Origin of the sequence: Rhodococcus rhodnii NBRC 100604, assembly GCF_001894925.1 — a bacterium.
Classification (GTDB): domain Bacteria; phylum Actinomycetota; class Actinomycetes; order Mycobacteriales; family Mycobacteriaceae; genus Rhodococcus_F; species Rhodococcus_F rhodnii.
This window is the reverse complement of the sequence record NZ_BCXD01000009.1, coordinates 56,689-172,031: the sequence shown is the minus strand read 5'-3', so window position 1 is coordinate 172,031 and position 115,343 is coordinate 56,689. Positions and strand designations below refer to the sequence as shown.

106 protein-coding genes, 2 tRNA genes and 1 pseudogene (2 of these 109 only partly in view) are annotated in these 115,343 nt (G+C 70.1%); 25 read left to right on the top strand and 84 right to left on the bottom strand.

The window, feature by feature from the left end; all coding sequences use genetic code 11:
- Positions 1–39: the 5' end (the start) of a type I methionyl aminopeptidase gene (map, locus tag RR1_RS08645; RefSeq protein ID WP_040773690.1), read on the bottom strand. Its footprint begins 819 nt before the window's first position; 39 of the gene's 858 nt are visible here — the first part of the coding sequence; it begins with the start codon at positions 37–39; its stop codon lies beyond the left edge, outside the window.
- A gap of 137 nt (positions 40–176) precedes the next feature.
- Here map and RR1_RS08640 point away from each other — a divergent pair, with 137 nt between their 5' ends.
- Positions 177–1,655, top strand: coding sequence for an anion permease (locus RR1_RS08640; protein ID WP_051111206.1), 1,479 nt, complete (start codon positions 177–179; stop codon positions 1,653–1,655).
- Positions 1,656–1,710: 55 nt separating this feature from the next.
- Here RR1_RS08640 and RR1_RS08635 read toward each other — a convergent pair whose 3' ends face one another.
- The 10 genes from RR1_RS08635 to RR1_RS08590 all read right to left on the bottom strand — a co-directional run bounded on the left by RR1_RS08635 (position 1,711) and on the right by RR1_RS08590 (position 14,407).
- A complete protein-coding gene (locus tag RR1_RS08635) occupies positions 1,711–2,460 on the bottom strand; it encodes a succinate dehydrogenase/fumarate reductase iron-sulfur subunit (RefSeq protein ID WP_010838714.1) in 750 nt (249 codons plus the stop codon).
- An 11-nt stretch (positions 2,461–2,471) separates the two neighbouring features.
- Positions 2,472–4,439, bottom strand: coding sequence for a fumarate reductase/succinate dehydrogenase flavoprotein subunit (locus RR1_RS08630; protein WP_010838713.1), 1,968 nt, complete (start codon positions 4,437–4,439; stop codon positions 2,472–2,474).
- Entirely contained in the window at positions 4,436–5,203 is a 768-nt protein-coding gene (locus RR1_RS08625) for a succinate dehydrogenase cytochrome b subunit (RefSeq protein WP_051111205.1), read from the bottom strand. Before RR1_RS08625 ends, RR1_RS08630 begins: the two co-directional genes overlap by 4 nt.
- A gap of 138 nt (positions 5,204–5,341) precedes the next feature.
- Positions 5,342–6,970, bottom strand: coding sequence for an AMP-binding protein (locus RR1_RS08620; protein WP_010838711.1), 1,629 nt, complete (start codon positions 6,968–6,970; stop codon positions 5,342–5,344).
- 56 nt (positions 6,971–7,026) lie between these two features.
- A complete protein-coding gene (locus RR1_RS08615; protein WP_010838710.1) occupies positions 7,027–8,844 on the bottom strand; it encodes a penicillin-binding transpeptidase domain-containing protein in 1,818 nt (605 codons plus the stop codon).
- 48 nt (positions 8,845–8,892) lie between these two features.
- Positions 8,893–9,729, bottom strand: coding sequence for a GNAT family N-acetyltransferase (locus RR1_RS08610; RefSeq protein ID WP_010838709.1), 837 nt, complete (start codon positions 9,727–9,729; stop codon positions 8,893–8,895).
- 52 nt (positions 9,730–9,781) lie between these two features.
- Positions 9,782–10,936: a flavodoxin-dependent (E)-4-hydroxy-3-methylbut-2-enyl-diphosphate synthase gene (gene ispG / locus RR1_RS08605; RefSeq protein WP_040773688.1), complete on the bottom strand. Its 1,155-nt coding sequence runs from the start codon at positions 10,934–10,936 to the stop codon at positions 9,782–9,784.
- 61 nt (positions 10,937–10,997) lie between these two features.
- On the bottom strand, positions 10,998–12,212 hold the full coding sequence (locus RR1_RS08600) for a M50 family metallopeptidase (RefSeq protein WP_010838707.1): 1,215 nt from the start codon (positions 12,210–12,212) through the stop codon (positions 10,998–11,000).
- 75 nt (positions 12,213–12,287) lie between these two features.
- Complete coding sequence (gene dxr, locus RR1_RS08595; protein ID WP_010838706.1) at positions 12,288–13,433, bottom strand: 1-deoxy-D-xylulose-5-phosphate reductoisomerase; 1,146 nt, start codon at positions 13,431–13,433, stop codon at positions 12,288–12,290.
- Positions 13,434–13,486: 53 nt separating this feature from the next.
- Positions 13,487–14,407 (bottom strand): imine reductase family protein, encoded by a 921-nt coding sequence (locus tag RR1_RS08590; protein WP_010838705.1) that lies wholly within the window; start codon positions 14,405–14,407, stop codon positions 13,487–13,489.
- Between the two features lie 80 nt (positions 14,408–14,487).
- Between RR1_RS08590 and RR1_RS08585 the strand changes: the two genes are divergently transcribed.
- Together RR1_RS08585 and RR1_RS08580 are read left to right on the top strand one after the other, a co-directional pair.
- Positions 14,488–14,832 carry a winged helix-turn-helix transcriptional regulator gene (locus tag RR1_RS08585; RefSeq protein WP_010838704.1) on the top strand — a complete coding sequence of 115 codons (345 nt, stop codon included), beginning with the start codon at positions 14,488–14,490 and terminating at the stop codon, positions 14,830–14,832.
- Between the two features lie 99 nt (positions 14,833–14,931).
- Entirely contained in the window at positions 14,932–15,201 is a 270-nt protein-coding gene (locus tag RR1_RS08580) for a DUF2631 domain-containing protein (RefSeq protein WP_010838703.1), read from the top strand.
- A 77-nt stretch (positions 15,202–15,278) separates the two neighbouring features.
- Here the strand turns inward: RR1_RS08580 and rlmN are convergent, their stop codons facing one another.
- A complete protein-coding gene (gene rlmN, locus RR1_RS08575; RefSeq protein WP_010838702.1) occupies positions 15,279–16,388 on the bottom strand; it encodes a dual-specificity RNA methyltransferase RlmN in 1,110 nt (369 codons plus the stop codon).
- Between the two features lie 70 nt (positions 16,389–16,458).
- Between rlmN and RR1_RS08570 the strand changes: the two genes are divergently transcribed.
- Positions 16,459–16,821 (top strand): LapA family protein, encoded by a 363-nt coding sequence (locus tag RR1_RS08570; RefSeq protein ID WP_010838701.1) that lies wholly within the window; start codon positions 16,459–16,461, stop codon positions 16,819–16,821.
- A 53-nt stretch (positions 16,822–16,874) separates the two neighbouring features.
- Complete coding sequence (locus RR1_RS08565) at positions 16,875–17,732, top strand: HpcH/HpaI aldolase/citrate lyase family protein (RefSeq protein WP_010838700.1); 858 nt, start codon at positions 16,875–16,877, stop codon at positions 17,730–17,732.
- Between the two features lie 3 nt (positions 17,733–17,735).
- On the opposite strand, the gene RR1_RS08560 is transcribed toward RR1_RS08565, so the two are convergent.
- The 6 genes from RR1_RS08560 to rpsB all read right to left on the bottom strand — a co-directional run bounded on the left by RR1_RS08560 (position 17,736) and on the right by rpsB (position 22,852).
- Positions 17,736–18,476, bottom strand: coding sequence for a class I SAM-dependent methyltransferase (locus RR1_RS08560; RefSeq protein WP_010838699.1), 741 nt, complete (start codon positions 18,474–18,476; stop codon positions 17,736–17,738).
- Between the two features lie 27 nt (positions 18,477–18,503).
- A complete protein-coding gene (locus tag RR1_RS08555; RefSeq protein ID WP_010838698.1) occupies positions 18,504–19,484 on the bottom strand; it encodes a phosphatidate cytidylyltransferase in 981 nt (326 codons plus the stop codon).
- Between the two features lie 44 nt (positions 19,485–19,528).
- Complete coding sequence (frr, locus tag RR1_RS08550) at positions 19,529–20,086, bottom strand: ribosome recycling factor (RefSeq protein ID WP_010838697.1); 558 nt, start codon at positions 20,084–20,086, stop codon at positions 19,529–19,531.
- A gap of 61 nt (positions 20,087–20,147) precedes the next feature.
- Entirely contained in the window at positions 20,148–20,876 is a 729-nt protein-coding gene (pyrH, locus tag RR1_RS08545; protein WP_010838696.1) for a UMP kinase, read from the bottom strand.
- A 212-nt stretch (positions 20,877–21,088) separates the two neighbouring features.
- The gene (tsf, locus tag RR1_RS08540; protein WP_010838695.1) at positions 21,089–21,913 is read right to left on the bottom strand and encodes a translation elongation factor Ts; all 825 of its coding nucleotides are present in this window, start codon (positions 21,911–21,913) and stop codon (positions 21,089–21,091) included.
- Positions 21,914–21,961: 48 nt separating this feature from the next.
- Entirely contained in the window at positions 21,962–22,852 is an 891-nt protein-coding gene (rpsB, locus tag RR1_RS08535) for a 30S ribosomal protein S2 (RefSeq protein WP_040773686.1), read from the bottom strand.
- Positions 22,853–23,263: 411 nt separating this feature from the next.
- Between rpsB and RR1_RS22840 the strand changes: the two genes are divergently transcribed.
- Positions 23,264–23,830 (top strand): M23 family metallopeptidase, encoded by a 567-nt coding sequence (locus RR1_RS22840; protein ID WP_371836781.1) that lies wholly within the window; start codon positions 23,264–23,266, stop codon positions 23,828–23,830.
- Between the two features lie 10 nt (positions 23,831–23,840).
- Here the strand turns inward: RR1_RS22840 and RR1_RS08525 are convergent, their stop codons facing one another.
- Entirely contained in the window at positions 23,841–24,794 is a 954-nt protein-coding gene (locus RR1_RS08525; protein WP_010838692.1) for a tyrosine recombinase XerC, read from the bottom strand.
- A 74-nt stretch (positions 24,795–24,868) separates the two neighbouring features.
- On the opposite strand from RR1_RS08525, the gene RR1_RS08520 reads away from it, so the two are divergent.
- Positions 24,869–26,104 carry a multidrug effflux MFS transporter gene (locus tag RR1_RS08520; RefSeq protein ID WP_010838691.1) on the top strand — a complete coding sequence of 412 codons (1,236 nt, stop codon included), beginning with the start codon at positions 24,869–24,871 and terminating at the stop codon, positions 26,102–26,104.
- 7 nt (positions 26,105–26,111) lie between these two features.
- Here RR1_RS08520 and RR1_RS08515 read toward each other — a convergent pair whose 3' ends face one another.
- The 12 genes from RR1_RS08515 to RR1_RS08460 form a co-directional block, all read right to left on the bottom strand.
- Positions 26,112–26,888, bottom strand: a complete 777-nt coding sequence (locus RR1_RS08515; protein WP_010838690.1) for a siderophore-interacting protein — start codon at positions 26,886–26,888, stop codon at positions 26,112–26,114.
- Between the two features lie 69 nt (positions 26,889–26,957).
- Positions 26,958–28,082 (bottom strand): DNA-processing protein DprA, encoded by a 1,125-nt coding sequence (dprA, locus tag RR1_RS08510; RefSeq protein ID WP_010838689.1) that lies wholly within the window; start codon positions 28,080–28,082, stop codon positions 26,958–26,960.
- Positions 28,079–29,587, bottom strand: coding sequence for a YifB family Mg chelatase-like AAA ATPase (locus RR1_RS08505; RefSeq protein WP_010838688.1), 1,509 nt, complete (start codon positions 29,585–29,587; stop codon positions 28,079–28,081). Before RR1_RS08505 ends, dprA begins: the two co-directional genes overlap by 4 nt.
- Entirely contained in the window at positions 29,587–29,943 is a 357-nt protein-coding gene (locus RR1_RS08500) for a YraN family protein (RefSeq protein ID WP_010838687.1), read from the bottom strand. The genes RR1_RS08505 and RR1_RS08500 overlap by 1 nt, the downstream gene beginning before the upstream one ends.
- Positions 29,944–30,106: 163 nt before the next feature.
- Positions 30,107–31,045, bottom strand: a complete 939-nt coding sequence (locus tag RR1_RS08495) for a pseudouridine synthase (RefSeq protein ID WP_010838686.1) — start codon at positions 31,043–31,045, stop codon at positions 30,107–30,109.
- A gap of 57 nt (positions 31,046–31,102) precedes the next feature.
- The gene (locus RR1_RS08490) at positions 31,103–32,995 is read right to left on the bottom strand and encodes a BCCT family transporter (protein WP_040773683.1); all 1,893 of its coding nucleotides are present in this window, start codon (positions 32,993–32,995) and stop codon (positions 31,103–31,105) included.
- A gap of 122 nt (positions 32,996–33,117) precedes the next feature.
- Positions 33,118–33,435: a DUF2469 domain-containing protein gene (locus RR1_RS08485; RefSeq protein WP_040773709.1), complete on the bottom strand. Its 318-nt coding sequence runs from the start codon at positions 33,433–33,435 to the stop codon at positions 33,118–33,120.
- A 120-nt stretch (positions 33,436–33,555) separates the two neighbouring features.
- Positions 33,556–34,350 carry a ribonuclease HII gene (locus tag RR1_RS08480; RefSeq protein ID WP_071990745.1) on the bottom strand — a complete coding sequence of 265 codons (795 nt, stop codon included), beginning with the start codon at positions 34,348–34,350 and terminating at the stop codon, positions 33,556–33,558.
- Between the two features lie 21 nt (positions 34,351–34,371).
- Positions 34,372–35,172, bottom strand: coding sequence for a signal peptidase I (lepB, locus tag RR1_RS08475; RefSeq protein ID WP_010838682.1), 801 nt, complete (start codon positions 35,170–35,172; stop codon positions 34,372–34,374).
- Between the two features lie 90 nt (positions 35,173–35,262).
- Positions 35,263–35,604: a 50S ribosomal protein L19 gene (gene rplS, locus RR1_RS08470; protein WP_010838681.1), complete on the bottom strand. Its 342-nt coding sequence runs from the start codon at positions 35,602–35,604 to the stop codon at positions 35,263–35,265.
- Positions 35,601–36,617 carry a hypothetical protein gene (locus RR1_RS08465; RefSeq protein WP_010838680.1) on the bottom strand — a complete coding sequence of 339 codons (1,017 nt, stop codon included), beginning with the start codon at positions 36,615–36,617 and terminating at the stop codon, positions 35,601–35,603. Before RR1_RS08465 ends, rplS begins: the two co-directional genes overlap by 4 nt.
- Positions 36,618–36,658: 41 nt before the next feature.
- Positions 36,659–39,013 (bottom strand): Tex family protein, encoded by a 2,355-nt coding sequence (locus RR1_RS08460; RefSeq protein WP_010838679.1) that lies wholly within the window; start codon positions 39,011–39,013, stop codon positions 36,659–36,661.
- Positions 39,014–39,102: 89 nt separating this feature from the next.
- Here RR1_RS08460 and RR1_RS22285 point away from each other — a divergent pair, with 89 nt between their 5' ends.
- Positions 39,103–40,065: a serine hydrolase gene (locus tag RR1_RS22285; protein ID WP_051111203.1), complete on the top strand. Its 963-nt coding sequence runs from the start codon at positions 39,103–39,105 to the stop codon at positions 40,063–40,065.
- 3 nt (positions 40,066–40,068) lie between these two features.
- On the opposite strand, the gene trmD is transcribed toward RR1_RS22285, so the two are convergent.
- From trmD to rsmD, 20 genes are all read right to left on the bottom strand, one after another.
- Positions 40,069–40,758 carry a tRNA (guanosine(37)-N1)-methyltransferase TrmD gene (trmD, locus tag RR1_RS08450; protein ID WP_040773700.1) on the bottom strand — a complete coding sequence of 230 codons (690 nt, stop codon included), beginning with the start codon at positions 40,756–40,758 and terminating at the stop codon, positions 40,069–40,071.
- Between the two features lie 8 nt (positions 40,759–40,766).
- Positions 40,767–41,327 (bottom strand): ribosome maturation factor RimM, encoded by a 561-nt coding sequence (rimM, locus tag RR1_RS08445; RefSeq protein ID WP_010838676.1) that lies wholly within the window; start codon positions 41,325–41,327, stop codon positions 40,767–40,769.
- Between the two features lie 12 nt (positions 41,328–41,339).
- Positions 41,340–41,582 (bottom strand): RNA-binding protein, encoded by a 243-nt coding sequence (locus RR1_RS08440; protein ID WP_010838675.1) that lies wholly within the window; start codon positions 41,580–41,582, stop codon positions 41,340–41,342.
- Positions 41,579–42,016: a 30S ribosomal protein S16 gene (gene rpsP, locus RR1_RS08435; RefSeq protein WP_010838674.1), complete on the bottom strand. Its 438-nt coding sequence runs from the start codon at positions 42,014–42,016 to the stop codon at positions 41,579–41,581. Before rpsP ends, RR1_RS08440 begins: the two co-directional genes overlap by 4 nt.
- Before the next feature lie 176 nt (positions 42,017–42,192).
- A complete protein-coding gene (locus RR1_RS08430; protein WP_010838673.1) occupies positions 42,193–43,278 on the bottom strand; it encodes an amidohydrolase family protein in 1,086 nt (361 codons plus the stop codon).
- 6 nt (positions 43,279–43,284) lie between these two features.
- Positions 43,285–44,844 (bottom strand): signal recognition particle protein, encoded by a 1,560-nt coding sequence (gene ffh / locus RR1_RS08425; RefSeq protein ID WP_010838672.1) that lies wholly within the window; start codon positions 44,842–44,844, stop codon positions 43,285–43,287.
- Positions 44,845–44,937: 93 nt separating this feature from the next.
- Entirely contained in the window at positions 44,938–47,397 is a 2,460-nt protein-coding gene (locus tag RR1_RS08420) for a [protein-PII] uridylyltransferase (protein WP_371836780.1), read from the bottom strand.
- Positions 47,398–47,551: 154 nt separating this feature from the next.
- A complete protein-coding gene (locus RR1_RS08415) occupies positions 47,552–47,890 on the bottom strand; it encodes a P-II family nitrogen regulator (protein WP_040773680.1) in 339 nt (112 codons plus the stop codon).
- An 87-nt stretch (positions 47,891–47,977) separates the two neighbouring features.
- Positions 47,978–49,282, bottom strand: a complete 1,305-nt coding sequence (locus tag RR1_RS08410) for an ammonium transporter (RefSeq protein WP_040773677.1) — start codon at positions 49,280–49,282, stop codon at positions 47,978–47,980.
- 200 nt (positions 49,283–49,482) lie between these two features.
- Positions 49,483–50,904, bottom strand: coding sequence for a signal recognition particle-docking protein FtsY (gene ftsY / locus RR1_RS08405; RefSeq protein ID WP_010838667.1), 1,422 nt, complete (start codon positions 50,902–50,904; stop codon positions 49,483–49,485).
- 78 nt (positions 50,905–50,982) lie between these two features.
- Positions 50,983–54,576, bottom strand: coding sequence for a chromosome segregation protein SMC (gene smc, locus RR1_RS08400; protein WP_072713622.1), 3,594 nt, complete (start codon positions 54,574–54,576; stop codon positions 50,983–50,985).
- Positions 54,577–54,597: 21 nt separating this feature from the next.
- Positions 54,598–54,879: an acylphosphatase gene (locus RR1_RS08395; protein ID WP_040773951.1), complete on the bottom strand. Its 282-nt coding sequence runs from the start codon at positions 54,877–54,879 to the stop codon at positions 54,598–54,600.
- Positions 54,876–55,340: an OsmC family protein gene (locus RR1_RS08390; RefSeq protein ID WP_010838890.1), complete on the bottom strand. Its 465-nt coding sequence runs from the start codon at positions 55,338–55,340 to the stop codon at positions 54,876–54,878. Before RR1_RS08390 ends, RR1_RS08395 begins: the two co-directional genes overlap by 4 nt.
- Positions 55,337–56,260: a bifunctional DNA-formamidopyrimidine glycosylase/DNA-(apurinic or apyrimidinic site) lyase gene (gene mutM / locus RR1_RS08385; RefSeq protein ID WP_010838891.1), complete on the bottom strand. Its 924-nt coding sequence runs from the start codon at positions 56,258–56,260 to the stop codon at positions 55,337–55,339. The genes RR1_RS08390 and mutM overlap by 4 nt, the downstream gene beginning before the upstream one ends.
- 4 nt (positions 56,261–56,264) lie before the next feature.
- Positions 56,265–57,011, bottom strand: a complete 747-nt coding sequence (gene rnc / locus RR1_RS08380; RefSeq protein WP_040773954.1) for a ribonuclease III — start codon at positions 57,009–57,011, stop codon at positions 56,265–56,267.
- A 14-nt stretch (positions 57,012–57,025) separates the two neighbouring features.
- Entirely contained in the window at positions 57,026–57,208 is a 183-nt protein-coding gene (gene rpmF, locus RR1_RS08375) for a 50S ribosomal protein L32 (protein WP_071990753.1), read from the bottom strand.
- A 2-nt stretch (positions 57,209–57,210) separates the two neighbouring features.
- Complete coding sequence (locus tag RR1_RS08370; protein ID WP_010838893.1) at positions 57,211–57,900, bottom strand: YceD family protein; 690 nt, start codon at positions 57,898–57,900, stop codon at positions 57,211–57,213.
- Positions 57,901–58,050: 150 nt separating this feature from the next.
- A complete protein-coding gene (locus tag RR1_RS08365) occupies positions 58,051–58,818 on the bottom strand; it encodes a DivIVA domain-containing protein (RefSeq protein WP_040773958.1) in 768 nt (255 codons plus the stop codon).
- A gap of 185 nt (positions 58,819–59,003) precedes the next feature.
- A complete protein-coding gene (gene coaD, locus RR1_RS08360) occupies positions 59,004–59,498 on the bottom strand; it encodes a pantetheine-phosphate adenylyltransferase (RefSeq protein ID WP_010838895.1) in 495 nt (164 codons plus the stop codon).
- Positions 59,495–60,061, bottom strand: coding sequence for a 16S rRNA (guanine(966)-N(2))-methyltransferase RsmD (gene rsmD, locus RR1_RS08355; RefSeq protein ID WP_072713621.1), 567 nt, complete (start codon positions 60,059–60,061; stop codon positions 59,495–59,497). Before rsmD ends, coaD begins: the two co-directional genes overlap by 4 nt.
- A gap of 102 nt (positions 60,062–60,163) precedes the next feature.
- Between rsmD and RR1_RS08350 the strand changes: the two genes are divergently transcribed.
- Entirely contained in the window at positions 60,164–61,459 is a 1,296-nt protein-coding gene (locus RR1_RS08350; protein ID WP_010839624.1) for an HNH endonuclease signature motif containing protein, read from the top strand.
- A 9-nt stretch (positions 61,460–61,468) separates the two neighbouring features.
- Here the strand turns inward: RR1_RS08350 and recG are convergent, their stop codons facing one another.
- Together recG and RR1_RS08340 are read right to left on the bottom strand one after the other, a co-directional pair.
- Entirely contained in the window at positions 61,469–63,766 is a 2,298-nt protein-coding gene (gene recG, locus RR1_RS08345; RefSeq protein WP_010839625.1) for an ATP-dependent DNA helicase RecG, read from the bottom strand.
- Positions 63,767–63,789: 23 nt separating this feature from the next.
- Positions 63,790–65,619: a DAK2 domain-containing protein gene (locus RR1_RS08340; protein WP_010839626.1), complete on the bottom strand. Its 1,830-nt coding sequence runs from the start codon at positions 65,617–65,619 to the stop codon at positions 63,790–63,792.
- 279 nt (positions 65,620–65,898) lie between these two features.
- Here RR1_RS08340 and rpmB point away from each other — a divergent pair, with 279 nt between their 5' ends.
- Positions 65,899–66,090 carry a 50S ribosomal protein L28 gene (gene rpmB, locus RR1_RS08335; RefSeq protein ID WP_040774727.1) on the top strand — a complete coding sequence of 64 codons (192 nt, stop codon included), beginning with the start codon at positions 65,899–65,901 and terminating at the stop codon, positions 66,088–66,090.
- Between the two features lie 73 nt (positions 66,091–66,163).
- Entirely contained in the window at positions 66,164–67,006 is an 843-nt protein-coding gene (locus RR1_RS08330; protein WP_010839628.1) for an enoyl-CoA hydratase/isomerase family protein, read from the top strand.
- A 21-nt stretch (positions 67,007–67,027) separates the two neighbouring features.
- Here RR1_RS08330 and RR1_RS08325 read toward each other — a convergent pair whose 3' ends face one another.
- Positions 67,028–67,723 carry a uracil-DNA glycosylase gene (locus tag RR1_RS08325; protein WP_010839629.1) on the bottom strand — a complete coding sequence of 232 codons (696 nt, stop codon included), beginning with the start codon at positions 67,721–67,723 and terminating at the stop codon, positions 67,028–67,030.
- A 28-nt stretch (positions 67,724–67,751) separates the two neighbouring features.
- Complete coding sequence (locus RR1_RS08320) at positions 67,752–68,690, bottom strand: thiamine-phosphate kinase (RefSeq protein ID WP_010839630.1); 939 nt, start codon at positions 68,688–68,690, stop codon at positions 67,752–67,754.
- A gap of 105 nt (positions 68,691–68,795) precedes the next feature.
- Between RR1_RS08320 and RR1_RS08315 the strand changes: the two genes are divergently transcribed.
- Positions 68,796–69,461 (top strand): DUF3515 domain-containing protein, encoded by a 666-nt coding sequence (locus tag RR1_RS08315; RefSeq protein WP_010839631.1) that lies wholly within the window; start codon positions 68,796–68,798, stop codon positions 69,459–69,461.
- A gap of 7 nt (positions 69,462–69,468) precedes the next feature.
- Here RR1_RS08315 and RR1_RS08310 read toward each other — a convergent pair whose 3' ends face one another.
- Positions 69,469–70,566 (bottom strand): D-alanine--D-alanine ligase family protein, encoded by a 1,098-nt coding sequence (locus RR1_RS08310; protein ID WP_040774735.1) that lies wholly within the window; start codon positions 70,564–70,566, stop codon positions 69,469–69,471.
- A 65-nt stretch (positions 70,567–70,631) separates the two neighbouring features.
- A complete protein-coding gene (locus RR1_RS08305) occupies positions 70,632–71,645 on the bottom strand; it encodes an NAD(P)H-dependent glycerol-3-phosphate dehydrogenase (RefSeq protein WP_040774736.1) in 1,014 nt (337 codons plus the stop codon).
- Positions 71,646–71,781: 136 nt separating this feature from the next.
- On the opposite strand from RR1_RS08305, the gene cofC reads away from it, so the two are divergent.
- From cofC to RR1_RS08290, 3 genes are all read left to right on the top strand, one after another.
- On the top strand, positions 71,782–72,561 hold the full coding sequence (gene cofC, locus RR1_RS08300; RefSeq protein WP_081634228.1) for a 2-phospho-L-lactate guanylyltransferase: 780 nt from the start codon (positions 71,782–71,784) through the stop codon (positions 72,559–72,561).
- A gap of 115 nt (positions 72,562–72,676) precedes the next feature.
- Positions 72,677–74,818, top strand: coding sequence for an RNA degradosome polyphosphate kinase (locus tag RR1_RS08295; protein WP_010839636.1), 2,142 nt, complete (start codon positions 72,677–72,679; stop codon positions 74,816–74,818).
- 18 nt (positions 74,819–74,836) lie between these two features.
- On the top strand, positions 74,837–75,757 hold the full coding sequence (locus RR1_RS08290; RefSeq protein WP_238559061.1) for an NUDIX hydrolase: 921 nt from the start codon (positions 74,837–74,839) through the stop codon (positions 75,755–75,757).
- Positions 75,758–75,874: 117 nt separating this feature from the next.
- On the opposite strand, the gene RR1_RS08285 is transcribed toward RR1_RS08290, so the two are convergent.
- The 3 genes from RR1_RS08285 to leuC form a co-directional block, all read right to left on the bottom strand.
- Positions 75,875–76,597 (bottom strand): HU family DNA-binding protein, encoded by a 723-nt coding sequence (locus RR1_RS08285; RefSeq protein WP_072713620.1) that lies wholly within the window; start codon positions 76,595–76,597, stop codon positions 75,875–75,877.
- Positions 76,598–76,791: 194 nt separating this feature from the next.
- Positions 76,792–77,409 carry a 3-isopropylmalate dehydratase small subunit gene (gene leuD, locus RR1_RS08280; protein WP_010838500.1) on the bottom strand — a complete coding sequence of 206 codons (618 nt, stop codon included), beginning with the start codon at positions 77,407–77,409 and terminating at the stop codon, positions 76,792–76,794.
- Positions 77,410–77,422: 13 nt separating this feature from the next.
- On the bottom strand, positions 77,423–78,877 hold the full coding sequence (leuC, locus tag RR1_RS08275) for a 3-isopropylmalate dehydratase large subunit (protein ID WP_051111183.1): 1,455 nt from the start codon (positions 78,875–78,877) through the stop codon (positions 77,423–77,425).
- 88 nt (positions 78,878–78,965) lie between these two features.
- Between leuC and RR1_RS08270 the strand changes: the two genes are divergently transcribed.
- Both RR1_RS08270 and RR1_RS08265 read left to right on the top strand, forming a co-directional pair.
- Positions 78,966–79,667, top strand: a complete 702-nt coding sequence (locus RR1_RS08270; protein ID WP_010838498.1) for an IclR family transcriptional regulator — start codon at positions 78,966–78,968, stop codon at positions 79,665–79,667.
- An 83-nt stretch (positions 79,668–79,750) separates the two neighbouring features.
- Positions 79,751–80,260 carry a pyridoxamine 5'-phosphate oxidase family protein gene (locus tag RR1_RS08265; protein ID WP_040773476.1) on the top strand — a complete coding sequence of 170 codons (510 nt, stop codon included), beginning with the start codon at positions 79,751–79,753 and terminating at the stop codon, positions 80,258–80,260.
- A 75-nt stretch (positions 80,261–80,335) separates the two neighbouring features.
- On the opposite strand, the gene RR1_RS08260 is transcribed toward RR1_RS08265, so the two are convergent.
- The 4 genes from RR1_RS08260 to RR1_RS08245 all read right to left on the bottom strand — a co-directional run bounded on the left by RR1_RS08260 (position 80,336) and on the right by RR1_RS08245 (position 83,128).
- A tRNA-Glu gene (locus RR1_RS08260) sits at positions 80,336–80,408 on the bottom strand.
- 140 nt (positions 80,409–80,548) lie between these two features.
- A tRNA-Gln gene (locus RR1_RS08255) sits at positions 80,549–80,620 on the bottom strand.
- A gap of 181 nt (positions 80,621–80,801) precedes the next feature.
- The gene (gene gltX, locus RR1_RS08250) at positions 80,802–82,271 is read right to left on the bottom strand and encodes a glutamate--tRNA ligase (protein WP_040773473.1); all 1,470 of its coding nucleotides are present in this window, start codon (positions 82,269–82,271) and stop codon (positions 80,802–80,804) included.
- Positions 82,272–82,345: 74 nt separating this feature from the next.
- Complete coding sequence (locus RR1_RS08245) at positions 82,346–83,128, bottom strand: fumarylacetoacetate hydrolase family protein (protein ID WP_010838495.1); 783 nt, start codon at positions 83,126–83,128, stop codon at positions 82,346–82,348.
- Between the two features lie 90 nt (positions 83,129–83,218).
- Here RR1_RS08245 and RR1_RS08240 point away from each other — a divergent pair, with 90 nt between their 5' ends.
- Together RR1_RS08240 and RR1_RS08235 are read left to right on the top strand one after the other, a co-directional pair.
- A complete protein-coding gene (locus RR1_RS08240) occupies positions 83,219–84,424 on the top strand; it encodes an MFS transporter (protein ID WP_040773470.1) in 1,206 nt (401 codons plus the stop codon).
- 113 nt (positions 84,425–84,537) lie between these two features.
- Entirely contained in the window at positions 84,538–85,947 is a 1,410-nt protein-coding gene (locus RR1_RS08235; RefSeq protein WP_010838493.1) for an amidase, read from the top strand.
- Positions 85,948–85,950: 3 nt separating this feature from the next.
- On the opposite strand, the gene RR1_RS08230 is transcribed toward RR1_RS08235, so the two are convergent.
- The 5 genes from RR1_RS08230 to RR1_RS08210 form a co-directional block, all read right to left on the bottom strand.
- Positions 85,951–86,964, bottom strand: coding sequence for a 3-isopropylmalate dehydrogenase (locus RR1_RS08230; protein ID WP_010838492.1), 1,014 nt, complete (start codon positions 86,962–86,964; stop codon positions 85,951–85,953).
- Positions 86,961–88,544 (bottom strand): phosphoglycerate dehydrogenase, encoded by a 1,584-nt coding sequence (gene serA, locus RR1_RS08225; protein WP_010838491.1) that lies wholly within the window; start codon positions 88,542–88,544, stop codon positions 86,961–86,963. Before serA ends, RR1_RS08230 begins: the two co-directional genes overlap by 4 nt.
- Before the next feature lie 91 nt (positions 88,545–88,635).
- Complete coding sequence (gene ilvC, locus RR1_RS08220; protein ID WP_174555413.1) at positions 88,636–89,637, bottom strand: ketol-acid reductoisomerase; 1,002 nt, start codon at positions 89,635–89,637, stop codon at positions 88,636–88,638.
- A 79-nt stretch (positions 89,638–89,716) separates the two neighbouring features.
- Entirely contained in the window at positions 89,717–90,220 is a 504-nt protein-coding gene (gene ilvN, locus RR1_RS08215) for an acetolactate synthase small subunit (protein ID WP_010838488.1), read from the bottom strand.
- Positions 90,217–92,145, bottom strand: a complete 1,929-nt coding sequence (locus RR1_RS08210; protein ID WP_040773468.1) for an acetolactate synthase large subunit — start codon at positions 92,143–92,145, stop codon at positions 90,217–90,219. Before RR1_RS08210 ends, ilvN begins: the two co-directional genes overlap by 4 nt.
- Before the next feature lie 326 nt (positions 92,146–92,471).
- Here RR1_RS08210 and RR1_RS08205 point away from each other — a divergent pair, with 326 nt between their 5' ends.
- Complete coding sequence (locus RR1_RS08205; RefSeq protein ID WP_010838486.1) at positions 92,472–93,032, top strand: PH domain-containing protein; 561 nt, start codon at positions 92,472–92,474, stop codon at positions 93,030–93,032.
- A 132-nt stretch (positions 93,033–93,164) separates the two neighbouring features.
- A complete protein-coding gene (gene ilvD / locus RR1_RS08200; RefSeq protein ID WP_040773465.1) occupies positions 93,165–95,006 on the top strand; it encodes a dihydroxy-acid dehydratase in 1,842 nt (613 codons plus the stop codon).
- Positions 95,007–95,073: 67 nt separating this feature from the next.
- Here the strand turns inward: ilvD and RR1_RS08195 are convergent, their stop codons facing one another.
- Positions 95,074–95,877, bottom strand: coding sequence for a DoxX family protein (locus RR1_RS08195; RefSeq protein ID WP_010838484.1), 804 nt, complete (start codon positions 95,875–95,877; stop codon positions 95,074–95,076).
- A 137-nt stretch (positions 95,878–96,014) separates the two neighbouring features.
- On the opposite strand from RR1_RS08195, the gene RR1_RS08190 reads away from it, so the two are divergent.
- Complete coding sequence (locus tag RR1_RS08190; RefSeq protein ID WP_010838483.1) at positions 96,015–97,121, top strand: PQQ-dependent sugar dehydrogenase; 1,107 nt, start codon at positions 96,015–96,017, stop codon at positions 97,119–97,121.
- Here RR1_RS08190 and gatB read toward each other — a convergent pair whose 3' ends face one another.
- From gatB to RR1_RS08170, 4 genes are all read right to left on the bottom strand, one after another.
- Positions 97,122–98,633 carry an Asp-tRNA(Asn)/Glu-tRNA(Gln) amidotransferase subunit GatB gene (gatB, locus tag RR1_RS08185; protein WP_010838482.1) on the bottom strand — a complete coding sequence of 504 codons (1,512 nt, stop codon included), beginning with the start codon at positions 98,631–98,633 and terminating at the stop codon, positions 97,122–97,124.
- Positions 98,634–98,675: 42 nt separating this feature from the next.
- Complete coding sequence (locus RR1_RS08180; RefSeq protein WP_010838481.1) at positions 98,676–99,707, bottom strand: 6-phosphofructokinase; 1,032 nt, start codon at positions 99,705–99,707, stop codon at positions 98,676–98,678.
- 135 nt (positions 99,708–99,842) lie between these two features.
- Positions 99,843–100,505: a response regulator gene (locus tag RR1_RS08175; RefSeq protein WP_010838480.1), complete on the bottom strand. Its 663-nt coding sequence runs from the start codon at positions 100,503–100,505 to the stop codon at positions 99,843–99,845.
- A 10-nt stretch (positions 100,506–100,515) separates the two neighbouring features.
- Entirely contained in the window at positions 100,516–101,793 is a 1,278-nt protein-coding gene (locus RR1_RS08170) for a sensor histidine kinase (protein ID WP_010838479.1), read from the bottom strand.
- A gap of 164 nt (positions 101,794–101,957) precedes the next feature.
- Here RR1_RS08170 and RR1_RS08165 point away from each other — a divergent pair, with 164 nt between their 5' ends.
- Complete coding sequence (locus RR1_RS08165; protein WP_010838478.1) at positions 101,958–102,551, top strand: phospholipase A2; 594 nt, start codon at positions 101,958–101,960, stop codon at positions 102,549–102,551.
- Positions 102,548–103,828, top strand: a complete 1,281-nt coding sequence (locus RR1_RS08160) for an alpha/beta-hydrolase family protein (RefSeq protein ID WP_143153769.1) — start codon at positions 102,548–102,550, stop codon at positions 103,826–103,828. Before RR1_RS08165 ends, RR1_RS08160 begins: the two co-directional genes overlap by 4 nt.
- On the opposite strand, the gene gatA is transcribed toward RR1_RS08160, so the two are convergent.
- On the bottom strand, positions 103,768–105,252 hold the full coding sequence (gene gatA, locus RR1_RS08155; RefSeq protein ID WP_010838477.1) for an Asp-tRNA(Asn)/Glu-tRNA(Gln) amidotransferase subunit GatA: 1,485 nt from the start codon (positions 105,250–105,252) through the stop codon (positions 103,768–103,770). The two genes, RR1_RS08160 and gatA, sit on opposite strands and share 61 nt — an antisense overlap.
- Entirely contained in the window at positions 105,249–105,548 is a 300-nt protein-coding gene (gene gatC / locus RR1_RS08150) for an Asp-tRNA(Asn)/Glu-tRNA(Gln) amidotransferase subunit GatC (protein WP_010838476.1), read from the bottom strand. The genes gatA and gatC overlap by 4 nt, the downstream gene beginning before the upstream one ends.
- Positions 105,549–105,786: 238 nt before the next feature.
- On the opposite strand from gatC, the gene RR1_RS08145 reads away from it, so the two are divergent.
- Positions 105,787–106,437 (top strand): ACT domain-containing protein, encoded by a 651-nt coding sequence (locus RR1_RS08145; RefSeq protein ID WP_040773460.1) that lies wholly within the window; start codon positions 105,787–105,789, stop codon positions 106,435–106,437.
- A 42-nt stretch (positions 106,438–106,479) separates the two neighbouring features.
- Here RR1_RS08145 and RR1_RS08140 read toward each other — a convergent pair.
- The 8 genes and pseudogenes from RR1_RS08140 to RR1_RS08110 form a co-directional block, all read right to left on the bottom strand.
- A pseudogene (locus tag RR1_RS08140) lies at positions 106,480–106,929 on the bottom strand (GNAT family N-acetyltransferase); the annotation flags it as partial.
- Positions 106,930–106,958: 29 nt separating this feature from the next.
- Positions 106,959–109,154, bottom strand: a complete 2,196-nt coding sequence (ligA, locus tag RR1_RS08135; protein ID WP_010838474.1) for an NAD-dependent DNA ligase LigA — start codon at positions 109,152–109,154, stop codon at positions 106,959–106,961.
- Between the two features lie 858 nt (positions 109,155–110,012).
- Positions 110,013–110,720 carry a hypothetical protein gene (locus tag RR1_RS08130; RefSeq protein ID WP_010838471.1) on the bottom strand — a complete coding sequence of 236 codons (708 nt, stop codon included), beginning with the start codon at positions 110,718–110,720 and terminating at the stop codon, positions 110,013–110,015.
- Positions 110,687–111,046 carry a GAF domain-containing protein gene (locus RR1_RS23100; protein WP_371836782.1) on the bottom strand — a complete coding sequence of 120 codons (360 nt, stop codon included), beginning with the start codon at positions 111,044–111,046 and terminating at the stop codon, positions 110,687–110,689. The genes RR1_RS08130 and RR1_RS23100 overlap by 34 nt, the downstream gene beginning before the upstream one ends.
- 81 nt (positions 111,047–111,127) lie before the next feature.
- The gene (locus tag RR1_RS08125; protein WP_010838469.1) at positions 111,128–112,558 is read right to left on the bottom strand and encodes a cytochrome P450; all 1,431 of its coding nucleotides are present in this window, start codon (positions 112,556–112,558) and stop codon (positions 111,128–111,130) included.
- Between the two features lie 100 nt (positions 112,559–112,658).
- Positions 112,659–112,994 (bottom strand): ArsR/SmtB family transcription factor, encoded by a 336-nt coding sequence (locus RR1_RS08120; RefSeq protein ID WP_010838468.1) that lies wholly within the window; start codon positions 112,992–112,994, stop codon positions 112,659–112,661.
- A gap of 118 nt (positions 112,995–113,112) precedes the next feature.
- A complete protein-coding gene (locus tag RR1_RS08115; protein ID WP_238559003.1) occupies positions 113,113–114,408 on the bottom strand; it encodes an MFS transporter in 1,296 nt (431 codons plus the stop codon).
- 160 nt (positions 114,409–114,568) lie between these two features.
- Positions 114,569–115,343, bottom strand: partial view of a methionine synthase gene (locus RR1_RS08110; protein WP_010838466.1) — the 3' portion only. 248 nt of this gene lie beyond the right edge of the window; the window shows 775 of its 1,023 coding nt (coding positions 249–1,023); its start codon lies beyond the right edge, outside the window; it ends in the stop codon at positions 114,569–114,571.

The following is a 115,343-nucleotide window of genomic DNA, read 5'->3' as shown; positions in this document are numbered from 1 at the left end:
CGAGACGGTACCGGGGACCAACGGAGCGCGTGTGGACATGCATCCAGGGTATGCCCCGCGGCCGAGCGGGCGCACACACCGGTCGTCGCAGCTTTTCCGCCGAACCCCCACGGAGTCTCGCGCACCTGTACCAGAATCGCTGGTGACGCGAGAACAGCGCCGCGAGCGGAGGATTGATGAGCAATTCCGGCGGCCCGCCGAACGTACACGGTACCGAGCCCGCGACCGACGAGCACCCGCACCACCACATGAATCCGATGTGGTGGCGCGCGGGCGTCCCCGTCCTGGTGGCCCTGATCGTCTTCTTCCTGCCCACTCCCGACGGCGTGCAGGACGGCGGGATGCACATGCTGGCGATCTTCGTCGGCACGATCCTCGGGCTCATCCTGCAGCCGCTGCCGACCGGATCGGTCGCCCTCGTCGGGCTCGCGGTCGCCATGATCACGCAGGCCATGACGACGCAGGAGGCCCTCGCCGGGTTCTCCAACAGCACGATCTGGCTCATCGTCGCGGCGTTCTTCATCGCCGAGGGATTCATCGTCACGGGACTCGGTACCCGGATCGCGCTGCTGTTCGTCCGCCGTATCGGGACGTCGAGCCTCGGGCTGTCGTACGGCATGGCGGTCACCGATCTCGTTCTCGCTCCGGCGACTCCGTCGAACACCGCACGTGCGGGCGGCGTCGTGTACCCGATCATCCGGTCGCTTTCCGAACTCGAGAACTCGACACCGGAGAGCGACGAATCCCGCAAGCGTCTCGGCTCCTACATGCTGCTGACGGCGATGCAGGTCAACGTCGTCACGTCCGCGATGTTCGTGACGGCGATGGCGGGCAACCCACTCGCTCAGGACGCGGCCCGTGGCCTGGGAGTCGACATCTCGTGGGGCAAATGGGCGCTCTCGGCACTGGTTCCGGGAATCGTGAGCCTGATCGCCGTGCCGTGGGTGATGTCCAAGATCTACCCGCCGACCGTGAAGAAGACGCCGGGCGCACCGGACATGGCGCGCGAGAAGCTCCGCGAGGCGGGGAAGATGAAGCGCCCCGAGTGGATCATGGCCGGGACCTTCGTGCTGCTGCTGGTGCTGTGGATATTCGGCGATCAGCTGAACGTCGGCGCCACGACGACGGCGTTCGTGGGCATTGCGATCCTGTTGGTGACGGGTGTGCTGCGCTGGAGCAATCTGGTGTCGGACAAGGGCGCGTGGCAGACGCTGGTGTTCTTCGCGGTGCTCGTCTCGATGGCCGATCAACTCAAGAACCTCGGGGTGATCGACTGGATCGGCAACGGCGTCGCGTCGGGTGTCGACGGCATGCCGTGGCTCGCGTCGTTCGCGATCCTCACGCTCGTCTACTTCTACGTGCACTACCTGTTCGCGTCGAACACCGCCCAGATCGTCGCGATGTACGCCGTCTTCCTCGGTGCCGCGATCGCGACCGGTGCGCCGCCGATCTTCTCGGCCCTCGTCTTCGGCTACATCGGCAACCTCTTCGGCGGCCTCGCCCACTACTCGTCCGGCCCCGCCGGTGTCATGTACGGCTCCGGGTACATCAAGACCAGCGAGTGGTTCCGCATCGGCTTCCTGATGTCGATCGTGCTCATCGCGATCTGGACCATCGTCGGCGGTGCGTGGATGAAGCTGCTCGGCGACTGGTGAGTGCGCGGGCCGCGCGCGGCCGCGTCGTTCAGCGGGGTGCCGACGCGGCGCCGTCTCAATCGGCTTTTCTGCGGAATCCGAAGCGCAGCGACTCGCGCCCCACTGCGGAGATGGCGTCGAGCGGAATGCCCGCGGGACACACCGTGGCACATTCTCCGAACGTCGAGCACGGACCGAAGTCCTCCTCCATCTGCCCGGTGATCGCTTTCGCGCGCCTGCCGCGCTCCTGCTTGCCCTGCGTGAGGGTCGCGAGGTGCACGAGCTTGGATCCCGTGAACAGATGCGCGGATCCGTTGGGGCACGCGGCGACACACGCACCGCAGCCGATGCACGCCGCATAGTCGAGCGCCTTCTCGGCCTCGTCGTGCGGCAGCGGCTGGGAGTCGGCGTCCGGTGCGGTACCCGCGTCGACGGCGACGTGCCCGCCCGCCTCGATCACGCGGTCGAGGGCGGAGCGATCGACCACGAGGTCCCGGACGACCGGAAACGCGTTGGAGCGGAACGGTTCTATCCGCATCGACCCGCCGTCCGGGAAGTGCCGCAGATGCTGCCGGCACGACGGCGTGTTGGGGGTCGGACCGTGCGGCCTGCCGTCGACGGTGATTCCGCACGTGCCGCAGACTCCTTCGCGGCAGTCGGAGTCGAACGCGATGGGGTCGCGCCCGTCGTCGACGAGATGGTCGTTGAGGACGTCGAGCATGTCGAGCAACGACATCTCGGGGGTCGCGTCGTCGAGCGAATACGTCTCGAATCTGCCGCGATCGTCCGGTCCGTCCTGGCGCCACGCTTCGATCGTGATCTTCATCGTGTCCGTCCTCAGCGGTAGTTGCGTGTCTGCAGCGGAACTGCCGCGAACGACAACGGCTCTCGGTGACGGATCCGGCTCCCGTCGGGCGTCGTCTCCCAGGCCGACGCGAACGCGAAATGCTCGTCGTCACGCACGGCTTCGCCGTCGGCGGTCTGGTGCTCGAGCCGGAAGTGCGCACCGCACGACTCGTCGCGGTCGAGCGCGTCGACACACATCAGCTCGGCGAGTTCGAGGAAGTCGGCGACGCGGCCCGCCCGTTCGAGTTCCTGGTTGAACTCCGCACCGGTCCCCTGCACCCGGACGTCGGACCAGAACTCCTCGCGCAGCGCCCTGATCCGCTCGATCGCATCGGTGAGCGTCTCGGCGCTGCGCGCGACACCGCAGCCCGCGTACAGGATCTCGCCGAGCCGCCGATGGAAACGATCGGGCCCCGTCCTGCCACCGACCGACAGCAGCCGGTCCACGCGATCGCGCACCGCGTTCGCGGTGTCGACGACGGCCGGGTCGTCGAGCGGCAGCACCGGCGATCCGATGTGGGGCGCGAGGAAGTTCGGGATCGAGTAGGGAAGCGTGAACCACCCGTCCACGCACGCCGACAGCAGCGAGTTCGCGCCGAGCCGATTCGCGCCGTGATAGTCCCAGCCGACCTCGCCGCCGACGAAGAGCCCGGGGATGTTGGACATCTGGTCGAAGTCCGACCACAGCCCGCCCATCGTGAAGTGCGCCGCGGGCGCGATCCGCATCGGCTGCGTGTACGGATCCTCGCCCGTCGCATCGCGATACATCGCGAACAGGTTGCCGTAGCGCTCGGCGATCACATCCTTGCCGAGCCGCCCGATCGCGTCCGCGAAGTCGAGATACACGCTGTTGTGCAGGGGCCCGACGCCGTGACCGCTGTCGATCTGCTCCTTCGCCGCACGGGACGCGACGTCGCGAGGCGTGAGATTGCCGAACGCCGGATACTTGCGCTCCAGGTAGTAGTCGCGCTCGGCCTCGGGGATGTCGCCGGGCGCGCGATCGTCGCCCGCCTTGCGCGGCACCCAGATTCGGCCGTCGTTGCGGAGCGACTCGCTCATGAGCGTCGTCTTCGACTGCCACGGCGCGCTCACCGGCAGCGCGGTGGGATGGAACTGGACGAAGGACGGCGACGCCAGCAGCGCACCTCGGCGGTGGGCACGCCACGACGCCGTCGCGTTGCAGTTCCGCGCGAGCGTCGACTGGAAGTAGACGGTGCCGTAGCCGCCCGTCGCGAGCACCACCGCGTGCGCCGTCTGCGCACCGATCTCGCCGGTCACGAGATCGCGGACGATCACTCCCTGCGCGCGTCCGTCCGCGACGACGAGATCGAGCATCTCGTGGCGCGTGTGCAGCGTCACGGAGCCCCGAGCGACCTGCCGCAGCAACGCCTGTGACGCCGCGACCTGCAACTGCTGGCCGGTCTGCCCGCGCGTGTAGTAGGTGCGGGAGACCTGGACGCCGCCGAAGCTGCGCGTCGCGAGCTGACCGCCGTACTCGCGCGCGAACGGAGCGCCGATCGCATCGAGATGATCGATGACCCGCACCGATTCCTCCGCGAGCCGGAAGGCATCGGCTTCGCGGGCACGGAAATCGCCGCCCTTGACGGTGTCGACGACGAACCGGTGCAGCGAATCGTTGTCCACCTTGCGGGCACGCGCCGCGTTGATCCCGCCCTGTGCAGCGACGCTGTGCGCGCGGCGGGGGGCGTCGTGATACGTGAACGAGTGGACGTCGTAGCCGAGTTCGCCGAGCGCCGCCGCGCAGCCCGACCCCGCGAGGCCCGTTCCGACGACGATGACCGAGAACTTTCGCCGGTTGAGCGGACTGATCAGCTTGTAGGAGTCCTTCCGCCGCTGCCACGCCGTCGCCGGATCGCCGTCCGGCACGCCCGAGGAGACGTCGTCGCCCAGCGACCGCAGGCCGTCGAGGTCGATCGCGGCATCCGCAGGACTGCTCATGACACCACTCCCGTCAGGACGGCGATCGGAATCGAGACGTTGCCGACGGTCACCGCGACGGCGACGACGCCCGCGATCACCGCCCCGCACTGGCGGAGCCGCCGGCCGGTGCCACCGAGATCGTGCACGACACTCCAGATCCCGTGGACGAGATGCATCCCCAGCAGGAGCATCACGACGATGTAGAAGACGGCGACCGGCCATCGCTCGAAGCTCGCCACGAGATTGCCGTAGGCGTGCGAGGTCTCCCGTGTCGTGTCGACGAACTCGCTGCTCGCGACCGGCGACGTCCCCGTCGTGAGATCGAGGATGTGGAAGACGACGAAGGCGAGCAAGACGATTCCGGTCACGAGCATCGTCCGGGCGGGCAGCGTCCGGACCCCCAGCCCTGCCCGCCTGTGCGGGCCGCGGGCGGCGCGGGCGCGGCGGGTCAGCAGGAACGCCGCGACGACGTGCGCGATCAGCGACGCCAGCAGGACGATCCGGAGAATCCACAGCACGCCGCTGTACGGGACGAGCGGCTGGAGCAGGGTGCGCAGCCAGTGCGCGTAGTGGTCGAACTCGTCCTGGCCGAAGTAGACCTTGAGGTTCCCGATCATGTGCACGAACACGAAGCCCGCGAACGCGATCCCCGTGAGGGCCATCGTCGTCTTGAGCGTGATGTCGCTCGGCCGCCGCCGATGCGTGCGCGGCGCTATCCGGTCCGCACGTGGCGGACGGGGGGCGGCCGCCGATCCCGAATCCCGGGTGGGTGCGCTCACCATCGACCTCCCTGCTCGTCGAAATCGAGCGTAGGACATCGAACCGGCACCCGCGTGCAGTTCGTGAAAGAGCCCACACGAGCGCGAAACTCGCTGCCGGGACGCGAGTTCAGGCAGTCCGGGCGCGGGATCGGGGCGCGCTCAGCCCCGGCGCAAGAGGTACCGCTGCACCTTTCCGCTCGGCGTCTTCGGCAGCGCGTCCACGAAGTGCACCGTGCGCGGGTACGCGTGTGCCGCGAACTTCTCCTTGACGAGCCGCTGCAGTTCGGCGGCGAGAGACTCGGTGCCCACGGCGCCCTCGCGCAGCACGACGAACGCCTCCGCGACCTCGCCGCGCAGCGCGTCGGGGCGTCCCACGACGGCGGCCTCGACGACGTGCTCGTGCATCACGAGCACGCTCTCGACGTCGAACGGGCCGATCCGGTACCCGGCCATGATGATGACGTCGTCGTCGCGCGCCGAGAAGTAGAAGCGGCCCGCGTCGTCGGTCTGCCCCGCGTCGCCCGTGAGATACCACCGGCCGTCGGGCGTGTATCGCGACGCCGTCTTCTCGGGTGCGTCGAGATAGCCTGCGAACCAGAATAATTCGCTCTCGGTGTCGATCGCGACGCGGCCGGCGCTGCCGGGAGCGGCGACGGTGTCCGCATCGTTCTCGAGGACGGCACACACCCACCCGGGCAGTGGGCGGCCCATCGATCCCGCCGGGACGTCCTCACGGAGCCCGTCCGCCCATGCGTTGGCGACGACCATGCCGTGCTCGGTCTGCCCGTAGTGATCGCGCACGACGACACCGAGGGCCGCCGACGACCACTCGACGACGTCGGGTGTGAGCGGCTCGCCCGCGGACGACGCGCGCCGCAGCCACACTCCCGCGGGAGGCGCCGCGCCCGCACGCAGGCTGCGGTAGACCGTGGGCGCAGCCGCGAAGTTGGTGACACCGAACCGTTCCATCACGCCCCACGTGAGGGCGGGCGTGAAGCCGGCACGCACGAGGATGCTGCGCACGCCGCTCGCGAGCGGCGCGAGGATCGCGTAGTAGAGCCCGTACGCCCACCCGGGATCGGCAGCGTTCCAGAACACGTCGTCGTCGCGGACGTCGAGCCCGAACTCCTGGTACGCGTGGAACGCGGCGAGGGCGCGCACCGGGACGGGAACCCCCTTCGGAGTCCCCGTGGTCCCGCTCGTGAACAGTTCGACGAGCACCCCGTCTCCCCCGCTGCGCCACGGCTCACCGCCGCCCGGAGCGTGCTCGGCCAGCAGCCCGGCGAACTCGTCGGCGTCGCCGCCCGCGACGATCGTCGTCCACTCGGGATCGGCGGGCACGTCGTCGCCGGGCGCGAGCTTGGCGAGCTGCTCGGCGTCGACCACGACCACCTTCGTGGCGCTGGCCGTGAGCCGGAAGGCGATCGCCGCCGGCGCGAACGCCGTGAAGAGCGGCACGTGCACAGCCCCGCACCGCCAGATCCCCAGCAGCGCCGTGACGAGTTCCGCCGACTTGCCCATGAGGGTCGCGACGCGATCGCCGGGGCCGATGCCGCGCCCGCGCAGCGCCGCCGCGAACGCCTCCGAGCGGCTGCGGAGTTCACCGTACGTGAGGTCGGCCGCGCTCAGATCGGCGTCGATGATCGTGAACGCGACGGCGTCGGCCGGATGCCGATCGCACAGCAGCTGCGCGGCACACGCGTCCGGCCCGCCGTACTCGTCCACGAGGTCCGCGACACGCGCGGCGAATCGGGGTTGCGGCTGGGCGGGAGAGGTCTCCGTCGGCATCGTCGCTCCTGTGACCGTCGTCTCTTTTCCGGGTGCCGCTCACCCTAACGCGACGATCAGTAGTCCGGCGGAAGCCCGTCGAACATCTGCCGCGTCACCGCGACCGCATTGTCGGAACTGCCGCCCCGCACCACGAGCGTCGCGAACGCGAGATCGCCGCGGTAGCCCACGAACCACGCGTGCGACCCGCCCTCGACCTCGGCCTCGCCTGTCTTCCCGTACACCTCGCCCTGATCCGCGATGCGGTCGGCGGTGCCCGACGTCACGACGAGCCGCATCATCGCGCGCAGCCCCTCGATCGTCTCGGGGTCCACCGGCGGCCGCTCGCCGGCGACCGCAGTCTCCGCGCCGACGAGCAGCCGCGGCGTCGGCGCGGACCCGTGTGCGACGGTCGCGGCCGCCATGGCCATGCCCATCGGGCTCACCAGCACCCTGCCCTGGCCGAAACCGTCCTCGGTGCGCTGCACGAGATCCGGCGCGGGAGGGACGGATCCGGCCGAGACGGGAACACCGACGACGTCGTATTCCGGGCCGATGCCGAACTGCGCCGCGGCGCGTGTCAGATCGTCCGCCGCCATCTCGCTCGCGAGTTTCGCGAACGTGGTGTTGCACGAACGCGCGAACGCCGTCGCCATGGGCACCGTGCCGAGCGAGAAGCCGTTGTAGTTGGGGACGCTGCGTTCGCCGATGACGATCGAACCCGGGCACGGCACCGGGCTGTCGGGACCGGCGAGACCCGACTCCATCGCCGCCGCGGCGGTGATCATCTTGAACGTCGAGCCGGGCGGATAGAGCCCCGTCGTCGCGACCGGGCCGTCCCGGTCGGCGGCCTCGTTCTGCGCGACCGCGAGGACGTCCCCCGTCGACGGCTGCACCACGACGGTCATCGCCTGCTCGACCCGCGCATCGACCGCCGCCTGGGCCGCGATCTGGACGCGGCGATCGAGGCTGATCGAGAACGACGGCGCGGGCTCCGGCGGGGTCTCGGTGAGGACGCCGACATCCGCGCCGTTGCGGTTCACCGTCACGACGGACCAGCCCGCCGTGCCGTCGACCTCGTCGACGACGGCCTTCTTCACCTGATCGACGAGATCGGGCGCGAACGCGCGGTCCGTCGAGACGAGATCGGCCTCGTCACCGACCGAAACACCCGGAATCGCCGCGAGCACCCCTTCGACCGTCGCGTAGTCGTCGTCCCGCAACCGCATCACGAGGTAGTCGCCGCCGGTGCCCGTCGCCGATTCGACCAGTCCCTGCACCGTGAGATCCGGCTCGAAGGGACGCAGCGCATCGGTGAGCGCACGCGCCGACGCCACGACGTCGTCGGCGGCACTCGCATCGAACCGGATGCGATGGACGATCCCCGGCACGAGGACGTCGCTGCCCGATCGCTCGTTGACGCGCGCACGCGGCGGTGTGGTCGCACGCAACTCCATCCGCTGCGTGTCGCCCAGCCGGGGATGCAGATCGGTCGCGGACCACCGGACCTGCCAGTCGCCGCCCGAGCGCGCCATACGCATCTCCCCGGTGTACGTCCAGACGCGGTCCTTCGGCAGGTGCCATTCGTAGGTGTACTCGACGGTTGCCGTGTCGCCGCTCCCGCGCGACTCACCGGCGGTCGCGACGAGCGTCTCGGCCTGCAACGACGACCACGCCGAGTCGAGCGCACCTCGCGCATCGTCCGGGCGGTCCGACAGCGCGGCGGCCCCGGCGGTGTCCCCGGCGGCGACGGCGTCGAGGAAGCGCTGCGCCGCCGCGGTGGGTCCGTCCGCACCCGGGCTGCACGCGGTCACCGTCGCGGCCGCACACACCGCGACGGCGAGGGCGAGAGCACGCCGCACACCACGGGAGACGTCGTCGACGGGGCCGGTCACGCCGCAATGCTAGGGGTGGCGCCCACCGATCGCGCGGAGCCGCGGCGGTCAGTCGAGCAGGATTGTGGCGAACGTCGCGACCTGCTCGAACCCGATCCGGGCGTACGCGGCGCGCGCCGGAGTGTTGAACGAATTGACGTACAGGCTCGCGGCACGTCCCGAATCGACGATCGCGCGGGCCACCGTCGCCGTTCCGGCCGAACCGAGCCCCTCCCCCCTCCGCTCGGGCACGACCCACACACCCTGGATCTGCCCGACGGCACGCGACATCGATCCGATCTCCGCCTTGAAGACGACCTCGCCGTCCTCGAACCGCGCGAACGCGCGACCCGCGCGCACCAGGCTCTCGACCCGGCGCCGGTAGGCGCGGCCGCCGTCGTGAGCGCGGGGATCGACGCCGACCTCCTCGGTGAACATCGCGACCGCCGCGGGCAGATAGCTGTCGAGCTCCTCGAGACGCACGCGGCGGACCCGGGAGTCGGCGAGACACCGCGCCGCACCGGTCAGGGCCAGCAACGGCTGCTCGGCCCGGACCTCGCGCGCGGGACCCCAGTGGAACTCGAGGTGTGCCCACAGCGGGAGGGTCAGTTCGGCGCGGCCGACGAGCGACGAACAGGTTCGGGGCGCACGCGCGGCACGATCGGCGAAGGCGCGGACGTCCTCTGCCGAGCCTCGCAGCGGAACCAGATTGGCCCCCGAGAAACACAGCGACTGGGTCGCGCCGCCCCTGCTCCACAACTCGCCGTGGATCTTCCGGGGGTCGGTGCCGTGCTCCTCGACACGCGCCGCGACCATGCAGGACGCGACGGGATCGCCACCGAACACGGCGAGGATCTCGGGGAGATCCCGATCACCGAGCGGCCGCGCACCGAGAAGCTTGAGCATGACAACACAGTGCCACGAACCACACTCGCCCGGTAGGGACGGTGGGAAAACGTCAGCCGACGCTCACGACCGGATCGCCCGCGGCGTCGTCACCCATCTCCTCGGCGATGCGCATCGCCTCCTCGATGAGGGTCTCGACGATCTGCGCCTCGGGAACGGTCTTGATGACCTCGCCCTTCACGAAGATCTGGCCCTTGCCGTTGCCGGACGCGACACCGAGATCGGCCTCGCGCGCCTCGCCGGGACCGTTGACGACGCACCCCATCACGGCGACACGCAGCGGAACCTCCATCCCCTCGAGGCCGGCGGTGACCTCGTCGGCGAGCGTGTAGACGTCGACCTGGGCGCGCCCGCACGACGGGCACGAGACGATCTCGAGCTTGCGGGGACGCAGGTTGAGCGACTGCAGAATCTGGGTGCCGACCTTGATCTCCTCGGCGGGCGGAGCCGACAGCGAGACGCGGATCGTGTCGCCGATGCCCTCGGACAGGAGTGCACCGAACGCGACCGCGGACTTGACGGTGCCCTGGAAGGCCGGTCCCGCCTCGGTGACGCCGAGGTGCAGCGGGTAGTCGCACTGCGCCGCGAGCTGGCGGTACGCCTCGACCATGATCACCGGGTCGTTGTGCTTCACGGAGATCTTGATGTCGCCGAAGCCGTGCTCCTCGAACAGCCCGGCCTCCCACAGCGCCGACTCGACGAGCGCCTCGGGCGTCGCCTTGCCGTACTTCTGCATCAGCCGAGGGTCGAGCGAACCTGCGTTGACACCGATCCGGATCGGGATGCCCGCGTCACCGGCCGCCTTCGCGACCTCGCCGACGCGGCCGTCGAACTCCTTGATGTTGCCGGGGTTCACCCGCACCGCGGCGCAGCCGGCGTCGATCGCCGCGAAGATGTAGCGCGGCTGGAAGTGGATGTCGGCGATCACCGGGATCTGGCTCTTGCGGGCGATCGTCGCGAGCGCGTCGGCGTCCTCCTGACGCGGGCACGCCACCCGGACGATGTCGCAGCCCGCGGCGGTGAGCTCGGCGATCTGCTGCAGCGTCGCGTTGACGTCGTGCGTCTTGGTGGTGCACATCGACTGCACCGAGATCGGATGGTCGCTGCCGACGCCGACGGACCCGACCTGGAGTTGGCGGGTGGTGCGGCGAGGTGCGAGGACGGCAGCAGGGGCCGCCGGCATACCCAATCCGACAGATGTGCTCACGTGAAGTGCCTTCTTCTCTGGTCTCGATGCGCCGGACGCTGGTCGGTCGCGATTCTACCGATCAGGGAAATATCTTGATCGGGTTGACGATGTCGGCGGTCAGCGTCAACAGCATGAACGCACCGCCGACCACCACGAACACGTATGTCACGGGTAACAGCTTGGTGTAGTCGACGGGGCCGCCGATCGGCTTGCCGCGCTTCTCCCGCAGCCAGTTGCGGATGCGCTCGTAGATCGCGACCGCCATGTGGCCGCCGTCGAGCGGCAGCAGCGGGAGGATGTTGAATGCACCGAGGAAGAAGTTCAGGCTCGCGAGCAGGCTGATGAACATCGCGATCTCGCCGCGCTCGGCCGCCTGCCCGCCGATGACGCTCGCGCCGACGACGCTCACCGGGGTGTCGAGCCCGCGCTCGCCGCCCGCGATCGCGTGCCACAGGTCCACTGCCTTGCTCGGCAGCGTGATCAGCGCCTGGAACGTCGCCTTGAAGATGTCGCCGGTGTACACGAACGTCGCGGGGACGGCGCTGAGCGCGTTGTAGTCGAGCATCGCCGGCGGGCCGGCGGCACCGATCGCGCCGACCGTCTCGAGCCGCGGCTGCTGACCCGCACCGTCGACGACGTAACGCTCGACTTCCTGCACGTCGACGGGGAGTGTCAGCTCCTGGCCTTCGCGCTCGATCCGGTAATCGGTGAGCCCGGCCGATTCCTGCGTCTCGCGAACGACGTCGCTCCACTCGGGCGTCTCGGTTCCGCCGACCGCGACGATCGTGTCGCCCGGCCGGATTCCGGCGGCTCCGGCCGGTCCGGCGCCTTCGCACGGTGCCAGCGCGTACTCGGGCGGACCACCCTGCGTAGCGGCAACACAGGGGGTCTCGGTGATCAGCCCGCTGTGATCACGATTCGGCAGGCCCCACCCGACGGCGAGAACCCAGATGAGGACGATGCCGAGCAGGAAGTTCATCGCGATGCCGCCGACCATGACGACGAGCCGCTTCCACGTCTTCTGCTTGTACATCGCGCGGTCGACCTCGTCGGGCGCGAGTTCGTCGAGCGCCGTCATGCCCGCGATGTCGCAGAACCCGCCCGCGGGGATCGCCTTGAGCCCGTACTCGGTCTCCCCGCGCCGGAACGAGAAGATCCGCGGCCCGAAGCCGATGAAGTAGCGCCGGACCTTCATGCCGAGCGCCTTCGCCGTCCACATGTGCCCGGCCTCGTGCAGTGCGATGGATATCGCGATTCCGAGAGCGAACAGCAGCACGCCCAGTGCGAACACCATCGAGAGCTAGCCTTTCGTCTTCCGAGTTCCCCGCGCCGATCACGCCGCGGTCGTCACGCGACGAGCCGGTGCGATCTACGACACGAGAGCCCGCGCACGAGCGCGGGCCCATCGGTCCGCCGCGAGAACGTCGTCCACAGTACTGGGCGTCGCTGAGAACTCCCCTGCCGCCGCGAGAACCTTCTCCACCGTACGGACGATGGCGGGGAAGGTGATCGCGCCGCCCAAGAACGCCTCGGCCGCGACCTCGTTCGCCGCGTTGTACACCGCGGGGAGCGAGCCGCCGCCCGTCCCGGCTGCGCGCGCGAGCGAGACGGCGGGAAAGACCTCGTCGTCGAGCGGCTCGAACGTCCACGTCGACGCCGTCGTGAAATCGCACGCCGCGGCCGCGCCCGCGATCCGGTCGGGCCAGCCGAGCGCGAGGGCGATCGGCAGCCGCATGTCGGGTGGGCTCGCCTGCGCGAGGGTCGAGCCGTCCACGAAGGTCACCATCGAATGGACGATGGACTGCGGGTGGACGACGGTGTCGATCCGGTCGTACGGGACGCCGAACAGCAGGTGCGTCTCGAGGAGTTCGAGGCCCTTGTTCACGAGCGTCGCCGAGTTGAGCGTGTTCATCGGCCCCATCGACCACGTCGGGTGCTTGCCCGCCTGCTCGGGGGTCACCGACTCCAGATCCTCGGCCGACCAGCCGAGGAACGGACCTCCCGACGCCGTGAGCACGAGGCGATCGACCTCGGCCGCCGTGCCGCCGCGCAGGCACTGTGCGAGCGCCGAGTGCTCGGAGTCGACGGGGACGATCTGGCCCGGCGCCGCGGCCGCGGTCACGAGCGGCCCCCCGGCGACGAGCGACTCCTTGTTCGCGAGGGCGAGCCGGGCACCCGATTCGAGTGCCGCGAGCGTCGGTGGCAGTCCCAGCGACCCGACGAGTGCGTTGAGGACGACGTCCGCCTCCGTCTCCCGCACGAGATCCGTCGCGGCATTCGGGCCCGACCGGGCCGGGACGTCGAGCCGCGCCGCCGCCTCGGAGTCGGCCACCGCGATCTCCCGGACCCCGGTCGCGGCGATCTGCTCGGCGAGCAGCTCGATGTTTCCCCCGCCCGCGGCGAGCCCGACGACCTCGAAACGCTCCGGATTCGCGGCGATCACCTCGAGGGCCTGGGTGCCGATGGAACCGGTGCTGCCGAGCAGCAGAACGCGTGTCGGTCGGGTGTCGTCCATGCCGTCATTGTGGCGCACGCGGATCGGCGCGCCCGAGCGCACCCGCGGCTCTCTCAGCGCGGCCGCAGATCCTCGAACACGACGTCCCAGTCGGTGCCGGCGGCGCGATGGCGCAGTGCCGCCCACGAGGCGTCGCGGACGACGGCGGCGTGCGCGGCGTCGACACCCGCCTCGCTACTCGCGGCGACGATCTTGTCGAGGAACGCCGTGCACATGTCGAGCCGCGCCTGGCCGGTGTCGTAACCCCGCGCCGTCGCGTTCGCCGCCAGGCCGGCGAGCGAGTGCCCGAGCGTCCGGGTGATCGTCTCGCCGTAGGGCAGGAACCGCTCGGCGTCGATACCGTTCGCCTCCGCGAGCGCCGTGGCGTGCAGGTACGCGTACATCCCCGCGAAGAAGACGTCGAGCATCGCGAGATCGAGCGCGGGCGGGACCCGATGATCGTCCCCGACGACGTCGACGGTGCCGCCGAGCATCTCGAGGATCGGCCGTGCACGCGCGACGTCCTCCGGGTCACCGGCGTACAGCACGGTGTTCTCGGGCGTCCCGATCAGCGGCGTCGGCACCATGATCGCGGCGGTGACGTACCGGACGCCGAGTTCTCGTGCCCGGGTAGCAGATTCGGCGGCGTCCTGGGGCGTTCCGGTCGAGGCATGGACGACGACCGCGTCCGGCGGCAGCTCGTCCGCGAGCGCCGCGATCACGTCGCGCCCGACGGCGTGATCGCGCACGCACACGACGACGACGTCGGCCGCCGCGGCAGCGTCGGACGGAGTCTGCGCGGCCCGGGCGTCCCCGAGGCCGAGCACGTCGAGCTCCTTCGGCGTGCGGTTCCAGACGGCGACGTCCGCGCCCGCCCCCAGCAGCGCCGCTGCCAGCGCCACTCCCATCGGACCGAGCCCTAGAACGGCCGTGCGGTGGGATGCTGTTGCGACAGCCTCGTTCGTGGCGTTCGTGACATTCGTGGAGTTCGTCATGACTTCACGGTCGCACCGCACGCGGCCGAACAGAAGTACGCACAACAAGGTGCGTACGCACCTCGAGGTGAGGAGGCCCGATGGACCATCCGGACTACGACTGCGGGGTGAACGTCGCGTTCGACGTCGTCGGGACGAAGTGGAAACCGACGATTCTGTGGTGCCTGTCGCAGGGAGCCCGCCGATTCGCGGCCCTCCGTCGCGAGGTCGGCGCGATCTCCGAAAAGGTGCTGGCGCAGCAACTCCGCGAACTCGAACGCGACGGCATCGTCACCCGCACTGTCCACGAGGGCTTCCCGCTCCGGGTCGAGTACACGCTCACCGAGCGCGGTACGCGCCTCGACGCCGCCCTCACGGCGGTCGCCGAATGGGGCGAGCAGAACGTCGATCACGTCGTCGCCGCACGCGCGAGCGCCCACGCCTGAACGGCACGCGCCGCCCCGAACGTGCGGGGCGCGAAGCAACGACACACTGTCGTATGCCACGATATGAGCACCCGTTTCGGATGAGCAGGAGGATCGATCGTGACCGGTACCCAACTGGAGCCGTCCAGCAGTGACCCCGTCGTGGTCGGCAAGGTGGACACGGCGGAGGTTCCGTCGGCGGCATGGGGCTGGAGCGGCGAAGCGCCCCGGTTCTTCCGTTTCCTCGGCTGGTTCTTCTCGCTCTTCCTGCTGGCGATGCTCATCGGCAACCATCACGGACGTGTCGAGGACCTCTACCTCATCGGCCTCGCCGGCCTGATGATCGTGGCGCTCGTGATCGACATCGTGCGCAGGCGTCGGCCGCGGTAGCAGCCGACAGACGACAGACGCGAGTGGGGCGGGCCGATGGCCCGCCCCACTCGCGTTTCTCGTCTCGACCGGCCGGGTCAGCTCTCGGCGGCCAGCTGCCCGCACGCGGCGGCGATCTCCTGACCGCGGGTGTCGCGCACGGTGCACGAGACACCCTGCGCGCGGACCCGGCGCACGAACTCGCGCTCGACGTCCTTGGGGCTCGCGTCCCACTTGCTGCCGGGAGTCGGATTGAGCGGGATCAGGTTGACGTGCGCGTACTGGCCGAGCGCCTTGCGGAGCTTCGTCCCGAGCATGTCCGCGCGCCACGGCTGATCGTTGATGTCACGGATGAGCGCGTACTCGATCGAGACGCGCCGGCCCGTCGAATCGGCGTAGTACCGCGCGGCGTCCAGCACCTCACGCACCGACCACCGGTTGTTGACGGGCACGAGGGTGTCGCGCAGTTCGTCGTCGGGCGTGTGCAGCGACACCGCGAGGGTGACGCCGAGCTTCTCGTCGGCGAGTTTGCGGATCGCCGGAGCCAGCCCGACCGTCGACACCGTGACGTTGCGGTGGGAGATCCCGAAGCCGTCGGGCGGCGCCGAGGTGATGCGCCGCACCGCCGCGACGACGCGCTTGTAGTTCGCGAACGGCTCCCCCATCCCCATGAAGACGATGTTGGACAACCTGCCCGGCCCGCCGTGGATCTCGCCGTCGCGCATCGCGCGCGCCGCCGAACGCACCTGATCGACGATCTCCGCCGTCGAGAGGTTGCGCTGGAGCCCGGCCTGGCCGGTCGCGCAGAACGGGCACGCCATCCCGCAGCCCGCCTGACTCGAGATGCACAGCGTCGCGCGATCGGGGTACCGCATGAGGACGCTCTCGAGCAGGCTGCCGTCGTGGGCGCGCCACAGCGTCTTGCGGGTCTCGCCGTCGTCGCACGCGACGTTGCGGATCTCCTGCAGCAGCGGCGGGAACAGTTTCTCGGCGATCGCGCTGCGGACGCCGGCGGGCAGATCCGTCATCGCGTCGGGCTCGGACTCGAGCCGCGCGTAGTACTGCCGCGCGATCTGATCGGCCCGGAAACCCGGCAACCCGAGCTCGGTCACCGCGGCGCGGCGATCGGCCGGATCGAGGTCGGCGAAGTGGCGCGGCGGCAGGCCGCGCTTGGGTGCGTCGAACACGAGGGGAAGAGGCGATGCCATAACGGATCCATTCTCGCACGAGATGCGTGTCGTCCCACAAAAGCGGACTCGGGTGGGACAAGATCGGCCCATGTCGACAACACCGAACGATCCCTCGTCTTTCCCGGACGACGCCAAGGGTGATCGAATCGACACAGGCGGCGACCACACGACCGCCGGACACCCGCAGCACCGCGGTGGCTACGACGAGGTCCGGCACACTCGCGCCGCGGCGACCTGGACCGGCCTGATCATCGGCATCGTCGTACTGATCGTGCTGCTCATCTTCATTCTCCAGAATCTCGACAGCACTCCCCTGCACTTCCTCGGCTGGCAGACGGAGCTACCGCTCGGCGTCGCGCTCCTCTTCGCCGCGATTGCCGGCGCCATCATCGTCGCGCTCGCGGGCGGCATCCGTATCCTGCAGATTCGCCGAGCCGCCAAGCGGCGCTGACGGGCCCGGCCACCGCCGACCGGCCCACGAGGGCGCGCCGATAAGCTGGAGACATGAGTTCTCCGGCCCGTAGTCACGATCACGCTCCTGCGCACGACCCCATCGATCCTGCGCACGCGCGTTCGTGGCAACTGGTCACCGCCGCCGAGCCCGATCGCTTCGACGACGCCGAACGGGGCGAGGCCGACGCGATCATCCTCGATGTCGAGGACGGCGTGCCCGATTCGGGCAAACACGCAGCACGCGCAGCCGTCGCCGCCTGGCTCGGCGACGGCCACCGAGCGTGGGTGCGCATCAACGCCGCGACGACGGCGTTCTGGGAGGACGACCTCGCCGCGCTCGCCGGGTGCGAGACGCTCGCGGGCGTCATGCTCGCGAAGGTCGAGAGCGGATCGCAGGCCGAGGCGACGGCGGACCGGCTTCGGCCCGGCACCCCGATCCTCGCGCTCGTCGAATCCGCGACCGGGCTCGAGGCCGCCCCCGAGATCGCCCGCTCGCACGCGGTCTTCCGGCTCGCGTTCGGCAGCGGCGATTTCCGCCGCGACACCGGCTTCGACGCCTCGGACGTCGCGATGTCCTATCCGCGGGCACGGCTGGCCGTGACGAGCCGGGCCGCACGCATCGCACCGCCGATCGACGGCCCCACGCTCGGCGTCGACGCCGACGGCCTGCGTCTCGCGTGCGCGACGACCCGCGCCATGGGGATGACCGGCAAGCTGTGCATGCACACCGCCGACGCGGCCGTCGTCAACGAGGCACTGAGCCCGTCGCAGTCGGAGACGCGCTGGGCACACTCGGTCATCGAGCGGCTCGGCCGCGACGGCTCCGGCATCCGCTCGGGAAGCGAGCGGCCGCAACTCGCGGAGGCGCTGAAGATCACCGAACGCGCCGAGGTCTTCGGGATCGCCTGACGCTCAGACCGGTTCGATGCCGCGCGGCCGGCGCCGCCAATGCACGCGATAGCGCACGTCGAGCGCCGTCCCGACGGTCCCGGCCACGGCGCGTGCGGCCGTCCGGGGCGTGAACTCGATCCCCAGCACCGCGGCCAGATCCTCGCGGCTCTCGAACTCCCAGCGCGTGTCGACCCTGCGGCACCCGAACCCCTGGACGTCGAAGAAGGTCTCGACCGCAGCGGGGTCGTACTGCGCGAGATCCGCCCGCATCCACGCGCCGTACGGGTGCGCCGTCGCATCGAGATCGACGACGACGAGGATGCCACCCGGACGCAGGACGCGCATCGCCTCCGCGATGCCGGGGCCGCACCCCGGGCCGAAGAAGTAGGCGGTGCGGGCGTGCACGACGTCGACGCTCGCGTCGGGCAGCGGAAGCGCTTCGGCGCCCGCACGGTGCACCTCCACTCCGGCGAGCCCCGCGATCCGCTCCCGCGCCGCGGCGGCCAGCGGCGGATGCGGCTCGACGCCCACGACCCGCGACGCCGTCGCAGCGAACCTTGGGAGATGAAAGCCCGATCCGCACCCCACGTCGACGACGACGCCCGACCAGTCGGCCAGGTCCGCCAGGGCGGCGAACACCGCGCCGTCGACGTCCTGCGCGCGGTTCTCGATCTCGTAGAGCGCCGGCCAGTGCCAGATGTTGGGGCTCGGGATCGGAGCGCCCGGATCCCGCGTACGACCGAAGCCCGCTCGTGCCCTCACACGCAGCCCGTCACACCGACGCTCCCGTCACACGAGGGCAGCGAGCACGAGCCACGTGACGAACGCCGACGGCAGGAGCGAGTCGAGACGATCCATGATGCCGCCGTGTCCCGGCAGCAGCGTCCCCATGTCCTTGATCTTCAGTTCCCGCTTGACCTGCGACTCGATCAGATCGCCGAGCGTTCCCGTCACGACGAGCACGACGCCCAGCAGCACACCGATCATCGAGTGGGCACCCAGGATGAGCGTCACCGACGCGAGGCTGCCGAGGACCGCGAACAGCATGGAACCGACGAAGCCCTCCCAGGACTTCTTCGGGCTGATCCGGGGCACCATCGGGTGCTTGCCGAAGAGGACACCCGCGACGTAGCCGCCGATGTCCGAACACACGACGGCGATCATGAGCACGAAGACGCGGCCGGCGCCGTCGTCCTCCTGCACCATGAGCGTCGCGAACGACGCGAGCAGCGGAATCCACGCCGCGACGAAGATCGTGACCGCGGTGTCGCGGAGGTAGTTGCGCGGCGTCGCCCCGAGACCGTGATCGAACAAGCGCCACGCCATGCAGACGAGGGCCGTACCGGCGAACCCTGCCAGCGTGCCCGTCGTCCCGAACGGCCAGCCGAGCCAGATGATCGCCTGACCACCGAGCAGCAACGGAATCCGCGGAATCGACATCCCGGCTTCCGAGAGCCGCTTGGTCACCTCCCACGTCGCGATCGCCATCGCGATGCCCACGACCGCGTACCACGCCATCGGTGCCAGCGCGAGCACGAGAATCACGAGCAGGCCGAGGCCACCACCCACGCCGATCGCCGCGGGAAGGTTGCGGCCGGTCCGTGAGGCCGGCTGTGCGGCGGGATCCGCGACGGGCGGAGCGGCAGGATCGCCGGACACCGCCTGCGCGTCGTCCTCGCTGCTGCCGCGCGTCGCACCGTCGCGCTTCTCGTTGTCCGCTGGCAACGTCACCTGTCCCCGTTCGTGTGCGGCGGTCGCTCGACTCGTCATGTCTCGGAAGCCGTGATGTGTGGCTGTAGGTCGAGGCGGAGGCCTCAGACCTCCATCAACTCGCCTTCCTTGTGCTTGACGAGTTCCTCGATCTGCGCGACGTACTTCGCGGTCGTCTTGTCGAGATCCTTCTCGGCGCGGCCGACCTCGTCCTCCCCCGCCTCGCCGTCCTTCTGGATCCGGCCGAGTTCTTCCATCGACTTGCGCCGAACGTTGCGGATCGAGACCTTGGCGTCCTCGCCCTTCGACTTCGCCTGCTTGACGAGCTCGCGGCGACGCTCCTCCGTCAGCTGCGGGATGGCGATCCGGATGACGTTGCCGTCGTTCGACGGATTGACGCCAAGATCCGAGTTGCGGATCGCGGTCTCGATCGCTCCGAGCTGCGACGCCTCGTAGGGCTTGACGACGACGAGCCGCGCCTCGGGAGCATTGATGCTCGCGAGCTGCGTGATGGGCGTGAGCGCGCCGTAGTAGTCGATCGCGATGCGGTTGAACATCCCGGGGTTCGCGCGGCCGGTACGGATCGACCCGAGATCGTCCTTGGCGACGGAGACGGCCTTCTCCATCTTCTCCTCGGCCTCGAAGAGCGCTTCATCGATCACGGCGGATCCTCCATCTCGTGGGTTCGGGCATCTCGTGGATTGTGTCGGGCCGCGCCGGGCGTCAGCTCGAGACGAGTGTTCCGATCTTCTCACCCATCACGGCGCGCGCGATGTTGCCCTCCACGAGCAGGTTGAAGACCATCATCGGCATGTTGTTGTCCATGCAGAGACTGAACGCGGTCGCATCGGCGACCTTGAGTTCCTGCTCGATGACCTCGCGATGGGTGATCTCGCTGTAGAGCACGGCGTCGGGGTCGGTCCGGGGGTCGCCGCTGTAGACGCCGTCGACTCCCTTGGCCATGAGCACGACGTCGGCGCCGATCTCGAGTGCGCGCTGCGCTGCGGTCGTGTCCGTCGAGAAGTACGGCATCCCCATGCCGGCGCCGAAGATGACGACGCGCCCCTTCTCGAGGTGACGCTGCGCGCGCAGCGGGATGTAGGGCTCGGCGACCTGGCCCATCGTGATCGCCGTCTGCACGCGGGTGTCGATGCCTTCCTTCTCCAGGAAGTCCTGCAGCGCGAGCGAGTTCATGACGGTGCCGAGCATGCCCATGTAGTCCGAGCGCGCGCGATCGAGACCGCGCTGCTGCAGCTCGGCGCCGCGGAAGAAGTTGCCACCGCCGATGACGACAGCGACCTGCACACCCGAACGCACGACGCCCGCGATCTGCTCGGCGACCTTCTGCACGACGTTCGGGTCGAGTCCCACGCCGCCGCCCCCGAACATCTCGCCCCCGAGCTTGAGCAGGACTCTGCGGAATCCGGGGCGTTCGGAGTTGGTGTCGGTCATGGTTCTCCCTCCGTTCGGGGCGTACGGCGCGTTCGGGGCGTACGGCGCATTCGGGGCACAGGCGCCTCCAGGGCATGGCGCCGGCGAACCGGGCAGGAACCGCCGGGTCTCATCCTGCCACGGGGTGGGTCCGGGCCGACGGTGGCCGGGCGGACCCGGACACGGGTAGGCCCCGCCGACGATGTCTCGTGGCGGGGCCTACCCGTGGGGTGTCAGTTGGTGCCGACCTCGAACCGGACGAACCGGGTCACGGTCGCACCGGACTCGTCGAGAAGCGCCTTGACGGTCTTCTTCGAGTCCTGGACGGACGGCTGATCGAGCAGCACGACGTCCTTGTAGTAGCCGTTGAGGCGACCTTCGACGATCTTCGGCAGCGCCTGCTCCGGCTTGCCTTCTGCCTTCGCGGTCTCCTCGGCGATACGACGCTCGGTCTCGACGACGTCCGCGGGGACCTCGTCGCGAGTGACGTACTTCGCCTTGAGCGCTGCGACCTGCATCGCGGCACCACGTGCGGCCTCGGCAGCTGCGTCGCCCCCGCCCTCGTACTGGACGAGAACACCGACGGCAGGCGGCAGGTCGGCTGCACGCTTGTGCAGGTAGACCGCGGTCGAGCCGTCGAAGATGGCGTACTTGCTCAGTTCGAGCTTCTCGCCGATCTTCGCCGACTGCTCCTGGACCAGCGTCTCGACCGAGGTGCCGTCGATCTCGAGGGCCTTGAGCGCCTCGAGGTCGGCCGGACGCTGCTCGGCAGCGGCCGTGACGATCTTGTCGGCGAGCGCGATGAACGCATCGTTCTTGGCGACGAAGTCGGTCTCGGAATCGAGCTCGATCAGCGCGCCGCCCTTCGCGACGACGAGGCCTTCGCCCGTCGTGCGCTCCGCACGCTTGCCGACGTCCTTCGCACCCTTGATGCGGAGGGCCTCGACGGCCTTGTCGAAGTCGCCGTCCGCGTCGGCGAGCGCGTTCTTGCACGCCATCATTCCGGAGCCGGTGAGCTCCCGGAGCCGCTTGACATCAGCGGCGGTGTAGTTCGCCATCTGGCGAGCCTCCTTCGGGGGAAGTCTTCGAGAGAAAGACGACTGGTCTCAGGCCTGCTTCTCGGCGTCCGCGACGTCCGCGGGAGCCTCGGCGAGCTTCGAGTCGGCCTCGGCGACGGCCTCACGCGGCGCCTCGGGGCCACCCTCGGTGATGCCGTCGGCGGTTGCGGACTGCGCGAGCAGCTCCTGCTCCCACTCGGCCAGCGGCTCGGCGCTCGCGTCGGGCTTCGCCTCGGCGTCGTTCGAGCGGCCCGCGCGTGCCTGCAGTCCCTCGGCCACGGCCGACGCGACGACGCGCGTGAGCAGTGCCGCGCTGCGGATCGCGTCGTCGTTGCCCGGGATCGGGTAGTCGACGAGGTCGGGATCGCAGTTGGTGTCGAGGATCGCGACGACCGGGATGTTCAGCTTGCGCGCCTCGGAGACCGCGAGGTGCTCCTTGTTGGTGTCGACGATCCACACGGCCGAGGGAACCTTCGCCATGTCGCGGATACCGCCGAGCGTGCGCTCGAGCTTGGTCTTCTCGCGGGTCAGCATCAGGATTTCCTTCTTGGTGCGACCCTCGAAGCCACCCGTCTGCTCCATCGACTCGAGTTCCTTCAGGCGCAGCAGGCGCTTGTGGACGGTCGTGAAGTTGGTGAGCATGCCGCCGAGCCAGCGCTGGTTGACGTACGGCATCCCGACACGGGTCGCCTCGTCCGCGATGGACTCCTGGGCCTGCTTCTTGGTACCGACGAACAGGATGGTGCCGCCGTGCGCGACGGTCTCCTTGACGAACTCGTACGCCTTGTCGATGTACGTGAGCGTCTGCTGCAGGTCGATGATGTAGATGCCGTTGCGGTCGGTGAAGATGAACCGCTTCATCTTCGGGTTCCAGCGGCGGGTCTGGTGCCCGAAGTGTGCGCCGCTGTCGAGCAGCTGCTTCATGGTCACAACAGCCATGGCTGATGTTCTCGCTTTCGTGTTCGGTTGATGCACGTCGTCGGCGACGACGTGCCCTGGCGCCCGCAGGCTGCCGGGCAACTCGGTGGAATCCACCGAGAGGACCAGCCGACAGCCGGATGTGCGCGGACGCGCGAAGTCGGCCCGCTCGCGCCCCTGTCTGCCGTTTCGGGCGGACCGGGTGCGGGACGAGCCGCTGGTGCGGATGCGTGGTGCCCCTCCGGCGCGAGCCGGACGGCGGACACGATCCGCTCGCCCAGTGTACGGCGTCGCAGCCCCGATCCCCAATCGCCCCTGCACATCGCCGCGACTCCCGCAACCGCTGCGGGCCCGGTTGTGGACGGCGACCGCGCTCTCCCCAGTCCCGGACGCGCACCTGCCGCGGCCGCGCCCGTCGCCGACAGTGGTGACGTGCCCACCGACCCGCGGCCGCGAATCCGCCGACGACGTCCGTTCGTGCGCGCCGCCGCCGCAGTGCTCGGCGCAGCCGCACTGCTGGTCACGGTGCCGTCCGGCGCCCCGCCCGCGCGTGCCGCACCCGACCGCCCGTTCGACTGGCCGCTCGCCCCGCGCCCGACGATCGCGCGCGAGTTCGACCGGCCCGAACAGAACTGGCTGCCCGGCCATCGCGGCGTGGATCTCGCGGGCGCACCCGAGCGCGCGGTCCTCGCCGCGGGGGTGGGCATCGTCGCGTTCGCCGGAGACGTCGCAGGGCGCCCCGTCGTCTCGGTGGATCACCCGGGAGGCCTGCGCACGACCTACGAGCCGGTGACCGCACGCGTCACCGTCGGGACACGCGTCGGCAAGGGAACCGTGCTCGGCTACCTCGAGGCCGGGCACACCGGGTGCGGCCACGCCGCATGCCTGCACTGGGGGGTTCGCCGCGGTCGCGAGTACCTCGATCCGACCCGGCTGGTGTGGGTCTCCCCCATCCGGCTGCTGCCGGTCGGCACGGGCGGCGGGCGCGCCCGTCCGTGACCGGGGAGGGTCAGCCGCGCGGGTGAGCCCTGCTGTGGACGGCGCGCAGCCGCTCGACCGAGACGTGCGTGTAGAGCTGCGTCGTCGCGAGACTCGCGTGTCCCAGCAGTTCCTGCACGACGCGCAGATCGGCGCCGCCTTCGAGCAGATGGGTCGCAGCCGTGTGCCGGAGCCCGTGCGGCGCGAGATCCGGGGCGCCCGGAACCGCGCGGGTCACCTCGTGCACGACGCGGCGAACCTGACGCGGATCGAGCCGCCCGCCGCGTGCGCCCAGCCAGAGTGCGCTGCCGGAGGTCTCCGTCGCGAGCGCCGGACGGCCGACCTCGAGCCAGCGGCCGAGCGCGTCCGCGGCCGGCGCACCGTAGGGCACGACCCGCTCACGGTCGCCCTTGCCGATCACGCGCAGAACGCGGCGCTCGTGATCGACCGACTCGAGATCCAGCCCGCACAGCTCCGACACCCGAATGCCCGTCGCGTAGAGCACTTCCACCGCTGCGCGGTCGCGCACGGCGATCGGATCGCCTTCGTCCGCGCCGGCCGCCGCGGCCTGGAGCGCCGCCGCGGCGTCGTCCCGATCGAGCACCGTGGGCAGCGTCCGCTGCGGCCGCGGCGCGCCGAGCCGTGCCGCAGGGTCCGATGCCACACGCCGGGTGCGCACGAGCCACGCGGTGAAGCCGCGCGCCGACGACGCCCGGCGCGTGATCGTCGAGCGCGCGACCCCCGCGTCCGACTGCGCGGCCAGCCACGATCGCAGCGTGTGAATGTCGATGTCGCCGGCGTTCGCCTCGGGGTCGCGCGCACGTAGATGATCGAGCAGCGAGCGCACGTCGGCGGTGTAGGCACGAATCGTGTTCTCGGAGCGGCCTCTCCCGAGTCGCAGATCCTCGGCGTACGCGGTGAGCAGATCCGCGAGCGGCGCGGGCAGCGGTTCGGGGCGGGCGGCGGTCGTCACGGCACCCAGCATCGGGGCACCCGAGGGAATACTTCAAGCGCCGAGCCGATTGACTGTGTTTCGTGACGCGAACGATACGACCGGCCATGCTGCTCGTCCTGGCGCTGATCTCCGCGATCGCGCCGCTGTCGATGGACATGTATCTGCCGGGAATGCCCGCGATGGCCGACGGCCTCGGAACGAGCGCGTCGACGGTGCAGCTGACGCTCACCACGTTCACGGCCGGTCTCGGCCTCGGCCAGTTGCTCGTCGGCCCACTCTCCGACGGACTCGGCCGCCGACGGCTCATGGTGGGGGCGACCACCGTCACCGCCGTCGCGGCGATCGCGTGCGCGCTCGCCCCCACGATCGAGATCCTCGTCGCCGTCCGCGCGGTGCACGGCTTCGCGGGCGGCGCCGCCATCGTGCTCGCGCGCGCCGCGGTCGCCGATCGGGCTACGGGCGACGAGGCGGCCCGGTTGTTCAGCCTGCTCATGGTCATCACCGGAATCGCCCCCATCGTCGCGCCGCTCCTGGGCGGCGCGCTCGTCGGGCCGTTCGGCTGGCGCGGCATCTTCTGGGTGCTCGCGGGGCTCGCCGTCGTCATGGCCGTCGGCGCGATCACCTTCGTGCCCGAGACGCTTCCCCCGGAACACCGCAAGACCGGTGGGCTGCGCGCCCTCGCGTCGAACGTCGCCGCCGTCTCGCGCAATCGGCGCTATCTCGGGTACGCGATCGGGTTCATCGCGTCGTTCGGGGCGATGTTCGCCTACATCTCGGCATCGCCGTTCGTGTACCAGGACGTGCTCGGGCGCTCGCCCGGCGAGTTCTCGATCGCCTTCGCCGTGAACGCCACGGGCATCGTGCTCGCAACGACGATCAATGCCCGCGTCGTCGGCCGCATCCACGCCCGCACGATGCTGCTGGTCGGCGTCTCCATGATCGTCGCGGGCGGATTCGGAGTGGCGATCCTCGTTCTCACGTCGTCCTCCCCCGCATGGTGGGCCGTCACGGCCGCACTGTTCGTGTCGGTATCCGGCATGGGCTTCGTGCTCGGCAATGCGACCGCGCTCGCACAGAGCGAGGTCAGGTACGCCGCCGGGACGGGCGCCGCGCTCATGGGGGCGGGGCAGTTCCTCCTCGCCGCCGCGGTCTCGCCACTCGTCGGGCTCGCGGGCTCGGAATCGGCCGTGCCCATGGCGATCGCGATCCCCTCGTTCGGGTTGCTCGCGCTCGCGGCGGTCCTGGTGCTCACCCGTGGCGGTGCTGCGCACGACGGGACGACCGATCCGGCCGGTGAGGACGCGGACCTGACCGCGCCCTCACCGAGCCGCGAATCCTGACGGCTGCTCAGCCGACGGCTTCACGCTCCGACAGTTCGCGCTTCCAGACGCGGAAGCCTTCTTCGGTCCGGCCCCGGCGCCAGTATCCGGAGATCGACGCACGCGCCGCGGGAACACCGCGCTCCTTGCGGATGTACGGGCGCAGGTTGTGCATGACCGCCTGTGCCTCACCGTGCACGAAGACGTGCGGCTCGCCGGCTCGCCACGGCAGCGACTTCACGGCGCCGACGAGAGGCGCGTTGTCGCCGGCGCGCTCGTCGGTGGCCTCGTCGCTGGACGCGCCGCGATGGACCCAGTGAACCGTGACTCCGGCGGGAGCGGCGAGGTCGATCTCGTCGGCCGTGCCGCCGACCTCGATGACGGCATCACCCACGGCGCTCTCGGGAAGTGCCGAGAGCGCCGCACCGATCGCGGGGATCGCGGTCTCGTCGCCGGCGAGCAGATGCCAGTCGGCCGACGGGTCCGGGGCGTACGCACCGCCGGGACCGCGCAGCGTCAGCGTGTCACCGGGCCGTGCGGCGGTGGCCCACGGCCCCGCGACACCGATGTCGCCGTGGACGACGAAGTCGATCGCGATCTCGCGCCGCTCGGTGTCGACGGAACGGATCGTGTAGGTACGCAGCACGGTCTCGCCGTCGACGTCGAACTCGGCCTTGACGTACATGTCGGTGAACGAGCTGGGCACGAACTCGTCGAAGCCCGGCCCGCCGAGGTACACCCGCACGAGATGCGGTGCGATGCGCTCGGTTCGGAGCACCGTCACGGTCGCGGTCGGTTTGGCCACGAGGCCCCCTTCCAGGGTGGATTTAGGGTTACCTAACCGAACCTACCTCACCCGCGCACACGGCGCCGCTCACCGCACCCGCCGCCACCCGGCGTCCTCCCCGGCCACGAACCCCTCGAGTTCGAGCAACGGCAGTACCGCGCGCACGTTCTCGATGCGCACCCCCGACTCGCGGGAGAGTTCGAGCGGCGAGCACGTCTCGTGCGCAGGCAGTGCCTCGTAGACGAGCAGCGTCTCGCCGCTGAGCACGTCCGTGTCGCGGACCACCGCCGCGTCGTCGCGACTCACGGAACCGAGCGGCGCGACGAGTTCGGCGACGTCCGTCGCGCTTCCGACGAGGATCGCCTCGTTCTCGCGGATCAGCCGATTGCACCCGACCGAGGCCGCGGACGTCACCGGGCCGGGAACCGCCATGACCACCCGGCCGAGACGGCGCCCCCAGCCCGCGGTGTTGTGCGCGCCGCTGCGCCAGCCCGCCTCGACCACGACGACGCCGTCCGACACTCCGGCGACGAGCCGGTTGCGCGCGAGGAACCGGTGGCGCGCGGGTGTCGTGCCGGGTGGATACTCGCTGACGATCGCGCCGTCGCGCGCGATCGACGTCAGCAGCCGGGCGTGCCCGCTCGGGTACGCGCGGTCCACCCCGCACGCGAGGACGGCGACCGTCACGCCGCCGACACCGAGCGCGCCGCGGTGTGCCGCTGCGTCGATCCCGAACGCGGCACCGGAGACGATCGTCCAGCCGTCCGCGGCGAGATCACCTGCCAGCTGGGCCGTCACGTGTGCGCCGTACTCGCTCGCCGCCCGCGTCCCGACGACGGCGACCGCGCGTTCGGTCAGATCCGCCAGCGACCGCCCCCCACGAACCCACAGCCCGATCGGCGCCGCGTCGTCCACCCGGTCGAGCCGGTCGAAGCCGAGCAAGCGCCACTGCGGCCACTCGTCGTCCTCGGGGATGACGAACCGCCCACCCATTGCCGCGATTGCATCGAGATCCGCAGCAGCGGTGTCGATCTCGGCGCGTGCGGCAGTGCGGCCGGAGATCTCGGTGGAGGCCATGCCGTCGCGGATCGCGCGCGCAGCCTCCTGCGCGCCGACTTCGCCGATCAGCGCGCCGACGCGGCGGTCTGGACGGCACAGCACTCGGGACAGATACGCCCGCGCGAGACGATCGGGATCGTGCGTCGTGGTCATCGCAGCCCCCTGCCGCGGAATCCGAGTGCGGTGGTGACGTGATCCCGGGAGGGCTCCGCCGCGCCGGCGAGGTCGGCGACCGTCCAGGCCACGCGCAGCGCCCGGTCCGCTCCCCTGGCCGTGACGACGCCGAGCCGCAGCGCCTTCTCGAGCGGCGCGAGTGCCTCGCGCGGCAGCCGGAAACGTTGCCGCAGCACCGGACCCGGGACCTCCGCGTTCGTGTGCCATCCGAACTCGCGCCACCGCGCTCCGGCCGCGGCGCGCGCCGCCGCGACCCGCGCGCGTACGACCTCCGTCGATTCGCCCGCCTCGCCCATCAACGCGCTCGACCCGACGGCGTGCAGTTGCACCCGAAGATCGACACGGTCGAGCAGTGGGCCCGAGAGCTTCCCGAGGTAGCGGCGCCGCGCTGCCGGCGGACAGATGCAATCCGCCTCCCTCGGCGGTGCGCACGGGCACGGGTTCGCCGCAAGGACGAGCTGGAATCGTGCCGGATAGCGCGCCACGCCGTCGCGGCGCGCGATCCGGACCTCGCCGTCCTCGAGCGGAGTCCGCAGCGATTCGAGCACCTTCGTTCCGATCTCGGCGCACTCGTCGAGAAACAGCACGCCGCGGTGCGCCCTGCTCACCGCGCCGGGTTTCGCGAGACCGCTGCCCCCGCCCACGATCGCGCTGATCGACGCCGTGTGGTGCGGCGCGACGAACGGCGGGTGATCGACGAGCGGACGACCGATCGGAAGGATCCCCGCGATCGAGTGCACCGCCGTCACCTCGAGCGACTCCGCGTCGGTCAGCGGCGGCAGGATCCCCGGAAGCCGTTGGGCCAGCATCGTCTTCCCTGCGCCGGGTGGGCCGGTGAGCATGAGGTGGTGGCCGCCGGCCGCCGCGACCTCCATCGCCCACCGTGCCTCGCTCTGCCCGACGACCTCGCTCAGGTCCGGGCCCGGGACCGCGTCGGCGGGCTCGGGCGGCGACGGCGAGTCGAGTTCGGCCTCACCGCGCAGCCAGCTCAGCACCCGCCGGAGATCCGGGGCGCCCAGCACCTCGATCTCGCCCACGAGACCGGCCTCGGGCAGCGCGGCCGACGGCACGACGACGCGCTGCCATCCCGCGGCGCGCGCGGTGAGGACGGCCGGAAGCACACCGCGTACCGACCGGAGCCTGCCGTCGAGAGCGAGCTCCCCGAGAAAGACCGTGTCGCCCAGACGATCCGGCTTGATCTGCTTCGCGGCGTCCATGACGGCGACCACCAGTGCGAGGTCGTAGACGCTGCCGACCTTCGGCAGCGTCGCCGGTGACAACGCGAGGATCACCTTCGAATCGGGCCACTGCTCACCGCAGTTGGCGGCAGCGGCGCGCACCCGATCGCGTGCCTCCGACAACGCGGTGTCCGGCAGCCCGACGAGATGAACCCCGGGGAGACCCCGTCCGATGTCGGCTTCGATCTCGACCATCTGGCCGTCGATTCCGGCGACCGCGACCGAGTAGGCCCGTCCGAGCGACATCAGAACGCGCCCTTGACGTGGTCGATCCGCGGCGCATATCCGCGCCGGACGAGCACCGACACGACGTCGAAACGCACACTCGCCCACGACCGCTCGCTCGTCCGCAGCCAAGCGACTCCGAGCGCACGGATCCTCCGCTGTTTGAGCGGGGTCACCGCTTCTGCGGGCGTGCCGTAACCGAGACCCGTGCGCGTCTTCACCTCGACGAAGACCGCACACTCCGAGTCCGCAGCGATCAGATCGAGCTCACCCGCCCGCGTCCGCCAGTTGCGGTCGAGGATCTCCATGCCGGACTCGACCAGATATCGCGCCGCCAGTTCCTCGCCGTGCGAACCGAGTTCGGTACGCGCATTCATCGCTCAGCCCCCCACATGATCGCCGTCCCGCACCGGGATTCCGTCGCCGGGACACCCGGTGTCCGCGACGCACGACCATGCTCGCGGCAGGGACCGACGCCGGACCCCGTCGGAGGACCCGGCTGTGGAGAGTCCGTGACCTGTGGATGGACGCCGGACCGGGCTACGACGACGCGGCGAGCAGCGGCAGCGATCTGCCACTGGCGAAGCGCCGAGGCGCGCCGTCGATCGGGTCGACGAACTCGAGTTCGCTCGCGAGCAGCTGCAACGGCCTGGTGAAATCGTCGACGTCGACCTCCCGCACGACCGGATACAGCGGGTCGTCGACGATCGGGATCCCCAGCCCGTTCAGGTGCGCGCGCAGCTGATGCGTGCGGCCGGTGTGCGGTTCGAGCCGATACACCCCGCGCTCACCGAGCCGTTCCTCCAGTGCGATGACCGTGACCGCATTGGGCTCGACCCCGTCGCGCTCGCAGTCCTGGACGTCCACCTGCCACCGCCCCCGCGCCTTCACGATCCGATTGCGCACGGTGCACGGCAACGCGAGCGACGGGTCGACCGGCGCCAGCGCTCGATAGACCTTGCGGACGTCACGGTTCTGGAACAGCGTCTGATACGGCCCGCGCCATCGCCGCTCGGTCGCGAGAACGAGCACCCCGGACGTCACGCGATCGAGCCGATGCACGGGCGAGAGCTCCGGAAGGCCGAGTTCTGCGCGCAGCCGGACGACGACGCTCTGCCGCACGTGCCTGCCGCGCGGAATCGTCGACAGGAACGGCGGCTTGTCGACGACGACGATCCGCTCGTCGCGGTGAAGGACGTCGATCGTGCCGGGGACGTCGGGCTCGTCGCGCAGATCCCGGTGGAACCACACGAACGTGTGCGGCCGGTACCGATCCCCCGCCGCGACGGACGCGCCGTCGTCGTACACGAAACGGGCGCCGCACAGCATGGCGTCGACGTCGACACGCTCGGGCAGCCGCTCGCGAAGCCACTCGCCCATCGTCGACCACGGCGTGCCGCGATCGGGAGAACGGTCGGGGGCGCGCAGCCACGCCGCCGACAACCCGTGCCGCTGCGGCAGCGGCGAACGTGGTGGCATCGGCCCATGATATCTGCGCGTGGCCCGCGGGCCCGCCCCCGACCGGACGGGAACGGCTCAGTCGTCCCGGTCCGCGTCCTTCCGCTTCTCCGGGTCGATGGCGCGCTCGTGCGCCTCCGCGGACTCCTCGAACTCCGGCGTCTCGAACGTCTCGCCGCCGAGCGGGTCCTCCGGGTGGATGTTCTGGGCGACGGTGACCTCGCCGCTCTCCGGGTGAACGTTGACCGCATGCTGCGGCAGATCGTGCACCGCGAGCACCATCGGCGCATCCGGGCCGTCGGAGATGTCGTGATCGAGCGATCGCTGCGGAACGAGGCCCGCGAGGGTCGCCGAGATTCCCGGCCTGCCCTGCCGTCCCCCGCGCGGCGCTGCGGTGGGCTCCGTCGTGACGGCGCCGCCGCCTTCCCGGACCTGCACGCGCACGTACCGGGGAGTCGTCGCGACGTCGTAGTGGAAGGCCTTGAGCATGGCGATACACGCGAGAACCATGATGATCGAGAACGGTACAGCCGTGGCTATCGACATCGTCTGCAGCGCCGTGAGCGAACCGCTGCCACCGATGAGGAGGAGCACCGCGGCGGCGACACCCTCGACCACGGACCAGTACACGCGGGTGATCTTCGACGTCTCGATCTTGCCGCCCGTCGAGAGCATGTCGATGACGAGCGAGCCGGAGTCCGAGGACGTCACGAAGAAGAAGATGATCACGAGGATCGCGAGCACGCTGGTCACGGTCGAGAGCGGATAGTCGCCGAGCAGCTGGAACAACGACGTGTTGTTGTCGACGGAGCCGTCGGCTGCGAGCATGTCGCCCTCGTCGCGCTGACGAAGGATCGCGCTGTCACCGAAGATCGTGAACCAGATCGTGCTGACGATGGTCGGCGCGAGCAGGACTCCGAACACGAACTGACGGATCGTACGGCCACGTGAGATCCGGGCGATGAACATGCCGACGAACGGCGCCCAGCTGATCCACCAGCCCCAGTAGAAGATCGTCCAGGCACCGGCCCAGCCGTCGTCGGAGAACGGAGCCGTCCGCAGCATGAGCTCCGGAAGCGCCTGGACGTAGTTGCCGAGGTTCTGCACCCACGACTGCAGCAGGAAGAGCGTGGAACCGAGCAGGAACACGAACAGCGCGAGCAGCGCCGCGAGCGTCATGTTGATGTTCGACAGCCACCGCAGGCCCTTGCTCACACCGGAGACGACGGAGTAGATCGCGAGCGCCGTGATGCCCGCGATGAGCAGAATGGTGACCCAGTTGTTCACCTCGATCCAGCCGAGGTACTCGAGGCCGGCGGAGATCTGCTGGATACCGAAACCGAGCGACGTCGCGACACCGAACAGCGTGCCCACGATCGCGACGACGTCGATGACGTTGCCGATCCAGCCCTCGATGCGGTCCCTGCCGAGCAGCGGTTCGAGGATCCAGCGCACCGACAGCGGCCGTCCCTTGCGGAACGTCATGTAGGCGAGCCCGAGGCCGATCACGACGTAGATCGCCCAGGCGTGCAGGCCCCAGTGGTACAGCGTGAGCTCGAGCGCCTGATTCGCGGCGGCGTCGGTCTGCCCGTCGATTCCGCCCGCTTCGGGGGGCGTCACGTAGTGCGACAGCGGCTCGGCGACGCCGTAGAACACGAGGCCGATGCCCATGCCCGCGCTGAAGAGCATCGCGAACCAGGACAGCACACCGAACTCGGGTTCTTCGTCGTCGCGGCCGAGCTTGATGTTGCCGATCCGCGACAGACCGCAGTACAGCGCGAAGGCGACGAACCCGGTCGCTGCGAGCACGTACCACCAGCCGACACCGGCGGTGATGCCGGAGTTCAGCCGATCGAACGCGTCGGCCGCGGTACCGGAGTACACGACCGAGAAGACGATGAGGACGAGGATGACGATCGACGCGGGGACGAACACCGGTTTGTGGAGTTCTCGCCAAGCGGACCGGAACACGAGGTGGGAGCCTTCCGTCGGGAATCGGGCAGCGCACACCGCGGCCGAGGACGCGGCGACCGAGTCACCGTAGCGCCGTTGGCCGGTGCCGTGGGGGCAGTTGAGCCTCTACGGCGTCTACGTCAGCGCAATCCGTCGTCCGGCAGGCGCAGCTCGGGCTTGTCGAGCTCCTCGATGTTCACGTCCTTGAACGTGATCACCCGCACGTATTTGACGAACCTCGCGGGTCGGTACATGTCCCAGACCCACGCGTCGGACATCCGCAGTTCGAAGTAGATCTCGCCGTCCGCGTTGTGCGGGATCAGCTCGACCGAATTCGCGAGATAGAAGCGGCGCTCGGTTTCGACGACGTACGAGAACTGCCCGACGATGTCCCGGTACTCCCTGTACAGGGACAGTTCCATCTCGGTTTCGTACTTCTCGAGATCCTCGGCACTCATCGGTCGGTGCATCCTCCTGCTTCTCGTCTGGCGCGATCATGGTGACGATCCATCATCGCGCACCTCCACCCGGTTCCGTGCACGCACCGGGCTCGTTCATCCGACCACACGCCCATCCGGCTACACCGCATCCGTCGTGGCGTGGTCTCCCACGACGTCGGAATCGCCGGTGTACTCCTGGGTTTCCGCGTACTCCTGGGTCTCGGTGTACTCCTGTGTCTCGACCTGGTCGACGCGCGCCCCGTGCACGATCGCGCGCACGTTCGACCACGACATCCGGTGCTCACCGGACGCCCCGAGATCCGAGATCGCGCCCATGTGCCGGCGCGTGCAGTACCCCTTGTGCACCGCGAACCCGTATCCCGGGAGATCCCGATCGAGATCGACCATGATCCGGTCGCGCGTGACCTTCGCGAGCACGCTCGCCGCCGCGATGCACGCGGCCGCCGCGTCGCCACCGATCACCGGCAGGGACGGCGCGGGAAGACCGGGGACGCGGAAACCGTCCGTCAGGACGTATCCCGGCGCGGTGTCGAGGCCCGCGACGGCGCGCCGCATCCCCTCGATGTTCGCGCGGTGCACCCCCATCGCATCCACCTCGGCCGCCGAGAACTGCACGACGCTCCACGCCGACGAGTACCGGACGATGAGGGGGAACAACTCCTCGCGCACCTTCTCGGTGAGCTTCTTCGAGTCGTCGAGTCGTGCGAGCGACGGGAGCGGCCGTGGCGGTAGGACGCACGCGGCGACGACGAGCGGACCGGCACACGCGCCGCGGCCGGCCTCGTCGACACCGGCCACCGGGCCGAGTCCGCAGCGCAGCAGTGTCGATTCGACGGTGCGCAGCCCCGCAGACCGCCGGATGGTGGCACGAGGAGGCCACGCTCCCGGCGCGCGAGGGGATGGTGCGGACACTGGTGGATCGCCTGTTTCCGGTCAGTTCTGGATCTCGGGGGCGGGTACGGAACCCATGCGCGACGGCGGCAGCACGATCCAGCGAGCCTTGCCGATGACGTTGTCCACCGGGATCGTGCCCTGATACTCGTCGTTCACGTGATACCGAGAATCCGCCGAGTTCGAGCGGTTGTCACCCATCATCCACAGGTTGTCGTCGGGAACGGTGACCGGGCCGAAGCAGCGCGGCGACTTCAGATCCGTCTCGCACGTCATCTCGCCGGGAACGAACGGGAAGTCCATCTGCACGTACGGCTCGTCGATGGGCTGACCATCCACCAGGATTCGGCCCTCGTCGTCGCAGCATTCGACGGTCTGCCCGCCCGTCGCGATGACCCGCTTCACGAGATCGTTCTCGTCGGGGGCGACGAGTCCCACGTAGGACCCGACCTCCTGCAGGCCGCGCACGACGACGTTGTCGGAGCGCGTGGACACGAGATCGTGCGACCACGAATCGGGCCCGCGGAAGACCACGACGTCGCCGGGGCGCGGGTCCGAGAAGCGGTACCCGATCTTCTCGACGACGATGCGGTCGCCCGTGCAGCCCGGGCAGCCGTGGAGCGTGGGTTCCATCGACTCCGAGGGAATCAGATACACGCGTGCGACGAAGGTCTGGAGCAGGAAGCTCAGGACGAGCGCGACGAGGATCAGGATCGGCAGCTCGCGCCAGAACGAACGCTCCTTCTTGCCCTCTCCGTCGTCTCCGTCGACCGTCGCGAAGCGCGCGAGCGGATCGTCGTCACCGGCAGCGGGCGGGGGCGTCCCCCTCGGCGAATCTGTCACCGAAACAGAGTAGCCCGGCACCGCGCGAACGCGGTGCCGGGCTACGGCGCGGTGACGTGACCGTCGAGCGGAGGCTCGGCGGCGCAGCCGTCAGCGCTTCTCCTTGATCTTGGCGGCCTTGCCACGCAGGTCGCGCAGGTAGTAGAGCTTCGCGCGGCGAACGTCGCCTCGCGTCGCGACCTCGACCTTGGCGAGGTTGGGGCTGTGGACCGGGAACGTACGCTCGACGCCGACGCCGAACGACACCTTGCGGACCGTGAAGGTCTCGCGGATGCCACCGCCCTGGCGGCGGATCACGACGCCCTTGAAGACCTGCACGCGCTCCTTCGAGCCCTCGATGACCTTGACGTGCACGTTCAGGGTGTCACCGGGACGAAAGTCGGGGATGTCGTCGCGGAGGGACTGGGCGTCCAGGAAGTCCAGGGTGTTCATTTTCCATCCTTGCGTTCTTCGCAGCGAGCAGAGGAACCGAGCGGCGACCCGACGGTGTCGTCGGAGCTCGACTGGTTCGTGCCCAGATCGTGGGATGCCGCCGCGGACGTGTCGGCCGCACGCGAGGCATGCGGAGAACGGACCTGTCCAGGCAACCTCCCCATTGTGCCAGACTCGCCCGTCGCAGGCGAAATCGGCGGCGGGGCCACGGTGACGGCGCGGTCGATGCGGCGCCGGGCCTCCACTCGTGCGCGGTCCTGGTCCGGCCGGCCCGCGACGAGATCCTGCAGATAGATCCGCGCCTCCTCGACCGGTACCCGCCAGCGCTTCTCGTGCTCGATCGCCCGCGCGGCCCTGGCGTCACCGGCCCGATAGAACCATCGTGCCCACGGCGCGGCGGGACGGCCGACGCGGATCGCTCCCACGACGAGCAGCGGCGGCACGAACAACCCCACCAGCCCGGTCCAGATCTTCCCCTTGAGCAGCACGATCACGGCCAGCGCGAGGTTCACGACCGTCGCGACGCCCACCCCGACGCGCAGTCCGACCCCCGACGCCTCCGCCATCTCGGCCGAGCGGATCGCGGCGAGCGGATGCACCCCGATCAGGAAGAGCGCGGTGATCCCGATCGCCGTGAACACGGCGTCCACCGACACCCTGCCCTGCTCGCTCCAGTAGACGTCGCGCAGGTAGAAGATCAGCGCGAACTCGTCGAGGATGAGCGCCGCACCGATCCCGATCGCGCTCGCGAGCGCTGTCGAGGCGACGCGGTTCGCGGACTCGATCGTCGCGAGCAGCGGGACCACCGCGGCGAACACGATGACCACACCGAAGACGGCGTGGTGGATGTGCTGGCCACCCGGCGTGATGTTGCCGGGCCACCACCGCACGTTCGCGCGGATCATGCGGGTGCTCAGCCGGATGAACAGGAACGTCAGCACGAATCCGACGAAGAAGCCGAAGAGCTGGACGTGCCCGTGATCGACGATCTCGCGCTGGAACCACGCGGCCATCCACCCACTATCGCAGCCCGCTCACACCGACCCGGGCCGAATCACCTGCCGAAGCCCGCCTTCCGGAGTGCGTCCGCCATCGACCCGGACGCCGCGGGCGCCGCTGCTCCCCCACGTCCGCCACGGCCGCCGTCGCCGCGGCCCTGGTTCCGTCCACCGCGGCCGCCCTCGGCCCGGCCACCGTTGCCGCGGCCGCTGCCGCCCTGTCCGTTGCCGTTGCCCCTGCCTCCGGCGCCGCCGCGCTTCGGTGCGCCCGGCTCGTCGTCGAGACGCAGCGTGAGGCCGATTCGTTGCCGCTCGACGTCGACCTCGAGCACCTTGACCTTCACGACCTGTCCCGACTTCACGACGGTGTGCGGATCGTTCACGAACGTCTTCGACATCGCCGACACGTGCACGAGCCCGTCCTGGTGGACACCGACGTCCACGAAGGCGCCGAACGCCGCGACGTTGGTGACGACGCCCTCGAGGATCATCCCCGGCTTCAGATCGCCGACCTTCTCGACGCCCGCCGCGAACGTCGCCGTCACGAACTCGGGTCGGGGGTCGCGTCCGGGCTTGTCGAGTTCGCCGATGATGTCGCTGACGGTGGGCACCCCGAATGTGTCGTCGACGAAGTCGGCGGGATCGAGCGAGCCGAGCACCCGTGCGTTGCCCACGATGCCCGTGACATCGCAACCGGTCCGCTCGAGGATGCGATGCACGACGGGATAGGCCTCGGGGTGCACCGCGGACGAGTCGAGCGGATCGTCGCCGCCGCGGATCCGCAGGAAGCCGGCGCACTGCTCGAACGCCTTGGGGCCGAGCCGCGGCACCTTCGTCAGCTCGCGGCGGGACCGGAACGGGCCGTTCGCGTCGCGATACGTGATGATCGCCTCCGCGAGCGACGCCGTGACACCCGAGACCCGCGAGAGCAGCGGCACGGATGCGGTGTTGACGTCGACGCCGACCGCGTTGACGGCGTCCTCGACGACGGCGCCGAGCGAGCGCGCGAGCAGCGTCTCCGAGATGTCGTGCTGGTACTGCCCCACACCGATCGACTTCGGGTCGATCTTGACGAGTTCGGCGAGCGGGTCCTGCAGGCGGCGTGCGATCGACACCGCACCGCGAATCGAGACGTCGAGATCGGGCAGCTCGCGCGACGCGTACTCGGACGCCGAGTAGACCGAGGCGCCCGCCTCGGAGACGACGACCTTCGCGATCCCGCTGCGACCCGACCTGGCGACGAGTTCGGTCGCGAGTGCGTCGGTCTCGCGCGACGCCGTGCCGTTGCCGATCGCGACGAGGTCGACGCCGTGTTCGCGTACGAGGCGGTCGAGCGTCGCCAGCGCGGCGTCCCACCTGTTGTGCGGCTGATGCGGGTGGATCGTGTCGTACGCCAGGACCTTGCCCGTGGCGTCGACGACGGCGACCTTGGTTCCCGTCCGGAATCCCGGGTCGAGTCCCATCGTCGTGCGGGTGCCCGCGGGGGCAGCGAGCAGCAGATCCTCGAGGTTCTTCGCGAAGATCGTGACGGCGTCCTCTTCAGCGGCACGACGGAGCCGCATCCGGGTGTCGATGCCGAGTGTGACGTTGAGTTTCGTCTTCCACGCCCAGCGCACGGTGTCGAGCAGCCACCCGTCGGCGGGGCGGCCCCGGTCGGCGATCCCGAAGTGCGCGGCGATGCGCTCCTCGAAGACGGAGCGCACGGCGTCCTCGGGCTGCTCGGCGTCCGGGACCAGCGTGAGCGAGAGCACCTCCTCCTTCTCGCCGCGCAGCAGCGCGAGGATGCGGTGCGACGGCAGCGACGTGAACGCCTCGCCGAACTCGAAGTAGTCCGCGAACTTCGCGCCCGCCGACTCCTTGCCGTCGCGCACCACCGATCGCAGGCAGCCGCGTTCCCATACGAGCGAACGCAGCTCGCCCACGAGATCGGCGTCCTCGGAGAACCGCTCGACGAGGATCGCGCGGGCGCCGTCGAGCTGCTCGGCGGTGTACGACGCGGGATCGATCGTGGGATCCGAGGCGAGGGCGTCGGCGACGGGCTCGTGGCCGGCTTCGCGCGCGATCTGCGCCTTGGTCCTGCGCTTCGGCTTGTACGGCAGGTAGATGTCCTCGAGCCGCGCCTTGGTGTCGGCCTGCGCGATCTGCGCGCGCAGAGCGTCGTCGAGCTTGCCCTGCTGGTCGATCGACTCGAGGATCGCGGCGCGCCGTTCGTCGAGTTCGCGGAGGTAGCGGACGCGCTCGTCGAGCAGACGCAGCTGTGCGTCGTCGAGACCGCCGGTGGCCTCCTTGCGGTAGCGGGCGACGAACGGCACCGTCGCACCGCCGTCGAGCAGGCCGACGGCTGCGGCCACCTGCGACTCTCGTACGGACAGTTCATCGGCGATACGGTGGATCACGGTCGGCGAGTTCACGAGGCACGACCCTACCGAGCGGGTCCGACCGAGCGACTCTACGATCCTGCCGAGCGCGTCACGCGCCCATCGGCGAAGGGATACAACTCGTGCACGGGTCCAGGCGACGCTCCACGACGGCGCTCGTGGTCGCGGCCATCGCAGCGGTGGTTCTCGGTGCGACGGCGTGCGCCCCGCCGCCGAGCATCGTCGCCGCCGGCACGGGCGCGCCCGCCGAGGCGGCCGCCGTCGCCGATGCGGATTCCGCGGAGGATCGGCTCGACGACGCACGCGAGTACGCGGAGAGTCGCGACGCGGCGCTCACCGCGGTCGTCGTCGATCTGGCGACCGGCGCGAGCACCGGCGTCGATCCCGAAGACCCGATGCTCTGCGCGTCGGTCGCGAAGCTGTTTCTCGCCGCCCAGGCCTTCCACCTCGACGCGACCGGCGAGCACGTACTCGACGACGACCGCGAGTTGCTCCGGACGATGCTGGCGGGCTCGGACGATCTCGCGGCGGGCGTGCTGTGGAACGAGTACGGTCCCGACGTCGTCGCCGACGTCGCGCAACGCTACGCGCTGACCTCGACATCGGCCCCGGTCGACGAACTGTGGTGGAACACGGTCTCGACGCCCGCCGACATCGCGTCGCTGTACCAGGGGATCACGCAGGACCGTGACGGCCTCGGCCCGGACCGAACCGCCGAGTTCCTCGATCACCTCCGGGCATGGACGCCCGTCGCGACCGACGGCTACGACCAGAGTTTCGGGCTGCCCACGGTGCTCGGGGCCCCGCCGGTGCTCGCCCCGAAGCAGGGGTGGATGTGCTGCATCGACGCCCGGTGGGTCCACGTGTCGAGCGCGCTCGTCGGCGACCGGTACGCCGTCGTCGTGTCGGTGAGCGAGGACGTCCGGTACCCGGACGACGACGTGATGACGGGGATCCTGCCCGACACGTCGTGGACCGACGCGCGTGACGACGCGAGTGCAGCGCACGCGCGCGACACGATCACCGAGGTGGTGCGGATCCTGTTCCCGGACGGCGCCGTCGATGCCGCGTGGTCGGAGAGCTAGCGGTCAGTCGAGCAGATCGGGCCTGCGCTCGCGAGTGCGCTCGAGCGCCTGATCACGGCGCCACCGCTGCACCTTGGCGTGATCGCCGGACAACAGGACACCCGGCACCTCGAGGTCGCGCCACACCGCGGGGCGCGTGTAGGAGGGCCCTTCCAGGAGGCCGTCGGAGAACGAATCCTCCTCGTGCGACTGCTGATTGCCGAGAACGCCGGGGATCAGCCGGGCGAACGCCTCGACCATCACGAGGACGGCGGCCTCGCCGCCGATGAGCACGTAGTCGCCGATGCTCACCTCCTCGACACGGACCCGGCGCGCGGCGTCGTCCACGACGCGCTGATCGATGCCCTCGTAGCGTCCGCACGCGAAGACGATGTGTTCCTCGGCGGCCCACCGCTGCGCGGTCTGCTGCGTGAACGGCACGCCCGCCGGGGTCGGCACGACGAGCAGCGGATCGTCGCTGCCGCCGAGCGGAAGGACGTCGTCGAGCGCGGGACCCCACACCGTGGGCTTCATGACCATGCCCGGCCCGCCCCCGTAGGGCGAGTCGTCGACCGACTTGTGGACGTCGTGCGTCCAGTCGCGCAGATCGTGCACACCGACCGTGACGATGCCCTTGTCGATCGCCTTGCCGAGCAGCGCCGCGCGCAGCGGCTCGAGGTACTCGGGAAAGATGGTGATCGTGTCGATGCGCATCGCCGCGGTCACTGCTGCGGCGAGTCGCCGGCGGCGAAATCCGGATCGAGCAGCCCCTCCGGCGGGTCGACGACGACGTATCCGCCCGCCACCGACACCTCGGGCACGATCGCGGTGACGAACGGCACGAGGATCTCGCGACCGCCGCCGTCTCCCCCGACAGCGCGGATCGAGAGCAGTTCGCCCGCCGCCGAATGGAGCACCTCGGTGACGGTTCCGATCTCGTCGCCGTCGACGGTGCGGGCGACGAGTCCTTCGAGTTCGTGATCGTAGAACTCGTCCGGATCGTCCGACGGCGTCAGCTCGGACGAATCGATGACGAAGAGTGTTCCGCGCAGGGCGTCCGCCTCGGTGCGGCCGTCCACGCCACGCAGACGCAGCAGAAGCCGCCCGGAGTGTTCCCGGGCGGCTTCCACCGTGTACTGCGTCGTCTCGCGGGCGCGCGGCGCACGTGCGGTCAGCACGGCACCGGTCGCGAACCGCGCCTCGGGCTCGTCGGTCCTGACCTCGACGACGAGCTCACCCCGGATGCCGTGCGATTTCACGACACGACCGACGACGAGTTCCATGATCGGGACGCGTCAGCGGTCGGTGTCGATGACGTCGACGCGGATGCCCCGGCCACCGATCCCGGTAACGAGGGTGCGCAGCGCCGTCGCGGTGCGGCCACCGCGGCCGATGACCTTGCCGAGATCCTCGGGGTTGACGTGCACCTCGACGGTGCGGCCTCGACGGCCCGACAGCATCTCGACGCGGACGTCGTCCGGATTGGCGACGATACCGCGAACGAGATGTTCGACGGCGTCGGCGACGACGGCGCTCACTTGTCGGCAGCCTCGGCGTCCGCCGGAGCCTCGGCCTCGTCCTTGGCGGCCTTCTTCTTCTTGGGCGTGATCGCCTCGGCGGCCGGCTCGTTGTCGGCCTGCGCGAGGGCGGCCTGGAACAGTTCGAGCTTGCTCGGCTTGGCCTCGGCCTTCTTCAGCGTGCCCTCGGCACCCGGGAGGCCCTTGAACTTCTGCCAGTCACCCGTGATCTTGAGCAGCTGCTCGACGGGCTCGGTCGGCTGCGCGCCGACTCCCAGCCAGTACTGAGCGCGCTCGGAGTCGATCTCGATGAAGGACGGGTCCTCCTTCGGGTGGTACTTGCCGATCGTCTCGATCGCGCGGCCGTTGCGGCGGGTGCGCGAGTCGGCGATGACGACCCGGTACTGCGGATTGCGGATCTTGCCGAGCCGGGTGAGCTTGATCTTGACAGCCACTGCTGCGTTCTCCTTCTTCAGCGCAGGAAACTGCGCATGTCACGTGCAATTCAGCGAAGTGCCCGGATGGCACGACCGGTTTTGCCTCGAACCTGTGACCGTCGCGCGGGCGTACCCGGCTGCGACGACAGCTCACCATTCTGCCAGAACGACCGGCACGACGAGAAAACGGCCGGTCAGCGTCGTGCGTGCACGACGCCGCGCACCATCACGGCGACGGGTTCGGTGAGCGCGCCCGGCTCACGGGGGTCGCGGGAGTACACCGTGAGGTCGGCGCTCGCCCCGGGCCGGAGGGACGTGTGCCCCAGCCATTCCCGGGCCGACCAGCTCGCGGCGGCGAGAGCGCCGGTCGCCGAGAGCCCGGCGCGGCGCAACTCGTCGACCTCGTCGGCGATGCGGCCGTGGCGGATCGAGCCGCCGGCGTCGGTCCCGGCGTGGATCCGCACGCCCGCGTCGTGCGCGGCGCCGATCGTCTCGTAACGGCGGGCGTGCAGATCGCGCATGTGTGCCGCATATACCGGGAACCGTGTCGCGGAGTCGGCGATCTCGGGGAATGTCGCGATGTTGATCAGGGTGGGGACGAGCGCCACGTCGCCCTCGGCCATGGTCTCGATCGTCTCGTCGGTCAGCCCCGTGCCGTGCTCGATGCAGTCGATCCCAGCCGCGAGCAGACCCGGGAGCGCGTCCTCGCCGAACACGTGCGCCGTCACGCGCGCGCCCTCGTCGTGAGCCGCGGCGATCGCGTCCTTCAGGATCGCGTCGCTCCAGAGCGGGGCGAGATCGCCGAGATCCCGGTCGATCCAGTCGCCCACGAGCTTGACCCAGCCGTCCCCCGCGCGCGCCTGCCGCCGCACCTCGTCGGGCAGCTGCGCTTCGTCGTCGAGGTCCACGGGAAGTCCGCGGATGTACCGCTTGGGCGTGGCGATGTGCCGTCCGGCCCGCACGATGCGCGGGAGTCCGGGCATGTCGTCGACGAAGCGCGTGTCGACGGGCGAGCCCGCATCGCGCACGAGCAGGACGCCCGCGTCTCGTTCGATGCGCGCCTGCTCCAGCAGGCCCTCGCGGGTCTCGCCGCCGCCCCCGCCGTACCGGATTCCGATGCGGCAGTGGGCGTCGACGAGGCCCGGCAGGATCCAGCCGTCCGGCGCGAGCGATTCCGCGCCCGGCAGCGGTTCGTCGGTGAACACGCCGTCGTCGGTGACCCAGAGTTCGATCGGGTCACCACCGGGGAGCGTGCGGCCCCGCACGTGCCAGCGCGCCACGACGGGCTACTTCTTCGGCAGCTTGAGCTTCGACAGATCGAATCCCTCGAGCCCCGGCGGCAACTCGTCGAGCCCCTTCGGCATCTGCGAGATGTCGGGCATCCCCGGCATGCCACCGGGCATTCCGCCCGGGAAGCCGCCCTTCACCTTGGGCGGGGTCGGGCCGCGGCCACCCTTCTTGCCCTTCTTGCCCTTCTTCGAGCGCTGGTTCTTGCGCGCCCCGGGCATGCCCATCCGGCCGGCCATCGCGGTCATCATCTTGCGGGCCTCGAAGAAACGGTCGACGAGCTGATTGACGTCGGAGACCTTGACGCCCGAGCCGTTCGCGATGCGCAACCGGCGCGACGCGTTGATGATCTTGGGGTTCTCGCGCTCGGCGGGCGTCATGCCGCGGATGATCGCCTGCACGCGGTCGAGCTGCTTCTCGTCGACGTTCGCGAGCGCGTCCTTCATCTGGCCCGCGCCCGGGAGCATGCCCAGCAGGTTTCCGATCGGCCCCATCTTGCGGACGGCCATCATCTGCTCGAGGAAGTCCTCGAGCGTCAGCTCGCCCGATCCGATCTTGCGGGCGGTCGACTCCGCCTGCTTCTGATCGAAGACCGTCTCCGCCTGTTCGATGAGGCTGAGCACGTCACCCATGCCGAGGATGCGGCTCGCCATCCGGTCCGGGTGGAAGACGTCGAAGTCCTCGAGCTTCTCACCGGTCGAGGCGAAGAGGATCGGCTCGCCCGTGACCTCGCGGACGCTGAGCGCGGCGCCACCACGGGCGTCACCGTCGAGCTTCGTCAGCACGACGCCGGTGAAGCCCACGCCCTCGCGGAACGCCTCGGCGGTGCTGACGGCGTCCTGGCCGATCATCGCGTCGAGGACGAAGAGCGTCTCGTCCGGCTGCACGGCGTCGCGGATGCCCGCGGCCTGGGCCATGAGCTCCTCGTCGATGCCGAGGCGGCCCGCGGTGTCGACGATGACGACGTCGTACTGCTTGCTGCGCGCTTCGGCGACACCTTCACGGGCGACCTCGACGGGATCGGACGCCGAGACACCGAGCTCGTTGTCGCCACCACCCACCGACGTGCCGGGATGCGGAGCGAACACCGACACGCCTGCGCGTTCGCCGACGATCTGGAGCTGCTGCACCGCGCCGGGACGCTGCAGGTCGCACGCCACGAGCAGCGGCGTGTGCCCCTGTGCCTGAAGCCATTTCGCGAGCTTGCCCGCGAGTGTCGTCTTACCGGAGCCCTGCAGGCCCGCGAGCATGACGACGGTGGGCGGCGTCTTCGCGAGCCGCAGCCTGCGGGTCTCGCCGCCGAGGATGCCGACGAGCTCCTCGTTGACGATCTTGACGACCTGCTGCGCCGGATTGAGCGCGCCCGACACCTCGGCGCCCTTCGCTCGCTCCTTGATCTTGGCGATGAAGGCACGCACGACAGGGAGCGCGACGTCCGCCTCGAGCAGGGCGAGCCGGATCTCGCGCGCGGTCGCGTCGATATCGGAGTCGGACAGTCGCCCCTTGCCGCGGAGGTCCTTGAGGGCTCCGGTCAACCTGTCCGAGAGGGATTCGAACACCGAGTGGTCTCCTGGGATCGTGCGTATGTGCCGACGTCCACACTAGCGGTCGGACGCCCGGGGGCACGCGGCGACCGCGAGCCCCGGCGCCCGTCAGCCCTCGTCGGCCCCGGGGCGCGGCTCCGGCCGCGGGCTCGGGACGACGGCGAGCAGCGCGCGCTCGATCCGCTCGCGGGCGGCGCGGGTGTCGGCAGCGGAGAGATCGAGGCAGAAGGAGTCGATCACCGTCGTGCCGAGCGTGCTCACCTTCGCCCACAGGATGTCGGCGCCGCAGGTCTCGAGTGCGCGGGCGAGCCGCGACAGCAGTCCAACGCGGTCCTCGGCACGCAGTTCGAGAATCACCTGGTGCGGCACCGGCGTGTCGAACCACAGCACACGGGGCGGCGCCTGGGCGTAGAGCACGGGCACCGCGTCCGGGCGGTCGCTGCCGAGTTCGAGCGCACGCGATTCCCGTTCCTGCGCGTCCTTCGCGTCGAGCCGCTCGTGGAGATCGAGTTCGCCCGCGTTCGCCCGCAGCAACTCCTGCCGCAGCAACCCGGCCTCGGGTGGCGTGCCGAAGTGCGGCGCGACGACGAACGAGTTCACGGCCGATCCCTCGTGGCTTCCGAGCGATGCCGTCAGCACGCGGAGCCCGTGCAGCGCGAGCACGCCCGCCTCGCGCGAGAGCAGTGCCGCGGAATCCGGTGCGACGACCGTGACGCGCCACGTGTGCGCGGAATCGGCCTGCACGATGTCGACGTGGACACCGCCGTCCGCTCCGCGTGCGACGAGGTCCGGGTCCAGCGGGTCGGGCTCCGGGAGCGTCTCCCCCGCCATGACGAGCCGGCAGCGCCGGACGAGTTCACCGATGAGCGTGGCCTTCCAGTCGCCCCACACGCCGGGCCCCGTCGCGAGCGAGTCGGCCTCGGCGAGCGCGTGGAGCAGTTCGAGCAGCGTCGGATCCCCGCCGATCGCCTCCACGACCCGCTCGATCGTCGCGGGGTCCTCGAGATCGCGGCGCGTCGCGGTCTCCGGGAGCAGCAGGTGATGGCGCACCATGGCGCTGAGGATCGTGACGTCGGACGGCCACAGTCCCATGCGTCGCCCGATCTGCGTCGCGAGTTCTGCACCCACGACGCTGTGGTCGCCGCCGCGTCCCTTGCCGATGTCGTGGAGCAGGGCGCCGAGCATGAGCAGGTCCGGCCGAGACACTCGCGTCGTGAATCCGCTGGCGTAGGCCGCCGTCTCGACGAGATGGCGATCCACCGTCCAGGTGTGGACGGCGTCGCGCGGCGGCAGATCGCGAACCGCGCCCCACTCCGGCAGCAAGCGGCCCCACAGCCCGGTGCGGTCGAGCGCTTCGATCACCGGCACGCTGCGATGGCCCGAGCCGAGCAGCACGAGGAGTTCGCCGACGGCGTCCTTCGGCCACGGCTCCCGAAGTTCCGGCGCACTGTCGGCCAGCCGGGCGAGCGCCCCGGATCCGATCGGCAGGCCCGTCTGCGCGGCGACGGCCGCGACACGGGTGATGAGCGCGGGGTCACGCTTGGGTCGTGCGTCCCTGGCCAGGGCGACCTCGCCGGAGTGCTCGACGACACCTTCGTCGAGAGGGCGCCGCACGGGCGGGCGCCGCAGCCGTCCGAGCCCCCGGCGCGGCAGTGCGTTCGACGCCGTCCTGATCCCGACCTCCACCGCATAGCTGATGGTGCGGGCCGAATCGCTGAGCAGCCGTGCGAGATCGAAGCGGTCGCCGATCCGCAGCGCGGCCCCGATCTCGTCGGCGTCCTGGGCGAGGAGCTGATCTCGGGCGCGCCCTGCGACGCGATGCAGTTCGGTGCGGACGTCGAGCAGTCCGTTGTGCGCGTGGGCGACGCCGCCGCCGGGAACCTCGGGACCGAGCCCGTCGGTGAGCTGGGCCGCCGCGAGCGCGTGCAGCAGTTGCACGTCGCGGAGCCCGCCGCGTCCGCTCTTGAGGTCCGGTTCGGCGCGGTGGGCGATCTCACCGCTGCGCCGCCAGCGCGTCCTGGTCTCCTCGATCAGATCGTCGAAGCGGTCACGGATGTCGGCGCGCCACGCTCGCCGCACGCTTCCGATGAGCTGGGTGGACAGTTCGACGTCGCCGGCGATGTGGCGCGCTTCGAGCATCCCGAGGACGGCCGGGATGTCCGAACCGGCGACGGCGAGCGCCTGTGGCACCGTTCGCACACTGTGGTCGAGCTTGATGTGTGCGTCCCACAACGGGTACCACAGCTGATCGGCGACCGCACCGACGACGTCCGGCGCGAGGTCCTCGTCGTAGAGCAGCACGAGATCGAGGTCCGAGTACGGCAGCAGCTCGCGGCGGCCGAGCCCGCCGACCGCGACGAGCGCGAAGCCCGAATCCGGCAGGATTCCGACTTCCTGGGCCTTGGTTCCGAGCCAGAACTCGTGCAGATCGACGAGCGCCTGACGCAGACCGGCGGCGTCGAGCCGGCGGCCGTGCCCCGACGAACCGGGCGCCCCGCCACGCAACTGGTCCCGGGCCCGCGCGAGGTCCGCCGCAGCATTCGATCCCGGCACCTGACTCACGGTCACTCCTCCTCGATCGCGGCACGGGCCGCGGATTGTTCGCCCGTCGCACCCGACGGACCTCACCAACAGGAACGGCCCCGGCTCCACCACCCGTGACGGCGGCGGAGCCGGGGCCCCTGCTTCACCAGTTGGAACTGTTCACCCGAACGGTGAACGATCAGAGCGCGTCGGCGCCCCGCTCACCGGTGCGGACTCGGATCACCGAGTCGACGGGAGAGACCCAGACCTTGCCGTCGCCGATCTTGCCGGTGCGAGCAGCCTCGACGATCACCTCAACGACCTTGTCGACCGCGGCCTCGTCGACGACGACCTCGACTCGGACCTTCGGTACGAAGTCCACCGAGTACTCGGCGCCGCGGTAGACCTCGGTGTGACCCTTCTGCCGGCCGTAGCCCTGCACCTCGCTGACGGTCATGCCCAGCACGCCCGCCTGCTCGAGTCCGGACTTGACGTCCTCGAGAGTGAACGGCTTGACGATTGCCGTGATCAGCTTCATTTTCTGTCCCTTCCCACGCCTTCGATCGATCCGCTGCGATGTCGGCGCTGTCGTCGCGCCGAACATGTGTCGTGTCCCATCTAACCGCTATGCGAGGTCGTACGCGGTCTCGGCGTGCTCGGATTCGTCGATTCCTCGCTTCTCCGACTCCTCCGAGACGCGCCAGCCGAGCGGCTTCAGCGCGAACGCGATGATCGCGGTCATCACGGCGGTGAAGATCAGTGCGACCACCGCGATCACGATCTGGATCACGAGCTGCTGGTAGTCGCCACCGTAGAACAGACCCGTCTCGGTTCCGAGGAAACCGATCGCGACGGTGCCCCACAGGCCGGCGACCAGGTGGACGCCGACGACGTCGAGCGAGTCGTCGTAGCCGAACCGGAACTTCAGGCCGACGGCGAGCGCCGACAGGATGCCGGCGACGACGCCGAGCAGGATCGAGCCGACCGGGCTCAGCGAGCCGGCGGCGGGGGTGATCGCGACGAGACCGGCGACGGCACCCGACGCGGCGCCGAGGCTCGTGGCGTGGCCGTCGCGGATCCGCTCGGTGAGCAGCCAGCCGAGGATCGCGGCCGCGGTAGCCGTGGTGGTGTTGACCCAGGCCAGGCCAGCGCCACCGTCCGCGGCGAACGCCGAACCGGCGTTGAAGCCGAACCAGCCGAACCACAGCAGGGCCGCACCGAGCATCACGAACGGCAGGTTGTGCGGGCGGAAGGCGGTCTTGCCGAAGCCGAGCCGCTTGCCCACCACGACTGCCAGGACGAACGCGGCGATACCGGCGTTGATGTGGACGACCGTGCCGCCCGCGAAGTCGATCGGCTCGACGGCGGCGACGAGTCCGCCTTCACCGTCGTCGACCGTGCCGAACATCCAGGCCGCGATGCTGTTCTCCGAGCCCGAGAGCAGGCCGCCACCCCACACCATGTGCGCGAGCGGGAAGTAGACCAGCGTGACCCAGACGGCCGAGAAGAGCATCCACGTCCCGAACTTGACGCGCTCCGCGAGCGCACCGCTGATGAGCGCGGTCGTGATGATCGCGAACGTGGTCTGGAAGCCCACGTCGATGATGTTCGGGTAACCGGCGGCGCCGGCGATGAAGTTGCCTTCCTCGTCCATGATCGAGTCCTTCAGACCGAGGAACTCGAACGGGTTGGCGAAGATTCCGCCGATGCTCTCGGTGCCGTAGGACATCGACCAGCCCCACAGCACGTAGATGACGGCGATGACGGCCATCGAACCGAACGACATCATCATCATGTTCAGGACGGACTTCTGGCGGGACATTCCGCCGTAGAAGAACGCCAGGCCGGGGGTCATGAGCAGCACGAGTGCCGATGCCATCAGCATCCATGCCGCGTTGCCCGAGTTGGCCAGCAAATCGTCGGGGCTCAACTTGTCTCCTCCTTGTCGCGCGCTCTGCTGCACGTCGTCAAGGAGCACTCTCATTTCACGATGTTTCCGGCATGGCGCACCACTGTTTCACGCATGTGAACGAATCCGCACATCGTGTTGCATCTGGGTATCACCAGGCGATTTCGCTCACCTGCCGGTCGGTTTCGTGCGCCACGGCCGGCCGACGCCGTGCGGGACGGTCAGCCCAGCAGAGCGTCCACGAACGCGCCCGGTTCGAACGGCGCGAGATCGTCGGCGCCCTCGCCGAGACCGACGAGCTTGACCGGCACGCCCAGCTCGTGCTGAACCTGGAACACGATGCCGCCCTTCGCCGTCCCGTCGAGTTTCGTGAGCACGACGCCCGTGATGTCGACGACCTCGGCGAACACCCGTGCCTGGGCCAGACCGTTCTGGCCGATCGTCGCGTCGAGCACGAGCAGAACGTCGTCGACGGAGGCCTTCTTCTCGACGACGCGCTTGACCTTGCCCAGCTCGTCCATGAGTCCGGTCTTCGTGTGCAACCGGCCCGCGGTATCGATCAGAACGACGTCGACCCCGGCCTCGGTGCCCTTCGCGACGGCGTCGAACGCGACAGCCGCGGGATCGGCGCCTTCCTTACCGCGCACGACCTCGGCACCCACGCGGTCGGCCCAGGTCTGCAACTGATCGGCGGCGGCGGCACGGAAGGTGTCGGCCGCGCCCAGGACGACGCGGCGGCCGTCCGCGACGAGCACGCGCGCCAACTTGCCGGTCGTGGTCGTCTTGCCGGTGCCGTTCACACCGACGACGAGCAGAACCGCGGGGTGATCGTCGTGCGGGAGCGCCCGCACCGAGCGGTCGAGGTCGGGCCGCAGTTCGGCGACGAGCACCTCGCGCAGCATCGCGCGCGCCTGTGCTTCGGACGCCACGCCCCTGGCCGCCATCTCCTCGCGGAGCCGCGTCACGACCTTGGTCGTCGTCGCGGTGCCCAGGTCGGCGACGAGCAGCGTGTCCTCGACCTCCTCCCACGAGTCCTCGTCGAGGTCGCCACCGCCGAGCAGACCGAGCAGGCTCTTGCCGACAGCGTTCTGCGAACGCGAGAGCCGGCCGCGAAGCCGGTCGAGCCGGCCTGCCGTCGGCGCGATCTCCTCGATCTGCGGTTCGGGCGCGGGTTCCGGTTCGGGGGCGGGCGCAGGCTCCGGTTCGGGTGCCGGAGCGGGCTCGGGTTCCGGTGCAGGGACGACTTCGGGTTCGTGGCTCTCGGTCGCGGGCGCGCTCTCCGGCTCGGCGACCGGGGCGCTCTCGGCACGCGGCGATTCGGTGACGGGCGGCTCCGCGGTGACCGGCGGTTCGGGCGTCACGGGAGGCTGGGCCGTCACGGGAGGCTCGGGGGCGACCGGCGGCTCGACCGGCACCGGCGTGGGCTTCCGCGGTGCGGGCGGCGCCACGGTGGGTCCCTGGCTGAAGTTGAATCCGCCACCGGCGGTGTATCCGCCGGAGCGATCCTTCGCCTTCTCCACCTCCGCGGGCTCCGGTGAGGTCAGCGACACCCGGCGACGACGGTAGAGCACTCCGCCGACGACGAGTGCCACGACGAGAACCGCGAGCACTGCCGCGACGATGATCCATGCTTGAGCAGTCACCGGGCCATTGTTTCACCGTGAGGCGCACGGCGAGGGCGCGACCCGCGCGCGTCGTCGGGCCCGGCGAGGACCGGCGGATCAGGCCGAGCGGATGTCCTGCCCGCGCAGCCGCTGCGAGATGACGGTGGTGATGCCGTCGCCGCGCATGCTCACGCCGTAGAGCGCGTCCGCGATCTCCATCGTGGGCTTCTGGTGGGTGATGACGATGAGCTGCGACTTCTCGCGCAACTGCTCGAACAGCCCGATGAGCCGCCGCAGATTCGTGTCGTCGAGCGCGGCCTCGACCTCGTCCATGACGTAGAACGGCGACGGCCGTGCCCGGAAGATCGCGACGAGCATCGCGACGGCGGTGAGCGACTTCTCGCCGCCCGACAGCAGCGAGAGGCGTTTGACCTTCTTGCCTGGCGGACGGGCCTCGACCTCGATACCGGTCGTGAGCATGTCGGACGGATCGGTGAGCACGAGCCGGCCTTCGCCGCCCGGGAACAGCTTGCCGAACACCTGCGCGAACTCGCGTTCGACGTCGGTGTACGCCTCGGTGAACACCTGCAGGATGCGGGCGTCGACCTCCGCGACGACGTCGAGCAGGTCCTTGCGCGCGCTCTTGACGTCCTCGAGTTGCGTCGAGAGGAAGTTGTAGCGCTCCTCGAGTGCCGCGAACTCCTCGAGTGCGAGCGGGTTGACCTTGCCGAGTGTCGTGAGGTCCTTCTCGGCACGCTTGGCCCGGCGTTCCTGGGTCGCGCGGTCGTACGGCACGGGTGCGGGCCGCACGACCTGCTCGCCACGTTCGCGGGCCGCCTCGTACTCGGCGAGTTCCTGTTCGCTGGGCGGAAGCGGAACCTCGGGGCCGTACTCGGCGATCAGATCGGCGGGGGCCATCCCGTGCTGCTCGACGACGGCGTCCTCGAGCTGCTCGATGCGCAGTGCGGCCTGGGCTCGCGCGACCTCGTCGCGGTGGACGGCGTCGGTGAGCGAGGACAGCCGGGCGGTGAGCTCGCGTACGCGCGTCTTCGCCTCGTCCACGGTCTGCGCCCGTTCGTTGCGGGCGCGGGCCAGCTCGTCCCGTTCGGCGCGCGCGGTCTCGACGACGAGTGCCAGTCGTTCCCGGACCCGCTCCCCCGCGCTCGCGACGGCGGTCGCGATCTCGGCGGCGCTGCGGCGTGCTGCGCGGGCGCGTTCGGCACGGGCACGCGCGTCGCGTTCGGCACGGGCCTGGCGACGCAGCGCGTCGGCGCGGCCGCGGACGGCGTCGGCGCGCTCCTCGGCCGTCCGCAACGTCAGCCGTGCGTCGACCTCGACGGCGCGCACCTCGGCGACGGCCGCGGCGGCGCTCTCGCGTTCGAGATCCGTCGACGACGTGGAGCCGTCGTCGTCGTGCGGGCGGTCGGTCTCGGCGAGGCGCAACCGCTCCTCGAGTTCCACGAGTTCGGTGAGGGTGTCCTCGCGGCCGCTCTCGGCGCGTCGCCGCTGATCGCCGAGCCGGTCGGCCTCGGCGCTCGCCGCGCGCGCGGCCTGCCCCAGCCTGCCGAGCTGCTCGTACACGGCGGACAAGGCGGCGTCCGATTCGTTGAGGGCCGCGAGTGCCTGCTCGGCGAACTCGGTGCGGGCGTCGACCTCCTCGCGGGCTCCCGCGAGCGACGCCGCGAGTTCCTCGGCGCGACGTTCGGCGTGCGTGAGATCGGCGCGCGACGCGTCGATCGCGGCCTGGATCTCGATCGTGCTCTGCTGCCGCTCCGCGCCGCCGGTGAGCCAGCCGGGCCCCACGACGTCGCCGTCGCGCGTGACGGCCCGCAGTTCGGGGGCCTGCCGGACGAGGCCGGTGGCCTCGGCGAGCCCGTCCACGACGACGACGTCGCGCAGAATCGACGCGAGCGCACCCCGCAGCCGCCCGTCGCACGTGACGACGTCGGCGGCCCACCGCGCACCGGCACCGCCGGGGACGGCCGAGCGCGGGCTCGGCGCGTCGCCGCCGAAGACCACCGAGGCGCGGCCTTCGTCGCCGGCCCGCAACGCGGCGACCGCGGCGATCGCGGCGTCGGCGGACTCCGCGACGACGGCCTCGGCCGCGGGGCCCAGCGCCGCCGTGATCGCGGCCTCGTAGCCCGGCTCGACGGTGAGGGTGTCGGCGAGTGTGCCAGCGACACCGGAGTCGCTGCGGCCGAGCAGCCAGCCCGCGGCGTCCCGACGTTCGAGGCCGACGGCGAGCGCATCGATTCGGGCGCTCAGCGACGCGACCTGCTGGCCTGCCGTGCGCTCGTCGTCCTGCAGTTGCTGGAGCCGCTCGCGGGCCGCGGCGAGCGCGGCCTGCGCGCGTTCGTGATTCGAGTCGAGGCCGAGTTCACCGGCGTCGAGATCGCCGATCGTGTCCTGTACCTGCTCGAACTCGGCCTGCGCGGTGTCGGCGCGGGCTCGGGCCTCGTCGATGGCGGCGGTGAGGCGCGCGACCTCGGCGTCGGTCGAATCGGCGCGGGTCCGCAGCGTGTCGACGCGTCCCGACAGTCGCGCGAGGCCCTCGCGGCGATCCGCGATCGCGCGCACCGCGGCGAGGTGTGCGCGCTCCGCCTCGGCGGCTGCCTCCTCGGTCGCGGCGAGCTGTTCCTGCGCGGCGTCGAGCGCGGCGCGCGCGATCTCGACACCCTCCGCGAGTTCGGCTTCCTCCTGCGCGACGCGTTCCGCGCGCTCCTCCATCCGGTCCGGGTCCTCCCCGCGCGGCGGTTCCGGATCGCTGTCGAGGTGACGGGCGCGTTCGCTCGCGATCCTGACGGTCGCGCTCATGCGCTCCGCGAGGGCGGACAGCCGGAACCACGTCTGCGACGCCGCCTCCGCGCCGGGCGTCAGTCGCGCCAGATCCTGCTCGTGCCGGCCGAGTTCCGCGTTCGCCTCCTCCAGTTCGCGGGAGACGAGGTCGTACTGCTCGCGCGCAGCCTGTTCCGAAGTCACCTGCGCTTCGAGTTCGCCACGCCGCGTCACGAGATCGTCCGCCGCGAGCCGCAGCCGCGCGTCACGCAGGTCTGCCTGGATCGTCTGGGCGCGCCGCGCGACCTCGGCCTGCCGCCCGAGCGGCTTGAGCTGACGGCGCAGTTCGGTGGTCAGATCGGTCAAGCGCGCGAGGTTGGCCTGCATCGAGTCGAGCTTGCGTACCGCCTTCTCTTTGCGCTTGCGGTGCTTGAGGACGCCCGCGGCCTCCTCGATGAACGCCCGCCGGTCCTCGGGCCGGGATTCGAGGATGGCGGCGAGCCGGCCCTGCCCGACGATGACGTGCATCTCGCGGCCGATGCCGGAGTCGCTGAGCAGTTCCTGGACGTCCATGAGCCGGCACGACGAGCCGTTGATCTCGTACTCGCCCGCGCCGTCGCGGAACATCCGGCGGGTGACCGACACCTCGGAGTAGTCGATCGGGAGTGCGCCGTCCGAGTTGTCGATCGTGAGCGTGACCTCCGCGCGCCCGAGCGGCGCACGGCCCGCCGTCCCGGCGAAGATGACGTCCTCCATCTTGCCGCCGCGCAGGGCCTTCGCGCCCTGCTCACCCATCACCCACGTGAGGGCGTCGACGACGTTCGACTTGCCCGAGCCGTTGGGCCCGACGACGCACGTGATTCCGGGTTCGAACCGCAGCGTCGTCGCCGACGCGAAGGACTTGAAGCCCTTGAGCGTCAGACTCTTCAGATGCATTCGGAGAATCCTACCGGCGCGTCATCGCTCCACGAACCCGGTGAGATCCCCGCGTGGCGTGTCGTACGTGTGGACGACGCGATCGACGCGTCCCGGGGTACCACTGGACTCCAGCATTCCGACGAGAGTGTCGAGCGCGCCGCGCTCTCCCTCCGCGACGACGAGGACCCGGCCGTCGCGCTGATTCGACGCGTAGCCGACGAGCCCGAGTTCGAGGGCCCTCGCGCGCGTCCACCACCGGAAGCCCACGCCCTGGACGGTCCCGTGCACCCATGCGGTGAGGCGTTCGGGCTCCCTACTCATTCGTCGACGGCGATCGAGAGCTCGACCTCGGTACCCGCCTTCAGCGTGCGCCCGACGGTGCAGGCCTTGTCGACGGAACGCTGCACGAGTGTGAGCAGCCGCTCGCGTGCGTCGGCGTCGAGTTCGCTGAGGTCGAGTTCGAGGGTCTCCTCGAGCTTCGGGTACGTCTCGTTGTCACGGTCCGCGGCGCCGGAGACGCGAATGGTCGCGTCGTAGTGATCGCCGAGCCGCCGCGACAACGCGAAGTCGGAGGCCATGCCGGTGCAGGCGGCGAGCGCGATCTTCAGCAGCTCACCGGGCGTGAAGACGCCCTCGACGCTCTCGGAACCGACGAGGACCTCGGCGCCGCGCGAACTGTGCCCGACGTAGCGGCGGGTGCCGGTGCGCTCGACCCACAGCGTGGTGGCGGCGGGAGCGTTCTGCTGGGGCTGTGCGTTCTCGGCGGTGGTCTGCTCGGTCATGTGCCGATTGTGCCACTCGCCGCAGCCGCGGGACGGGGCGCGGGCTGGCAGCGCGGGCAGCTGAACGACGAGCGGTTCGTGAACTTCTGCCGGCGGATCGGGGCGCCGCAGCGCGGGCACGGCCGATCGGCGCGCCCGTACACCGACAGCGAGCGATCGAAGTAGCCCGATTCGCCGTTGACGTTGACGTACAACGCGTCGAAGCTCGTTCCGCCCTGATGCAGGGCGTCGGCCATGACGTCGTGCGCGGCGTCGAGGATGCGCCGCAGGACCGGTCGCGAGAGCCGGTCGGTGAGCCGCGCACCGTGGACCTTCGCCCGCCACAGCGCCTCGTCGGCGTAGATGTTGCCGATCCCCGAGACGACGGTCTGATCGAGCAGCGCGCGCTTGATCTCGGTGTGCTTGCGCCGCAGCGTGTCCACGACGGCGTCGCGGTCGAAGAGCTCGTCCATCGGATCGCGCGCGATGTGGGCGGCCGAGTCGGGGACGGTGTCAGGGCCGTCCGGCGTCGGCACGAGCGGAGCGATCGCCCATCCTCCGAAGGTCCGCTGATCGACGAAGCGGAGTTCGTCGCCGGAGTCGAGCCGTGTCCGGATGTGCAGGTGCTTCTCGTCGGGCGCGGTGCTCGGCTGCACGAGCATCTGCCCGCTCATCCCGAGATGGACGACGAGCGCGAGATCACCCCCGGCTGGTTCACTGTCGCCTGGTTCCCCACCGTCGAGCACGAGCCACAGGAACTTGCCGCGGCGGCGTGCGGCCGTCACGACGCGGCCGGTCAGCTGCGCCTCGAGATCGCGGGCACCCGGGACGTGCCGTCGCACGGCCCTCGGGTGGTTCACCTCGACGTCGGTGATCGTCCGTCCGACGACGAACTTCTCGAGGCCACGACGAACGACCTCGACTTCGGGGAGTTCGGGCACGCGACTACGCGCCGGCGACGTCGGCGGGGCCGCCGCTCAGCTCGGTCCACGCGGTCGCGGCGGCCTTCTGCTCGGCTTCCTTCTTCGTGCGTCCGACGCCGACGCCGAGTCCGCCACCCGCGACGACGACGGTCGCGGTGAACTCCTTGTCGTGATCGGGCCCGGTCGCGGTGATCTCGTACGCGGGGACGCCGAGGCCGCGTTCGGCCGTCAGCTCCTGCAGGCTTGTCTTCCAGTCGAGGCCGGCGCCGAGTCCGGGCGCACGTTCGAGGAGGGCGCCGAAGAGCCGCGACACGACGCCGCGCGCGACGTCGATGCCGTGCTGCAGGTGGATCGCGCCGAGGAGCGACTCCATGCCGTCGGCGAGGATGCTCGGCTTGTCGCGGCCGCCCGTCATCTCCTCGCCCTTGCCGAGCAGGATGTGGGCACCGAGCCCACCGGGGCCCAGCTCCCGCGCGACCTCGGCGAGCGCGTGCATGTTGACGATGCTGGCGCGGATCTTCGCGAGTTCGCCCTCGGGGCGAGTGGGGTGATCGAGATAGAGCCGCTCGGTCACGGCGAGGCCCAGCACCGAGTCGCCGAGAAACTCGAGGCGTTCGTTGGTGGGTAGCCCACCGTGCTCGTACGCGTACGAGCGGTGGGTGAGCGCGAGCGTCAGCAGTTCGGGATCGAGCGTAACGCCGAGCGCGGCGAGGAGGGGCTCATGGCCCTCGTCGCCGCGCTCGGGTGTGCTGCGAGAGTCGGTGTTCACCGGAAACCGACGAATCAGATCGCTGCGGTGACCTGGCGACCCTTGTAGGTGCCACATGCCGGGCACGCGACGTGGGGGAGCTTCTTCTCGCCACACGCGCGGTTTGTGCACGTCACGAGGGTCGGCGCAGCGGCCTTCCACTGGCTCCGACGCGACCGGGTGTTGGATCGCGACATTCTGCGCTTCGGGACAGCCACTTCTACTTCTCCTCGTTCGTGTCGTTCGCCCGGTCGGCGTCGGTACGCGCATCCGGGATGGTCGGATCGTCGTCCAGCGCGGCGGTGTCACCGTCCGCGGTGGCCGTGCCGCCGGAGTCCGTGCCGAACTTGGCCGCGAGGCCCGCCCAGCGAGGATCCAGTATGTCATGCCGATGCCCGGGTTCGGCAATCGCCAGGCGAATGCCGCATTCCGCGCACAGTCCGGGGCAGTCGTCGGTGCACAGCGGACGGAGCGGAAGCTCCAGTCCCACGGCGTCGACGACGGCCTCACCGAGGTCGATGCGCTCGTCCTCGATGCGGTACACCTCACCCTCGTCGGTCGTCTCGTCCGTCGCGCTGGCGGGATACGCGAACAGCTCGGTGAGCCGGATGTCGAGCCGATCGGTGAACGGTTCGAGGCACCGCGAGCACTCCCCCGCGACGTCGGCGGCGACCGTGCCGGTGACGAGGACGCCCTCCGAGACCGTCTGCAGTTGCAGGTCGAGCTCGACGTCCGCTCCCGCCTCGATCGCGACGAGGTCGAGCCCGATCCGCTCGGGCGCCGTCACGGTGCGGCGCACCTCGCGCAGGATGCCGGGTCTGCGTCCCAGGTCCGAGATGTCCAGCACGAAATCGGCGTTCGACGAACGCCGGGAGGTCGTGCGATCCGGGGCGGTGCGATCGGTGGGCAAGAGTCTCGCTTTCACATGTCGTGTTCACATGGTCATGGAGTACGCGCAGCAGCACGGCTGCGGACGGGTGCCGAAAGGGCAACCACACCACGATACGCGAGGCCGCCCGGTGGCCTCAACCAGCGCGCGCGGCTCGACCAGCGCGGGTCGTCAGCGGCGGTGGCCCCGGCCGTACTCCGATCCCGCGTACTCGTAGTCGGGGACGCCGCCACCGGTCCGCAGCTGCTGGCGGCCCTTGCCGACGGAACGCACCGTCGTGTTGAGCAGGTCCTCGAACTCGGCGAGCTTGGAGTCGACGTAGAGGTCGCACTCCGAACGAAGCCGGTCCGACTCGGCGTGCGCCTCGTCGACGACACGCGCCGATTCGGCGTGGGCGGCCTGGACGACCTCGGTCTGCGACACGAGCCGTTCGCGCTCGGCCTGCCCCTCGGCGACCGACCGCTCGTAGTTCGCCTTGCCGGACTCGACCATGCGGTCCGCTTCGTCGCGGGCTCGGCCGGTCACGGCCTCGTACTCGCGGTGCCCGTCCGCGGAGATGCGCTCGGCCTCGGCCTCGGCGTCACCGACGAGTTCGTCGGCGTGCGCCCGCGCCTCGGCGACCATCCGGTCGGCCTGTTCCTTGGCGTCGGCGAGCAGCTGGTCCGCCTCGGCTCGCGCGTCGTCGATCGTGGCGCGCGCCTGCTCGTTGGCGGCGTCGACGGTGTTCGTGGCGGTGGCGCGCGCGTCCCCGACGAGCGAGTCGCGGTGATCGAGCACGTCCTGCGCGTCGTCGAGTTCCCCCGGGATCGCGTCACGGACGTCGTCGAGGAGTTCGAGGACGTCGCCACGCGGCACGACGCAACTCGCGGTCATCGGAACGCCGCGCGCCTCTTCCACGATCGCGACGAGTTCGTCGAGAGCTTCGAATACGCGGTACACGGCAGACCCCTGTTCCATCGAGCGGTGTTCCTCGCGCGAGTCGTGTTTCGTCGCGCGAGCGGTGTTCGTCGAGCAGTCGCGTCGCCCTCCCGCCGGGCGGACGAGGCGTGTCCAGTCTGCCCGAAGACCCAGGCCGGGTGCCGTCAGAGCTTCGGTGTGTCGCGGGACGATCCCCGAGTGTGCTGTCAGTTCGCCGCGGCGGAACGCTCGGCGAGTCGGCTCAGGAGGGCGTCACGGACCGGGTCGGGCAGCATGCCCGTGACGTCGCCGCCGAAACGCGCGACCTCCTTCACGAGCGAACTCGAGAGGTAGCTCAGCGACGGGTTCGTCGCGAGGAAGAGCGTGTCGACGCCGCTGAGCTTCTGGTTCATCTGCGCCATCTGGAGCTCGTAGTCGAAGTCGTTGGCGCCGCGCAGGCCCTTGACGATCGCCGTGACGTTCTCCTGCCGCGCGAAGTCGACGAGCAGGCCGTGCCATGCGGCGACGCGGACTGCGGGCAGGTGGGCGGTCGCCTCCTCGATCATCGCGATGCGTTCGTCGATCGTGAAGAGGCCCTGCTTCTTCTCGTTGATCATGACGGTCACGATCACCTCGTCGAATTGCGCTGCAGCGCGGGTGATCACGTCGAGGTGACCCAGCGTGACGGGGTCGAACGATCCGGGGCAGACGGCGCCAGTCATGGCCGTGACCGTATCAGGACGGCGAGTTCGATCCGGGTGTCGCCGTACGTCCGCGGCTTTGCCGGCTCGTAGCCGTCGGGCCAGTGCGTGAGCGGTGAGCGGGCCGACCGCTCGACCACGACGAGACTTCCCTCACCCACCCAGCCGCCGGCGAGCAGCCGTTCGAGATCGGACTCGACGGCGTCGGTATCGAGCGCGTACGGCGGATCGAGGAGAACGAGGTCGTACTCACGCGGCGCATCGACGGCGAGGACCGTCGCGACGGATGCGCGGCGCACCTCGCCGCCCGGCAGGCCGAGTGCGGCGACGTTCTGGGTGATCACGCGCGCCGCCGTGGCGTCCGACTCGACGAGCAGCACCTCCCCCGCACCCCGCGAGAGCGCCTCGAGACCCAGCGCCCCCGACCCCGCGTAGAGGTCGAGCACCGCGGCGCCGTCGAGATCGAGCCTGCTGTCGATCGCGCTGAACAACGCCTCACGGACGCGATCCGACGTCGGCCTGGTGCCGGCGGGCGGCACCGAGAGTCGTCGGCCTCCGGCGCGGCCCGCGATGATGCGCGTCATGATCGGGAACCTACCGGGCGACGATCGTCCACAGGTCTCGGGCTATCCCCAACTGCGGAAATAGGTCTTGCATCGAACGGGTGTACGAACTAGATTCGTCGCATGGGGTCGGGGGATTCACACACAGCACACGGCGTAGACGCGGTCTGCGTCGAGCCGTGGCAGCTCGGTGACACCGAACTGTCCACCACGGTGCTGGACGTGTCGCGGCAGATCGAGGCGTTGCAGGCCCGGCGGATCACACTGATGGGCGAGCTCGCCGACCGTGGCCTCGCGACCGCAGCCGGCTACCGCGACGCCGGGGCCTGGCTCGCGGCCCACACGATGCTCGAAATCGGTGAGGCACGCGACGTCACAGCGCTGGGAACAAGCCTACGAACCGAGCCCGAGATCGCCGCTGCCGTTGCCGAACAGCGGATTTCACCGCGGCCCGCGGGCATGCTGTGCACGTTCTTCGACACGCCGCCGTCGCTGCTCGCAGCGCTGGCGGACACCGACCCGGACGAACATGCGGCCGTGATTGCGGCCTGCCGGGATGCGCTGTTGGCCGCGGCCGCGCCGGGACCCGAGACCGCGACGAAGTCGGTACGCACTGCGATCGAGACACTGCGGGCGCGCCTCGACACCGACACCGACGGGCCGACGACCCGTGAACGCGAAGACCTCAACACCCTCACCATCTCGAACACCCTCAACGGCCGGGTCGTGCTGCACGGCGACCTCGACGCCCTCTCGGGTGAGATTCTGTCGACCGCTCTCTCGAAGCTGTCAGCACCGCGCCCAGCAGGAGACGGAACGCGTGATCCGCGCTCGGCCGGGCAACGGCGGGCGGACGGACTCATCGAGATCTGCCGACGCCACCTCGACGCGGGCGACAGTGGGCACGAAGCCGCCGAGAAGCCCCACGTGACGGTGTTGATCCACCATCGAGACCTGAAAGCACAGCCGCCGGACCACGACGAGCGGGTGACCGTGTCTGTCACCGCCCTACTCGACGGCATCGGTCTGCCCTGGATGCCGTGGGGCGGCACGCTGACCCCGGAGACGGCGCGTGCGGTGGCGTGCGATGCGCACGTGACACCGATCGTGATCGACGACCACGGCGTCCCACTGAACATGGGCCGCACCACGCGGCTCGTCACCCCCGCACAACGCCGCGCACTCACCGTCCGCGACCGCGGCTGCGCGTTCCCGAACTGCACCGCCCCACCGAGCTGGTGCGAAGCACACCACATCACGCACTGGGCAGACGGCGGACCCACCGACCTCGACAACACAGTGTTGTTGTGCGGCAAGCACCATCGGCATGTTCACCACAGCAACTGGCGGATCGTCCCGACACCGCGAGGCAGACCACGCTTCGAACCACCCGGCACACGCCGCCCGTCCGCGGCGTGACCCGTACGGTCAGGTCTTCTCGAGGTAGTCGATTCGTGAGCCGTCGAGGGCGGCATCGACCATGCGCGCGAGGCCCTCGTGCGCCGTGAGCGCTGGATCCTCGGCGACGACCTCCGTCGCGTACCGGGCCGCCGTCGCGATGACGTCCTCGTGCTCGATGAGCGAGAGCAGCCGCAAGGTGCCACCGACTCCCGACTGCGCTGCGCCGAGGATGTCGCCTTCGCGCCGTGCTTCGAGGTCGAGTTGCGCGAGCGCGAACCCGTCGTTGGTCGCGGCGACGTCGGAGAGCCGCGTGAAGGTCGGGCTGCCCGGCCCGGTCTCCGTCACGAGGATGCACAGGCCCGCGTGCGCGCCGCGCCCCACCCGGCCGCGGAGCTGATGGAGCTGGCTCACGCCGAACCGGTCCGCGTCGACGATCACCATGACGGTCGCGTTCGGTACGTCCACGCCTACCTCGATGACGGTCGTGCACACGAGGACGTCGATGTCGCCCGCCGTGAACTCGGCCATGACCGCGTCCTTCTCGTCGGCCGGGAGGCGACCGTGCAGCAGCCCGACACGCAAGTCCGAGAGCACGTCGCCCGAGAGCGTTCGATACAGATCCACGGCCGCGACCGTCGGGTTCTCCTTCTCGTCTTTCTCTTTCGACGCCCCGCGTTTCGCGCCCGATCCTTTCCCGCGCGCCGGTGGCTCGTCGTCGCCGATGCGCGAGCACACGACGTAGGCCTGCCGCCCCGCACCGACCTCTTCGCGGACCCGCTGCCACGCCCGCGCGACCCACGCAGGCTTCGTACTCGCGGGCACGACGCTGCTCTGGATCGGCGAGCGGCCGCGGGGCAGCTCGCGCAGTGTCGACACCTCGAGGTCGCCGAGCAGCGTCATCGCGATCGTGCGCGGAATCGGCGTCGCCGTCATGACGAGCAGGTGCGGGCTGAGCCCTTCGCGTGCACGCGACCGCAGGGCGTCGCGCTGTTCGACGCCGAACCTGTGCTGCTCGTCGACGACGACCATCCCGAGGTCGAAGAACTCGACGCCCTCCTGGATGAGAGCGTGTGTGCCGACGACGATTCCGGCCTCACCGGTGACGGCGTCGAGCAGTGCCTGCCGCCGCGCGGCGGTCGACATCGAACCGGTGAGCAGGGTGACGCGCGTCGCGTGTCCGGCGGCGCCGAGTTCGCCTGCGATGCCGAGCGGCCCGAGCATCGCGCGCATCGACCTCGCGTGCTGGGTCGCGAGGACCTCGGTGGGAGCGAGCAGCGCGCACTGGTGACCGGCGTCGATCACCTGGAGCATCGCGCGCAGCGCGACGATCGTTTTGCCCGAGCCCACCTCGCCCTGCAGCAGCCTGCTCATGGGGTGCGCCCGAGACAGGTCCGAGGCGATCTCGCCGGCCACCTCGCGCTGGCCCGCCGTCAGCTCGAAGGGCAGTCGATCGTCGAACTCGGCCGCGAGTCCACCGGAGACCGGCGGGCACGGTGGTGCCGCACGGTCGTCGTTGTCGTGACGACGCCGCGCGAGGACGAGTTGCAACGCGAGCGCCTCGTCGAACCGGAGCCGGTGATGCGCGAGGGTGATGTCGCGCTGCGAATCGGGGACGTGCACGAGCCGCAGCGCCTCGTCGAGCCCGATCAGATTCTCGCCGTCGCGGATCGAGTCGGGGACCGGGTCGTCGACGTGGCGCAACCGCGCGAGGGCGAGGAGGACGTACCGCAGGATCGTCCAGCTCTCGATTCCCTTGCCGGCGCGATAGATCGGGAGGTGGGGCAGTGCCATGATCGTCTCGAAGAACTCGCTGTCGCCGCCGGCCGCGCGTGCGAGTCCGGCGAGGGCTCCCGCACCGTGCACGTCGGCGAGCGCGCCCGCGTGCCCGTCCTTCTTCTCACCGGCCGGCAGGATGAGATAGCTCGGGTGCGTCAGTCCCCACTGCCCGCGGAACCACTTCGCCGTCCCCGAGAACATCCCGCGCACGCCGGGCCGGATCACGTGGGAGACCCTGTGGGCCTGGAAGAACGTCGCGTCGACGCTCCGCCCACCCGCGTCGAGGACGACGCGCAGCAGCGACCCCGGCCGGTTCCGCATCTTGACCGGCTTCGCGGAGCGCACCGTCGCGACGACGGTGATGTGGGCGCCCTCGTCGGGTTGTTGTTCGCCGAGATCGCGCCCCTGCGCGGCGTACCGCTGCGGATAGTGACGCAGCAGGTCCTCGACGGTGCGGATGCCGAAACCGGTGGTGAGCGCGGTCCGAACGTCGTCGTCGGACACGACGGCGTCGATCGGATCGGCGAGCGTCAGCGGACGCGGTGTCATCGAATCTCCTGTACGGACGGACGTCACTCCACACCGAGTTGCAGCAGTTCGGCGTGCTGGCCTCCGTTGTAGACCATCACCTCGACACCCGGATGCCGGTGCTCGATGTGCTCGCGGAGCCGATCGCCGAATCCGGGCGGCGCACCACCGCCCACGACCAGCGTCACGAGTTCGCCACCGGTGCGGACGGCGAGGTCGACGAGACGGATCGCGGCAGCCGCACCGTCCTCGTCGATCACCACGACCTCGTGGCCCATGAGTCCGATCGCTTCGCCCGGCTCGCACGGCCCGACGTAGGTGAGGGCGCGTTCGCCCGCGATCCGCACCGATCCCCAGCGGGTCGACGACGCCGCCTCCGACATCGTGTAGGCGTCGTCGAGGAGGCCACGCTCGTCGTCGTGCACCGCGAGCGCGGCGAGTCCCTGGACCATCGACGACGTCGCGACGAGGAGCACCTCGTGAGCGGAGTCGCGGGCCGCCGCACCGACGGTCACGAGTTCCTGGGGTGGCAGCGCACCGTTCGGCAGCACGATCACTTCGGGACGCCCGAGCGAGCGCACCGCTCCGAGCAGGTGCGCCCGCGTGACGGGTTCGTCGCTGCGCAGCACGGTCGCACCTTCGGCCTCGAAGAGGGCGGCGGCGCCGTCCCCTGATGCGATCGCGAGGACGGCGCGTCCCGCCGGACGCCCCGGGCTGCCGCGATGTGCGTCGGGGTTGTCGTGCGACTGCTCCCTGCCCCGGTCGACCGCGCCGTGCCGCCCGCGACGCTCGTCGACGAGAAAGCTGGAGATCCGCACGCGGCTCACGACGCCGGCCGCGAGGCCCGCTTCGACGGCACCGCCCGCGTCCGCGCAGTGCACGTGGACCGACCACGATCCCGCGCCGTCACCGACGACGACGACCGAGTCCCCCAACGCGTCGAGGGTGACGCGCAGCGCCGAGATCCGGTCCGCGTCGGACTCGCCGACGAGGTACATCACCTCGAAGTCGGGCCCGCCCGGACCGGGGTCGTGGTGTGCGTGATGCTCGTGGTCGTGACGGCCGGGTGCCGCGGCGGGCGCGCGGCCGATCTCCCGGCGCGGCGGCTCGCCGCCGAGGACGGCCACCAGGGCGTCGAGCACGACGACGAACCCGTACGCACCGGCATCGACGACACCGCGCTCGCGCAGGACGTCGAGTTGCCCCGACGTGCGGTCGAGCGCGTCGGCGGCGACGCCGGCGATCGCGGACGCTGCGTCGACCAGGCCGGTCGAGTGTGGCAGCCGCGCCGCGTGATCGGCGACGACGCGCAGCACCGTCACGATCGTCCCCTCCACCGGCCGGCTCACGGCGTCGGCGACGAGATTGCTCGCCGCCTGGACCGCTGCGGCGAGGACGGCGGTGTCGAGGACCCGCGACTCGGCGTCGGCCGAGGACGACCCGGAACCGGCCGTCGCCTCGGCCAGGCCACGAAGGATCTGGGACAGGATCACGCCCGAGTTGCCACGCCCACCGGCGACGGCGCCGTGCGCGAGCGCGACCGCGATCCGGTGCACGCCCGGCCTGCCCGCACGCGCGGCGTTCTCGGCCGCGGCGAGTGCCGACCGCATCGTGAACAGCAGATTGGTGCCGGTGTCTCCGTCGGGAATGGGAAAGACGTTGATCTCGTCGATCGCCGCACGGCGGTCGTCCAGCGCTGCGACGGCGGCCCGTGCCCAGTCGAGCAGAACGAGGCCGGACGCGTCTGCGGCGGTGCCCGTCTCGGCCGTCGGCGCGGCGGAGATGCCCGTCCGGTTCGACGACACAGCGGCCACGGCCTTCCCGGAATCCCGAGGCGCCGCCGCATCGGCGGCGGTCTCGCTCTCGGTCGTCATCGGTACGGTCCTCTCGGTGGCACGCCGCTCGCACCGGCACGCGCGGCCGCGCAGTGGCGACCACCCGCCGAACGTGTGCCCGCAAGCCTAGTGCAGCGCATCGGCGGGCGCGGTTTGGCCTTTGCCCCGCGTAACGGCTACCCTTGCAGGGTTGCCTCTGACGAGGCGCACGGTTCGGCATGCTCCGGCGCGGTTCTCCGCGGACGGGAGTTCGCCCGAATCGGGCAGGACAGTACACACCTACGGATTCACCATCCCCATCTCGAAGGAGTTCGCGACATGGCTGCCGTCTGCGACGTATGCGCCAAGGGCCCCGGCTTCGGGAAGTCGGTCTCGCACTCGCACCGGCGTACCAACCGTCGCTGGAACCCGAACATCCAGACCGTTCGTGCGGAGGTCGCCCCCGGCAACACCCGCAAGCTGAACGTGTGCACCTCGTGCCTCAAGGCCGGCAAGGTCGCACGCGCCTGACACGTCCCGCGTCGAAAGGCCCCGAAGCATGCGCTTCGGGGCCTTTCGCGTCTTCACGTTAGAGTGCGGGGTCGTGACTTCACCCGATATCGACAGCGACCGTCCCACCCGGTTCGAGGGATCGGTGCTCAGCATCACGATCGCACGCGCCGACAACGGGTGCTCCTTCGATCCCGAGGGCATCGCCGAGGGCACTCGCGCGCTCGAGGCCTTCGGCTGGGAGATCGGCTCCGTCCTTCTCGTCGGCACCGGCGCGAACTTCTGCGCGGGCGGCAACGTCGCCGCCTTCGGCGCAGCGCCCGACCGCGGCGAGCGGCTCGCGGCGGACGCGGCCCTGCTCCACCGGTTCGTGCGCGCCCTCGCCGCGACCCCCGCGCCGATCGTCGCCGGCGTGCAGGGCTGGGCGGCAGGTGCCGGCATGAGCCTCGTGTGCCTCGCCGACATCGCACTCGGCGGTCCCTCGACCCAGCTCCGTCCCGCGTACTCGTCCATCGGGTTCACTCCGGACGGCGGACTCTCGTGGACGCTCCCCCGCATCGTCGGGCACGCCCGTGCTCGCCAGATCCTGCTCGGCGACGAGACGATCGCCGCCGACGAAGCTGCTCGGCTCGGCATCCTGCACCGGATCGTCGGCGACGAACTCGTCCAGTCCGAAGCACTCCGTGTCGCGCGAACGATGGCGGCGGGCCCCACGAGCGCCTATCAGGGCACCAAGCGTCTGCTGGCGGCATCGCCCGCGGCGTCGCTCGACGAGCAGCTCGACGCCGAAGCAGCCTCGATCGTCGAGGCGGCCGAGAGCTCCGTCGGGCGCGAGGGTGTCGACGCCTTCCTCGCCAAGCGGCGTCCCGACTTCACGACGGCGAAGTCGCAGCCCGAGTCCGGCGAGGTCGTCGAGCCCGGCGAGGCGCCCGCCTGACGCCCCGCGCCGCGGGACCGGCTACGGCAGTCGCCAGTCGACGAGCTCGGCGCCGAGCTCGGTGAGCAGAGCGTTGGCTCGCCCGAACGGCTTCGACCCGAAGAACCCGCGTGAGGCGGACAGCGGCGACGGATGAACGGATTCGATCCGCGGGACGTCGCCGAGCATCGGGGCGAGCGACTGCGCGTCGCGTCCCCACAGGATCGCGACGAGCGGCGTCCCCCGCGCGACCAGCGCCCGGATGGCCTGTTCGGTGACGTCCTCCCAGCCGCGCCGCCGATGCGAGGCGGGCTTGCCGGGCGTCACCGTCAGCACCCGGTTCAGCAGGAGCACACCCTGTTCCGTCCACGGCGTCAGGTCACCGGTGGAGGGCGTCGGGTGACCGAGGTCCGCGGAGTACTCGGTGTAGATGTTGGCGAGGCTGCGCGGGACCGGCCGGACGTCGGGCGCCACCGAGAAGCTCAGTCCCACAGCATGTCCCGGAGTCGGGTACGGATCCTGGCCCACGATCAGCACTTTCACCGATTCGAACGGAACCGTGAACGCGCGCAACACGTTCGGGCCCGACGGCAGGTAACCGCGCCCTGCGGCGTTCTCGGCACGCAGAAACTCCCCGAGTTCGGTCACGCGGTCGGCGACGGGCGCGAGCGCCGCGGCCCATCCGGGGTCGACGAGTTCGGACACGGGTACGGGCACTGCACTCTCCTCCACCTGCATTGCTGACGCGGAAGGACTATATCGGCTACTACGTGAACGACTCCCACGACGGGGAACCCGTCCAGGACACGCCGTCGACGAGGACGCCCGCGTCCGGCGACGCCGCACGCACGGTGCCGATCACAGTCCAGCCGGCCGGCACGGTGCCGTCGGCGAAGGTCGCCGCGAACGCGTGATCCTCACCACCGGTGAGGGTCCAGTCCAGAGCTGCTACCACCCCTCGCTCCGCCGCGACCCGGGCGACGGCGGGGTCGACGGGGACCGCCGCCGAGTCGATGTCGACGACGACGCCGGATGCCGCCGCGATGTGACCGACGTCCGCGAGCAGGCCGTCGGAGACGTCGATCATCGCGTGCGCACCACCACGCGCCGCGGCGAGTGCGCTCGCGTAGGGCGGCGTCGGCACGCGGTGGGAGTCGACGAGCGGGCCGTCCGTAATGCCCTCTCGCAGCAGTGCGTAACCCGCCGCCGATCGGCCCAGCGGCCCCGCGACGGCGACGACGTCGCCGTCGCGCGCGCCGCTCCGTTCGACCGCGGCGCGACCCTCGAGGTCCCCGAGAACCGTGACCGAGACGATGAGCGACGGCGCCTGCACGAGATCTCCGCCGACGACACCCGCACCGAGTTCCTCTGCCGCACTGCCGATTCCGTCCGACAGCTCGTCGAGAACGGACGAGGCGGTCGTGGGAGGGCATCCGATCCCGACGACGAACGCCGTGGGCCGTGCCCCCATCGCGGCGATGTCGGCGGCGTTCTGCGCGACGGCCTTCGCACCGACGTCCCGCGGCGACGACCAGTCGAGCCGGAAGTGCCGTCCCTCGACGAGCATGTCGATCGACATCGCGACGCGCCCGTCCGGGGCGCGGACCACTGCGGCGTCGTCGCCCGGCCCGATTTCCGTCGTCGCAGGCTGGCGACGGCGCGCGGTCGCGCGGTCGATGAGCGAGAACTCCCCGACCTCGGTCACGGTCGGGTCGACGGGCGGTTCGATGAGTGCTCCCTGAAATGTACGGAGTGGGCGGAGCCCGGTAGTTTCGGACGAGTTGGGAGCGACTCTACCGAGTAGGATATCGTGAAGGACGACGAGACGAGCACGGGCCACGGCGACACGCCTGCAGGCCACGGCGACACGGCCGCGGGCCGTGCGGACGAGCAGCCCACCGACACCGGACGCGCGCGTCCGGTGCGCAGTCCCGCCGTCCTCGCGACGGCGGTCGCGCTTCCCGTCGCGGTGATCGTCGCCGTGATCGTCTCGGCGCTGCTCGCGGGCCGGTCCGCAGATCCCGAGCCCGTTTCGCTGGGCCCCGTCCCCGCGCCCGAGTCGGGCTCGCCGCAGTGCGCGTCGCTGCTCGACGCACTGCCCGAGGCCGTCGGCGACTTCGAGCGAGCGTCCCTCGTGGAACCGGCTCCCGAGGCGACCGCCGCGTGGCGGGTCGTCACCTTCGACGACGAGCCGAACGAACCGATCGTGCTTCGGTGCGGCGTCGACCGTCCGCTCGAGTTCGATCAGGCGTCGGCACTGCAGATCGTCGACGACGTGCAGTGGTTCGAGGTGTCGGGCGAGAGCATCGGCCTCGAGTCGAGCAGCTGGTTCGCCGTGGATCGCGGGATCTACGTGGGCGTCACGATCCCGAACGGGTCGGGGCCGACGCCGCTGCAGGTGTTCTCCGAGGTGATGGCGGACACGCTGCCCCCGGCGCCGATCGATCCGGCACCGATCCCGGTCCCGGGCAACTGACGGCGCGTCAGCGAAGCCCGGTGCCGCGGGCGAGCGCCGTCTCGACGAGCGTCGACAGCAGGTCCCGGTACTCGAGTCCGGTCGCCTCCCACATCCGCGGGTACATCGAGATCGGGGTGAATCCCGGCATCGTGTTGACCTCGTTGACGACGGGCCCGTCCTTCGTCACGAAGAAGTCGACGCGGGAGAGCCCCTGGGCGTCGAGCGCACGGAACGCCCGCACCGCGAGTTCGCGGATCTGCTCCGTCGTCTCGTCGTCGAGCTTCGCGGGTACGTCGAACTGGACGACGTCGTCGAGGTACTTGGAGTCGAAGTCGTAGAACGCGTCGCCGTCCTGGACCATCTTGATCTCGGCGACGGCGCTCGCGCGGACGTCGCCGTCGGGGAACTCGAGGACACCGCATTCGACTTCGCGTCCGTCGATACCCGATTCGACGACGACCTTCGGGTCGTGGCTTCGGGCGTGGGCGATCGCGTCGTCGAGCCGAGACCAGTCGCTGACCCGGGTGATGCCGATCGACGAGCCGCCCCGCGCGGGCTTCACGAAGACCGGGAGCGTGAGCGTCGCTCGCTGCTCGTCGGTGAGGGTGGGATCGTGCGGGCGGAGCACGATCTGCGTCCCCACCGTAATGCCCTCGGCGGCGAGGAGTTTCTTCGTGAACTCCTTGTCCATTCCCGCGGCGCTCGCGAGGACACCGGGGCCGACGTACGGCACACCCGCGAGTTCGAGCAGCCCCTGGAGGGTGCCGTCCTCGCCGTAGGCCCCGTGCAGGACGGGGAAGACGACGTCGACGGAGCCGAGGGCGTCCTGTGCGCTGGCGCCGTCGAGAGCGACGAGCTCGCCGGCGCGGGAGGGGTCGGCGGCGAGGGCGAGCCGGGCGCCGGTCGCGTCGACCGCGGGCAGTTCGCGTCCCCTCATGGTCAGCTCGCCCGCATCGGACGGGCCGAGCACCCAGCGCCCCTCGGTCGTGATGCCGATCGGGACGATCTCGTAGCGGTCGGTGTCGAGGTGACCCAGGATCGCGCCGGCCGAGACACAGGACACCGAATGTTCGTTGCTACGGCCACCGAAGACGACGGCGACCTTGGTGCGGGGTGTGCTCACGTCCCAAACCGTACCGGGGAACCGGGGCGATGCGCGCGCCACGGCCTGCGCGATGTCGCGGTGGATCACCAGTCGTGGCGGTACTCCGGTTTGGTGCTACGGCCCAGCAACTGCTCGATGGCCTCCTGCACCGCGAGTCCTTCGTGGCAGACCCGATCGACGGCGTCGGTGAGCGGCATCTCGACGCCGTGGCGCGCCGCGAGTTCGCGGATCGAGCCGCTCGACTTCACGCCCTCGGCGACCTGTCCGTGCGTCGCGGCCTGCGCGGTGTCGAGCGAGCCGCCGCGCCCGAGCCGCTCACCGAACGAGCGGTTGCGCGAGAGCGGCGAGGTGCACGTCGCGACGAGGTCGCCGATGCCCGCGAGTCCCGAGAACGTCGCGGGTTTCGCACCACACGCGACCCCGAGCCGGATGATCTCGGCGAGTCCGCGCGTGATGATGCTCGCGACGGTGTTCTCGCCGAGTCCCACTCCGACGGCCATGCCGCACGCGAGCGCGATGACGTTCTTGCACGCGCCGCCGATCTCGCAGCCGACGACGTCGTCGGTCGTGTACGGACGGAAGTATCCGGTCGCGAGCTGCTTCTGCACGAGCCGTGCGCGGTCGTGATCGGTGCATCCGACGACGGTTGCCGCGGGTTGACCGAGCGCGATCTCGCGGGCGAGGTTCGGGCCCGACAGAACGGCGACGCGACGGGGATCGGCGCCCGTCGTCCCGGCGACGACCTCCGTCATGCGCATGAGCGTGCCCGTCTCGATTCCCTTGGCGAGACTGAGGATCGTGGCGTCCTCCGGAATCAGCGAGCACCAGTCGTCGAGGTTCGCACGCAGCGTCTGCGAGGGAACCGCGAGCACGACGAGGCCCGCGTCGCGCAGAGCCGCCTCGGGATCGTGCGTCGCGCGAATGGATTCCGGCAGCGCGATGCCGGGGAGGTAGTCCGGATTCTCGTGCTCGGTGTCCACGACCCGCGCGAGTTCGTCGCGCCGCGCCCACATCGTGACGTCACCCCCGGCGTCCGCGAGAACCTTCGCGAGCGCCGTCCCCCACGATCCCGCGCCCATCACGACGGCTTCGCTCACATCGCCCCCTCTTCCGCTGTTCGTGTTCCACTCGTCGCGCTCGCCGGCTGCCTTCCGGCTCGCCGGCTCGCCGATCTCGTCGCCCGATGTTCGGTCCGCTGCCACACTAACGCCCGCACACTGGCAAGATCGATGCATGCCGTCCGGCGACACGACCCCACGCGGGAGCGCGGCCACCCCCGATCCTCGTCCACCCGGCGGCGGGGTGCACGTCCTCATGGCCGTCAAGGACCTCGCGATCGCGAAGTCCCGCCTCGATCACGCCGTGGACCCGGGCGCTCGCGCCGAACTCGTCGTCGCGATGTTCGCCGACACGCTCGCCGCCGCGACGTCCGCGCGCGGTGTCGACGACGCGATCGTCGTGACGCCCGACGCCAGAATCGCCGAACGGGCACGCCTGCTCGGGGCGCGGGTGATCGCGGATCCGGCGGCCCGCACGGACGAGGGGCCGCGCGACGGCGCCGGCCCCGACGACGGGCTCAATCGCGCCCTCGCCGCCGCGGCCCACGTGGTACGCGCGTCCCACCCGGAGGCGATGCTCGTCGCGCTCCAGGCGGACCTGCCCTCGCTCACGGGCGCCGAGCTCGACGACGTTCTGCGCCATACGGGCTCGACCCCGCGCGCGTTCGTCACCGATCGGCACGGGACCGGCACGGCGTTGCTGATCCACGGCGATCCGCTGCGGCCGCTCGCTCCCGCGTTCGGGGCGGATTCGGCGCTCCGCCACCGCGCGTCGGGGGCACACGCCCTGGCGGGGGCGTGGCCGGGGCTGCGTACCGACGTCGACACCGGCGACGATCTGCGTGCGGCGGTGCACCTCGGCGTGGGGCCGGCGACGGCGGAGACGCTGTCGCTGCCGGGTGTTCGCCGGCACTTCGCGTCATCGATTGTCGGAGGTGGCGAGAGTCGTGGATGATCGAACCGTGAGTACTTCCGACAGCGTGTCCTCGCGTCCGTCCCGTTCCGCGTCCGGTTCTCGCGCGCGCTCCGCGTCGGGGTCCGATCGCACCGATGGCGAGCAGGCGGGTCCCGTGGTGGCGCCGGTCTCCCCGTCGATTCCGACGGCGCCGCCCGCGGCGACCGTCTCGCTGCCGAGCACTCACACCGCGGATCTCGCCGACGACCGCTATCTCAACCGCGAACTCAGTTGGCTCGACTTCAATTCGCGGGTGCTCGCGCTCGCCGAGGACCCCTCGCTCCCCCTTCTCGAGCGAGTGAAGTTCCTCGCGATCTTCGCGTCGAATCTCGACGAGTTCTTCATGGTGCGCGTCGCGGGACTCAAGCGCCGCGACGAGATGGGCCTCTCGGTGCGGTCGGCAGACGGGCTGTCGCCGCGCGAGCAGCTGGCGCTCATCGCGCGGCGCAATCAGGAGTTGTCGGTCAAGCATGCTCGCGTCTTTCTCGACGAGGTGCGCCCCGCTCTCGCGGATCAGGGAGTCTCGGTCATCGCGTGGTCCGAGCTCGGCGAGAGCGATCGGCGGCGGCTCTCGGTCTACTTCACCGATCAGGTCTTCCCCGTCCTGACGCCTCTCGCGGTCGATCACGCGCATCCCTTCCCCTACATCAGCGGCCTGAGCCTCAATCTCGCGGTGACGGTGAAGGATCGGGCCACCGGCGGCGAACATTTCGCGCGCGTCAAGGTCCCCGACAACGTCGACCGTTTCGTCCGGGTTCGGCGGGACGACTCCCCCGGCGCGATCGACGCCTTCCTCCCGATGGAGGACCTGATCTCGGCGCACCTCGACGTGCTGTTCCCGGGCATGGAGATCGCCGAGCATCACGTGTTCCGCATCACACGCAACGCGGATTTCGAGGTCGAGGAGGATCGCGACGAGGATCTGCTGCAGGCACTCGAACGCGAACTCGCACGGCGCCGGTTCGGTTCGCCGGTCCGGCTCGAGGTCTCGGACGACATGACCGATCACATGCTCGAACTCCTGTTGCGCGAACTGGACGTCGATCCCGGTGACGTCGTGCAGGTTCCGGGACTGCTCGATCTGTCGAGCCTCATGCAGGTGTACGGCGTCGACCGGCCCGCACTCAAGGACGTCCCCTTCGTCCCCGCGACTCCCCCGGCCTTCGGCGAGCGCGAGACCCCCAAGAGCGTGTTCTCGACGCTCCGCGAAGGCGATGTGCTCGTACAGCATCCGTACGATTCGTTCTCGACGAGCGTGCAGCGATTCATCGAGCAGGCCGCGGCCGATCCGCAGGTCCTCGCGATCAAGCAGACGCTCTATCGCACGTCGGGAGATTCGCCGATCGTCGACGCTCTCATCGACGCCGCGTCCGCCGGCAAGCAGGTCGTGGCCCTCGTCGAGATCAAGGCACGCTTCGACGAACAGGCGAACATCCGGTGGGCCCGCAAGCTCGAACAGGCGGGCGTCCACGTCGTGTACGGGCTCGTCGGTCTCAAGACGCACTGCAAGACGTGCCTCGTCGTGCGCCGCGAGGGCTCGCACATCCGGCGCTACTGCCACATCGGCACGGGCAACTACAACCCGAAAACGGCACGCCTGTACGAGGACATCGGACTGCTCACCGCGGCACCGGAGATCGGCGCGGATCTCACCGACCTGTTCAACTCGCTGACCGGCTACTCCCGAAAGTCCGAGTACCGCAATCTTCTCGTCGCGCCGTACGGCGTGCGGACCGGGATCATCGATCGCATCGCGCGGGAGATCGACGCGAAGGTCGCGGGCGACGGCTCCGCCCGAATCCGCCTCAAGGCCAACGCCCTCGTCGACGAACAGGTCATCGATGCGCTGTACCGGGCCTCGCTCGCCGGCGTCCCCGTCCAGATCGTGGTCCGGGGTATCTGCGCACTGCGACCGGGGGTCGTCGGGCTGAGCGAGAACATCGAGGTGCGTTCGATCCTCGGCCGCTTCCTCGAACATTCGCGGATGTTCCACTTCGGCGCGACCGACGAGTTCTGGATCGGCAGCGCCGACATGATGCACCGCAATCTCGATCGTCGCGTCGAAGTCATGGTGCAGGTGAAGGATCCGCGTCTGACGGCGCAGCTCTCCGACATCTTCGACTCCGCACTCGATCCCCGCACGCGGTGCTGGGTGCTGCACGGCGACGGCAGCTGGGTGGCGTCGCCACACGATCGCGACGACGTCCGCGAACATCAGCAGGCGCTCATGCGCAGTCGGATCGACCCGGGCGCCTGACGGGAGGCCGAGCGCGTGGTGAAACAGGTGAAGGCGAACATCTTCGCGGCGGGTTGCGTGGTGTGGCGGCATTCGACGCAGCGCGAACGGGAATTCGAGATCGCGATCATCCATCGTCCGAAATACGATGATTGGTCGTTTCCCAAGGGCAAGCTCGATCCGGGCGAGACCGCGATATCCGCTGCGGTACGCGAGGTTCGCGAGGTTCGCGAGGAAACGGGATTCGACGTACGTCTCGGGCGGTACCTTCGCGCCGAGACGTACCCGGTGCCCGGGCACCGCAAACTCAAGCGGGTGCTCTACTGGACGGCGGAGGCCGTCTCCGGCTCGTTCGTCCCCAACGACGAAGTCGACGAGCTGCGGTGGCTCCCCGCCGCCGAGGCGGAGGATCATCTCTCGTATCCGATGGATCGCAAGGTGCTCCGCGAGTTCCTCGATCTGCCGCCCGACACCTCGACGCTGCTGCTCGTGCGGCACGCGAAGGCCGGGAGCCGCAAGAAGTATCGCGGCGACGATCGGCTGCGCCCTCTGGAATCGAAGGGGCGGCGTCAGGCCGACGCGCTGGTGCCGGTGCTCGAAGCGTTCGGTGCCGAGTACCTGCACTCCGCCGACCGCACGCGGTGCGTCCAGACCCTCGAGCCGCTCTCCATCGTGCTGGGGACGCCGATCGAGTCGGAACCGACGCTGTCCGAGGAGGCCTACGTCGCGGATCCTCGTGCAGCCCATGACCGTCTGCAGGAGATCGCCTCGCTCGGCGAGGGCAGGGTCGTGTGCAGCCAGGGCGGAGTCATTCCGGACGTCATGGCATGGTGGGCGGAACGCGACGGCGTTCGGCTGCCGCCGGCGCGTGGCCTGAAGGCGAGCACGTGGGTACTGTCGCTGCTCGACGGCAAGCTCGTCGCCGCCGACCACATCGATTCGCCACTGCCCAAGACCTGACCGGGGCGCGGAGTCGAACGCGCTCTTCCGAACACACTCCCGTCGAAACACCGACGGCGACGTACCCATCGTTCGATGAGTGCGTCGCCGTCGGTGTCGATCCGGAGGCGGTGCGAGTTACTTCGCGCGCTTCGCGGCGGTCTTCTTCGCCGCAGTCTTCTTGGCGGGGGCCTTCTTCGCCGCGGTCTTGGTGGCCGTGGTCTTCTTGGCCGCCGCGGTCTTCTTCGCAGGAGCCTTGGCCGCGGTCTTCTTGGCCGCCGTGGTCTTCTTCGCGGGCGCCTTGGTGGCCGTGGTCTTCTTGGCCGCCGTGGTCTTCTTCGCGGGCGCCTTGGTGGCCGTGGTCTTCTTGGCCGCCGCGGTCTTCTTCGCAGGAGCCTTGGCCGCGGTCTTCTTCGCTGCCGTGGTCTTGGCCGCCGTGGTCTTGGCCGCCGTCGTCTTCTTGGCGGGTGCCTTGGCCGCGGTCTTCTTCGCCGTGGTCTTCTTCGCGGCGGTCTTCTTGGCGGCCTTCTTGATCGGGGCCGTTGCGCCGCGCTTGACGGCGGGACCCGAAGCCGGAAGCTTCTGGCTGCCGGCGATGACCGCCTTGAACTGAGCCCCGGGACGGAACGCCGGGACGGAAGTCGGCTTGACCTTGACGGTTTCGCCGGTACGCGGGTTGCGTGCCACTCGAGCGGCGCGGCGACGCTGCTCGAACACTCCGAAACCGGTGATGGTGACGTTCTCGCCACGATGCACGGCACGGACGATGATGTCGACGATGTTCTCGACGGCTTCGGTTGCGGTTCGCCTGTCCGAGTCGAGTTTCTCGGTCAGAACGTCGATCAGCTCTGCCTTGTTCATGGATTCCTCCGCGAGATTTCGGCCCACCTCTGGACCGCCTGCTTTCAACAGTGAACCCAAGACTACGGCATGAACATCATGGGCCACGCCAGTTCTCGCACGGCGCGCCCTCGAATGTCCGCTGTGAATTGTATTTACGGTCCTGCGACGTCCGCTCTTTCGGAATCCGCGATGCGTCTACAGTGCTGCGAATCTCAGTTCGTACCGTCCGTTCCGCCACTGCCCGCGATCGTCACCGGTTTCCATGACGGCCTTGCCTTTTCGAACTCCGAAATCGCCTCGACCTGCCGCAATGTGAGCCCGATGTCGTCGAGTCCTTCGAGCAGACGCCACCGCGTGTAGTCGTCAATCTCGAACGCCACCACGGTCGTTCCCGCCGAGACGGTCTTGCTCTCGAGGTCGACCGTCAGCTCGAGACCGGGCTGTTGCTCGATGAGCTTCCACAGCAACTCGACGTCCGACTGCTCCACCTGTGCCGCGACCAGCCCTGCCTTACCGGCGTTCCCGCGGAAGATGTCCGCGAATCGCGCCGAGATCACGACGCGGAAACCGAAATCGGACAGTGCCCACACGGCGTGCTCGCGCGAGGAGCCCGTCCCGAAGTCGGGTCCGGCCACGAGGACCGAACCGCGATCGAACGGCGGCGTGTTGAGCACGAAGCTCGGATCCTGCCGCCATCCGGCGAAGAGCCCGTCCTCGAATCCCGTTCGTGTGACTCGCTTGAGGTAGACCGCGGGGATGATCTGATCGGTGTCGACGTTGGAGCGGCGCAGCGGAACGCCGATGCCGGTGTGAGTGGTGAAAGGTTCCATCTGACTCTCCTGCTCAGTTCGTGCTCGTGCCGGACGCGCTCGCTCCGAGCGTGCCGAGGTCCGCGGGGGCGGAGAGCGTTCCACGGACCGCGGTCGCCGCCGCGACGGCGGGAGACACGAGATGCGTACGGCCGCCCTTGCCCTGCCTGCCTTCGAAATTGCGGTTCGACGTCGACGCCGACCGCTCGCCCGGTGCGAGCTGATCGGGGTTCATCCCCAGGCACATCGAGCATCCGGCCTGGCGCCATTCGGCGCCTGCGGCAGTGAAGATCTCGCCGAGACCTTCGGCCTCGGCCTGGGCACGGACGCGCATCGAACCGGGAACGATGAGCATGCGGACGCCGTCGGCGACCGTCCGCCCGTCGAGGAGTCCCGCGACCTCGCGGAGATCCTCGATGCGGCCGTTCGTGCACGATCCGACGAACACCGTGTCGACCGCGACGTCGCGCAGCGGCGTTCCGGCTTCGAGATCCATGTACGCGAGCGACTTCTCGGCGGCGGTGCGCTCGGCCTCGTCCGCGAAGGACTCGGGATCGGGCACGGCCGATCCCAGCGGTGCCCCCTGCCCGGGATTCGTGCCCCACGTCACGAACGGCGTCAGGGTGGTGGCGTCGATTCGCACCTCCCGGTCGAACTGCGCGCCCTCGTCGGTTGCGAGCCGGCTCCACGCCGCGACCGCGGCGTCCCAGTCCGCCCCCTTCGGGGCGTGCGGACGTCCCGCGAGGTAGTCGTAGGTCGTCTCGTCGGGGGCGATCATTCCGGCCCGGGCGCCCGCCTCGATCGACATGTTGCAGATCGTCATGCGCGCTTCCATCGACAGCGCACGGATGGCCTCGCCGCGGTACTCGATGACGTGCCCCTGGCCGCCGCCGGTCCCGATCTCGGCGATGATCGCGAGAACGAGATCCTTCGCGCCGACGCCCTCGGGGAGAGTCCCGTCGACCGTGATCGCCATCGTGCGGAAGGGCCGGAGCGAGAGCGTCTGGGTCGCCATGACGTGCTCGACCTCACTCGTCCCGATGCCCATCGCGAGAGCGCCGAAGGCACCGTGGGTCGACGTGTGGCTGTCGCCGCACACGACCGTCGTCCCGGGCTGGGTCAGGCCGAGCTGAGGGCCGACGACGTGCACGATGCCCTGATCGAGATCGCCCATCGGATGCAGCCGGACGCCGAACTCCTCGCAGTTGCGGCGCAGCGTCTCGACCTGCGTGCGGGAGACGGGATCGGCGATGGGGCGGTCGATGTCGACGGTGGGGACGTTGTGATCCTCGGTCGCGATCGTGAGATCGGGGCGCCGCAGCCGCCGGCCGGCGAGACGCAGACCGTCGAACGCCTGCGGGCTCGTCACCTCGTGCACGAGATGAAGGTCGATGTAGATGAGGTCGGGGCCACCGTCGCTACCGCGAACGACGACGTGGTCGTCCCACACCTTCTCGGCCAACGTCCGTGGCCGCGCGTTCTCTGTCATGTCCCACTCCAACTCTGCGTGCGGCGCTCCTCGCAGGATGAGCACGGCTGCGCTAGCATCTCACCATGCGAGAATCGAGTATCGATCTATGAGACAGCATAGCGGCATCGGGGTACTCGACAAAGCGATGGCCGTCCTGCACGCCGCCGCCGAATCGCCGTGCAGCCTCACGGAACTGTGTCAGCGGACCGGTCTGCCCCGCGCGACCGCACACCGGCTCGCGGTGGGCCTCGAGGTACACCGTCTCCTCGCGCGCGACTCCGACGGGCTGTGGTGCACCGGCCCGGGGCTCGCCGAACTCGCCTCGACCGCAGACGATCCACTGGTCTCCGCCTCCTCGATGGTACTTCCGCGACTTCGGGAGATCACGGGCGAAAGCGTCCAGGTCTACCGGCGCGAAGGGACGCAACGGATCTGCGTGGCCTCGATGGAGCCTCCGACAGGCCTGCGCGACACCGTTCTCGTCGGCGCGCGCCTCCCGATGAACGCCGGTTCCGGCGCCAAAGTTCTTTTGGCGTGGGCAGATTCACAGATCCAGCGTGCGATCCTTCCGGACGCCTCGTTCACCGAACGCTCCCTGGTCGAGGTCCGGCGGCGTGGCTGGGCTCAGAGTGTCGCCGAACGCGAGCCCGGCGTCGCGTCGGTCGCGGCCCCCGTCCGCGACAGCACCGGCGCCGTCGTCGCCGCGGTCTCCGTCTCGGGGCCCGTCGATCGCATGGGACGACGCCCCGGCGCCCGATGGGCGGCCGATCTCCTCGCGGCAGCCGACGCACTCCACAAGCGCCTCTGACGCTCCGGCGGCAGCCCGGCCGGACGACGATACCGAGTAGACGAACGACGAAGCCGAGTACACGAACGGACGAAGGGACTGGCGTGGGACAGAACAGACGCGCGGAGATTGCGATGACGCCGAGCGAGATCGACGAGTTCGTCGCGGCCCACCGCGTCGCGACACTCGCGACGCTCGGCCCGACGGGAATGCCGCATCTGACGGCGATGTGGTTCGGGGTGCTGCCCACGGGGCCGGACGGTGCCGCCGAGGTCTGGTTCGAGACCAAGGCGAAATCGCAGAAGGCAGTCAACCTTCGGCGGGATTCGCGCGTCAGCGTGCTCGTCGAGGACGGCGACACGTACGACACGCTTCGCGGTGTGGCGATCGAAGGGCGCGGCGAGGTCTCCGACGATCCCGACGTGATGTTTCCCGTCGGCGTCTCGGTGTACGAGCGGTACCACGGCCCGTACACCCCCGAGATGCGTGACGCCGTCACGGCGATGCTGAGCAAGCGCGTCGTCGTGCGCGTGGTGCCGCAGCGGACGCGGTCCTGGGATCATCGCAAGCTCGGCCTGCCGGCGATGCCGGTCGCGGGCAGCACGGCCGGCTGACACCGGGCGCGGGCGCTCGGGGGGACCCCCGAAACGACGAAGACCCCCTCCCACTGGGAGGGGGTCTTCGTGTTGTAGCCCCGACGGGATTCGAACCCGCGCTACCGCCTTGAGAGGGCGGCGTCCTAGGCCGCTAGACGACGGGGCCAGGACTCCCACACCGCAAGGGTGCGAGTCGCTTTCTGGAAGCTCCGCAAGCTTAGCTTGCGGATGTTCGGAGTCAAAATCCGGTGTCTCGGCCCTGCCGGGAACCCGGCGGACGAGACGAGAAACGACTCGAACTTTCCGCTGGGGTACCAGGACTCGAACCTAGAATGGCTGAACCAGAATCAGCTGTGTTGCCAATTACACCATACCCCAATGGCCTGCTCCGAACTGCTCTGCACGGGTGCGCGAGGTGCTGCGCACATGTGCGGGGCGGTCCGTTCCGGGCCGAGGAGAAGATTACCAGCCACCTCACCCGATTTACCAAATCGGCAGGTCAGCGTGATTTCTCGGCCCGGAACGATCATCCGGGCGTGCGGGGTCGGAGCGTGCGGGATCAGGCCGTGCGGTCGCGGGCGGCCTCGAGCCGCGCCATCGACGTCACGCTGCCCAGCAGCTCCATCGACTCGTAGAGCGGCGGACTGATCGTGGATCCGGTGATCGCGACACGAACCGGCGCGAACGCCTTGCGGGGCTTGAGCCCGAGCCCGTCCACGAGGCTCGTCTTGAGCGCCTCCTCGATGGCGGCGGCGGTCCATTCCGGCAGGTGCTCGAGGGCCGAGATCGCGGCGTCCAGCACCGGACGCGCATCCTCGCCGAGGTTCTTCGTCGCGGCCGCCTCGTCGAGTTCGAAGGCGTCGTCCGGCGTGAAGAGGAACTTCAGCAGACCCCACGCGTCCGACAGCACGACGATGCGTGTCTGCACGAGATCCGCGGCGGCAGCGAAGGTCTGCTCGTCGACGTCGACGAGTCCGTAGTGCTCGGCGAGGAACACCCGCAGCCGCTTCGCGAACTCCTCCGGCGCGAGCATACGAATGTGCTCGGCGTTGATCGCGTCGGCCTTCTTCTGGTCGAAGCGAGCAGGATTCGAGTTGACCGACCCGATGTCGAACGCCGCGACCATCTCGTCGAGCGAGAACACGTCGTGATCGTCCGAGATCCCCCAGCCGAGCAGCGCGAGATAGTTGAGCAACCCCTCGGGGAGGAATCCGCGCTCGCGGTGGATGAACAGATTCGACTCGGGATCACGCTTCGAGAGCTTCTTGTTGCCCTGTCCCATGACGAACGGCAGGTGACCGAACTCGGGCGTGAAATCCGCCACCCCGATGCGCTGGAGCGCCTCGTAGAGAGCGAGCTGCCGCGGCGTCGACGACAGCAGATCCTCGCCGCGCAGGACGTGCGTGATCTTCATCGACGCGTCGTCCACCGGATTGACGAGCGTGTACAGCGGGATGCCGTTGCCGCGCGTGAGCGCGAAATCCGGGACGGTACCGGCGCGGAACGTCGTCTCGCCACGCACGAGGTCGTTCCACGTCAGATCGTGGTCGGGCATCCGGAGCCGGATCACGGGCCTCCGCCCCTCCGTTACGAACGCCTTCCGCTGCTCGTCGGTCAGGTCGCGGTCGTGATTGTCGTAGCCGAGCTTCGGGTCGCGTCCGGCCGCGCGGTGACGCTCCTCGACCTCCTCGGGAGTCGAGAAGGACTCGTACGCCTCCCCCGCCTCGACGAGCCGGCGCACGACGTCGAGATGCATGTCACGGCGCTGGGACTGCCGGTACGGGCCGTAGGGGCCCCCGACCTCCGGGCCTTCGTCCCAGTCGAGCCCGAGCCAGCGCAGCGCGTCGAGCAGAGCCTGGTACGACTCCTCCGAATCGCGCGCGGCATCGGTGTCCTCGATGCGAAAGACGAAGGTGCCGCCCGTGTGCCGGGCGTACGCCCAGTTGAAAAGGGCGGTACGGATCAGTCCCACATGGGGCGTTCCGGTGGGCGAAGGACAGAAACGGACGCGAACATCGCTGGTGGTCATGACTCACTCGGGTCGGTGGGCGAGGGACCTCCCCAGGCTAGTCCGCACCGCGCGTGAGCATGTCCGCAGCCGTACTACTGCTTCGCGACGACCGGATTGGTGAGGGTTCCGATCCCGCCGACGGTCACCGAGACGCTACTGCCCGCGCGCAGCGGGCCGACGCCCTCGGGAGTGCCGGTGAGGATGACGTCACCCGGCAGAAGCGTCATGACGCGCGACACCCACTCGATCATCGCGGGGACGTCGTGCAGCAGCAGCGACGTGGAGCTGCGCTGCACGACCTCACCGTCGAGCGTCGTCTCGATATCGAGCTCGCTCGGGTCGAGCGACGTCTCGATCCACGGGCCGAGCGGGCAGAACGAGTCGTATCCCTTCGCGCGAGTCCACTGCCCGTCGGCACGCTGCTGATCGCGTGCGGTGACGTCGTTCGCGACGGTGTACCCGAGCACGACGTCGAGCGCCTTCGCCGCGGGAACGTCCTTGCACGGACGGCCGATGACGACGGCGAGCTCGCCCTCGTAGTCGACCTGCGACGACGACGGAGGCAGCACGATGGGCGCACCCGGGCCGACGATCGAGGTGTTGGGCTTGAGGAAGATCACGGGTTCTGCGGGTGCCTCGCCGCCCATCTCGGCCGCGTGGGCGGCGTAGTTCTTGCCGATCGCGATCACCTTCGTGGCGAGGATGGGCGCGAGCAGCCGGACGTCGGCGAGGGGCCACGACCGTCCGGTGAAAGTCGGGTTCCCGAAGGGATGTTCGGCGATCTCCTTCGCCGTCGCGGCGGAGGCGTCGGTGGGGTCGCCCTCGATACTCACGAAGGCGACACCGTCGGGGCTGGCAACTCGACCAAGGCGCATGGTGCGAGTGTATCCGCCGCCAGGCGGTGGCCCGAACGTTCGGCGTAGTCTTCACGGGAGTCTCAACTATAGGGACGGAGGGCCCAGATCATGGGAACTAGGCCGTGGATCATGCTGGCGCTCGGAATGTTCGCGCAGAGCGCGCAGTCCGTCTTCGTCAACGGCGTGGCCTTCCTCATCCCCGAACTCCGCGACACCCACGGGGGCTCGCTCGGCAACATCGGTCTCCTCGTCGCCGCACCCACCGTCGGAGTTCTCGTGGCGCTCGTCGCCTGGGGCGCCGCGGCCGACCGCTGGGGTGAACGCGTCGTACTCGCCGCGGGACTCACGCTCACCGCTCTCGGTGGTCTCGGCGCCGCACTCGCGAGTTCCGTGTCGCTCGGCCTCGTCGGCGTACTGCTCTTCGTCGGCGGTGTCGGCGCGGCGTCGTCGAACACCGCGAGCGGGCGCGTCGTCGTCGGCTGGTTTCCCGCCGACCGTCGTGGTCTCGCGATGGGCATCCGGCAGATGTCGCTCCCGCTCGGTATCGCGTTCGCGGCCCTGACGTTGCCACCGGCCGGAGCCGCGCACGGCATCGGCTGGGCACTCGCCATTCCCGCCGCCGCGTGCGGGATCGCCGCCCTCGCGTGCGCCGTCGGCATCGTCGACCCTCCGCGCCCCGCACGTGAGGACGCCGCGGGCGCCGGCCTGCTCGACAATCCCTACCGGCAGACGCGGACTCTCGTCCGGATCCACGCCGCCTCGGCACTGCTCGTCGTCCCGCAGCAGATGGTGTGGACGTTCTCCCTCGTGTGGCTGCTCGACCGCCGCGGATGGGACGCCGCCGCAGCGGGGCTGCTCATCACCGTGACGCAGATCGGCGGCGCGCTCGGCCGCATGGCCGTCGGGCAACTGTCCGACAGGATGGGCAGCAGGCTCCGGCCGATGCGCGGCGTCGCGGTGGTCGGCTGCCTCTCGGTCGCGGGGCTCGCACTCACCGATCTCGCCGGATCGTCCTGGTCGGTCGTGTTTCTCGTCGTCGCGTCGCTCGCGACCGTCGCACCGAACGGCCTCGCCTTCACTGCGGTCGCGGAGACGGCCGGGCCGTTCTTGAGCGGCCGCGCCCTCGGACTCCAGAACACCGGTCAGTTCGCCGCAGCGGCGCTCGTTCCCCCTGTCCTCGGAACGCTCATCGGGACCGTCGGATATCCGGCGACCTTCGCACTCGCCGCCGTCTTTCCCGCACTGGCGACGCCGCTCGTTCCCGACGACCGCGGCTCCCTCGACCGCGGGACCACGACCGGCACGGCGTCGTGACGCGAGACACACTAGGGTGATGGACGACCGTCCTGCTCGGCGGCACGGCGGGCACGGCGGGCACGACGGCACCACCGCACGGCACGAGCACGAGCACGAGCACGAGGAGAGCCATGGCAGCCCCGGTCCACGCCTACGGCGACGATGCACTCGGTGAACTCGACGCGACGGGAGTGGCCGAGGCGATCGCCTCCGGCGATATCGGGGCCGAGGACGCCGTCGAGGCCGCCATCGCACGCGCCGAACGCGTCGCCTCGCTCGACGCGTTCGCCCACCGCGGCTTCGCCGAGGCACGCGAGCGCGCGCACAGGCCGGCGGGTGGAGTGTTCTCGGGCGTGCCCACCGTGGTGAAGGACAACATCGACGTCGCGGGTCAGCCGTCGGGACACGGTAGTTCGGCGTTCACTCCGGCTCCGGCCGCCGCCGACGGCGCCTTCACGCAACAGTTCCTCGCGACGGGCGCGGTGTCGCTCGGCAAGAGCCGGCTACCGGAGTTCGGATTCAACGCGACGACGGAGTTCGCCGATGCGCCACCGACGCGCAATCCGTGGAATCCCGACTACTCGTCGGGGGCGTCGTCCGGCGGTTCCGCTGCGCTCGTCGCCGCGGGCGTCGTTCCCTTCGCTCACGCGAACGACGGCGGCGGGTCGATCCGGATCCCCGCTGCCGCATGCGGACTCGTCGGGCTCAAGCCGACTCGGGGCCGGCTGCTCGCCGAACGCGCCGACACGCTGGTCCCGGTCCGCCTCGTGACTCAGGGTGTCGTGACGCGCACGGTGCGCGACACCGCGCGATTCCTTCACGCAGCCGAGACGTACCGGCGCGCACCGTCGTTGCCGCCGATCCGCCTCGTGACGGGTCCCGCCGCGACCCGGCTTCGCATCGGTGTCGTCACCGATTCCCTCACGGCCAGGCCCGATCCGGAGACGCGCGCCGCCGTGGAGGAGACCGCGCACCTGCTCGAGGGACTCGGCCACCACGTCGAGCCCGCATCGCTCCCCGTGGGGCAGGATTTCGTCGAGGCCTTCGAGATCTACTGGGGAATGCTCGCGTTCCTCGCCTCGACGACCGGAAAGAGCCTTGGCCGCGATTTCGACCGCACGAGAACCGATCCGCTGACGCGCGGCCTGTACTCCCTGTACCGCAAGAACATTCGGCGCACGCCGTCGATCGTGTACCGGCTGCGCCGTAGCGCGCGCAGCTACGCCCGCATGTTCGAGTCGTTCGACGTCGTGCTCTCCCCCGTCGTGGCCGCGACGACGCCCGAACTCGGATACCTCGCGCCCTCGGAGGATTTCGACACGATGTTCGCGCGCCTCATCGGGCACGTCGCGTACACCCCGCTCAACAACGCCGCGGGCGGGCCGGCGATGTCGCTTCCACTGCACACGACCGCCGCCGGACTTCCGCTCGGGATGCACTTCTCGGCCGCACACGGCGACGAGCGGACCCTGCTCGAGTTGGCGTTCGAACTCGAGCAGGCCCGCCCGTTCCCGATGCTGGGACGATCGTCCTCCGCGTGACCCTCAGGCCAGGGCGGCGACGATACGGTCGCCGACCTCGCTCGTGACGATCGGTCCGGTGCCCCGGTCCGCGAGATCCGCGGCCACGACCTTCTCGATGCGGTCGGCGTCGTCGCCTCTGCCCTGATGGCGCAGCAGGAGCGCGACCGACAGGATCGCGGCGGTGGGATCCGCGATGCCCTTGCCGGCGATGTCGGGTGCGCTGCCGTGGACCGGCTCGAACATCGACGGGTTGGTGCCCGAGGCGTCGATGTTGCCCGATGCGGCGAGTCCGATGCCGCCGGTGACGGCTCCCGCGAGGTCGGTCACGATGTCGCCGAACAGGTTGTCGGTGACGATGACGTCGAACCGCGACGGGTCGCTGACCATGTAGATCGTCGCGGCGTCGATGTGGCAGTACGCCGTCTCGACGTCCGGGAACTCCGCCCCGACGGTCTCCATCGCCCGCGTCCAGATCGCGCCCGCGAACGACAGCACGTTGGTCTTGTGGATCAGCGTCAGGTGCTTGCGCCGCGTCCGAGCGAGCTCGAAGGCGTACCGCACGACTCGCTCGGCGCCGAACCACGTGTTGATCGAGACCTCGGTCGCGATCTCGTGGGGCGTGCCGACGCGGATCGATCCGCCGTTGCCGGTGTACGGCCCCTCGGTCCCCTCGCGCACGACGACGAAATCGATGTCGGGGTCGCCCGCGAGCGGCGACACGGCGCCCGGGTAAAGCTGTGCGGGACGCAGATTCACGTGATGATCGAGCGCGAACCGCATCGACAGCAGGAGACCGCGCTCGAGGACACCCGGCGTGACCGACGGATCCCCGATGGCGCCGAGCAGGATCGCGTCGTGCTCGCGGATCTCGGCCAGATCGGATTCCGGCAGCAACTCGCCCGTCGCGTTGTACCGGCGGGCACCGAGGTCGTACTCGGTGGTCTCGAGTCCGGGAACGAGGACGCGCAGGACCTTGAGGGCCTCCGCGGTGACCTCGACTCCGATGCCGTCGCCGGGAACGACCGCGAGCTTCACGAGAGATCCACCTGCGCGACACGGGAATCGAGCGACGACACGATCTCGTCGACCTCGGAGTCGCCGACGACCTGGCTCACGCGCAGGATGACGGTCGCGCCTTCGCCCTCGGCGTCCTGGCTCAGCGCAGCGGCCTGGATGTCGATCGCGGCGTTGCCCAGCACCGTGCCGAGGGTGCCCAGCACACCCGGCCGGTCGGTGTAGTGGACGACGAGGTTGTGGCCCTCGGCGCGCAGGTCGAAGCTGCGGGCGTTGATGTTCACGATCTTCTCGACCCGCTGCAGGCCCGTGAGTGCACCCGTGACGCTCGTGACGCCGCCGTCGGCGGTGACCGCACGAACCTCGACGGCGCTGCGGTGCGTCGACGCCTCGGAATGCGTCTCGACGGACACCGTGACGCCGCGCTGCTCCGCGATCGTCGGCGCGTTGACGAACGTGACGGCCTCGTCGCTGCTCGCCGAGAACACGCCGCGCAGTGCGGCGAGTCCCAGGATGTCGACGCTCTCGGCCGCGAGCTCGCCGGTCGCGACGACCTGGACCGTCTGGACGGCCTCGGGCGACAGGGTTCCGGCGAGCAGGCCGAGCTTGCGGACGAGTTCGAGCCACGGTGCGACCTCTTCGCCGACCGGGCCGCCCGAGACGTTCACGGCGTCCGGCACGAACTCACCGGCGAGGGCGAGGAGGACGGACTTCGCGACGTCGATGCCCGCGCGATCCTGGGCCTCGGACGTGGAGGCACCGAGGTGCGGTGTGACGACGGTGTTCTCGAGGTCGAAGAGCTTCGAGTCGGTGCACGGTTCGGTCGAGAAGACGTCGAGGCCGGCGCCGCGGACCTTGCCGGACACGAGCGCGTCGTAGAGCGCGTCCTCGTCGATGAGCCCGCCGCGTGCGGCGTTGACGATGATGACGCCGTCCTTCGCCTTCGCGAGCCGCTCGGCGTTGATGAGACCCGCGGTCTCCTTGGTCTTGGGGAGGTGGACCGAGATGAAGTCGGCCCGCTCGACGAGCTCGTCGATGTCGACGAGCTCGATGCCGAGTTGCGCGGCGCGCGCGGGCGGGAGGTAGGGGTCGTACGCGATGAGGTTCGTCTCGAAGGCGGCGAGGCGGGCCGCGAACAGCTGGCCGATCCGGCCGAGGCCGACGACACCGACCGTCTTGCCGAGGATCTCGGTGCCGTTGAAGCTCGACCGCTTCCAGGTGTGCTCGCGCAGCGTGCGGTCGGCGGCAGGGATCTGGCGGGCGGTCGCCATGAGCAGCGCGACGGCGTGCTCGGCGGCGGAGTGGATGTTCGACGTCGGCGCGTTGACGACCATGACGCCACGCTCGGTGGCGGCCGGGATGTCGACGTTGTCGAGCCCGACGCCCGCGCGGCCGACGATCTTGAGGTTCGGGGCCGCGGCGAGGACCTCGGCGTCGACGGTGGTCGCCGAGCGAACCAGCAGCGCGTCCGCCTCGGGGACGGCGGCGAGCAGGGCAGGCCGATCCGGCCCGTCGACCCAGCGCACGTCGACGCCGTCGCCGAGGGCGTCGACGGTCGATTGTGCGAGCTTGTCTGCGATCAGGACTACGGGGCGGCTCACGTACTGACTCCTGTGGGAAAGCGGGTGCGGATCGGGGGTGATTCTAGAGCGCGGGCGGTGGCCGTGGTCGGCCACCGCCCGCACCGGTACGTCAGGCCGTTTCGGTGATCGGCCGGTCGACCCAGCTCATGAGTCCGCGCAGCTTCTGCCCGGTGACCTCGATCGGGTGCTCGGCGTTCTGCTTGCGCAGCCCTTCGAGCTCCTTGTTGCCGCCCTCGACGTTGGCGACGAGGCGCTTGACGAAGGTGCCGTCCTGGATGTCCGCGAGGACGGCCTTCATGCGCTCCTTCGTGCCGGCGTCGATGACGCGCGGGCCCGAGAGGTAGCCGCCGAACTCCGCGGTGTCGGACACCGAGTAGTTCATGCGCGCGATGCCGCCTTCGTACATGAGATCGACGATGAGCTTGAGCTCGTGCAGCACCTCGAAGTACGCCATCTCGGGCGCGTAGCCGGCCTCGACCATGACCTCGAAGCCCGTCTTGACGAGTTCCTCGGTACCGCCGCACAGCACGGCCTGCTCGCCGAAGAGGTCGGTCTCGGTCTCTTCCTTGAACGTCGTCTTGATGACGCCGGCGCGGGTGCCGCCGATGCCCTTCGCGTAGGAGAGTGCGAGCGCCTGGCCCTCGCCCTTCGGGTCCTGATCGACGGCGATGAGCGCGGGAACGCCCTTGCCGTCGACGAACTGGCGGCGCACGAGGTGGCCGGGGCCCTTCGGAGCGACCATCGCGACCGTGATGTTCGACGGCGCCTCGATGAGCTTGAAGTGGATGTTGAGGCCGTGCCCGAAGAACAGCGCGTCGCCGTCCTTCAGGTTGGGCGCGATGTCCTCGGTGAAGATCTGCGCCTGCGCGGTGTCCGGCGCGAGCAGCATGATGACGTCGGCCCACTCGGCGACCTCGGCGGGCGTGCCGACGGCGAGCCCCTGCTCCTCGGCCTTGGCGCGCGACTTCGAGCCCTCCTTGAGGCCGATGCGCACCTCGACGCCCGAATCGCGCAGGCTCAGCGAGTGAGCGTGCCCCTGGCTGCCGTAACCGATCACCGCGACCTTGCGTCCCTGGATGATCGACAGATCGGCGTCGTCGTCGTAGAACATCTCGACTGCCACTGTTGTTACCTCTCGTCTTTCGGTGAATTCGGTTATGAGGGTGAAACTTCGATGGGATCCGGGACGGTCACCGCGTCGCGGTGATCGACTTCGGTCCGCGGCCGACGGCGACCACACCCGACTGCACGATCTCACGCACGCCGTACGGATCGAGCATGCGCAGCAGCGCTTCGAGCTTCGAGCGCGTGCCCGTCGCCTCGATGGTGACCGACTCGGGTGCGACGTCGATGACCTTCGCGCGGAACAGGTTCACGGTCTCGATCACCTGGGTCCGGACGGTCGCGTCGGCACGCACCTTGATGAGCACGAGTTCGCGTGCGACGGACGACTCGGCGTCCTGCTCGACGATCTTGATGACGTTGATCAGCTTGTTGAGCTGCTTGGTCACCTGTTCGAGCGGGAAGTCCTCGACCGTCACGACGATCGTCATGCGCGAGATGCCCGGAACCTCGGTTCCGCCGACCGCGAGCGACGAGATGTTGAACCCACGCCGCGAGAACAGCGACGAGACGCGCGCGAGCACGCCCGGCTTGTCCTCGACGAGCACGCTGAGGGTGTGGCTGGTGCTCACTGGTCGTCCTCTCCGGCTGCGGCCGCACCTGCGGCGGCTTCGCGTTCCATCGCTTCGTGGATGACGGCCGGCTCGGCCGCGGCCTCGTCGTCGTCGAACAGCGGGCGGATGCCGTGGGCGTGCTCGATCGAGTCGTTGCTCATTCCGGCCGCGACCATCGGCCACACCTGGGCGTCGGCGCCGACGATGAAGTCGATGACGACGGGGCGGTCGTCGATCGACTGCGCCTCGCGGATCGCGGCGTCGACGTCCTCTTCGCGCTCGACCCGGATGCCGTGGCAGCCGAGGGCCTCGGCGAGCTTGACGAAGTCGGGGATCCGCTTGGTGTGCGTCCCGAGATCGGTGTTCGAGTACCGCTGGTCGTAGAACAGCGTCTGCCACTGCCGGACCATGCCGAGGTTGCCGTTGTTGATGAGCGCGACCTTGATCGGCACGCCCTCGACGGCACACGTGGCGAGTTCCTGGTTCGTCATCTGGAAGCAGCCGTCGCCGTCGATGGCCCACACCTCGGTGTCGGGGCGGCCCATCTTCGCACCCATCGCGGCGGGAACCGCGTAGCCCATCGTTCCCAGGCCACCCGAGTTGAGCCACGTGCGCGGCTTCTCGTAGCCGACGAACTGCGCCGCCCACATCTGGTGCTGGCCGACGCCCGCGACGTACACGGCGTCGGGGCCGGCGAGCTTGCCGACCTGCTGGATGACGAACTGCGGCGACATCGTGCCGTCCGAGGGACGGTCGTAGCTCAGCGGGTAGCCGCGGCGGATGTCGTCGAGCAGTTCGCGCCACTGCACCAGGTCGATCGTCGTTCCGGTCGCGCGGTCGGCCTTGATCGCCTCGATCAGCTCGACGAGGACCTCGCGGCAGTCGCCGACGATCGGGACGTCGGTGTGGCGGTTCTTGCCGATCTCCGCGGGATCGATGTCGGCGTGCACGACCTTCGCGTCGGGCGCGAACGAGTCGAGCTTGCCGGTGACGCGGTCGTCGAACCGTGCTCCGAGCGTCACCAGCAGATCGCTCTTCTGCATCGCGGCGACCGCGGCGACGGTGCCGTGCATGCCGGGCATGCCGTAGTTGAGCGGATGACTGTCCGGGAACGCACCCCTCGCCATCAGCGTCGTGACGACGGGGATACCCGTGAGCTCGGCGAGCTCGAGCAGCTCCTCGGACGCCTCGGCCTTGATGACGCCGCCGCCGACGTAGAGCACCGGCCGGTTGGATTCGGCGATGAGCCGCGCGGCTTCGCGGACCTGCTTGCCGTGCGGGCGAGTCACCGGCCGGTAGCCGGGCAGCCGCATCTCGGGCGGCCACGAGAACGTCGTCGCGCCCTGCAGGATGTCCTTGGGGATGTCGACGAGCACCGCGCCGGGCCGTCCGCTCGACGCGAGATGGAAGGCCTCGGCCAGCACGCGGGGGATCTCGTCGCCGTCGGTGACGAGGAAGTTGTGCTTGGTGACGGGCATCGTGATGCCCGCGATGTCGGCTTCCTGGAAGGCATCGGTTCCGATGAGCCCGCGACCGACCTGGCCGGTGATCGCCACGATCGGGACGGAGTCCATCTGGGCGTCGGCGAGCGGCGTCACGAGGTTCGTCGCACCGGGGCCCGACGTCGCCATGCACACACCGACCTTGCCGGTCGCCTGCGCGTATCCCGTCGCGGCGTGGCCTGCGCCCTGCTCGTGCCGAACGAGGACGTGGCGCACCTTCTGCGAGTCGAAGAGCGGGTCGTACACCGGAAGTACGGCGCCACCCGGAATGCCGAATACGGTGTCGACACCGAGCTCCTCGAGAGCTCGGACGACCGACTGGGCGCCGGTCACGCGTTCGGGGGCTGCAGGCCGGCGGCCCTGCGCGGCGGCCGCGGGCGTCGGGACCGCCTGCCCGGGCTTGCGCGGCGTGGGCTGGGGCCGTGCTGTTGGTGCGCTCACTTGGACATTCCTCTGTGATTCCGGTGTGTGATTCGGATTCCGGTGTTGTTCGCTTGCCGCCCGGACCTGTGTGGATCACGCCCCGGGCAACAAAAACCCTCGCCAGCACGGTGGCTGTACGAGGGTGGCGCGTCGATCTGTGAGTTGAAGGTGAATCGACTCAGGCGACGACGCGCCGGCCGATTACGAGCAACCCATTCTGTTTCACGCGCTCGACGGTAGGCGCGCGTGGTGCGAACAGTCAACTTGTTGAGCAGGCTGTCCCAGAATCTGAGATGCAACGGTCGCGATGCAAAGATGGTGTGGTGTCAACTTCGCAGCAACCCGTGCCACCGGAACCATCATCCCACACGCTCGATGCGTCTCGACAGGTCATCCGGACGACACCGCTCGCGTACCTCGCGTGCGCGTTCCTCCTCTTCGCGGTGACCTTCCCGATCTTCGGCAACCCCGCCGCGTTCGGCTGGCTGATCCTCGCGCCGATCGTCGCGGCGTACGCCGTCGCCCGTGTCCGGACGGTGGTGACCCCCGAGAAGATCACGACCCGCTCGATGTTCCGGAGCGACTCGATCGACTGGGACGACGTCACCGGATTCCGGTTCGCCGAGCGCAAGCCCGCTCGGGCGGTCCTCACCGACGGCACCGAACGCGTCCTGCCCATGGTGACGTTCGGCCGTGCCCCGCAGCTCGCCGCCGCGAGCGGTGGCCGCATCACCGATCCCTACGAGGCGGCGGTCTCGGCCTGGCGTGAGGACGAGGCCGCCGAGGAGGCCGCTGCCGCCGAGACCGACGCCGACGAGAACGCCGCCACCACCGGCGAGACGACCGTCGATGCCGAGCCCGCGGCGTCGAGGACGCCGTCGCGCGGCGACGACCCGCGCGAGTGAGCACCGCGACACCGGCGTAAATTCGGCCGTGCCGGACTCGCGCGGACGACGCACACGCCGCGACACGCCCCGGCCGGCCCACCCCCGCCGCCAGCCCCGCACCACCTCCCCCCGCCGATCGAGGATCAGCCCATGCCCCCGCTGAGATCACGCACCACGACCGCCGGCCGCAACGCAGCCGGAGCGCGCGCCCTGTGGCGCGCGACCGGCATGACGGACTCGGACTTCGGCAAGCCCATCGTCGCGATCGCGAACTCGTACACGCAGTTCGTGCCCGGCCACGTTCATCTCAAGAACGTCGGCGAGATCGTCGCCGACGCCGTCCGCGCCGCGGGCGGCGTCCCCCGCGAGTTCCACACGATCGCCGTCGACGACGGCATCGCCATGGGCCACGGCGGAATGCTGTACTCGCTGCCGAGCCGCGAGATCATCGCCGACTCCGTCGAGTACATGGTCAACGCGCACACCGCCGATGCGCTCGTGTGCATCTCGAACTGCGACAAGATCACCCCCGGCATGCTCAATGCCGCGATGCGCCTGAACGTTCCGACGGTGTTCGTCTCGGGCGGCCCGATGGAGGCCGGCAAGGACGTCGTCGTCGGCGGTGTCGCGCAGGCGCCCACCGACCTCATCACCGCGATCTCCGCGTCCGCGAACGACGCCGTCTCCGAAGAGGGCCTCGACGAGGTCGAACGCAGCGCGTGCCCCACGTGCGGATCGTGCTCGGGCATGTTCACCGCCAACTCGATGAACTGCCTCACCGAGGCACTGGGCCTCGCGCTCCCCGGCAACGGTTCGACGCTGGCGACCCACGAGGCACGCCGCGCACTCTTCAGCCGTGCCGGAACGACCGTCGTCGAGGCCGCGCTGCGCTACTACCGTGACGAGGACGAGTCGGTGCTGCCACGGAACGTCGCCTCCCCCAAGGCGTTCCGCAACGCGATGGCGCTCGACGTCGCGATGGGCGGATCGACCAACACGGTGCTGCACACGCTCGCCGCCGCGCAGGAGGGCGAGGTCGACTTCGATCTGACGACGATCGACGAGATCAGCCGCCGCGTCCCGTGCCTGTCGAAGGTCTCGCCGAACTCCGATTACCACATGGAGGACGTGCACCGCGCGGGCGGAATCCCGGCGATCCTCGGCGAGCTGCGCCGCGCCGGGCTGCTCGAAACCGATGTGCAGACAGTGCATTCCGAGTCCTTCGAGTCGTGGCTCGACACGTGGGACATCCGCTCCGGTGTCGCGTCCGACGAGGCCGTCGAACTGTTCCACGCCGCTCCGGGCGGCGTCCGCACGACCGAGCCGTTCTCGACCGACAACCGCTGGTCGTCGCTCGACACCGATGCCGAAGGCGGCTGCATCCGCGATCTCGAGCACGCCTACACGGTCGAGGGCGGGCTGTGCGTGCTGCGCGGCAACATCGCCGAGGACGGCGCGATCCTCAAGACCGCAGGCATCGACGAGGACCTGTTCTCGTTCGAGGGCCCCGCGGTCGTCGTCGAGTCGCAGGAGGAGGCCGTCTCGGTGATCCTCCAGAAGAAGATCCAGCCGGGCGACGTGATCGTCGTCCGCTACGAGGGCCCGAAGGGCGGCCCGGGCATGCAGGAGATGCTGCATCCCACCGCGTTCCTCAAGGGCTCGGGTCTGGGCAAGGTGTGCGCTCTCGTCACCGACGGCCGCTTCTCGGGCGGCACGTCGGGCCTGTCGATCGGCCACATCTCCCCCGAGGCCGCCGCCGGTGGCGTCATCGGCCTCGTCGAGAACGGCGACCGGATCCGCATCGACGTCACGACGCGCGCCCTCGAACTGCTCGTCGACGACGACGTGCTGGCCGAGCGCCGAGCGAAGATGGAGGCGTCGGAGCGGCCGTGGCAGCCGGTCGATCGTGACCGGAAGGTGACGACCGCGCTGCGTGCGTACGCCGCGCTCGCGACCTCCGCCGACAAGGGCGCCGTCCGCCACGTCCCGTAGGCACTTCGCCGCTCGTGCGTGAGTTTCCGGTGCAGGGACGGGAAAGTCACGCACGAGCGCGGAGCGGCTATACCAGCGGGTTCGCGCCGTTGAGGAGGACCCACACCGCGACGCCGGCGGCGATGCCGATCGCCGCCAGCAGCAGCGACCCCACGAACGGCCTCGTCGCCCAGCCGCGGCGGCCGTCGAGCGCGATCCGGCCCGGCCCCGTCAGGACGATCACACCCGCGCACACTCCGAGCAGCGTCTCGTACTCGATGCCGTCGGGCGCGAAGAACTGCAGTCCCGGCTCGGCCGCCTGCCGAAACGCCCACGCGTTGATCATCAGCGCCAGCGCACCCGCGGCCGCCCACGGCGTCAGCAGGCCCAGGATCAGCAGCGCACCCGCCGCGGTCTCACCGGCGGCGCCCACGATCGCGAGCACCCGCGCCTGATCGAAGCCCGACTCGGCGAGCGCCTGCTCGTAGCCGTCCAGGCCCGGCCCGCCCCACAGCCCTGCGAGCTTCTGCAGCCCGTGGACCAGCAGGATCGCACCGACCGCGACACGCAGCGCGAGCAGTCCCAGATCGAGCGTGCCGCGCCGGGCCGGAAGCCGTTCGCGATCGACAGGGACGGGCGCCGCGGGCGTCGGGTTCGTCGTGTCCTGTTCGCGCGCCGCGGCAGCGTAGGCCTCGGGCGTTCCGGACGTGGGCAGCACCTCGGTCGGCCCGGTGCCGTAGATCGGAAACTGCTCGGTGGGCGCGGCACCCACCGTCGCGACCCGCTCGGTCGGCTGATCGTCGTACGGGCTCGGGCCCTGCCGATCGAAGCCCGCAGCGGAATCCGTGCGGCTCGGCCGCGAGGACGTGGAGTCTTTCGGATTTTCGCTCACAGCGAAAATCGTAGGCCGCCCTCGCGCTGCTCCACGGGATCCGGACCGGCGTGGCGAGGCGAAAGCCGCTTCCGTAACGTCTGCGGCATGAGGACGCCGTCATGAGAGCTCGTCCGGCCGGACCGATGCGCCCGCGCATGCTGCCGCGCATCGTCGCGGTGTCCGCCGCGGTCCTCGTCGCGGCGGGATGCGCACGGTTCGACGACTCGGCGTCGTCCCCCTTCACGCCGGAACCCGCGGACGCCCCCATCGGTGAGGTGCAGCCCGAGAGCCCGCCGGCACCCACGACGACGCCCGAGCAGAACACACCGCCCGGGCCGCTCGGCCCGTGCGAGGACGCCGATCCGTCCGTCGTCGCGACGTGCCTCGAACCGACCGGCGGGCTCGTCGTGCTCCACGACGGCGAGACGGCGCTGGTGGCCGAGCGCACGACGGGACGCATCCTCCGGGTCGCTCAGGGCAGCGAGCCCGTCGAGACCGCCCGCGTGGACGTGGACTCGGGCGGCGGCCTGCTCGACATCGCGCTCTCGCCGACGTACGAAGAGGATCGGCTGATCTACGCCTACGTCGCGACGGCGAGCGACCATCGCGTCGTCCGGATCGCGCCGGGCGACGTCCCCAAGCCCGTGCTCACGGGGATCCCCCGTGGCGGCGAGGCGAATTCGGGCGGACTCGCGTTCGCCGGGCCCGGCGAGCTCATGGTCGCGACGGGAGATGCGGGCGATCCCGCGGCGGCCGCCGATCCGTCGTCGCTCGCGGGCAAGGTGTTGCGGGTGCGTGCCCTCACCCCCGGCACGTCCGAGCGTCCCGAGATCGTGACGACGGGGCTCGCCGCCCCGGGCGGAGTGTGCACCGAACCCGGCCTCGCGACGTGGGTGACCGATCGCGGCGCGCTCGAGGACCGCCTGATGCGGATCGGCAGCGACGGGGCCGTCGCGGGATCGGTGTGGACGTGGCCCGACCGGCCCGGCGTCGCACACTGCGCCGCCGCGGGCGGGGTCGTCGCGGTCTCGCTCGAACACGGCAGGGCCCTCGCGGCCCTCGGCGTCGACGGCAGCGGCGCCGTCACGACCGCACCGGGCCTGCTCGCGCAGAACCGCTACGGCGCGCTGAGCGGCGCCGCGGTGTCGCCGACCGGCGAGATCTGGGCCGGCACCGTCAACAAGCTCGCTGCCGACCCGACACCGACCGACGACCGCGTCGTGAAGATCCCGCCACCGTCCGGCGGCGGCGGGTTCGACTGATCAGGCGCCGCAGGCGGCGAGCACCAGTTCCTTGACGCGGGCGGGATCGGCCTGCCCGCGCGTCGCCTTCATGACGTCGCCGACGATCTTGCCCGCGGCCGCGACCTTGCCGCCGCGGATCTTGTCGGCGATGTCGGGGTTCGCGGCGAGCGCCTCGTCGACGGCGGCCTGGAGCTTGGTGTCGTCGCGCTCGACCGCGAGACCGCGCGCAGCGACGATCGCCCGCGGATCACCCTCGCCGTCGAGCACGAAGTCGACGACCTGCCGCGCGACCTTGTTGTTCAGTGTCCCGTCCGCGACGAGGTCGACGACCTCGGCGACCTGCACCGGCGTGATCGCCAGCTCCACGAGCTCGACGCCGCGCGTGTTCGCCTGCTGCGTGAGGTACGAGACCCACCACGACCGCGCGGCGTCGGCGGGTGCGCCGGCCTCGGTCGTCGCGATGACGAGTTCGAGTGCGCCCGCGTTGACGAGGTCGCGCATGACCTCGGCGGAGACCCCCCACTCCTCCTGGATCCGTGCGCGGCGCAGCCACGGGAGCTCGGGAAGCGTCTCGCGCAGTTCCTCGATCCACTCGGCGTCGGGCGCGACGGGCTCGAGATCGGGCTCCGGGAAGTACCGGTAGTCCTCGGCGGTCTCCTTCCGGCGGCCGGGCGACGTCGTGCCGTCGCCCTCCTGGAAGTGCCGCGTCTCCTGGATCACCTCGCCGCCGCCGCGCAGCACCGCGCCCTGACGGCGCATCTCGTAGCGCACCGCGACCTCGACACTCTTGAGCGAGTTGACGTTCTTCGTCTCGGTGCGGGTACCGAATTCGCTCGCTCCCTTGGGCATGAGCGAGACGTTCGCGTCGCAGCGCAACGAGCCCTGGTCCATGCGCACGTCCGAGACCTCGAGCGCGCGCAGCAGGTCACGCAGCGCCGTGACGTAGGCGCGGGCGACCTCGGGAGCACGCTCCCCCGCCCCGGTGATCGGCTTGGTGACGATCTCGACGAGCGGGACGCCCGCGCGGTTGTAGTCGAGCAGCGAGTGGGACGCGCCGTGGATGCGCCCGGTCGCGCCGCCGACGTGCAGCGACTTTCCGGTGTCCTCCTCCATGTGCGCGCGCTCGATGTCGACGCGCCACGTCGTACCGTCGTCGAGGACGACGTCGAGGAAGCCGTCGTGCGCGATGGGCTCGTCGTACTGCGAGATCTGGTAGTTCTTCGGCTGGTCCGGGTAGAAGTAGTTCTTGCGCGCGAAACGGCCGCGCGGCGTGATCGAGCAGTTCAGCGCGAGGCCGATCCGGATCGCCGACTCGACCGCCGCCTGGTTGACGACGGGCAGCGCACCCGGCATCCCGAGACACACCGGGCACACCTGGGTGTTGGGCTCGGCGCCGAACGCCGTCGGGCAGCCGCAGAACATCTTGGTCTGCGTTCCGAGCTCGACGTGGACCTCCATACCGAGCACGGGATCGTATGCGGCGAGCACGTCGTCGTAGTCGAGGATCTCCGGAGCATCCAGCGCAGTCATGTGCCCGAGTTTATTCTCCGGCCGCGGCCGGGGGTAACGCGGTCACGCGAAGAGCGCCACCGACTCGGCGTACCGCTCCCGTGGGACGGTCTTGAGTTCGCGCGTCGCGTCCGCGAGCGGGACGAGGTCGATCGACGTCCCGTGGAGCGCGACCATGGTGCCGAAGTCGCCCGCATGGACCGCATCGGTCGCGTGGAGGCCGAACCGCGTCGCCAGCACGCGGTCGTAGGCGGTGGGCGTACCGCCGCGCTGGGTGTAGCCGAGGACGGTCGAACGCACCTCCATCCCGATCCTGCGTTCGATCTCGTCGCCCAGTTGCTGTGCGACGCCGGTGAAGATCTTGTGCCCGAACTCGTCGATGCCGCCCTCACGGAACTGCATCGACCCGGCGAGCGGCATCGCACCCTCGGCGACGACGCAGATGAAGTGCTTGTCGCCGCGCTCGAAGCGCCGTGCGATGCGATCGCACACGTCCGCCACGTCGAACGGCACCTCGGGGATCAGCGTCAGGTGCGCGCCGCCGGCGAGCCCGGCGTGCAGCGCGATCCATCCCGCGTGCCGGCCCATGACCTCGACGAGCATGACGCGCTGATGCGATTCCGCCGTGGTGTGCAGGCGATCGATCGCCTCGGTCGCGACGGTGAGCGCGGTGTCGAAACCGAACGTGACGTCGGTGCGGTCGATGTCGTTGTCGATGGTCTTCGGCACGCCCACGACGGGCACCCCGGACTCGGCGAGCCAGTGCGCGGCCGTGAGCGTTCCCTCGCCACCGATCGGGATGAGCGCGTCCACGCCGTTGTCCTGCAGCGTCTTGCGGATCTGTGGCAGTCCGTCGCGCAGCCGTTTCGGGTTGACGCGCGCCGTCCCGAGGATTGTGCCGCCGCGGGTGAGGATCCGGTCGATCCGTTCGTCCGCCGCGAGTTCGCGATGGCTGTCCTCGAGCAGCCCCCGCCACCCGTCGCGGAAGCCGACGACGCTGCTGTCGTACTCCTGCGCTGCGCGCCGCACGATCGAGCGGATCACCGCGTTCAGGCCCGGGCAGTCGCCGCCACCCGTGAGGACTCCGATACGCATGTGCTCTCCTCGCTCCCGGACAGTGTCGGACGCCGACGGGCCCCGTCGGCCGATCCCCTTGCCTCACGAACCTAGTCGGTCGGCGCGGTGCGCGTCGAAGGACGACGGGGCCGACGGCCGGGGACGAAGTGCTCGTCACCCCGGGACGACGAGCCCCGTCTCGTACGCGACGACGACGGCCTGAGCGCGGTCACGCAACCCGAGCTTCGCGAGCACCTTCCCCACGTGCGTCTTCACGGTCTGTTCCGCGACGAACATCTCGGCGGCGATCTCGCTGTTGGAGAGCCCCCGGGCGATCGCTTCGAGGACCTCGCGCTCGCGGGGGGTGAGAGCATCGAGCCGCCGGGTGTCGAGCCGGTGTCCGGGGTGCCGCGACACGACGTCCGCGATGAGCCGGCGCGTGACTGTGGGCGCGAGCAGCGCGTCGCCCGCCGCGACGACCCGCACCGCGCGGACGAGTTCGTCGGCGGGCGCGTCCTTGAGCAGGAACCCGCTCGCCCCGATTTCGAGTGCGGCGTACACGTATTCGTCGATGTCGAACGTCGTGAGCATGAGCACACGCGGCGCGGGGTCGAGATGCGCGGCGAGGATCGCGCGTGCCGCGTCGAGACCGTTCGTCCCGGGCATCCGGACGTCCATGAGGACGACGTCGGGTCGCAGCCGCGTCACTTCACGGATCGCTTCGGCGCCATCGGCGGCGTCCCCGACCACCGAGATGTCCGGCTGCGCCGCGAGCAGCGCGCCGAAACCCTGCCGCACCATCGCCTGGTCGTCCGCGATGAGCACCGTGATCGTCACTCGTCACACTCTACGAAGCGGCGTCGCGGCTCGGTGCGGCGACACCGACCACACCACCCGACGGGATCGACGCCGTGACCGCGAAACCGCCGTCACCCGTGGGCCTCGCGATCACGGACCCGCCGACGGCGCGCGCCCGTTCCTGCATTCCCTCGATTCCGGTACCGCCGCTCGTCCCCGGTTGTGCGGGAACGAGTCCCGGGCCGTTGACGACGCGGAGGTGCACGCCGTCGTGACCGAAGTCCATCGTGACGTCGATCCGGGCTCCCGGCGCGTGCCGCGCACCGTTCGCGAGCGACTCCTGGACGATCCGGTACACCACCATCCCGGGCGCGTCCGCCATGACCGCCGGATCACCCGAGATGTCGGCGTGGACGTCGATTCCGGCGCGCTTGCTGCCCTCGACGAGCGCGGGAACGTCGAGCGCGGACGGCTGCGGCGCGTCCTCGGGGTGCTGGCCGTCGCTGCGCAGTACGCCGAGCATCCCGCGGATCTCGTCGAGCGCCGCCCTGCCGGACGAGCCGATCGAGTCGAATTCCGCTGCGATCTCGTCGGTCACGCCGTCGAGCCGGTACCGCGCGCTCTGCGCCTGGACGACGACCATCGACATGTGATGCGCGACGACGTCGTGCAGGTCCCGTGCGATACGGGTGCGTTCTTCGAGGATCGCGCGCCGGGCCCGTTCCAGTTCGCCGATCTCCTCCTGCACGGCAAGCTGTTTGCGCGAGCGCGCGAGCCACCGCACGAGCAGCGAGAACGCGACGAGCACCGACAACCCCACGGCCCAGCCCGGACCGTCGGCGCCGGGTACGTAGAGCCAGAAGAGCGCGCCCGTCGCGAGCCACACGACGCCGACGACCGGGAGCGCTTCGCGCGCCGCGACCCCGGCGACGAGCACGAGCAGCGCGATGATGTGGACGACCTGCCACGGATACGCGTACATCACGGCATCGGTCGTCGGGAACACGGTCACGTACACGAGGGCGGCGAGCGCGGACGCCGCCCAGCCGAACGCCGGCGCGGTGCGCGTGAACACCACCGGCCCGGCGACGGCGAGCGCCACGAACGGCTGCACCGGATACGGCACCGAGTGCGTCAGGTGCATCGTCGACCACGACACGATGTAGAGCACGAGCGCGGTGAGGGCGAACAGCACGTCGATCCACCGGACGATGCCGAGCCGGCCCGCCCAGGTCCTGACGGCGCCGATGCGCGACCCGGTCCGCTTCCCGCCGTCCCGGTTCCGCTCGCGTCGTGACGTCGTGCCCCGACGCAGTGGTGACTTCATGCCTCGACACTAGAGTTCGCGGCCGCTCGCGTCGTCGTACTCGGGAGTGAGATCACGCCCCTACGGTGGGGTGACACCGTCGTGCGGGCACACCCGGCGGGGCAGTCCGGAACGGCTCTCGGAGCCGATGTGACCTGGTGCCGGGCGTTCGTAGCGTCCCGTTCATGACCACAACGAAGCGATCGGGATCGCGGGTACGCAGGCCGTCACGTCATCGCGGCGCACTCGTGCTGGGCGGCGTCGCGGTCGTGTCGGCGGCCGTCGCCGGCATGTCGAGTGCGAGTGCGGCCGCGCTGCCGAACACGCCGGCGGCGACGGCGTCGTTCGACGCCGTGATGGGCTACTCCCCCGAGATCGACGGCGGTCGCCTCAGCAATCCCACGGGCTCGTGCTCGTCACCCGTTCCGCTGCCCGAGGCCTTCGACGCGAGCTGCCGCAGGCACGACTACGGCTACGACTACCTGCGCTATCGTGCCGCGGTCGGAACGCCACCGCCGCAGTCGGTCCGGCAGGGCTACGACGCCGCGTTCGCCGACGACCTCGCGGCCGTGTGCTCGAATCCCCCCGAGGGCCTGTCGGGCACGACCTGCCGCGCTGCCGCGGCCGTCGCCACCACCGCCGTCGAGGCGAACTCCTGGCGGCAGGGCTACGGCGTCCCGGTCGACGAGTCGAAGCAGATCGCGCTCGTCACCGGAGTTCTCGCGTCGGGCGCCGTGGTACTGCTGGGGCGCCGTCACCTGACGGGAGGCCGGGCGTGACACCGCCGCGGGTGACGACGAGTCTCGCCGCCGCGGCGGCGCTCGCCACCGCACTCGCCCCGTCGATGCTGCCCCGTCCCGCGATCGTCGAGGGCATTCTGCTCGCTCTCGCCCTCGTCGTGGCGTTCGCCGTGTCCGCGGTGGCACGGCGGGTCGTCACGACGACACCACCGCAGGGCCTGCGGTTCGCGGTCGCCGTGGTCGCGCTCGCCGTCGTGACGATCTCCGCGGCGCGAGCAGTCCGGTGGCACAACGGCCTCCGCTCGGCGATGGAGATGCCCGCAGCGGGCGCGGCCCACTGGCTCGTCGCCGCGGCGACCGCCGGCGCGGTGACGGCGCTCGCGCTGGGTGCGGCACGAGCCGCAACGTCGCTCGTACGCCGCTGGGGAGCCGTACGCGCCGTCGCCGTCGCGGCCGCGACGTCCGTCGTCGTGGCGATCGTCGGCGCACCCACTGCCGTCTCCGCGAATCCGGCCAATGCCGCTGCAGCGGAGGCGGCCTCGACCTACGTCGCGCTCGCCGAGGCACCCACAGCGAGTACCCGCGCGTCGCTCGCGGTCGACGAACTCGAGAGGTCCGGCGCACTCGAGCGCTCTGCGATCGTCGTCGCGGTTCCCACGGGCTCCGGCTGGATCGACGCCGCGGCGCTCGCCGGGATCCGGCAACGCTTCGGCGGCGACGTCGCCGTCGTCGCGACGCAGTACACCGACACCCCGAGCTGGTACAGCTTTCTCACGCAACGCGATTCGGCGGAAAAGAGCGCACGCGCCGTCCTCGACGCGGTCGCCGCGCGGCTACGGCTGCTCCCCGTTGCCTCGCGCCCGTCGCTCCACGTGTACGGGCAGAGCCTCGGTGCACTCGGGGGTGCGCGCGCCGTCGCGTCCAGCCCGTACCGCGCTGACGTGTGCAGCGCGGTGTGGGTGGGCCCGCCGCCCGGGACGCCGCTCTCGTCCGGCACCGTTCTCGCCAACGGATCCGATCCCGTTCCGGTGTGGTCGGCCGATCTGCTCGTCCGGCCGCCGGACGCGGCGGCCACGACCCACGATGCTCCGGCCCCGCAGTGGATTCCGGTGGTGAGCTTCGTGCAGACGACGGTCGATCTGCTCGTGTCGCTGAACGTTCCGGCGGGCCACGGCCATCGCTACGACGAACGGCAGGGCACCGCGATGGCCGAGTGCCGTCGCGATGCCCTGCCGTCGCAGCAGAGTGACGTCGTTCAGAGCGCGGGCGCCGCCATCGGGCCGCGCGCGACCTCGTACGCCGCGCCGACGCGGTAGAGCCGCTCGTCCGCGTGCGCGGGCGCCATGATCTGCAGCCCGACTGGCAGGCCGTCCTCCTCGGACAGGCCCGAGGGCACCGACATCGCGCAGTGACCGGCGAGGTTCGTCGGCAGCGTGCACAGGTCGGACAGGTACATCGCGAGCGGATCGTCGACCTTCTCGCCGAGCTTCCACGGCGTGAACGGGCTCGTCGGCGCGACCAGCACGTCGACCTGCTCGTAGGCCCGCTCGTAGTCGCGAGCGATGAGGGTGCGCACCTTCGACGCCGAGCCGTAGTAGGCGTCGTAGTAGCCGGCCGAGAGCGCGTACGTCCCGATCATGATGCGGCGCTTGACCTCCGGGCCGAAGCCCGCGGCACGCGTCGCCGCCATGACCTGCTCGGCGCTCATCGAGCCGTCGTCGACCCGCAGCCCGTAGCGCATCGCGTCGAACCGGGCGAGGTTCGACGACACCTCGCTCGGCAGGATCAGGTAGTACGCCGCGAGCGCGTGCACGAAACTCGGGCACGAGACCTCGATCACCTCGGCGCCCAGATCCTTCAACGTCTGCACCGCGGTGTCGAACGACGCGAGAACGCCGTCCTGATAGCTGTCGGAGTGCAGTTCCTTCACGACGCCGACGCGCACGCCCTTCAGCGAACCCGTCGCGCCCTCACGAGCGGCGGCCACGACCGGCCGCACCGGGACGTTCGCCGACGTCGAATCGCGCGGATCGTGCCCCGCGATGATCTCGTGCAGCAGCGCGGTGTCGAGCACCGAGCGGCCGCACGGGCCGGCCTGATCGAGCGACGACGCACACGCCACGAGGCCGTACCGCGACACCGTGCCGTAGGTCGGCTTCGTCCCCACCGTCGCGGTCACGGCAGCGGGCTGACGGATCGATCCGCCGGTGTCGGTGCCGATCGCGAGCGGCGCCTGGCGCGAGGCGAGAGCCGCGGCGCTGCCGCCACCCGAACCACCCGGGATCCGCGAGGTGTCCCACGGATTGCGCGTCGGGCCGTACGCGGAGTTCTCCGTCGACGAGCCCATCGCGAACTCGTCGAGATTGGTCTTGCCCAGGATCGGGATCCCCGCGGCGCGCAGCGACGCGCTCACCGTCGACTCGTAGGGCGCGGTCCAGCCCTCGAGGATCTTCGAACCGCACGTCGTGGGCATGTCCGTCGTCGCGAAGATGTCCTTGAGTGCGAGCGGAACACCCGCGAGCGCCGACGCCGGGCGCTCCCCCGCGGCCACGGCGTCGTCGACCTGCTTCGCGGTGACGAGCGCCTGCTCGCCCGCGACATGCAGGAACGCGTTGATCTCGCCGTCGACGTCAGCGATCCGGGTCAGATGTGCCTCGGTCACCTCGACCGAGGACACCTCACCCGCGTGGATTCGCGACGCGAGTTCCGCCGCGCCGAGCGTCGTCAGTTCGCTGCTCATTCGCCCTCTCCCAGGATGCGCGGAACCGAGAACCGGCCCTCGTCGACGGCGGGCGCGCCCGAGAGCGCGTCGTCCTGCGTGAGGGACGGCACGATCTCGTCCGGCCGTGTGACGTTCGCGACCGCGTTGGGGTTCGCCATCGCGGGAACGTCCGCGGTGGCGACCTCGCTGACGGTCTTGACGTGCTCGAGAATCGCATCGAGCTGACCGGCGAACTCGTCGAGTTCGGCGTCGGACAGCGCCAAGCGGGACAGCCGCGCGAGGTGCGCGACCTCGTCGCGGGAGATGGCAGGCACCGCTGGGCCCCTTTCGCATCGTGTTGCTGAACATCGTGTCGCCGACGGTTCGTCAGGCTCTCGCCGCCACATGTGGATCCGGCGAGCCTCTCCAGAGTAGTGCGTGGCCCACCGCTCACGCGCACAGCCCGTACTCGACGGTGTGCGGTGTGAGCCGACGCCGCCGAGTCGGCTGGGCTACCGTGAGATCCCGTCACGGCGGGGGCAGTCGACTCCCGCACCGGGTGAAAGGCTTCGTGTGTCGTACCTGCTTCGCGTTCAACTCCCCGATCGACCCGGCAGCCTCGGGTCGCTGGCAGTCGCGCTCGGGTCGGTCGGCGGCGACATCCTGTCTCTCGACGTCGTCGAACGCGGGGCGGGATTCGCGATCGACGATCTCGTCGTCGACGTCGAACCCGGCAAGCTGCCCGACACGCTCATCACCGCGGCCGAGTCGCTGCCCGACGTCCGCGTCGACTCGATCCGCCCGTACAACGGCATCCTCGACACCCACCGCGAACTCGAACTGATCGATCAGGTCGCGGGCGCACCGCGCGACACCCTGCAGATCCTCGTCGACGGCGCGCCCCGGGTACTGCGCGTCGGCTGGGCCACCGTCGTCGCACAGGGCGAGACGGGGGCCTACCGCATCGTCGGGAGCCCGGGGGCGCCGGAGACCCACGCGACGGACGTCCCGTGGCTTCCGCTCGAGAAGACCGTGGCGCTCGACGGCCAGGCCGACTGGGTGCCACCGATCTGGCGCGAGATGGACACCGCCCTCGCTGCCGCGCCGCTCGGCGTGCCCGAGAAGGCGCTCGTGCTCGGCCGCCCCGGTGGACCCGAGTTCCGGCCGTCGGAGATCGCGCGGCTCGGCTACTTCGCGGGGATCGTCGCGACCGTCCTGGACTGACGGTTCACGGCCACCGCAGCACCAGAATCTCGAGGTCCACGCGCCCGGGACCGGGCTCCAGTCGCGCTCGGACGTCCGGACGAAACCGAGCCGCTCGTAGATTCGCCGCGCGTCGGCCATCACGGCTTCGGTCGAGAGCGCGACGCCACCGAGACCGCGGGCCCGAGCTGTCTCGACGACATGCTCGACGAGCCGGGATCCGGCGCCCGTACGCCGTGCGAGCGGTGAGACCGCGAGCATCCGGAACTCGAGTTCGTCGTCGCGGGCGACCTGGGCGTACACCGACGGTGGCTGCGCGATCGTGACCGATCCGACGATCTCACCGGCGATCTCCGCCACCACGATCTCGGCGGCCCGCGACCGCGCGGCGCAGTCGCGCAGCACCTCGACGTAGGTGCCCTCGGGATCCACGAATCCGCCCTGCACGTACACGTCGACGGTCAGCCGGGCGATGCTCGGGAAATCCGCGGGCGTTGCAGAGCGGATACGCACTGTGCCGTTCTCCCGGACCGATGCCACCGTCACTGCTCGCCCTCCGTCGGAGCCTCGAGCGGCGTGACGGCGTCGGGGCCCGCGTCGAGCAGCACCTCGAAACCGGCCTCGTCGAGAACCGGGACCCCGAGATCGACGGCCTTGTCGTACTTCGAGCCCGGCGACTCCCCTACGACGACGAACGCCGTCTTCTTCGAGACCGACCCGGCGGCCTTACCGCCGCGCGCCAGGATCGCCTCCTTCGCCCCGTCACGCGAGAAGCGTTCGAGCGAGCCGGTGACGACGATCGACAGCCCTTCGAGATTCCGCGGAATGGAGTCGTCGCGCTCGTCTTCCATCCGCACGCCGGCCGCGGCCCACTTGTCGACGATCTCGCGATGCCAGTCCACGTCGAACCACTCCGTGACAGCGTTCGCGATCGTGGCGCCGACCCCGTCGACGGCGGCGAGTTCGTCGGCGGACGCCTCCCGGATGCGGTCGAGCGACCCGAACTCCGTCGCGAGCGCGCGTGCCGCAGTCGGGCCGACGTGCCGGATGGACAACGCGACGAGGACGCGCCAGAGCGGCTTGTCGCGGGCACTCGCGAGATTCGCGAGCAGGCGGCGGCCGTTCGCCGAGAGCGCGCCGTCGTCGTTGCGGAACAGCGACGTCCGGAGCAGGTCGTCCTCGCCGAGCGAGAACAGGTCGCCCTCGTTGACGATGACGTCCGCGTCGAGCAGCGCCGTCGCCGCCTCGTAGCCGAGCGCCTCGATGTCGAACGCCCCTCGACCGGCGACGTAGAACACGCGCTCGCGCAGCTGGCCCGGGCACGAGCGGCCGTTGGGGCAGCGGATGTCGGCGTCGCCCTCCTTCGCCGGGGCGAGTTCGGTGCCGCACTCGGGGCAGTGGGTCGGCATGACGAACGCGCGCTCGTCGCCCGTCCGGACGTCGACGACGGGCCCGAGCACCTCGGGGATGACGTCGCCGGCCTTGCGGATCACGACGGTGTCGCCGATCAGGACGCCCTTGCGGACGACCTCGGAGGCGTTGTGGAGGGTCGCGCGTGCGACGGTCGAGCCCGCGACCGTCACGGGTTCCATGAACGCGAACGGCGTCACCCGGCCCGTGCGGCCGACCCCGACCCTGATGTCGAGGAGCTTCGTCGTCGCCTCCTCGGGCGGATACTTGTAGGCGATCGCCCAGCGCGGAGCACGGGACGTCGACCCGAGCCGACGGTGGAGCGACATTTCGTCGACCTTGACGACGAGACCGTCGATCTCGTGCTCGACGTCGTGCCGGTGTTCGCCCCAGTACCGCATCCGCTCGACGACGGCGTCCGCACCCTGGACCCGCACGGTGTGCGAGGACACGGGCAGCCCCCACGCCGCGAGCGCGACGTACGCCTCGTACTGCGATGCCGGATCGAAGCCCTCGACCGCGCCGAGTCCGTGGCAGATCATGCCGAGCCTGCGCCGCGCGGTGACGGCGGGATTCTTCTGCCGCAGCGAGCCGGCGGCCGAGTTGCGCGGATTCGCGAACGGGGGTTTGCCCTCGGCGACGAGCGAGGCGTTGAGCGCCTGGAAGTCCTCGAGCCGGAAGAACACCTCGCCGCGAACCTCCAGCAACGCCGGCACAGCGAATTCTTCCGTGGCCGTGAGCGTTTCGGGAATGTCGTCGATGGTACGAGCGTTGAGCGTGACGTCCTCACCAGTGCGGCCGTCGCCACGGGTGCCCGCGCGCACGAGCCGTCCGTTCTCGTACACGAGGTCGATCGCGACGCCGTCGATCTTGACCTCGCACAGGTAGTGCAGGTCCGGCCCCGTCTCCTGTTCGACGCGCGAAACCCAGGTGCGCAGCGACTCCTCGTCGAAGACGTTGTCGAGGCTGAGCATCCGCTCGAGATGGTCGACCGCGGTGAAGTCCGTCGCGAAGCCGCCGCCGACGAGCTGCGTCGGCGAGTCGGGGGTCCGCAGATCCGGGAACCGGTTCTCGAGATCGTCGAGCCGTCCCAGCAGTTCGTCGAACTCGCCGTCCGAGATGATCGGCGCGTCCTTGACGTAATAGCGGAACTGATGGCCCCGGACGAGCTCGGCGAGCTCGTTCCACTGCTCTCGAACGTCGTCGGGGGCCGCGGCGGGCGCGGGTTCGGCGCCCTGCGCACCGACGCCCGAACCCTCTGCAACGGGCCCGGTCGCCTCGGTGCCGGTGACGTCGTCGCGGTCGGCCGCTCGGCTGGTATCGCTCACCCGATCAGCCTATCGACTGCGGCGGACACGCCGTCGTCGCGCGAACACATCTGTCCACATCTGCATGGATGCGCGAGGGCGAACGGGAACCGGGGTGGTGACGGCATCCCTGCGCGGCCGAACCGAGCGCGACATCGCCCCAACCGGCTATCCGACTGTTCGACCCCTGTCGACGAGATGACGCGCCCCCGGAGCCCAGACGTGTGCGTGGCGCCGTCGACCTACGCACTCGAGACTGCTTTCTCGACAGTCCGCCGTGACACCCCCTGCGTGCCACGACGATTCTCTGCCGGTCCGCTGCGACAGTTCGGCGACGGGTTCAGGCTGTCCAGCGGCCGCCGGACACGCGTTCTGCGCACGCACGACAGGCACGAGACCCCCGGGGTGGAGTGTCGTTCTCACCCCCTACAGCTCGGTGCGGTGGGGCAACACCCGAAGTGGGACAATGCCTCGACTCTGCGCGGGCCGCGAACACCGGCTCGGACCCACGCGCTGCGATACGACCGCGTGGCGGGCCAGGCCTAGAGGTACCCGATCGTTCACGTCGGCCCGAACACCGGATGGTCGACCAGCACGTGGAGTGCCTTGCGGGAAGCGAACCGTGTCGCTGCGGCGAACGCCCGCGATTTCCGGGGCAGACCGATTGGCGACACAACTCGAACAACTGTCCGGGTGGCACGGATCGGGTCGTCATGGTTCCTCCAGATGTAGTCGACCGACGCACGCGAACGACATGCGCAGCCGAAAGGCAGTGCCACATCTGGGGCCGACGACTCAAGCCTCAGGAAGCCCCCACTGGAGGTGCGGGCTGGAATCTATCAGAGCGTCCCCGCATCCCGCGACCCGGAGTCCGCGGCGCTAGCCGTCGCCACTGCTCGCACCTGGACGCGTCGGTGATGGGTTGTCGCGCATGTCGTCTCGGGCAGCAGCGTCCACGTGTACCAGCACGAGCTTGTCTCCCAGCGGACCCGGATACGGCTGGATGTGGAGATCGGCGAGAACCCAGTCACACACACCTCTCAGACGTGCGACAGCGGCATGCGGTACCACGTCGCCGCTCCGGAACGACTTCAGCGCCTCGCTCAGCACGTGCGCATCGTCGGGATGAACGACGTCGTTCGCTCCTGCGACGTTGCGCCACTGCACCCATGCCGGCGTCTCGGCGAGCCACATCGCCAGGATCGCCCGATCAGCCTCGAACACTGCTGCGTGTACGCCACTTGCCTTGAGGCTCTGCTGCATTCCGAGCTCGTGCAGTGTCGGAGTTTCGGGCGCGCGAGTGTCGGTGACATCGTGCCAGAGCAAGCGGATGCCGATGTTTCCGCTGTCGGTCCGGCCCTTCCCCCAGCAGTGCCAGTTCATGATGTGCGCGTCAGCGTGCAGCACCGACATCGGGGATTCCCATGCGCGTCCGTGGACGGGGTCGAGAGCGAGCTCGAACAGCGAAGCGGACCCGTCGAACTTGACGGACTTCGCGATGTACTCGGCTGGAGTCCTTGTCGGGACATGATCCTCGGGTTCGACTCCGGACATCATCGATGCTTCGAGCGTTTGGGCGATCGACATCGTCTCGAGATGCCAGGCGATGCCGGAGACGATACGGGCGGGAGAACCACAGCATCGGGCTCGCCTACCCACACCTGCACGCCGTGGGTCTCACCGGACGGGCCGAGAACCGGGATCGCTTCGATGTGGAATGACGAACGCGGACCGGTCCGAGACGTCACGTCTGCGACGACCTTGCGACGAGTGTCCCGTACCCGCTGGATGATCGATTCGACGTCGACGTCACGAGCCGGCTGAACGTTTCGACGCACCGAAGCCCACTCGCGAAGATTACCGCCGCAGCTGATCACCGACATTTCTCCGGGGCACAGCGTTTCCACGAGCATCCACTCGTTCAATTGCACGCCCATTGCGCTCCCCTCGCTCGCCGCGTCGCTCCGTCAGGTTGTCGACGGGGCACGCCTCTACTACACACGCGTCGGACGCACTCGCAGTCCGCGAGGTTTGAGCGTGATGGCTTCGTGCACGTCGAGGGTGTAATCCGGGTCCGGCGCGATCTCGTACCGCCGCAGGATCGAGGCCAACGCGAGGACGGCCTCGTGGAGCGCGAACTGGCGGCCGATACACGCACGTATCCCGGTTCCCCACGGCTTGTAGATGTGCGGGGAGCGCTCCCTGACCGCTGCAGGGAGGAATCGGTCCGGGTCGAAACGCTCGGGGTCCGGACCCCAGGCGGGATCCCGATGCAGCTGCGGAAGAAGGACGAACACCCACGATCCGACGGGCATCGCGTGCTCGCCGAGCGTCGTGTCCGCCCGAACCTTGCGGAAGTATCCCGGCGCCGCAGGCCACAGCCTGAGCGTCTCGTCGACGATTCGCCGGACCTTGCGGAGTTTCCCGATCTGCTCGTACGCCAGCGGGCCGTCGGGACCGGCCACATCGAGCACCTCGGCGCGCGCCGCCGCGGCGATCTCGGGATGGCTGCTGAGAAAGTGCAACGCGAAACCCAATGTCGCGGAGGTCGTCTCGTTGCCCGCCACGAGGAACGTGAGCACCTGGTCGACCACCGACTCGCGCGTGAGTCGCTCCCCGGTGTCCGGATCGGCCGTGTGCAGCATCAGATCGAGCAGGTCCGATCGTCGGTCACCGGACGCTTCCCTCTCGTCGACGATCCTGGCGACGGTCTCTCGCATCAGCGCGATATCGGCGTCGTGCTGCGCTCGCCGAGCACGCCCGAAGAGCGTGCGGAGCAGCGGGATGTCGTTCGAGGAGCGATTGACGTATTCGAGCGCCCTGCCCATGGCCCCCACGAACGGGTCCGGGGCGTCGCGCGTGAAGCTGCCGAAGTCGTAACCGAACCCACATCGGCCGATGACGTCGAAGGTGAGGGCGGTCATGGATCGCCCCACGTCGACGTACTCACCGGATTCGGCCGCGTGATCCCAGCTCGTGAGCAGTTCGTCGACGACGGCGCACATCGACTCGTGATACCCGCGCATCGACGTCTGACTGAACCCCGGACCCAGGATGCGGTGCGCTCGCCCCCAATTGGGTTCGGAATTGAACGCGGTGAACAGCCCGTCCCCGGCGATGACACGGAGCTTGCGCAAGGGCAGCCCGAGGAACTTCGCCCACTTCTCCTCGTCGTTGACCTCGGCGACGAGGTCCGCTCCGGACACCACGATCACGCGATGCGCGATGATCTTGCGCTCGAAGATCCCACCCAGTCTCCGGGCCATCTGCATCTCGCGCTGCACCGGCTTCGCCACGTCGATGCTCAGCAGGTCGCCGAGGAGGGGCAACCGAAATGAAGGAGTCGGGATGGTGGGCGAATGGGTGGCAGAGTTGGTCGGTGACGTGTCCCCGCCCGACCGACTCGCAGTGTTGTGGGACGCCATGCCGCCAGTGTGCCGCAGGACGGTCGGGCTGACCCACCCGGCCGACTCCTGGACACGCCGCGCTCGAATCCTCCCTGTTCGTCGCACCGGCGAAGTTGCGTCAACTCTTGTCGGCGCGGCCCTTCCGGTCGGCTCCGACGATCTGGTCGAGCAGGCCGGGGAACACGGCGTCGAGGTCGGAGCGGCGAAGGCTCGTGAGCCGGCCGTTTCCCACGTCACGCTGGCGGACGAGGCCCGCCTCACGAAGGACACGGAAGTGATGGGTGCGCGTCGACGGCGCCCAGGGAAGCCCGAAGACGGTGCAGAGTTGCTCGGTCCCGTCCGGCTCCTCGGCGAGCTGGACGATCACACTGCGCCGGTTCGCGTCCGAGAGCGCGTGCAGGATCGACGACAGATCGAATTCGTCGCGGTCGGGGTGACCGTCCTGATCAGCCATTCCGGCACGGTTCCTTCCGCTACACGGCACTGCACGACATCTTCGCGCTCACTGCACGATGCACTGCCGATCATCGTACGCACCACCGACGCGCACGCCCCGCTACCGACGGGAGCGATCACCACCGAGACCCTGACATCACTCTCCCCCATACCCTTTCACCGGACCGAACCACGAACACGGCGAACGACAGCACGACGAGCACCGCCACGACACCACCGACGGTGACAGCGAAGGCATCCGCGTAGACGTCGGCATGCCCGGGCATGCCCGCAGCGGTCTCGGCAGCGGCAGTCCCCATGAGCCGGTGATCGACCACACTCGACAGGACGAATGCGTACGCGGCGACGAAGGCCGCCTCGCTGCCGATCCGGCAGAAGTTCAGCACCCCGGCCGCGCGCCCGGTCTGCTCGGGTGGCACCACAGCGAGAGCGTGGCCGTCGACGAGCCCGATCGGAAGCCCGAACCCGAACCCCAACAGGATCATCGGCAGGATCACCCAGGCGATCGACCTGTCCGGCGCGAGCAGCAACATCCCGCCACTGCCCAGAACGAGGGCGACGAGGCTCACGTGGACGACGGAGCCGACGGTGACGCGAGACACCGAGCCGACCAGTGCCGCGACGATCGTCGGTGCCACGAGAACCGGGACCGTCATCACCAGCATGAGCGGACCGGCAGCGCCCGCCGACAGTCCTTTGATCCCGCCGAACGCCGACGGCAGGTACGTCAGGAGGGTGACGAAACCGGCCGAACCGGCCATCGGCACGAGACACATCGCGACGAACTCACGGTTGCGGAGCAGCGAGCCACGCGAGGCGGTCCGCACCGCGTCGCGGATCCCGGGTGCGACCACCGTGCGGGGCAGCGCACGCGAACCGAGCACCGCGAGCGCGAGAAGCACTGCCTGCACGGCGAATCCGCCGCGCCACCCGATGGCCGCCACGAGCACGCCCGAGACGGTCGGCCCGAGCGCGAGCCCCAGCCCGTTGACCGTGCCGAAGAGCGCGAAGCCCTTCGCCCGTGCGGCACCGTCGAAGGCGTTCGACAGCAACGAACTCGCACCGGTGAGGATCGCTGCGGCACCGACACCCGCGAGGACACGGGCCCCGTCGAGAATCACCAGAGACGGTGCCGACGCGCTCACCGCGCTTCCCGCCGCGAATGCCGCCGCCCCCACGGTGAAGGTCGCGCGATGGCCGATCCGATCACCGATCGGTCCCCAGATCAGGGTGCTCAGCGCGAACGCGACGTTGAAGCCGTTGACCACCCACTGCAGCGCGGCCGGCTGCGACCCGAGATCCGCCGAGATCGCCGGAAGCGCGATGGCGGTACCCGCGATCGACAACGGAGTGACGAACTGCGCGACGAGAACCACCGGCAGCGTCCATCGGCTCGGCGGGGCAGACACCACGCCGGCCGCAACTATCGCTAGATCATTCGTAGGTTCCATATATCTAGTAGGTACTAGACATGTGAAACCTACTGAAGAGGCCTCTGGCCCCGGTCGTACGGCCTCATCGGGAGAAAAGGCGGATCGGTGAGGAAGCAGACGCGGTCAGCGAGTCAGCGAGTCAGCGAGTCAGCAGCGACGGATCGTCCGCCATCGCCCGCGCGGCGTCGCGGACCGTGGTGAGCGCACGCCGCGCCCACTGCGGCGATGCACCCGCGAGTCCACACGCCGGCGCGAGACCGACGCGGGCAGCGAAGACCTCGGGCGCGAACTGCAGCCGGTGCGCGAGCCTGCCGAGATCGCGCAGCACGTCATCGACCCCGAGCGGCCGCTGCGGATCGGTCGTGGGCACCGCGCCCACGAGCAGTTCGGTGCCACCGTCGAGGAGCGTTCCCAGACCGTCGAGGCTCGCCGTTCGCACGGACTCGAGGTCGAATGCCAGTGCGGCGACGCGACTCTCGTGCGCGATGTCCGTAGGAACCTCCGCCGAGCACGCATGCAGGATCACGTCGGCGGCCGACGCGGCGACGACACGATCGAGTGTCTCGACCGCGACGGGAGTGGCGACGGCGGGAATCGACTCGAGTCGGCTGCGGCCCGTGAGCCGTCCGGCACGCACGTCGGTGAGCAGCGGTTCGTCCAGCTGGACGACGACGCGCGCACCACCACACCGGCGCGACACGTCGGCGGCGTGCGAGGCGAGCCCGTCGCCGAGCGAATCCGCGAGATCGCGCACCGCTCCGCGGTCGAGCAGCAGGCGCGCTCCCCCGGCGAGTTCGAGCGACGCCGCGAGCGTCCACGGACCGGGCGCCTGCACCTTGACGGCGCCACCGGGCCCCTTGCCTGCGATCTCCCACGCCTCCTCGAGCGCGTCGAGATCGGCCGACAGCAGACCT

Excerpts from the sequence above, each read along its gene's own strand:
- RR1_RS08640 (WP_051111206.1), top strand. The coding sequence starts at position 177 with ATGAGCAATTCCGGCGGCCCGCCGAACGTACACGGTACCGAGCCCGCG.
- RR1_RS08635 (WP_010838714.1), bottom strand. The coding sequence starts at position 2,460 with ATGAAGATCACGATCGAAGCGTGGCGCCAGGACGGACCGGACGATCGC.
- RR1_RS08630 (WP_010838713.1), bottom strand. The coding sequence starts at position 4,439 with ATGAGCAGTCCTGCGGATGCCGCGATCGACCTCGACGGCCTGCGGTCG.
- RR1_RS08625 (WP_051111205.1), bottom strand. The coding sequence starts at position 5,203 with ATGGTGAGCGCACCCACCCGGGATTCGGGATCGGCGGCCGCCCCCCGT.
- RR1_RS08620 (WP_010838711.1), bottom strand. The coding sequence starts at position 6,970 with ATGCCGACGGAGACCTCTCCCGCCCAGCCGCAACCCCGATTCGCCGCG.
- RR1_RS08610 (WP_010838709.1), bottom strand. The coding sequence starts at position 9,729 with ATGCTCAAGCTTCTCGGTGCGCGGCCGCTCGGTGATCGGGATCTCCCC.
- RR1_RS08600 (WP_010838707.1), bottom strand. The coding sequence starts at position 12,212 with ATGGTGTTCGCACTGGGCGTGCTGCTGTTCGCTCTCGGAATCGCGATA.
- dxr (WP_010838706.1), bottom strand. The coding sequence starts at position 13,433 with ATGGACGACACCCGACCGACACGCGTTCTGCTGCTCGGCAGCACCGGT.
- RR1_RS08590 (WP_010838705.1), bottom strand. The coding sequence starts at position 14,407 with ATGACGAACTCCACGAATGTCACGAACGCCACGAACGAGGCTGTCGCA.
- RR1_RS08585 (WP_010838704.1), top strand. The coding sequence starts at position 14,488 with ATGGACCATCCGGACTACGACTGCGGGGTGAACGTCGCGTTCGACGTC.
- rlmN (WP_010838702.1), bottom strand. The coding sequence starts at position 16,388 with ATGGCATCGCCTCTTCCCCTCGTGTTCGACGCACCCAAGCGCGGCCTG.
- RR1_RS08570 (WP_010838701.1), top strand. The coding sequence starts at position 16,459 with ATGTCGACAACACCGAACGATCCCTCGTCTTTCCCGGACGACGCCAAG.
- RR1_RS08565 (WP_010838700.1), top strand. The coding sequence starts at position 16,875 with ATGAGTTCTCCGGCCCGTAGTCACGATCACGCTCCTGCGCACGACCCC.
- RR1_RS08555 (WP_010838698.1), bottom strand. The coding sequence starts at position 19,484 with ATGACGAGTCGAGCGACCGCCGCACACGAACGGGGACAGGTGACGTTG.
- pyrH (WP_010838696.1), bottom strand. The coding sequence starts at position 20,876 with ATGACCGACACCAACTCCGAACGCCCCGGATTCCGCAGAGTCCTGCTC.
- tsf (WP_010838695.1), bottom strand. The coding sequence starts at position 21,913 with ATGGCGAACTACACCGCCGCTGATGTCAAGCGGCTCCGGGAGCTCACC.
- rpsB (WP_040773686.1), bottom strand. The coding sequence starts at position 22,852 with ATGGCTGTTGTGACCATGAAGCAGCTGCTCGACAGCGGCGCACACTTC.
- RR1_RS08525 (WP_010838692.1), bottom strand. The coding sequence starts at position 24,794 with ATGCTGGGTGCCGTGACGACCGCCGCCCGCCCCGAACCGCTGCCCGCG.
- RR1_RS08520 (WP_010838691.1), top strand. The coding sequence starts at position 24,869 with ATGCTGCTCGTCCTGGCGCTGATCTCCGCGATCGCGCCGCTGTCGATG.
- dprA (WP_010838689.1), bottom strand. The coding sequence starts at position 28,082 with ATGACCACGACGCACGATCCCGATCGTCTCGCGCGGGCGTATCTGTCC.
- RR1_RS08505 (WP_010838688.1), bottom strand. The coding sequence starts at position 29,587 with ATGTCGCTCGGACGGGCCTACTCGGTCGCGGTCGCCGGAATCGACGGC.
- RR1_RS08500 (WP_010838687.1), bottom strand. The coding sequence starts at position 29,943 with ATGAATGCGCGTACCGAACTCGGTTCGCACGGCGAGGAACTGGCGGCG.
- RR1_RS08495 (WP_010838686.1), bottom strand. The coding sequence starts at position 31,045 with ATGCCACCACGTTCGCCGCTGCCGCAGCGGCACGGGTTGTCGGCGGCG.
- RR1_RS08485 (WP_040773709.1), bottom strand. The coding sequence starts at position 33,435 with ATGAGTGCCGAGGATCTCGAGAAGTACGAAACCGAGATGGAACTGTCC.
- rplS (WP_010838681.1), bottom strand. The coding sequence starts at position 35,604 with ATGAACACCCTGGACTTCCTGGACGCCCAGTCCCTCCGCGACGACATC.
- RR1_RS08465 (WP_010838680.1), bottom strand. The coding sequence starts at position 36,617 with ATGGCCGCGTGGTTCCAGCGCGAGATCGTCGATCACGGGCACGTCCAG.
- trmD (WP_040773700.1), bottom strand. The coding sequence starts at position 40,758 with ATGCGCATCGACACGATCACCATCTTTCCCGAGTACCTCGAGCCGCTG.
- rimM (WP_010838676.1), bottom strand. The coding sequence starts at position 41,327 with ATGGAACTCGTCGTCGGTCGTGTCGTGAAATCGCACGGCATCCGGGGT.
- RR1_RS08415 (WP_040773680.1), bottom strand. The coding sequence starts at position 47,890 with ATGAAGCTGATCACGGCAATCGTCAAGCCGTTCACTCTCGAGGACGTC.
- smc (WP_072713622.1), bottom strand. The coding sequence starts at position 54,576 with ATGCATCTGAAGAGTCTGACGCTCAAGGGCTTCAAGTCCTTCGCGTCG.
- RR1_RS08395 (WP_040773951.1), bottom strand. The coding sequence starts at position 54,879 with ATGAGTAGGGAGCCCGAACGCCTCACCGCATGGGTGCACGGGACCGTC.
- RR1_RS08390 (WP_010838890.1), bottom strand. The coding sequence starts at position 55,340 with ATGACCGAGCAGACCACCGCCGAGAACGCACAGCCCCAGCAGAACGCT.
- coaD (WP_010838895.1), bottom strand. The coding sequence starts at position 59,498 with ATGACTGGCGCCGTCTGCCCCGGATCGTTCGACCCCGTCACGCTGGGT.
- rsmD (WP_072713621.1), bottom strand. The coding sequence starts at position 60,061 with ATGACGCGCATCATCGCGGGCCGCGCCGGAGGCCGACGACTCTCGGTG.
- RR1_RS08350 (WP_010839624.1), top strand. The coding sequence starts at position 60,164 with ATGGGGTCGGGGGATTCACACACAGCACACGGCGTAGACGCGGTCTGC.
- recG (WP_010839625.1), bottom strand. The coding sequence starts at position 63,766 with ATGACACCGCGTCCGCTGACGCTCGCCGATCCGATCGACGCCGTCGTG.
- RR1_RS08340 (WP_010839626.1), bottom strand. The coding sequence starts at position 65,619 with ATGACGACCGAGAGCGAGACCGCCGCCGATGCGGCGGCGCCTCGGGAT.
- rpmB (WP_040774727.1), top strand. The coding sequence starts at position 65,899 with ATGGCTGCCGTCTGCGACGTATGCGCCAAGGGCCCCGGCTTCGGGAAG.
- RR1_RS08325 (WP_010839629.1), bottom strand. The coding sequence starts at position 67,723 with ATGCAGGTGGAGGAGAGTGCAGTGCCCGTACCCGTGTCCGAACTCGTC.
- cofC (WP_081634228.1), top strand. The coding sequence starts at position 71,782 with ATGCCGTCCGGCGACACGACCCCACGCGGGAGCGCGGCCACCCCCGAT.
- RR1_RS08285 (WP_072713620.1), bottom strand. The coding sequence starts at position 76,597 with ATGAACAAGGCAGAGCTGATCGACGTTCTGACCGAGAAACTCGACTCG.
- leuD (WP_010838500.1), bottom strand. The coding sequence starts at position 77,409 with ATGGAACCTTTCACCACTCACACCGGCATCGGCGTTCCGCTGCGCCGC.
- leuC (WP_051111183.1), bottom strand. The coding sequence starts at position 78,877 with ATGACAGAGAACGCGCGGCCACGGACGTTGGCCGAGAAGGTGTGGGAC.
- RR1_RS08270 (WP_010838498.1), top strand. The coding sequence starts at position 78,966 with ATGAGACAGCATAGCGGCATCGGGGTACTCGACAAAGCGATGGCCGTC.
- gltX (WP_040773473.1), bottom strand. The coding sequence starts at position 82,271 with ATGACCACCAGCGATGTTCGCGTCCGTTTCTGTCCTTCGCCCACCGGA.
- RR1_RS08245 (WP_010838495.1), bottom strand. The coding sequence starts at position 83,128 with ATGCGCCTTGGTCGAGTTGCCAGCCCCGACGGTGTCGCCTTCGTGAGT.
- RR1_RS08240 (WP_040773470.1), top strand. The coding sequence starts at position 83,219 with ATGGGAACTAGGCCGTGGATCATGCTGGCGCTCGGAATGTTCGCGCAG.
- RR1_RS08235 (WP_010838493.1), top strand. The coding sequence starts at position 84,538 with ATGGCAGCCCCGGTCCACGCCTACGGCGACGATGCACTCGGTGAACTC.
- ilvC (WP_174555413.1), bottom strand. The coding sequence starts at position 89,637 with ATGTTCTACGACGACGACGCCGATCTGTCGATCATCCAGGGACGCAAG.
- ilvD (WP_040773465.1), top strand. The coding sequence starts at position 93,165 with ATGCCCCCGCTGAGATCACGCACCACGACCGCCGGCCGCAACGCAGCC.
- RR1_RS08190 (WP_010838483.1), top strand. The coding sequence starts at position 96,015 with ATGCTGCCGCGCATCGTCGCGGTGTCCGCCGCGGTCCTCGTCGCGGCG.
- gatB (WP_010838482.1), bottom strand. The coding sequence starts at position 98,633 with ATGACTGCGCTGGATGCTCCGGAGATCCTCGACTACGACGACGTGCTC.
- RR1_RS08180 (WP_010838481.1), bottom strand. The coding sequence starts at position 99,707 with ATGCGTATCGGAGTCCTCACGGGTGGCGGCGACTGCCCGGGCCTGAAC.
- RR1_RS08170 (WP_010838479.1), bottom strand. The coding sequence starts at position 101,793 with ATGAAGTCACCACTGCGTCGGGGCACGACGTCACGACGCGAGCGGAAC.
- RR1_RS08165 (WP_010838478.1), top strand. The coding sequence starts at position 101,958 with ATGACCACAACGAAGCGATCGGGATCGCGGGTACGCAGGCCGTCACGT.
- gatA (WP_010838477.1), bottom strand. The coding sequence starts at position 105,252 with ATGAGCAGCGAACTGACGACGCTCGGCGCGGCGGAACTCGCGTCGCGA.
- RR1_RS08130 (WP_010838471.1), bottom strand. The coding sequence starts at position 110,720 with ATGTCGATCGCCCAAACGCTCGAAGCATCGATGATGTCCGGAGTCGAA.
- RR1_RS23100 (WP_371836782.1), bottom strand. The coding sequence starts at position 111,046 with ATGCTCGTGGAAACGCTGTGCCCCGGAGAAATGTCGGTGATCAGCTGC.
- RR1_RS08125 (WP_010838469.1), bottom strand. The coding sequence starts at position 112,558 with ATGGCGTCCCACAACACTGCGAGTCGGTCGGGCGGGGACACGTCACCG.
- RR1_RS08120 (WP_010838468.1), bottom strand. The coding sequence starts at position 112,994 with ATGGCTGATCAGGACGGTCACCCCGACCGCGACGAATTCGATCTGTCG.